At 71.8% G+C, this 111,200-nt stretch carries 114 protein-coding genes and 25 pseudogenes (2 of these 139 running past the window's edge); 67 read left to right on the top strand and 72 right to left on the bottom strand.

The genetic code is table 11. The features are described from left to right. From OV079_RS52050 to OV079_RS52025, 5 genes and pseudogenes are all read left to right on the top strand, one after another. A protein-coding gene (locus tag OV079_RS52050) for a hypothetical protein (RefSeq protein ID WP_267778101.1) crosses the window boundary here: on the top strand, nt 1-17 show its 3' end. 352 nt of this gene lie to the left of the window's left edge; the window shows 17 of its 369 coding nt (coding positions 353-369); the start codon falls outside the window, past its left edge; its stop codon occupies nt 15-17. A gap of 80 nt (nt 18-97) precedes the next feature. Further along, entirely contained in the window at nt 98-397 is a 300-nt protein-coding gene (locus tag OV079_RS52045) for a hypothetical protein (RefSeq protein WP_267778100.1), read from the top strand. Nucleotides 398-489: 92 nt separating this feature from the next. Continuing rightward, nucleotides 490-893 (top strand): annotated as a pseudogene (locus OV079_RS60255) (nuclear transport factor 2 family protein). A gap of 150 nt (nt 894-1,043) precedes the next feature. Continuing rightward, nucleotides 1,044-1,529: a metallophosphoesterase family protein gene (locus tag OV079_RS52030; RefSeq protein WP_267778096.1), complete on the top strand. Its 486-nt coding sequence runs from the start codon at nt 1,044-1,046 to the stop codon at nt 1,527-1,529. Between the two features lie 1,029 nt (nt 1,530-2,558). Beyond that, nucleotides 2,559-2,990, top strand: a complete 432-nt coding sequence (locus tag OV079_RS52025; protein WP_267778845.1) for a sigma-70 family RNA polymerase sigma factor — start codon at nt 2,559-2,561, stop codon at nt 2,988-2,990. Between the two features lie 317 nt (nt 2,991-3,307). Here the strand turns inward: OV079_RS52025 and OV079_RS52020 are convergent, their stop codons facing one another. Further along, the gene (locus OV079_RS52020; RefSeq protein WP_267778095.1) at nt 3,308-3,817 is read right to left on the bottom strand and encodes a BON domain-containing protein; all 510 of its coding nucleotides are present in this window, start codon (nt 3,815-3,817) and stop codon (nt 3,308-3,310) included. Between the two features lie 368 nt (nt 3,818-4,185). Here OV079_RS52020 and OV079_RS52015 point away from each other — a divergent pair, with 368 nt between their 5' ends. Then, nucleotides 4,186-4,326, top strand: coding sequence for a hypothetical protein (locus OV079_RS52015; RefSeq protein ID WP_267778094.1), 141 nt, complete (start codon nt 4,186-4,188; stop codon nt 4,324-4,326). Nucleotides 4,327-4,854: 528 nt separating this feature from the next. On the opposite strand, the gene OV079_RS52010 is transcribed toward OV079_RS52015, so the two are convergent. Further along, complete coding sequence (locus tag OV079_RS52010; RefSeq protein ID WP_267778092.1) at nt 4,855-5,703, bottom strand: hypothetical protein; 849 nt, start codon at nt 5,701-5,703, stop codon at nt 4,855-4,857. A 689-nt stretch (nt 5,704-6,392) separates the two neighbouring features. On the opposite strand from OV079_RS52010, the gene OV079_RS52005 reads away from it, so the two are divergent. From OV079_RS52005 to OV079_RS56940, 5 genes and pseudogenes are all read left to right on the top strand, one after another. Then, on the top strand, nt 6,393-7,616 hold the full coding sequence (locus OV079_RS52005; RefSeq protein ID WP_267778091.1) for a hypothetical protein: 1,224 nt from the start codon (nt 6,393-6,395) through the stop codon (nt 7,614-7,616). 8 nt (nt 7,617-7,624) lie between these two features. Beyond that, nucleotides 7,625-8,227, top strand: a pseudogene (locus OV079_RS60250) (FG-GAP-like repeat-containing protein); the annotation flags it as partial. Between the two features lie 134 nt (nt 8,228-8,361). Beyond that, nucleotides 8,362-8,508, top strand: a pseudogene (locus tag OV079_RS60245) (hypothetical protein); the annotation flags it as partial. Between the two features lie 54 nt (nt 8,509-8,562). After that, on the top strand, nt 8,563-9,267 hold the full coding sequence (locus OV079_RS51995) for an FG-GAP-like repeat-containing protein (RefSeq protein ID WP_267778088.1): 705 nt from the start codon (nt 8,563-8,565) through the stop codon (nt 9,265-9,267). Next, nucleotides 9,222-9,581: an MYXO-CTERM sorting domain-containing protein gene (locus OV079_RS56940; RefSeq protein ID WP_267778087.1), complete on the top strand. Its 360-nt coding sequence runs from the start codon at nt 9,222-9,224 to the stop codon at nt 9,579-9,581. The genes OV079_RS51995 and OV079_RS56940 overlap by 46 nt, the downstream gene beginning before the upstream one ends. 70 nt (nt 9,582-9,651) lie before the next feature. Here OV079_RS56940 and OV079_RS51985 read toward each other — a convergent pair whose 3' ends face one another. Next, a complete protein-coding gene (locus OV079_RS51985; RefSeq protein ID WP_267778085.1) occupies nt 9,652-10,416 on the bottom strand; it encodes a hypothetical protein in 765 nt (254 codons plus the stop codon). A 587-nt stretch (nt 10,417-11,003) separates the two neighbouring features. Here OV079_RS51985 and OV079_RS51980 point away from each other — a divergent pair. The 5 genes and pseudogenes from OV079_RS51980 (at nt 11,004) to OV079_RS60240 (ending at nt 18,382) form a co-directional block, all read left to right on the top strand. Further along, nucleotides 11,004-12,173: a LamG-like jellyroll fold domain-containing protein gene (locus OV079_RS51980; protein WP_267778083.1), complete on the top strand. Its 1,170-nt coding sequence runs from the start codon at nt 11,004-11,006 to the stop codon at nt 12,171-12,173. A 114-nt stretch (nt 12,174-12,287) separates the two neighbouring features. Further along, nucleotides 12,288-13,280 (top strand): hypothetical protein, encoded by a 993-nt coding sequence (locus OV079_RS51975; protein ID WP_267778082.1) that lies wholly within the window; start codon nt 12,288-12,290, stop codon nt 13,278-13,280. Between the two features lie 244 nt (nt 13,281-13,524). Then, nucleotides 13,525-14,952, top strand: a complete 1,428-nt coding sequence (locus OV079_RS51970; protein WP_267778081.1) for a hypothetical protein — start codon at nt 13,525-13,527, stop codon at nt 14,950-14,952. A 1,171-nt stretch (nt 14,953-16,123) separates the two neighbouring features. Next, the gene (locus OV079_RS51965; protein WP_267778080.1) at nt 16,124-16,636 is read left to right on the top strand and encodes a hypothetical protein; all 513 of its coding nucleotides are present in this window, start codon (nt 16,124-16,126) and stop codon (nt 16,634-16,636) included. 943 nt (nt 16,637-17,579) lie between these two features. After that, nucleotides 17,580-18,382, top strand: a pseudogene (locus tag OV079_RS60240) (aminoglycoside phosphotransferase family protein). Nucleotides 18,383-18,643: 261 nt separating this feature from the next. On the opposite strand, the gene OV079_RS60235 reads toward OV079_RS60240, so the two are convergent. Next, the gene (locus tag OV079_RS60235) at nt 18,644-18,979 is read right to left on the bottom strand and encodes a hypothetical protein (RefSeq protein WP_420829477.1); all 336 of its coding nucleotides are present in this window, start codon (nt 18,977-18,979) and stop codon (nt 18,644-18,646) included. A 7-nt stretch (nt 18,980-18,986) separates the two neighbouring features. Between OV079_RS60235 and OV079_RS60230 the strand changes: the two genes are divergently transcribed. Next, nucleotides 18,987-19,625 (top strand): hypothetical protein, encoded by a 639-nt coding sequence (locus tag OV079_RS60230; protein ID WP_420829476.1) that lies wholly within the window; start codon nt 18,987-18,989, stop codon nt 19,623-19,625. Here the strand turns inward: OV079_RS60230 and gntA are convergent. Together gntA and OV079_RS51945 are read right to left on the bottom strand one after the other, a co-directional pair. Further along, nucleotides 19,573-21,090 (bottom strand): guanitoxin biosynthesis heme-dependent pre-guanitoxin N-hydroxylase GntA, encoded by a 1,518-nt coding sequence (gntA, locus tag OV079_RS51950; protein WP_267778079.1) that lies wholly within the window; start codon nt 21,088-21,090, stop codon nt 19,573-19,575. The two genes, OV079_RS60230 and gntA, sit on opposite strands and share 53 nt — an antisense overlap. A 113-nt stretch (nt 21,091-21,203) precedes the next feature. Then, the gene (locus tag OV079_RS51945) at nt 21,204-21,476 is read right to left on the bottom strand and encodes a hypothetical protein (protein ID WP_267778078.1); all 273 of its coding nucleotides are present in this window, start codon (nt 21,474-21,476) and stop codon (nt 21,204-21,206) included. A 621-nt stretch (nt 21,477-22,097) separates the two neighbouring features. On the opposite strand from OV079_RS51945, the gene OV079_RS51940 reads away from it, so the two are divergent. After that, complete coding sequence (locus OV079_RS51940; RefSeq protein ID WP_267778076.1) at nt 22,098-23,084, top strand: hypothetical protein; 987 nt, start codon at nt 22,098-22,100, stop codon at nt 23,082-23,084. 99 nt (nt 23,085-23,183) lie between these two features. Here the strand turns inward: OV079_RS51940 and OV079_RS51935 are convergent, their stop codons facing one another. The 11 genes and pseudogenes from OV079_RS51935 to OV079_RS51890 all read right to left on the bottom strand — a co-directional run bounded on the left by OV079_RS51935 (nt 23,184) and on the right by OV079_RS51890 (nt 31,376). Continuing rightward, nucleotides 23,184-23,396: an ATP-binding protein gene (locus OV079_RS51935; protein ID WP_267778075.1), complete on the bottom strand. Its 213-nt coding sequence runs from the start codon at nt 23,394-23,396 to the stop codon at nt 23,184-23,186. Next, nucleotides 23,393-24,385, bottom strand: a complete 993-nt coding sequence (locus tag OV079_RS51930; protein ID WP_267778074.1) for a hybrid sensor histidine kinase/response regulator — start codon at nt 24,383-24,385, stop codon at nt 23,393-23,395. The genes OV079_RS51935 and OV079_RS51930 overlap by 4 nt, the downstream gene beginning before the upstream one ends. Nucleotides 24,386-24,438: 53 nt before the next feature. Further along, the gene (locus tag OV079_RS51925) at nt 24,439-25,179 is read right to left on the bottom strand and encodes a sensor histidine kinase (protein WP_267778073.1); all 741 of its coding nucleotides are present in this window, start codon (nt 25,177-25,179) and stop codon (nt 24,439-24,441) included. After that, entirely contained in the window at nt 25,176-25,565 is a 390-nt protein-coding gene (locus tag OV079_RS51920; RefSeq protein WP_267778072.1) for a response regulator, read from the bottom strand. The genes OV079_RS51925 and OV079_RS51920 overlap by 4 nt, the downstream gene beginning before the upstream one ends. A 133-nt stretch (nt 25,566-25,698) precedes the next feature. Continuing rightward, the gene (locus tag OV079_RS51915) at nt 25,699-26,136 is read right to left on the bottom strand and encodes a response regulator (protein WP_267778843.1); all 438 of its coding nucleotides are present in this window, start codon (nt 26,134-26,136) and stop codon (nt 25,699-25,701) included. A gap of 21 nt (nt 26,137-26,157) precedes the next feature. After that, nucleotides 26,158-26,697, bottom strand: coding sequence for a sensor histidine kinase (locus tag OV079_RS51910; RefSeq protein WP_267778071.1), 540 nt, complete (start codon nt 26,695-26,697; stop codon nt 26,158-26,160). Nucleotides 26,698-26,709: 12 nt separating this feature from the next. Next, nucleotides 26,710-26,796 (bottom strand): annotated as a pseudogene (locus OV079_RS60225) (hypothetical protein); the annotation flags it as partial. Between the two features lie 128 nt (nt 26,797-26,924). Then, nucleotides 26,925-27,632 (bottom strand): annotated as a pseudogene (locus tag OV079_RS51905) (PAS domain-containing protein); the annotation flags it as partial. A 25-nt stretch (nt 27,633-27,657) separates the two neighbouring features. Further along, nucleotides 27,658-29,133 (bottom strand): cytochrome P450, encoded by a 1,476-nt coding sequence (locus OV079_RS51900; protein WP_267778068.1) that lies wholly within the window; start codon nt 29,131-29,133, stop codon nt 27,658-27,660. Nucleotides 29,134-29,178: 45 nt separating this feature from the next. After that, the gene (locus OV079_RS51895) at nt 29,179-31,050 is read right to left on the bottom strand and encodes a terpene synthase family protein (protein WP_267778066.1); all 1,872 of its coding nucleotides are present in this window, start codon (nt 31,048-31,050) and stop codon (nt 29,179-29,181) included. Nucleotides 31,051-31,127: 77 nt separating this feature from the next. Continuing rightward, nucleotides 31,128-31,376 (bottom strand): hypothetical protein, encoded by a 249-nt coding sequence (locus OV079_RS51890; protein WP_267778065.1) that lies wholly within the window; start codon nt 31,374-31,376, stop codon nt 31,128-31,130. 1,835 nt (nt 31,377-33,211) lie between these two features. Here OV079_RS51890 and OV079_RS51885 point away from each other — a divergent pair. Beyond that, entirely contained in the window at nt 33,212-35,635 is a 2,424-nt protein-coding gene (locus OV079_RS51885; protein ID WP_267778063.1) for a hypothetical protein, read from the top strand. Nucleotides 35,636-35,648: 13 nt separating this feature from the next. Here OV079_RS51885 and OV079_RS51880 read toward each other — a convergent pair whose 3' ends face one another. The 10 genes and pseudogenes from OV079_RS51880 to OV079_RS51845 all read right to left on the bottom strand — a co-directional run bounded on the left by OV079_RS51880 (nt 35,649) and on the right by OV079_RS51845 (nt 42,601). Further along, a complete protein-coding gene (locus OV079_RS51880; RefSeq protein ID WP_267778062.1) occupies nt 35,649-35,843 on the bottom strand; it encodes a hypothetical protein in 195 nt (64 codons plus the stop codon). After that, the gene (locus OV079_RS51875; protein WP_267778061.1) at nt 35,840-36,049 is read right to left on the bottom strand and encodes a hypothetical protein; all 210 of its coding nucleotides are present in this window, start codon (nt 36,047-36,049) and stop codon (nt 35,840-35,842) included. The genes OV079_RS51880 and OV079_RS51875 overlap by 4 nt, the downstream gene beginning before the upstream one ends. 131 nt (nt 36,050-36,180) lie before the next feature. Beyond that, a pseudogene (locus OV079_RS60220) lies at nt 36,181-36,393 on the bottom strand (molybdopterin-dependent oxidoreductase); the annotation flags it as partial. Nucleotides 36,394-36,497: 104 nt separating this feature from the next. After that, nucleotides 36,498-36,668: pseudogene (locus tag OV079_RS60215) on the bottom strand (molybdopterin-dependent oxidoreductase); the annotation flags it as partial. Nucleotides 36,669-37,139: 471 nt separating this feature from the next. Then, nucleotides 37,140-37,664 (bottom strand): matrixin family metalloprotease, encoded by a 525-nt coding sequence (locus OV079_RS51865; protein WP_267778059.1) that lies wholly within the window; start codon nt 37,662-37,664, stop codon nt 37,140-37,142. Between the two features lie 109 nt (nt 37,665-37,773). Further along, a pseudogene (locus OV079_RS60210) lies at nt 37,774-38,034 on the bottom strand (matrixin family metalloprotease); the annotation flags it as partial. A gap of 25 nt (nt 38,035-38,059) precedes the next feature. After that, nucleotides 38,060-38,455 (bottom strand): annotated as a pseudogene (locus tag OV079_RS60205) (peptidoglycan-binding protein); the annotation flags it as partial. A gap of 2,007 nt (nt 38,456-40,462) precedes the next feature. Beyond that, nucleotides 40,463-41,092, bottom strand: coding sequence for a hypothetical protein (locus tag OV079_RS51855; RefSeq protein ID WP_267778055.1), 630 nt, complete (start codon nt 41,090-41,092; stop codon nt 40,463-40,465). A gap of 610 nt (nt 41,093-41,702) precedes the next feature. Then, nucleotides 41,703-42,218: a LysR substrate-binding domain-containing protein gene (locus OV079_RS51850; protein ID WP_267778053.1), complete on the bottom strand. Its 516-nt coding sequence runs from the start codon at nt 42,216-42,218 to the stop codon at nt 41,703-41,705. After that, complete coding sequence (locus OV079_RS51845) at nt 42,218-42,601, bottom strand: LysR family transcriptional regulator (RefSeq protein ID WP_267778051.1); 384 nt, start codon at nt 42,599-42,601, stop codon at nt 42,218-42,220. The genes OV079_RS51850 and OV079_RS51845 overlap by 1 nt, the downstream gene beginning before the upstream one ends. A 358-nt stretch (nt 42,602-42,959) precedes the next feature. Between OV079_RS51845 and OV079_RS51840 the strand changes: the two genes are divergently transcribed. The 3 genes from OV079_RS51840 to OV079_RS51830 all read left to right on the top strand — a co-directional run bounded on the left by OV079_RS51840 (nt 42,960) and on the right by OV079_RS51830 (nt 44,044). Next, nucleotides 42,960-43,337, top strand: coding sequence for a hypothetical protein (locus OV079_RS51840; RefSeq protein ID WP_267778050.1), 378 nt, complete (start codon nt 42,960-42,962; stop codon nt 43,335-43,337). Between the two features lie 102 nt (nt 43,338-43,439). Next, nucleotides 43,440-43,916 carry a hypothetical protein gene (locus OV079_RS51835; RefSeq protein WP_267778048.1) on the top strand — a complete coding sequence of 159 codons (477 nt, stop codon included), beginning with the start codon at nt 43,440-43,442 and terminating at the stop codon, nt 43,914-43,916. Continuing rightward, nucleotides 43,865-44,044 carry a hypothetical protein gene (locus OV079_RS51830; RefSeq protein ID WP_267778046.1) on the top strand — a complete coding sequence of 60 codons (180 nt, stop codon included), beginning with the start codon at nt 43,865-43,867 and terminating at the stop codon, nt 44,042-44,044. The genes OV079_RS51835 and OV079_RS51830 overlap by 52 nt, the downstream gene beginning before the upstream one ends. A 49-nt stretch (nt 44,045-44,093) precedes the next feature. Here OV079_RS51830 and OV079_RS51825 read toward each other — a convergent pair whose 3' ends face one another. The 5 genes from OV079_RS51825 to OV079_RS51805 all read right to left on the bottom strand — a co-directional run bounded on the left by OV079_RS51825 (nt 44,094) and on the right by OV079_RS51805 (nt 47,222). Continuing rightward, a complete protein-coding gene (locus tag OV079_RS51825) occupies nt 44,094-45,407 on the bottom strand; it encodes a response regulator (RefSeq protein ID WP_267778045.1) in 1,314 nt (437 codons plus the stop codon). Beyond that, a complete protein-coding gene (locus OV079_RS51820) occupies nt 45,356-45,994 on the bottom strand; it encodes a HAMP domain-containing protein (protein WP_267778044.1) in 639 nt (212 codons plus the stop codon). Before OV079_RS51820 ends, OV079_RS51825 begins: the two co-directional genes overlap by 52 nt. After that, nucleotides 45,952-46,428, bottom strand: a complete 477-nt coding sequence (locus OV079_RS51815; protein ID WP_267778043.1) for a hypothetical protein — start codon at nt 46,426-46,428, stop codon at nt 45,952-45,954. The genes OV079_RS51820 and OV079_RS51815 overlap by 43 nt, the downstream gene beginning before the upstream one ends. Before the next feature lie 108 nt (nt 46,429-46,536). Beyond that, complete coding sequence (locus OV079_RS51810) at nt 46,537-46,983, bottom strand: hypothetical protein (protein ID WP_267778042.1); 447 nt, start codon at nt 46,981-46,983, stop codon at nt 46,537-46,539. Beyond that, nucleotides 46,980-47,222, bottom strand: a complete 243-nt coding sequence (locus OV079_RS51805; RefSeq protein ID WP_267778040.1) for a hypothetical protein — start codon at nt 47,220-47,222, stop codon at nt 46,980-46,982. The genes OV079_RS51810 and OV079_RS51805 overlap by 4 nt, the downstream gene beginning before the upstream one ends. A gap of 280 nt (nt 47,223-47,502) precedes the next feature. Here OV079_RS51805 and OV079_RS51800 point away from each other — a divergent pair, with 280 nt between their 5' ends. Further along, nucleotides 47,503-48,642: an alpha/beta hydrolase gene (locus tag OV079_RS51800; RefSeq protein WP_267778038.1), complete on the top strand. Its 1,140-nt coding sequence runs from the start codon at nt 47,503-47,505 to the stop codon at nt 48,640-48,642. A gap of 52 nt (nt 48,643-48,694) precedes the next feature. Here OV079_RS51800 and OV079_RS51795 read toward each other — a convergent pair whose 3' ends face one another. Beyond that, nucleotides 48,695-49,399 (bottom strand): dihydrofolate reductase family protein, encoded by a 705-nt coding sequence (locus OV079_RS51795; protein ID WP_267778037.1) that lies wholly within the window; start codon nt 49,397-49,399, stop codon nt 48,695-48,697. Nucleotides 49,400-49,491: 92 nt separating this feature from the next. On the opposite strand from OV079_RS51795, the gene OV079_RS51790 reads away from it, so the two are divergent. The 6 genes and pseudogenes from OV079_RS51790 to OV079_RS51765 all read left to right on the top strand — a co-directional run bounded on the left by OV079_RS51790 (nt 49,492) and on the right by OV079_RS51765 (nt 55,403). Further along, nucleotides 49,492-50,430, top strand: coding sequence for a helix-turn-helix transcriptional regulator (locus OV079_RS51790; protein WP_267778035.1), 939 nt, complete (start codon nt 49,492-49,494; stop codon nt 50,428-50,430). A gap of 302 nt (nt 50,431-50,732) precedes the next feature. Beyond that, the gene (locus tag OV079_RS51785) at nt 50,733-51,983 is read left to right on the top strand and encodes an amidase family protein (RefSeq protein ID WP_267778033.1); all 1,251 of its coding nucleotides are present in this window, start codon (nt 50,733-50,735) and stop codon (nt 51,981-51,983) included. Nucleotides 51,984-53,002: 1,019 nt separating this feature from the next. Beyond that, a pseudogene (locus tag OV079_RS60200) lies at nt 53,003-53,080 on the top strand (phosphopantetheine-binding protein); the annotation flags it as partial. A 205-nt stretch (nt 53,081-53,285) separates the two neighbouring features. Then, a complete protein-coding gene (locus OV079_RS51775) occupies nt 53,286-54,116 on the top strand; it encodes an SDR family oxidoreductase (protein WP_267778031.1) in 831 nt (276 codons plus the stop codon). 147 nt (nt 54,117-54,263) lie between these two features. Next, a complete protein-coding gene (locus OV079_RS51770; protein ID WP_267778029.1) occupies nt 54,264-54,446 on the top strand; it encodes a hypothetical protein in 183 nt (60 codons plus the stop codon). A 621-nt stretch (nt 54,447-55,067) separates the two neighbouring features. After that, the gene (locus OV079_RS51765; protein WP_267778028.1) at nt 55,068-55,403 is read left to right on the top strand and encodes a TUGYCR motif thioredoxin fold (seleno)protein; all 336 of its coding nucleotides are present in this window, start codon (nt 55,068-55,070) and stop codon (nt 55,401-55,403) included. Between the two features lie 48 nt (nt 55,404-55,451). On the opposite strand, the pseudogene OV079_RS51760 reads toward OV079_RS51765, so the two are convergent. The 4 genes and pseudogenes from OV079_RS51760 to OV079_RS60190 all read right to left on the bottom strand — a co-directional run. After that, a pseudogene (locus tag OV079_RS51760) lies at nt 55,452-55,619 on the bottom strand (hypothetical protein); the annotation flags it as partial. 73 nt (nt 55,620-55,692) lie between these two features. Then, nucleotides 55,693-55,746, bottom strand: a pseudogene (locus OV079_RS60195) (hypothetical protein); the annotation flags it as partial. Beyond that, entirely contained in the window at nt 55,722-56,096 is a 375-nt protein-coding gene (locus tag OV079_RS51755) for a TetR/AcrR family transcriptional regulator (RefSeq protein ID WP_267778026.1), read from the bottom strand. The gene OV079_RS51755 and the pseudogene OV079_RS60195, both read right to left, overlap by 25 nt. Further along, nucleotides 56,093-56,949, bottom strand: a pseudogene (locus OV079_RS60190) (SDR family NAD(P)-dependent oxidoreductase). The gene OV079_RS51755 and the pseudogene OV079_RS60190 overlap by 4 nt, the downstream one beginning before the upstream one ends. An 81-nt stretch (nt 56,950-57,030) precedes the next feature. Between OV079_RS60190 and OV079_RS51740 the strand changes: the two are divergent. The 5 genes and pseudogenes from OV079_RS51740 to OV079_RS51720 all read left to right on the top strand — a co-directional run bounded on the left by OV079_RS51740 (nt 57,031) and on the right by OV079_RS51720 (nt 60,788). Then, nucleotides 57,031-58,508 (top strand): annotated as a pseudogene (locus OV079_RS51740) (flavin-containing monooxygenase). A 188-nt stretch (nt 58,509-58,696) separates the two neighbouring features. Continuing rightward, nucleotides 58,697-58,987, top strand: a pseudogene (locus OV079_RS60185) (carotenoid oxygenase family protein); the annotation flags it as partial. Between the two features lie 97 nt (nt 58,988-59,084). Next, nucleotides 59,085-59,846, top strand: a complete 762-nt coding sequence (locus OV079_RS51730) for a carotenoid oxygenase family protein (protein WP_267778019.1) — start codon at nt 59,085-59,087, stop codon at nt 59,844-59,846. After that, entirely contained in the window at nt 59,843-60,142 is a 300-nt protein-coding gene (locus OV079_RS51725; protein ID WP_267778018.1) for a carotenoid oxygenase family protein, read from the top strand. The genes OV079_RS51730 and OV079_RS51725 overlap by 4 nt, the downstream gene beginning before the upstream one ends. 322 nt (nt 60,143-60,464) lie before the next feature. Next, entirely contained in the window at nt 60,465-60,788 is a 324-nt protein-coding gene (locus OV079_RS51720; protein WP_267778017.1) for a hypothetical protein, read from the top strand. A 416-nt stretch (nt 60,789-61,204) separates the two neighbouring features. On the opposite strand, the gene OV079_RS51715 is transcribed toward OV079_RS51720, so the two are convergent. From OV079_RS51715 to OV079_RS60170, 4 genes and pseudogenes are all read right to left on the bottom strand, one after another. Continuing rightward, nucleotides 61,205-61,720 carry a hypothetical protein gene (locus OV079_RS51715; protein WP_267778016.1) on the bottom strand — a complete coding sequence of 172 codons (516 nt, stop codon included), beginning with the start codon at nt 61,718-61,720 and terminating at the stop codon, nt 61,205-61,207. Between the two features lie 345 nt (nt 61,721-62,065). Beyond that, nucleotides 62,066-62,548 (bottom strand): FAD-dependent oxidoreductase, encoded by a 483-nt coding sequence (locus tag OV079_RS60180; RefSeq protein ID WP_420829609.1) that lies wholly within the window; start codon nt 62,546-62,548, stop codon nt 62,066-62,068. A 70-nt stretch (nt 62,549-62,618) separates the two neighbouring features. Continuing rightward, nucleotides 62,619-63,482 (bottom strand): annotated as a pseudogene (locus tag OV079_RS60175) (FAD-dependent oxidoreductase); the annotation flags it as partial. After that, nucleotides 63,404-63,571, bottom strand: a pseudogene (locus OV079_RS60170) (FAD-dependent oxidoreductase); the annotation flags it as partial. The pseudogenes OV079_RS60170 and OV079_RS60175, both read right to left, overlap by 79 nt. A 35-nt stretch (nt 63,572-63,606) precedes the next feature. On the opposite strand from OV079_RS60170, the gene OV079_RS51705 reads away from it, so the two are divergent. Beyond that, complete coding sequence (locus tag OV079_RS51705) at nt 63,607-63,882, top strand: SRPBCC family protein (protein WP_267778014.1); 276 nt, start codon at nt 63,607-63,609, stop codon at nt 63,880-63,882. Between the two features lie 29 nt (nt 63,883-63,911). Beyond that, nucleotides 63,912-64,073: an SRPBCC family protein gene (locus OV079_RS51700; protein WP_267778012.1), complete on the top strand. Its 162-nt coding sequence runs from the start codon at nt 63,912-63,914 to the stop codon at nt 64,071-64,073. On the opposite strand, the gene OV079_RS51695 is transcribed toward OV079_RS51700, so the two are convergent. Continuing rightward, nucleotides 64,048-64,230: a DUF1918 domain-containing protein gene (locus OV079_RS51695; RefSeq protein ID WP_267778010.1), complete on the bottom strand. Its 183-nt coding sequence runs from the start codon at nt 64,228-64,230 to the stop codon at nt 64,048-64,050. The genes OV079_RS51700 and OV079_RS51695 overlap by 26 nt on opposite strands. A gap of 201 nt (nt 64,231-64,431) precedes the next feature. Continuing rightward, nucleotides 64,432-64,569 carry a hypothetical protein gene (locus OV079_RS51690; RefSeq protein WP_267778008.1) on the bottom strand — a complete coding sequence of 46 codons (138 nt, stop codon included), beginning with the start codon at nt 64,567-64,569 and terminating at the stop codon, nt 64,432-64,434. Nucleotides 64,570-64,661: 92 nt separating this feature from the next. Between OV079_RS51690 and OV079_RS51685 the strand changes: the two genes are divergently transcribed. Continuing rightward, nucleotides 64,662-64,868 carry a hypothetical protein gene (locus OV079_RS51685; RefSeq protein ID WP_267778007.1) on the top strand — a complete coding sequence of 69 codons (207 nt, stop codon included), beginning with the start codon at nt 64,662-64,664 and terminating at the stop codon, nt 64,866-64,868. A 90-nt stretch (nt 64,869-64,958) separates the two neighbouring features. Here OV079_RS51685 and OV079_RS51680 read toward each other — a convergent pair whose 3' ends face one another. Further along, a complete protein-coding gene (locus OV079_RS51680) occupies nt 64,959-65,726 on the bottom strand; it encodes a TetR/AcrR family transcriptional regulator (RefSeq protein WP_267778006.1) in 768 nt (255 codons plus the stop codon). A gap of 144 nt (nt 65,727-65,870) precedes the next feature. Here OV079_RS51680 and OV079_RS60165 point away from each other — a divergent pair. The 3 genes and pseudogenes from OV079_RS60165 to OV079_RS51660 all read left to right on the top strand — a co-directional run bounded on the left by OV079_RS60165 (nt 65,871) and on the right by OV079_RS51660 (nt 68,002). Beyond that, nucleotides 65,871-67,068 (top strand): annotated as a pseudogene (locus OV079_RS60165) (cytochrome P450). A gap of 32 nt (nt 67,069-67,100) precedes the next feature. Then, nucleotides 67,101-67,298 (top strand): ferredoxin, encoded by a 198-nt coding sequence (locus OV079_RS51665; protein WP_267778001.1) that lies wholly within the window; start codon nt 67,101-67,103, stop codon nt 67,296-67,298. A 200-nt stretch (nt 67,299-67,498) separates the two neighbouring features. Then, the gene (locus OV079_RS51660; protein ID WP_267777999.1) at nt 67,499-68,002 is read left to right on the top strand and encodes a hypothetical protein; all 504 of its coding nucleotides are present in this window, start codon (nt 67,499-67,501) and stop codon (nt 68,000-68,002) included. Here the strand turns inward: OV079_RS51660 and OV079_RS51655 are convergent. Continuing rightward, on the bottom strand, nt 67,977-68,612 hold the full coding sequence (locus OV079_RS51655; protein WP_267777998.1) for a hypothetical protein: 636 nt from the start codon (nt 68,610-68,612) through the stop codon (nt 67,977-67,979). The two genes, OV079_RS51660 and OV079_RS51655, sit on opposite strands and share 26 nt — an antisense overlap. A gap of 756 nt (nt 68,613-69,368) precedes the next feature. Here OV079_RS51655 and OV079_RS51650 point away from each other — a divergent pair. After that, complete coding sequence (locus OV079_RS51650; protein WP_267777996.1) at nt 69,369-70,715, top strand: PAS domain S-box protein; 1,347 nt, start codon at nt 69,369-69,371, stop codon at nt 70,713-70,715. A 102-nt stretch (nt 70,716-70,817) separates the two neighbouring features. Here the strand turns inward: OV079_RS51650 and OV079_RS51645 are convergent, their stop codons facing one another. From OV079_RS51645 to OV079_RS51635, 3 genes are all read right to left on the bottom strand, one after another. Then, nucleotides 70,818-71,078, bottom strand: coding sequence for a hypothetical protein (locus OV079_RS51645; protein WP_267777994.1), 261 nt, complete (start codon nt 71,076-71,078; stop codon nt 70,818-70,820). A gap of 588 nt (nt 71,079-71,666) precedes the next feature. Next, nucleotides 71,667-72,257 carry a LytR/AlgR family response regulator transcription factor gene (locus OV079_RS51640; protein WP_267778842.1) on the bottom strand — a complete coding sequence of 197 codons (591 nt, stop codon included), beginning with the start codon at nt 72,255-72,257 and terminating at the stop codon, nt 71,667-71,669. 109 nt (nt 72,258-72,366) lie between these two features. Then, entirely contained in the window at nt 72,367-72,930 is a 564-nt protein-coding gene (locus OV079_RS51635) for a sensor histidine kinase (protein ID WP_267777992.1), read from the bottom strand. Between OV079_RS51635 and OV079_RS51630 the strand changes: the two genes are divergently transcribed. Next, entirely contained in the window at nt 72,911-73,483 is a 573-nt protein-coding gene (locus tag OV079_RS51630; protein WP_267777991.1) for a hypothetical protein, read from the top strand. The genes OV079_RS51635 and OV079_RS51630 overlap by 20 nt on opposite strands. 27 nt (nt 73,484-73,510) lie before the next feature. Here the strand turns inward: OV079_RS51630 and OV079_RS51625 are convergent, their stop codons facing one another. Next, entirely contained in the window at nt 73,511-73,792 is a 282-nt protein-coding gene (locus OV079_RS51625; RefSeq protein WP_267777990.1) for a hypothetical protein, read from the bottom strand. Next, a complete protein-coding gene (locus OV079_RS51620; RefSeq protein WP_267777989.1) occupies nt 73,792-74,235 on the bottom strand; it encodes a DUF2306 domain-containing protein in 444 nt (147 codons plus the stop codon). Before OV079_RS51620 ends, OV079_RS51625 begins: the two co-directional genes overlap by 1 nt. 554 nt (nt 74,236-74,789) lie before the next feature. On the opposite strand from OV079_RS51620, the gene OV079_RS51615 reads away from it, so the two are divergent. Together OV079_RS51615 and OV079_RS51610 are read left to right on the top strand one after the other, a co-directional pair. Continuing rightward, entirely contained in the window at nt 74,790-75,005 is a 216-nt protein-coding gene (locus OV079_RS51615; RefSeq protein WP_267777988.1) for a hypothetical protein, read from the top strand. Beyond that, nucleotides 74,954-76,345, top strand: coding sequence for a sigma-70 family RNA polymerase sigma factor (locus tag OV079_RS51610; RefSeq protein WP_267777987.1), 1,392 nt, complete (start codon nt 74,954-74,956; stop codon nt 76,343-76,345). The genes OV079_RS51615 and OV079_RS51610 overlap by 52 nt, the downstream gene beginning before the upstream one ends. Here the strand turns inward: OV079_RS51610 and OV079_RS51605 are convergent. Further along, on the bottom strand, nt 76,272-77,450 hold the full coding sequence (locus tag OV079_RS51605) for an NHL repeat-containing protein (RefSeq protein ID WP_267777986.1): 1,179 nt from the start codon (nt 77,448-77,450) through the stop codon (nt 76,272-76,274). The two genes, OV079_RS51610 and OV079_RS51605, sit on opposite strands and share 74 nt — an antisense overlap. Nucleotides 77,451-78,042: 592 nt before the next feature. Between OV079_RS51605 and OV079_RS51600 the strand changes: the two genes are divergently transcribed. The 5 genes and pseudogenes from OV079_RS51600 to OV079_RS60155 all read left to right on the top strand — a co-directional run. After that, nucleotides 78,043-78,549, top strand: coding sequence for a hypothetical protein (locus OV079_RS51600; RefSeq protein ID WP_267777984.1), 507 nt, complete (start codon nt 78,043-78,045; stop codon nt 78,547-78,549). A gap of 175 nt (nt 78,550-78,724) precedes the next feature. Continuing rightward, nucleotides 78,725-79,480, top strand: a complete 756-nt coding sequence (locus OV079_RS51595) for a hypothetical protein (RefSeq protein ID WP_267777982.1) — start codon at nt 78,725-78,727, stop codon at nt 79,478-79,480. Then, nucleotides 79,477-80,151 (top strand): annotated as a pseudogene (locus OV079_RS60160) (AraC family transcriptional regulator ligand-binding domain-containing protein); the annotation flags it as partial. The gene OV079_RS51595 and the pseudogene OV079_RS60160, both read left to right, overlap by 4 nt. A 205-nt stretch (nt 80,152-80,356) precedes the next feature. Beyond that, nucleotides 80,357-80,626 carry a helix-turn-helix transcriptional regulator gene (locus OV079_RS51590; protein ID WP_338089162.1) on the top strand — a complete coding sequence of 90 codons (270 nt, stop codon included), beginning with the start codon at nt 80,357-80,359 and terminating at the stop codon, nt 80,624-80,626. Between the two features lie 178 nt (nt 80,627-80,804). Further along, nucleotides 80,805-81,086, top strand: a pseudogene (locus OV079_RS60155) (HXXEE domain-containing protein); the annotation flags it as partial. Between the two features lie 709 nt (nt 81,087-81,795). Here OV079_RS60155 and OV079_RS51580 read toward each other — a convergent pair. Then, on the bottom strand, nt 81,796-81,966 hold the full coding sequence (locus tag OV079_RS51580; protein ID WP_267777978.1) for a hypothetical protein: 171 nt from the start codon (nt 81,964-81,966) through the stop codon (nt 81,796-81,798). Nucleotides 81,967-81,995: 29 nt separating this feature from the next. Between OV079_RS51580 and OV079_RS56935 the strand changes: the two genes are divergently transcribed. Beyond that, complete coding sequence (locus tag OV079_RS56935) at nt 81,996-84,008, top strand: aminotransferase class I/II-fold pyridoxal phosphate-dependent enzyme (RefSeq protein WP_267777977.1); 2,013 nt, start codon at nt 81,996-81,998, stop codon at nt 84,006-84,008. Between the two features lie 104 nt (nt 84,009-84,112). Here the strand turns inward: OV079_RS56935 and OV079_RS56930 are convergent, their stop codons facing one another. Then, complete coding sequence (locus OV079_RS56930) at nt 84,113-87,043, bottom strand: GNAT family N-acetyltransferase (protein WP_267777976.1); 2,931 nt, start codon at nt 87,041-87,043, stop codon at nt 84,113-84,115. 137 nt (nt 87,044-87,180) lie between these two features. Between OV079_RS56930 and OV079_RS51565 the strand changes: the two genes are divergently transcribed. Continuing rightward, the gene (locus OV079_RS51565; RefSeq protein ID WP_267777975.1) at nt 87,181-87,669 is read left to right on the top strand and encodes a hypothetical protein; all 489 of its coding nucleotides are present in this window, start codon (nt 87,181-87,183) and stop codon (nt 87,667-87,669) included. 1,272 nt (nt 87,670-88,941) lie between these two features. Here OV079_RS51565 and OV079_RS51560 read toward each other — a convergent pair. Then, nucleotides 88,942-89,652, bottom strand: a complete 711-nt coding sequence (locus OV079_RS51560) for a GlxA family transcriptional regulator (protein ID WP_267777973.1) — start codon at nt 89,650-89,652, stop codon at nt 88,942-88,944. A gap of 363 nt (nt 89,653-90,015) precedes the next feature. On the opposite strand from OV079_RS51560, the gene OV079_RS60150 reads away from it, so the two are divergent. Then, nucleotides 90,016-90,840 carry an isochorismatase family protein gene (locus OV079_RS60150; protein WP_420829475.1) on the top strand — a complete coding sequence of 275 codons (825 nt, stop codon included), beginning with the start codon at nt 90,016-90,018 and terminating at the stop codon, nt 90,838-90,840. Nucleotides 90,841-91,357: 517 nt separating this feature from the next. Here OV079_RS60150 and OV079_RS51555 read toward each other — a convergent pair. The 6 genes and pseudogenes from OV079_RS51555 to OV079_RS51525 all read right to left on the bottom strand — a co-directional run bounded on the left by OV079_RS51555 (nt 91,358) and on the right by OV079_RS51525 (nt 96,275). Further along, complete coding sequence (locus OV079_RS51555) at nt 91,358-91,705, bottom strand: thioredoxin family protein (protein WP_267777971.1); 348 nt, start codon at nt 91,703-91,705, stop codon at nt 91,358-91,360. 358 nt (nt 91,706-92,063) lie between these two features. After that, nucleotides 92,064-92,701: pseudogene (locus OV079_RS51550) on the bottom strand (peroxiredoxin). Between the two features lie 252 nt (nt 92,702-92,953). Beyond that, on the bottom strand, nt 92,954-94,309 hold the full coding sequence (locus OV079_RS51540; protein ID WP_267777968.1) for a TolC family protein: 1,356 nt from the start codon (nt 94,307-94,309) through the stop codon (nt 92,954-92,956). Next, the gene (locus OV079_RS60145) at nt 94,306-94,806 is read right to left on the bottom strand and encodes an HlyD family secretion protein (RefSeq protein ID WP_267777967.1); all 501 of its coding nucleotides are present in this window, start codon (nt 94,804-94,806) and stop codon (nt 94,306-94,308) included. Before OV079_RS60145 ends, OV079_RS51540 begins: the two co-directional genes overlap by 4 nt. Before the next feature lie 337 nt (nt 94,807-95,143). Further along, nucleotides 95,144-95,641 carry an HlyD family secretion protein gene (locus OV079_RS51530; protein ID WP_267777966.1) on the bottom strand — a complete coding sequence of 166 codons (498 nt, stop codon included), beginning with the start codon at nt 95,639-95,641 and terminating at the stop codon, nt 95,144-95,146. 31 nt (nt 95,642-95,672) lie between these two features. Then, a complete protein-coding gene (locus OV079_RS51525; RefSeq protein ID WP_267778840.1) occupies nt 95,673-96,275 on the bottom strand; it encodes an ATP-binding cassette domain-containing protein in 603 nt (200 codons plus the stop codon). A gap of 159 nt (nt 96,276-96,434) precedes the next feature. Between OV079_RS51525 and OV079_RS51520 the strand changes: the two genes are divergently transcribed. Next, the gene (locus OV079_RS51520; protein WP_267777965.1) at nt 96,435-96,593 is read left to right on the top strand and encodes a hypothetical protein; all 159 of its coding nucleotides are present in this window, start codon (nt 96,435-96,437) and stop codon (nt 96,591-96,593) included. 34 nt (nt 96,594-96,627) lie between these two features. On the opposite strand, the gene OV079_RS51515 is transcribed toward OV079_RS51520, so the two are convergent. From OV079_RS51515 to OV079_RS51505, 3 genes are all read right to left on the bottom strand, one after another. Further along, nucleotides 96,628-96,945 carry a hypothetical protein gene (locus OV079_RS51515; RefSeq protein ID WP_267777964.1) on the bottom strand — a complete coding sequence of 106 codons (318 nt, stop codon included), beginning with the start codon at nt 96,943-96,945 and terminating at the stop codon, nt 96,628-96,630. Further along, the gene (locus OV079_RS51510; protein ID WP_267777963.1) at nt 96,942-97,235 is read right to left on the bottom strand and encodes a hypothetical protein; all 294 of its coding nucleotides are present in this window, start codon (nt 97,233-97,235) and stop codon (nt 96,942-96,944) included. Before OV079_RS51510 ends, OV079_RS51515 begins: the two co-directional genes overlap by 4 nt. A gap of 571 nt (nt 97,236-97,806) precedes the next feature. Further along, nucleotides 97,807-98,094, bottom strand: a complete 288-nt coding sequence (locus OV079_RS51505) for a hypothetical protein (RefSeq protein ID WP_267777962.1) — start codon at nt 98,092-98,094, stop codon at nt 97,807-97,809. A gap of 78 nt (nt 98,095-98,172) precedes the next feature. Here OV079_RS51505 and OV079_RS51500 point away from each other — a divergent pair, with 78 nt between their 5' ends. The 3 genes from OV079_RS51500 (at nt 98,173) to OV079_RS51490 (ending at nt 101,214) form a co-directional block, all read left to right on the top strand. Continuing rightward, entirely contained in the window at nt 98,173-99,171 is a 999-nt protein-coding gene (locus OV079_RS51500; RefSeq protein WP_267777961.1) for a LysR family transcriptional regulator, read from the top strand. A gap of 1,075 nt (nt 99,172-100,246) precedes the next feature. After that, nucleotides 100,247-100,690: a hypothetical protein gene (locus OV079_RS51495; protein ID WP_267777960.1), complete on the top strand. Its 444-nt coding sequence runs from the start codon at nt 100,247-100,249 to the stop codon at nt 100,688-100,690. Nucleotides 100,691-100,728: 38 nt separating this feature from the next. Next, nucleotides 100,729-101,214, top strand: coding sequence for a hypothetical protein (locus OV079_RS51490; RefSeq protein ID WP_267777959.1), 486 nt, complete (start codon nt 100,729-100,731; stop codon nt 101,212-101,214). Between the two features lie 37 nt (nt 101,215-101,251). On the opposite strand, the gene OV079_RS51485 is transcribed toward OV079_RS51490, so the two are convergent. The 8 genes and pseudogenes from OV079_RS51485 to OV079_RS60140 form a co-directional block, all read right to left on the bottom strand. Then, nucleotides 101,252-101,524, bottom strand: a complete 273-nt coding sequence (locus OV079_RS51485) for a hypothetical protein (protein WP_267777957.1) — start codon at nt 101,522-101,524, stop codon at nt 101,252-101,254. Further along, on the bottom strand, nt 101,518-101,739 hold the full coding sequence (locus OV079_RS51480) for a hypothetical protein (protein WP_267777955.1): 222 nt from the start codon (nt 101,737-101,739) through the stop codon (nt 101,518-101,520). The genes OV079_RS51485 and OV079_RS51480 overlap by 7 nt, the downstream gene beginning before the upstream one ends. Beyond that, complete coding sequence (locus tag OV079_RS51475; RefSeq protein ID WP_267777953.1) at nt 101,739-102,275, bottom strand: D-Ala-D-Ala carboxypeptidase family metallohydrolase; 537 nt, start codon at nt 102,273-102,275, stop codon at nt 101,739-101,741. The genes OV079_RS51480 and OV079_RS51475 overlap by 1 nt, the downstream gene beginning before the upstream one ends. Next, nucleotides 102,188-102,556 carry a hypothetical protein gene (locus OV079_RS51470; RefSeq protein ID WP_267777952.1) on the bottom strand — a complete coding sequence of 123 codons (369 nt, stop codon included), beginning with the start codon at nt 102,554-102,556 and terminating at the stop codon, nt 102,188-102,190. The genes OV079_RS51475 and OV079_RS51470 overlap by 88 nt, the downstream gene beginning before the upstream one ends. 8 nt (nt 102,557-102,564) lie before the next feature. Continuing rightward, the gene (locus OV079_RS51465; RefSeq protein ID WP_267777951.1) at nt 102,565-102,918 is read right to left on the bottom strand and encodes a hypothetical protein; all 354 of its coding nucleotides are present in this window, start codon (nt 102,916-102,918) and stop codon (nt 102,565-102,567) included. Next, nucleotides 102,915-103,817 carry a DUF4123 domain-containing protein gene (locus OV079_RS51460; protein ID WP_267777950.1) on the bottom strand — a complete coding sequence of 301 codons (903 nt, stop codon included), beginning with the start codon at nt 103,815-103,817 and terminating at the stop codon, nt 102,915-102,917. The genes OV079_RS51465 and OV079_RS51460 overlap by 4 nt, the downstream gene beginning before the upstream one ends. Before the next feature lie 363 nt (nt 103,818-104,180). After that, a complete protein-coding gene (locus OV079_RS51455) occupies nt 104,181-104,603 on the bottom strand; it encodes a polymorphic toxin type 46 domain-containing protein (protein WP_267777949.1) in 423 nt (140 codons plus the stop codon). 380 nt (nt 104,604-104,983) lie between these two features. Next, nucleotides 104,984-105,157, bottom strand: a pseudogene (locus OV079_RS60140) (PAAR domain-containing protein); the annotation flags it as partial. Nucleotides 105,158-105,443: 286 nt separating this feature from the next. Here OV079_RS60140 and OV079_RS51445 point away from each other — a divergent pair. After that, nucleotides 105,444-105,932, top strand: coding sequence for a hypothetical protein (locus tag OV079_RS51445; RefSeq protein WP_267777947.1), 489 nt, complete (start codon nt 105,444-105,446; stop codon nt 105,930-105,932). On the opposite strand, the gene OV079_RS51440 is transcribed toward OV079_RS51445, so the two are convergent. Beyond that, the gene (locus OV079_RS51440; RefSeq protein ID WP_267777945.1) at nt 105,916-106,095 is read right to left on the bottom strand and encodes a hypothetical protein; all 180 of its coding nucleotides are present in this window, start codon (nt 106,093-106,095) and stop codon (nt 105,916-105,918) included. The genes OV079_RS51445 and OV079_RS51440 overlap by 17 nt on opposite strands. Nucleotides 106,096-107,460: 1,365 nt before the next feature. Here OV079_RS51440 and OV079_RS51435 point away from each other — a divergent pair. The 10 genes and pseudogenes from OV079_RS51435 to OV079_RS51395 form a co-directional block, all read left to right on the top strand. Further along, nucleotides 107,461-107,748 (top strand): hypothetical protein, encoded by a 288-nt coding sequence (locus OV079_RS51435; protein WP_267777943.1) that lies wholly within the window; start codon nt 107,461-107,463, stop codon nt 107,746-107,748. A 372-nt stretch (nt 107,749-108,120) separates the two neighbouring features. Beyond that, nucleotides 108,121-108,378, top strand: coding sequence for a hypothetical protein (locus tag OV079_RS51430; protein ID WP_267777941.1), 258 nt, complete (start codon nt 108,121-108,123; stop codon nt 108,376-108,378). A gap of 217 nt (nt 108,379-108,595) precedes the next feature. After that, nucleotides 108,596-109,015 (top strand): annotated as a pseudogene (locus OV079_RS51425) (contractile injection system protein, VgrG/Pvc8 family); the annotation flags it as partial. Nucleotides 109,016-109,091: 76 nt separating this feature from the next. Further along, nucleotides 109,092-109,220 (top strand): annotated as a pseudogene (locus tag OV079_RS60720) (contractile injection system protein, VgrG/Pvc8 family); the annotation flags it as partial. Continuing rightward, nucleotides 109,192-109,335, top strand: a complete 144-nt coding sequence (locus OV079_RS51420) for a hypothetical protein (RefSeq protein WP_267777938.1) — start codon at nt 109,192-109,194, stop codon at nt 109,333-109,335. The pseudogene OV079_RS60720 and the gene OV079_RS51420, both read left to right, overlap by 29 nt. Nucleotides 109,336-109,360: 25 nt before the next feature. After that, complete coding sequence (locus tag OV079_RS51415; RefSeq protein ID WP_267778839.1) at nt 109,361-109,564, top strand: contractile injection system protein, VgrG/Pvc8 family; 204 nt, start codon at nt 109,361-109,363, stop codon at nt 109,562-109,564. A gap of 195 nt (nt 109,565-109,759) precedes the next feature. Next, a complete protein-coding gene (gene tssI, locus OV079_RS51410; RefSeq protein ID WP_338089029.1) occupies nt 109,760-110,218 on the top strand; it encodes a type VI secretion system tip protein TssI/VgrG in 459 nt (152 codons plus the stop codon). A gap of 151 nt (nt 110,219-110,369) precedes the next feature. Beyond that, on the top strand, nt 110,370-110,579 hold the full coding sequence (locus OV079_RS51405; protein WP_267777937.1) for a hypothetical protein: 210 nt from the start codon (nt 110,370-110,372) through the stop codon (nt 110,577-110,579). A 62-nt stretch (nt 110,580-110,641) separates the two neighbouring features. Then, entirely contained in the window at nt 110,642-110,764 is a 123-nt protein-coding gene (locus OV079_RS51400) for a hypothetical protein (protein ID WP_267777935.1), read from the top strand. 5 nt (nt 110,765-110,769) lie between these two features. Beyond that, on the top strand, nt 110,770-111,200 hold the 5' portion of the coding sequence (locus OV079_RS51395; RefSeq protein WP_267777933.1) for a hypothetical protein. It continues 82 nt past the right edge of the window; the window shows 431 of its 513 coding nt (coding positions 1-431); it begins with the start codon at nt 110,770-110,772; its stop codon lies beyond the right edge, outside the window.

The raw sequence follows: 111,200 nt of genomic DNA, 5'->3' as shown, positions 1-111,200 counted from the left end.
GCTGCGCGAGCACCTGACGCGCGCCTTGACCGATCCCGACCTGTTCGTCCGCAGCGCGGCGACGTTCGCCGCCTTGAGCCTCACGCAGGAGCACGCCGTGTGGGCCCTCGAGGTCGTGGCCAAGGCGGAGACCGAGCCGTCGCTGCGCAAGATGTACGCGCGCACCGCCAAGAAAAGAGCGCGCCAGGCAGACGGAGGCGAGCACGCCGGCCGGCGCGAGCAAGAAATCGTCGGCGAAGAAGCGCGCGAAGAAATCATAGGACTCTGGCGCTCCTCCCGCGTCGCGCATCGCTCCACCTGCGCGACGCGGAGCTCGCACAGCGGCGCGCACGAGGCGCTGCCGCGTCCGAGCTCGGCCAGCAACTCGGGGCCTCATGCGGCACGCTCGCGCCCATGAATGACACCGACAGCCGAAAGACGCTCCTCGACGGCGAGAGGAGCGCTCCCATCCAGGACCCCGCGAAAGCCCCCGTGGCCGTGCTGAAAGGCATGTACGCGGCCGAATCGCGCTATCTGGCCGCTGGCGGGCCCGGCAAGGCCGACTTCGCCACGCTCGCGCCGTTCTTCGCCCCCGACGTCGTCCTGTTTCAGGCCGAGGGGCTGCCCTACGGCGGCATCTGGCGCGGCCACGCGGGCCTGGAGCGGTTCTTCCTCGTCATGAGCGGGACGTGGAGGTGTTCGACCTGGTCAGCCAGGAGTTCCTGGCGACGGAGAACCCGGTGGTGGTGAGGACCCACGTCCGTGCGCGTGCGCGTGCCACCGGCCGCGAGCTCGACTTCCCGATCTTGCAGACCATCACCGTCGAGGAGGGACGGATCGCCGAGGTCCACCCGTTCTACTGGGACACCGCTGCGATCGCCCGCGCCTGCGCGCCCGCGGGATCTGCTGCCTAGCATCGGCAGCGTCGAGCAGCGCCGCAGGGCCGTCCGCCCGCCACGTTCGCCCTCCAGCGATCACGACCCAGCGATGGCCGAGCTCGCTGCCGGCGCCCTGGAACTCGTCGCAACTCCCGCAGTCGTCGACTCGTGCTAGATCGTCCGCGCATGACCTCTCCCAAGCCGGTCGTCGTCGGCGTGATCTCCGACACCCACGGCCTCGTCCGGCCCGAGGCCCTCGCCGCGCTGGCCGGGGCCGACCACATCGTCCATGCCGGCGATGTCGGCGGGCAGGCGGTGTTCGACGCGCTCGCCGCGATCGCGCCGCTCACCCTCGTGCGCGGCAACAACGATCTCGACCGCTGGGGCCGGAGCTTGCCGGAGACCGCCGACGTGCGCCTCGGCGGCGCCCGGCTCCACGTGCTCCACGACCTCGCCGACCTCGCCGTCGACCCGCGAGACGCCGGCATCGACGTGGTGATCTCGGGCCATTCGCACAAGCCCGAACAATCGTACGACCACGCCGTCCTCTACCTCAACCCCGGCTCGGCCGGCCCGCGTCGATTCAAGCTGCCGATCTGCCTCGCGCGCCTGCACCTCGGCGCCGGCGCGCCCACCGTCGAATTCGTCGACCTCGTGCCTGCCGCCGGCTGACCTCGCGGCCCGCGATTGCCCCGAGAGACATCTACTCTCAATCATGAGAGCTCCCGTCGAATCCTCGCCCGCCGGCGCGGCCAGGGCGACGAGTCGTCCGCGTGTCCGCCAGCCTCGCACCCACGCGTGCTCACCTGCTGGCGCGATTTCGCCCCCGCCGCCCGGTCTCCGTGCCGGGGCGCTGCGGAATCGGCTCGTCGCCTGCAGCGGCTCCGTCCTCGCCTACAGCCCCGCCGCGAAAAAATTCGTCATGGTCGTGTAGGGTTCTGTTGGCGCGCGACACTCGGGCTCCGCGATGACCGATCTGCTGGCCATAGACCCCTACACCTTGCTCGCCCAGGCGCTCGTGTACCTGGTCTACGGGATGGGTCTGCTCACCGTGCTGGTGATGCCGACGATGCGCCTGTGGGCGCTGGCCCTGACGGCGGCGCGGTGGCTGATGCGAGCGCTGCCGCAGCTGCTCCTGGCCCGCCCGGCCTTCGGCCCCTCGCCGTCGCGCCCGCTCCGGCTCACCGGGCTGTCCCGGCCGCTGGTGAAGGTGATTCAGCAGACGCGGACGCTCACCTCCGAGCTGCGCCGCGCCAGCATCCAGGCCGCCGACTGGCCGGCCGACGCCGCCGAACCGACCCGCAACGGCTGGCGCGAGCTGTTGCTCGGGGTCTCCGAGGGACGCGCCCCGCTCACCGCCATCCGCGACCAGGTGTTCGTGTGGATCGGCCTGGTCGAGGCGCTGCCGGCCGGCGACCGCGAGCGCCTGGCGGGCCTCGGGGTCGACGTCGAGGCCGTGCGCCGCACCCTCACCGAAGAGGGCGCGCCGGCCGAGGTCGTGCGCACCCTCGCCGGGCAGCTGTGGGGCATCGACGAGCGGCTCGCCTCGGCCGGCGACTTCGGCTACCGGGCCAGCGGCGCCGCGCCGGCGACCCATCCGACGCCGCTGGCGGCCGGCACCGGCACCGAGGAGGGCGACGAGCGAGCCCGCCGCGGGCGCTGGCCGGCACCGTGGCCGAGCACGGCCCCGGCCTGTCGCAGATGGCGGCCAGCTACAGCCGCAGCGCGGCCGACCGCGCCGATCTCGAGCAGGACATCGCCCTCGCGCTGTGGCGAGCGCTGCCGATGTTCCGCGGCGAGTCGTCGCTCAAGACCTTCGCCTACCGGGTGGCCCGCTACTGTTGCTTCCGCCACGTCCGCCGGCGCAAGGACATGGGCGCGGCGGTCGACCCGGCGAGCGTGGCCGACCCTGCCGCGTGTATCGAGTCGGCGATGGTGCGCGCGGACCAGCGGGCGCGCATCGAGCAAGCGCTGACGGACCTGCCCGACAACCTCGAGTCGGTGATGGCGCTGCACCTCTCCGGGCACTCGTACGCCCAGATCGCCGAGACCCTCGGGATCACCGAGCGCAACGTCTCGGTCCGGCTGTCCCGCGCCCGCGCCCGCCTGCGCCGCCAGCTCGTCGCCGCCTGAAGCCGAAGCCCCGGAGCGTGACGCGGCGCGGTCGCGGCCGACATGTCCTCGAAGACATGCCTGCAATCGCGGCCTCCGCGCGATCGCACCCATGTCCTCGAAGACACGCCATCCATCACCGCCGCAGGCCTGACGAATCGCACGCCCCGGGGACATCGTCCCTCATCGCCGCGACGGCTCACATGTCCCCAAGGACATGCAAGCAATCGAGGCGGACGCGGCCGTAGCGGCCGCGTCCACCTCGTTTCGCCCGGCCGCTCCCTGCCGCCGGTCGGAGGCACCGGCGCGCCGCTCCTCGGGCGCCGGCGCTCACGGGCTCACGCCTCGCGCGTGCGCGAGCCGGTGGTCGTCGTGCTCTGCGTGCGGCCGGTCTGGCCCTGCTCGCCCTGCGTGCGGCCGGTCTGGCCCTGCTCGCCCTGGCCGGTCATCTGCTGGCCATGGCTGACGCGGATCTGGTTCTGGACCTCGCGGACGCCCGAGATGTCCTCGCTGAGATCCTCGACCAGGCGCTTGGTCTCGCGGTCGTCGACGGTGCCGCTCAGGGTCACGACGCCCTGATGCACCTTCACCTCGATCTCGCTGGCGTCGACCGACAGGTTGCGCGTCAGGGCCTCGCAGATCTCCTCGGTGATGCGATCGTCGGACCGGCGGTAGCCCTTCGGCCCGCGCCCGGCGAAGCGCCCGCGCTCCTGCGACGACATCCTGCCGCCCATGCCGCTCATGCCGCGGCCTTCCTCGCCGAAGCTGCGCCGGCGCGGCATCTCCTCCTGGAAGCCGCCCTCGCGGTAGCCCTCGCCGCCGAACCCGCCCTCGTAGCGCTGGCCCATCCGCGAGCCGCCGTACTGGCCCTGCCCGTACTGGCCCTGCCCGTATTGGCCCTGCTGGCCGTATTGCCCCTGCCCGTACTGGCCCTGCCCGTACTGGCCCTGCTGGCCGTATTGCCCTGGCCGCCGTAGCTGCCCTGCTGGCCGTACTGGCCGCCGTAGCTGCCCTGCTGACCGTACAGGCCGCCGTAGCCGCCCATGCCCTGCTGGCCGCCGTAGCCGCCCATGCCCTGCTGGCCGCCGTAGCCGCCCATGCCCTGCTGGCCGCCGTAGCCGCCCTGCGGGCCGTACTGCCCGCCGTAGCCGCCCATACCCTGCCCGCCGTACTGGCCCTGCCCGCCGTACTGGCCCATCCCGTACTGGCCCTGGCCGTGCCCGCCGTGCTGGCCCATCCCGTACTGCCCGCCGTAGCCCTGCTGGCCGTACTGGCCTTGCCCGCCGTACTGCTGCCCGTACTGTCCATGCTCGCGGTATTGGCCCTGACCGCCGAGAGTGAACCCTGGCCTTCATAGCGGCCGTAGCCGCCCTGATGCATGGATTCTCCGCCGCGCTGCTCCTCGAACTCCGCGCCCTCGTCATCGTAGCGACGGCGGGTGAGGCGCTCGTCGCGGCCCGACATCCCGCGCATCTCTTCGCCGCGCTCGCGGCCCTCGTGCTCGTGGGACTGCCGGGTCCGGCGGCCGTAGTTCTGCTCCTCTTGCATGTGACGACGATCATCCTGTCGCATGGAAACCTCTCCTTCTCGATTCGGTTGGACGTGGAATGGGCGACCACGCGGGTCGCCTCGGCGCGCAGAGCATGGGAGCAGCGCGCTCCCGAGCTACCCGAACCGCATATAAAGCGGCCCTACGTGGATTCGCGGCGCCTGCCGCATCGATTGTGCGCAGCAACCGCCGCTGGGGATCCCCCTTGTCACGACGCCTCGCAGCGCCTCTTCGTCGCCGCGAATTCGACATCCCTCGGCAATACGACAAGAGCGAGCTGGACCGAGGCTCGCGCGCTCGGCGGCCCCGCCGCCGAAATCACCGCAGCCAGGGATTCTACCGGCCGATTCCCACACCGCCACGCCCGAGTGTCCCGCCAGACGACAGGTGCGTCCCTGCGCCCCCGAGCCGGCAACGACGATTCATCGCAGCGACTCGAGCGTATTTTAATATGGATACCCCGTCGTGTTCACGGTACCCGCGCGAGCAGCCACGGACGTCCTTCGCCGAACAATGGGAACAGCCGAGATCGTGCTGCCCATACCGGAATCGGGCGACCTCGCGGAAGCTCGACGCTCGACCACGCGTGCGCCCCGCGAGAGCGTTTCGCGGCTCTCCCGGATGCCGACGAGCGGCCGACCATGTCGTTTCGTCCGGAATTCTTCCGGAGACGGCCGGCCGGCGGTGCTCGAGCTGACGGGCGCCAAACGTCTCGCTCGATTTTAAAGGAAGTGCGAACTTCTTTTCTTCGTGGGCGGCGCTCGCCCGAGAGCCCGGCCGGCGCGACCGCGGCCGCTCGCGCCGATGACCGTCCGCGCGCGCACGCTCGGTGTTCCCGTTCGAGTCGGCCGTGCAGGCCGTCGTGTCCGCTGCGAGCGGTGTCGCCCGGCCACGAGCGAGCGCCCCGGCGGCGGCCCGGCGGAGTAAGATCGCCGATCGCATGCGCACCCTCGTCGCCTCCCTCGGATCGTTCTTCGTCGTCCTCCTCGCCGGTTGCGGCGACGACCTGACCAGCACTGTCGGCACGGCGTCGGACACCGCCTCGACGAGCACCGGCGAGACGAGCAGCAGCACCGGCACGACGGCCTCGCTCCCGACGACGACCGACACCGGCGGCACCGACTCGATGACCGGCACCACCGGCACCACCGGCACCGTCGAGCCGACCTCGACCTCGACGACCACCAGTGACGTCTCGACCTCGACCTCGAGCTCGACCTCGACCACCGGCTCGACCACTGAAACCATGACCACCGGCGAGGTCATGACCACCGGCGAGGCGTGCGTCGACGGCGTCGTCTGCGAGGGCAACATCGCCATCGGCTGCGAGGGCGAGGTCCCGTCGATGGAGGAATGCGGGCACCTGTGCGTCGACGGCGTCGGCTGCGTCGATTGCGTCGCGCCGGGGCCCGAGGTGTGCGACGGCCTCGACAACGACTGCGACGGTGTCGCCGACGGCCCCGGCGTGTGCGGCCCGGGCAGCTGCAGCGCGGGCGCCGGCGTGTGCGTCAAGCTGACGATCCCGGACGAGCCGCCGCTCGTGTCCGGCTGCCGCCAGCAATTCCCGCCGGCCCAGAGCCTGCCGTGCCCGATCGCCGAGCCCGGCCCGGTGTTCCACGTCAGCGCCCAGACCGGCGACGACGCCAACGACGGCACCACCCCCGAGACCGCGTGGCGAACCCTGTGCCACGCCGTCGGCGCCGCCCCGGCCGGCAGCACCCTGCGCGTCGCCGAGGGCCAGTACGCCTCGGCCGAGGTCTACGTCGGCAAGGAGCTGACGATCAAGGGCGGCTTCGACGGCACCTTCTCCGCCTGGGACCCGGACCTCCACCCCGACCTTCTACGGTCGGCTCAACCTCGACCACAACGGCGCGGTGTTCGGCGGCTTTCGCATGATCGCAAGCCCGCTGCACGCCGACGCGTGGAGCTACCCGCACCACTTCGTCGGCGCCGGCACGCTGGTGCGCAACTACGTCGAGATCGTCGCCACCTCCGGCGGCGACATGAACACCCTCAACCTCTACGGCATCGTCGCCAGCGCCTGCTCCGGCGGCGTCTCGGTGCTGCGCTGCAACGACATCTACGTGCGCTCGGACGCGCCGCAGACCTTCGTCGTCAGCGCGGTCGAGTACGGCAACCACGCCCTGCACGCCGGCCAGGGGGTGCTCGACGGCAACCGGATCTGCCAGGACGGCGGCGGCTTCGCCACCGACGCGATCGGCGGCTACGGCTCGTGCTTCCCCGCCCCGGTGTCGCTGCTGATGCGCAACAACGTGATCGAGACGGCCGGCTCCGGCGGCAGCGCGATCGACTTCTACAGCTGCGGCAGCGACGACATGTCGTTCACCCTGACCAACAACACCGTGATCGGCGCCAGCGAGGCGATTCGCGGCTCCGGCGACGCCGCGGTGATGATGCGCTGGAAGCTGACCAACAACATCTTCTTCAGCGCGGGCGGCGGGCAGACTGCGGTGAATGCGGGCGACGTCGGCGTCGAGATCACCACCAGCGAGGGCAACCTGATCTTCGGCTTCGCCGACAACGCGATCCACCCTGCCCCGCTGCTGAGCGCCGGCGACGACGTCAGCGGCGCGGCCACGCCGGCCTCGGTGTTCGTCGACGCGATGAACGGCGACCTCCACCCCAAGGCGGGCGGTCAGGCCGTCGACACCGGCCTCAACGTGTTCGGTCTGCCCGCCTACGGCGTCGTCACGACCGACATCGCCCAGCAACTGCGGCCGCCGCAGGGCCCGTGGGACCGCGGCGCGCTGGGCTCTGACGGGCGCGACGGCACACGCCTGATTTTCGCGCTCTCGATGACACCGCGCTCACGCCTCGGGCGCCGCCTGAATCGGCGCTTCCAGAGACGAATACCACCAGCGCCCTTTGCTACGAGTCCGGCGACATCCCGTCGCCAGGCGCCGAGCGCCACGCCACGATGCGCGCCGCGGCGATCAGCGTCCGGCGACATCCCGTCGCCAGGCGCTGATCGCCACGGTGCGCGCCGCCAATCGGCTGGGAGCCGCCGCTGGGCCTCGTCGACCTCAGCGGCGATGTCGACGACCGACAGCGCCGCGCTGACACCGATCGTCCCGTGAGCTTTATTATGCCCGCTGCGCGAGCCCATCCGCCGCGCTCCGCCGGTCGGTCGACGATCCGTGGTCCACTGCGACCGCACCTGCGAAACACCGGAGGCATTACCTTGAATCGCCATACCATCCCCTTCGCCGCGGCCCTCGCCCTCCTGCTCTCGACCTCCCCGGCGTCGGCCTACGAGCTCGTGCCCGACGCCCTCGATCCGCAGGCCTGCAACGGCCAGGGCTGCTGGACCAATCACCTCCGCGTCACCGACCTCGACGGCGACGGCGACCTCGACATCCTGCTCGCCAATTACGCCGACTTCTTCGCCGGCGCCGACAAGCCGCAGCCGCTGGTCGTCTACCTCAACAACGGCATGGCCGACTTCAGCAACGAGTCGGCCGCGGCCGTCGGCGACTACGTCGGCAACGTCCGCCAGGTCGCCGTCGGCGACGTCGACGGCGACGGCGACCCCGACCTCTACGCCCCCGACGGCGCCGGCGGGCCGCACGTCCTCTTCATCAACGACGGCATGGGCGTGTTCACCGACGAGGCCGCGACGCGCCTGCCCGCCGGCTCGTTCCCGCAGGGCGCCGCGGCGCGCATGGGCGACGTCGACGGCGACGGCGACCTCGACATCCTCGCCGGCGACGGCTACTCGCAGGGCGGCGGCGCGGCCCAGTTCGCCCGGCTTTACCGCAACGACGGCGCCGGCGTCTTCGAGGAGGTCCGGGCGCGCTCCCGGATCAGCTCGCGGGCGCGGACATCGACGACTTCGACCTCCTCGACGTCGACCGCGACTTCGACCTCGACCTGCTCGTCAATCCCCACGCCAACGGCGGCGGCAACCTGTGGAAAAACGACGGCAGCGGCCAGTTCACCGCCGCCGACTTCCCGCCGGCCGCCAACGGCGGCTTTCACTACAACCCGGGCGTCTGCGACGTCGACGGCGACGGCGACCTCGACGTGTGGATCGACAACATCGGCGGCGGCTACAACGAGCAGCTTCTCATCAACGACGGCGCCGGCGGCTTCACCGACGAGACCATGGCGCGCGTGACCGGCAACGGCGGCGGTGACGACGACAACGGGGTGGTCTGCGCCGACATCGACGACGACGGCGACTTCGACGCGGTCGTCGTCTCGCTGAGCAGCCCCGAGCGCTACCTCGTCAACGACGGCGACGGCAACTTCTCCGCCATGGCCGGGGTGTTCCCTGGGCCGACCGATTGCAGCCTGTGGGCCGAATTCGGCGACCTCGACGACGACGGCCGCCTCGACCTCGTCACCGGCCAGGGCGAGTGCGGCAGCTCCGACGAGGTCTACCTCGCCGGCGACGCCGACCCGGTCGACGCCCAGCCGCCGAAGCTGATCGCGGTCGAGGAGGTGTCCCTCCCGGTCAGATTCGACGACGCGCCGGTGATCCGCTTCGCGGTCAGCGACCGCACGGTCACCGACGAGGGCCCGCGGCTCGCTCGCGCCTACGCCGAGATCGACCCCGACGGCGCCCCCACCACCGTCGACGCCGTCTTCATGGGCGGCGATCTGTTCCGCGTCGTCCTCCCGCCCGCGAGGGGCGTCATCGTCTTCCGCGTATGTGCAGAGGACACGAATGGCAACACCGCGTGCGCCGCCGATCAATCGTACGAGGCCGGCGCGCGCCCGAACTGACCTCCGACGGCGACACCTCCGACGGCGACACCTCCGACGGCGACACCACGGCGACGACCGGCAATGACGGCACCACCGGGACGCCCGGGACCACCGGCGAGGCGCCGACCACCGGCGGGACGCCGACCACCGGCGCCACCTCCGACGCCGGCACGACGGACGCGAGCAGCGGCGGCGACGAATCGTCGGACGGCGCCACCGGCTCCGGCATGACCGACAGCAGCGGCTGCGGCTGCGCCAGCGACGGCGACCGCGGCTCCGGCTGGCTCGCGGTGCTCGGCGCCGTGGTCCTGCTCCGCCGCCGCCGCCGCTGAGGTCCGCGCCACGGGCCGTCGCGCGCGAGCGCTGCGATGCGCTCGCGCGACCCCAAGCCGCGCGCGCGGCTCACTGCAGCGTCGCGTAGTCGAAGCCCGACTCGGTGACGAGGTGCACCCCGGGCGTGGCGTCGACGAGCGGCGTCTGACAGCTGGCGTCGATCGCCATCTCGCCGCCGTACAGCGGCCCCGGCGCCATGAAGGAGGCGTAGGCCATCGTGTCGAGGCGGCCGGAGATCCACAGGGTCGCGCCGACCGTGGTCTTGACGACCACCAGCAGGCTCTCGGCCTCATCCTCGCCCTTGTTCCACGCGTCGCTCCACTTCGGCGTCGCCGAGCTCGCGCCGACCTGCACGGTACAGGTCGCGCGGCCGTCGTACAGCCCCGAGCCGTCCCACTCGACCGCCAGCGCCGCGCGGAAGGTCAGGGTCACCGGCGTGTTCTTCGGCAAGCTGTCCGAGGCGACGACGAAGCGGTCCTGGAAGCGATTGGTGGTGTTGGCCGAGACCGCGCCCGGGAAGTTGGTCGCGTCGACCCGCTGGGCCTCGGCGGTGACGTGGCTGGCCAGCGAGCCGAGGTCGGTCCACGCGAACGCGCCGGCGTCGGAGTAGAGGATCTGCGTGTAATAGTGGGCCCAGGTGACGCCGGCCGGGTCGTGCTGCGCGTCGACGGAGGTCTGGCCCATCAGCGGCCCGAGATAAGAGGCGCCGGCGCCCGGCGTCCCGCCGGTGACCGCGTGCGCCGTGACCGAATAGTTCGGGCCCTGCGCGCGCGCCGGAGCAGCCACGGCGAGCAGCGACAGACAGGCCGCCGCAAAAGTCGTCAAGATATGCATGCCCGGGTAGCGCCGCGGAGCGCCTGCGAGGATCAACGCCGTCGACCCCGCGTGAACGCGACCGCCCGTGAACCGGGTCGGCCCGCGGCCTACACGGGTATCCCCGCAGCGAGCGCCGGCGGAAAACTTGTCGACAGCAGCTCGTGCAGCCGCGCCTGCACCGCTCGCCACGGCGCCGCCAGGTCCACCGTGGCCACGCGGATCGTCAGTCACCCGCGTGGTGTCACATTCTCGGAGGTCAAGCGGCGCTCCGTCCGCGATACGCACCTGCTCGAGCGGCTCGCCGTGCGGTCCGCGATGGTCGTCGACACAGAGACGACCTGCCCTGAAGGACATATGATTCGGACCGACCTCGCTGCGGCCGGTATGCGAGCGTCGTCGGCAGCAGCTCGCGCGCTCGCGCGCTCGCGCTTGAACCGCGCGGCCGCGCACGCCGCCCTGCCCGCGACCTGGGCAGGCGATGGCCATCTGCGGCCAGCACCTGTCGACCGGGTTCCCTACGCTCACCACGTCGACCGGGCTGCGGCGACCGGGGGCGCTGATGCCCCTTTGGCGCCTCGATGCATTTCCTGCCCGGACGGGTTGTCATGTCCAAGGTCCTCGCATTCACTCAAGCGGCCAAGCTCGTGTCCCCGCCTGTCGACGGCGGTTTCCCGGAGGGCCTGCTGCTGCAGCTATGGATCCGCCGCACCGGCGACGCCGCCTCGCAGACGATCGTCGAGCTCGCCGGGGCCAAGACGCGGATCGTGCTCGGCACCGGCGACCGCGCCGATGTCCTGCGCTTCTCCGTGATCACGGGCAAGTCGGGCCCCGAGCTGACCATCCCGGGCGGCCTGCCGCCCGACCGCTGGGTGCAGATGCGCGCCGGCATCGACCCCAAGGGGAAGGGCTGGATCCGCATCAACGGCGCGATCTACGTCGAGGGCCCCCTCGCCGCGCCCGGCAAGGAGGCGCGCACCGTCGCGCTCGGCGGCTTCACCGGCGAGCTGGCCCAGCTCGTGGTGTGGAAGCACTTCAAGCCGAACGACCTCTCGTGGGACGCGCCGCCGCTCGGCTCCTCGCAGCTGTCGGCCTACTACCCGCTCGAGCAGACCGTCGCCGACGCCGGCGGCCAGCGCCACACGAGCGTGGACCTCGGCGCCCACAAGCGTCACCTCGCCGGCCCCGGCGCCGTGGCGACCGTCCAGCACCCGGCGCCGCTCGCCGACGGCCCGGCCGCCTACTTCAACTTCGCCAGGGACTCCGAGGTCACCAACCTGTCCCCTGTGACCGGTATGAACGGCAAGCTGACGCTCGAGGCGTGGGTCCGCCTCGACACCGACGAGGCCCTGCCCGGCGCGGTGGTCCAGCTCGGCGCCGACTCGCGGCGGCTGGTGCTCGCCGCCGGCGGCAAGGACGGCGAGGTCGCGCTGATGCTGATCGAGGGCGACACGCCGACCCGCCTGTGCAGCGCCAAGGGCCTGGTCAAGAAGGGCCAGTGGGCGCACGTCGCCGCGAGCGCGCGGGTCGACGACACGGGCCTGGCGATCGACAGCCAGGTGTACTTCCAGGGCACTTCGCGCGCGAAGGGGAAGATGGCCCTCGACCCGTCGAAGCCGGCGCAGTTCACCGCGCTGCGGACCATCCTGAGCAGCCCGGTCGCGTCGCAGTGCAGCCTCGGCGGGGTCGCGCCCGGGCGGCGCGCCTGCGCGGCGGCCTGGCGGAGGTACGGATCTGGCGCGGCGTCAAGCCCGAGCGCCTGGCGCAGCTGTGGCTGACCCGCGCGTGCGGCGACGAGAACGGGCTGCTCGCCTGCTACCGCCTCGACGCCGTGACCGACGGCCTGTTCCACGACCACGGCCCGCGCAGCGGCTGGTCACGCCCCCGGCGGCGTGACGCTCACGGACACGAACGGCCCGCCGCTGCCGGCCACCACCGGCGCCCCGTACCGCCTCAGGACGCGCGGCAAGCTCGTGCGCGAGACGGTCGCGGGCGCGAAGGTCTCGAACAAGATGCTCGGCGCCCAGCCCGAGCAGCTCTACGGCACCGCCCTCGTGTACGACGCCACGGTCGAGGTCACCACGCCCGCGGGCGACGGCGCGAGCGACCGGTCGCTCGAGGTCCGCGTCGACCGCCCGCTGTCCGCCTACGTCGGCCCGACCGAGAAGGGCGAGGTGCAGCCGTGGAAGGCCGACGAGACCCGGGTGGTGCCGCTGAACGGCGCCGGCAAGGTGCGCCTGCGCTTCGTCGCCGACGACCTCGGCTGCCCGACGATCCGCGTCCGGGTCGCCGGGGCCGCCGGCGGCGTGTGGACGGCCATTCGCCCCGACGCCCCGGTGCAGCAACGCCTGCGCACGATCGAGGGCGACGACCTGACGAACCCCGCTCCCGGCCGCCGCAACCCGCTGCCCGCGGGCACCAGCAGCGACGACGCCAACGCCCTCGCCGACGCCTTCCGCCGGCTCACCACGCAGTTCCCCGCGGCCCCGCTCCCCCGGCGCCCTCCCCGGAGAACCGGCCGCTCATCAAGCCCCAGGCCCGGGGCTTCTTCGGTGACATCGGCAACGCGGTCGGGAACGCCGTCGGCTCGGGCGCCAACGCCGTCGGGGACGCCGTCAACGCGGGCGCCGGCGCCGTCGGGGACGCCGTCAACGCGGGCACCGGCGCCGTCGAGGACGCCGTCAACGCGGGCGCCGGCGCCGTCGAGGACGCCGTCAACGCAGGCGCCGGCGCCGTCGAGGACGCCGTCAACGCGGGCGCCGGCGCCGTCGAGGACGCCGTCGACGAAGCCACCGGCGCCGTCGAGGACGCCGTCAACGCGGCCCTCGGCGCCCTCGATCCGGCGGCGCTCGGCGACAAGCTCCTCGCCACCGGCACCGGCGTGATCGAGGGCGCCAAGCGGACCGCGAAGTCGGCCGGCGCGCTGATCGTGCGCGGCGCGAACGACCTCGACGCGTTGCGCAAGAAGGTCGAGGCGCGTCCCGCCGCGCCGGCACGCAGGCGATCGCCGCGCTGGTCGACAGCGCCGAGACGCTGGCCGTCGAGGTCTCCCAGCTCACCGAGACCGGCCTGCAGTGGATCGAGATCATCGGCACCACCATCGTCGACGGCGTCGAGGCGGCCTGGCGCGTGGTCGTCAGCGGGGTCGAGGAGGCGTTCGCCGCCATGGAGGCGCTGGTCAAGCGGATCGCCGCCGAGGTCCGCGAGATCCTCGAGTTCCTGGCCTACCTGTTCCTGTGGGACGACTTCCTCGCCGCCTCCGACGACATCCACGCCCTGCTCGACGACTCGTTCCAGCAGCTGCGCCAAGACCCGCAGCTCGGCGAGTACAAGGCCCAGCTGGCCGACGCGCTGCGCAAAGGCGTCGAGCAGGCCGTGGGCCAGCGCTCGGTCGGCGACCTGTTCGGCCTCGACATCGACGCCGCGCGCCCCGTGCTCGAGCCGCTCGAGTACCTGTTGGAAAAATTCCAGGACGCGCTCGAGTCGGTCGACGCGGTGTTCGACCTCGCCGACGACGTGACCTCCGGCCTCGGCGCGCCCGATGCGGCCGTGCTGAACACCGCGAACGGCCTCACCGGCAAGCTGCCCGACCTCACCCAGGTGAGCACCGTGCTCGGCACGCCGATCTCGCAGCTCCTGGCCCAAAACGGCGCGCTCGCCGACGGCTCGTCCTCGCTGCTCGACGTCCTGTTCGACGGCGTCGTCACCCGCGGGGTGGACGCCATCGACCTCGCCGGCAAGCAGTTCCGCGCCCGCATCAAGGTGCCGGTGCTGACCGACGCGATCGAGGCGACCATCCTCGGCGGCCGCTCCTTCACGGTCATGCGGGTCGTCTCCCTGGTCGGCGCGATCGTCGGCGTGCTGACCGAGAAGTCGACGAACAAGGCCCAGGCCAGGAGCGACGTGTCGTCGATGATCACGCCCAAGTCGGGGGCGCAGCCGCGGAGCGGGCAGACGCAGCCCGGCCGCGACGCGCGGCGGATCTTGTGGGCCTCGATGGCGCTCGGGCTCGTCAACTCGATCGTCCTCATGACCAAGACCGGGCTCGAGATGGCCGGCAAGGCGGCCAAGAAGTTCTCGGCGACCCTGGCCGCCACCGGCGGCATGTGCACCTCGCTGCGCGGCGTCCTCACCCTGGCCCGGCTCCCCAGCCTGCCGCAGAAGGTCCAGCCCTACACCGGCGCCAACGCGGGCCTCGAGATCGTCACCGGCGCGTGGACGGTGCTGTCCGCGTACGTCACCTACAAGGTCGACGACCTGTGGCGCCCCTTCGACCTCGTGGCCTTCGGCCTGCTCGGCCTGGCGACCACCACGCTCTCCGCGGTCGCGCTCGGCACCGGCAACCTGCAGGGCGACAGCCAGATCGTCACGTTCTCGCTGCGCTGCGGCTCGTGGGTGAGCAGCTCGCTGATGCGCCTGTCCGAGAAGTACGACGACAGCGACCGGACCGGCCGGCTCAAGCTCGTCACCGTCGGCTTCGCGGTCGTCTCGGGCGTCATCGACGTCTCCGAGGCGATCTACGGCAACGTCGACGACGTCCAGCAGCAAGTCGGCTAAACCCCCCTCCATGCGAAAGGCGGCCCGTCGCGCGGAGACGGGCCGCGTTTCGCATTCGCCGCACCTGAGGACGCGCGAGTCATCGCCTCCGAACGAGGACGCATGAATCGCCGCCATGCACGCCGCGCACGACTCGCGCCGAGCCGCCCGTCGCAGTCGTGGGCGATCGCGATGCTGGCGACAAACGTGCTCGACGGGCTCCTGCCGCTGGCGATCGGGCTGTGGGCGAGCCGCGGCGGAGCGCTGAGGCCATTGCCCGCGGAGGGCGACTCCTCGCAGCGAACTCGAATGGCATGAGGGCCTGGCGAGGCCGGGCGCTGGCGAGCCGCGCGAGAGCACGGGCTCGGGGCACGGAGCATCGCCCGCCGCGGGTCGCCGGGCTTCGGCCGCGGCCGCGACGCCGTCCCGAGCGCGGGCCGGATCGCCCTGGCGGGTGGTTCGCCTGACCGATCGAGGGGCCCTCGCCGACGCGACAGCGACGCGGCCGTGGCCGCGGACTGCCGTCGACGCTCGCGGTCCGGCCGCGGCGCTGCGGCTCCGGGGACGCGATGTTCGGCGCCGGGCGGATCTCCCTCGGGGAGCGCCGACGTCGTCCGATTCGCCGCCGCGTCGCTCGCCGCGAGCGTCGCGTCGTCGCCAGGCTCTCGCGCCGGGCGGGCCGATGCGGGCGCCGTTCGACGCTCGCGCGAACGATGTGGCAGCCCGGCCCACGTGTGGGGTACGAGGCTATATGCATACCGTGAAATGGCGGTCCAGCCGGGTCGCGGGCGGGCGAATGCGCGGCCCCCTCCGTCGGACCGCCGCGGTCGCGCCGCAAGATGAATAATCATATACAATTATGAAAATCGCCGGGCGGGCGTCCTCGTCGCCGTCGCGTCCGGCGGGCTATGTACAATCCGCAGCGCGGCGGACGGCGCCGACGATTCGGCGAAATTCGGGCCGGAGCGGCCGCCGACGCCGCCGACGCCGGGCTCGTCGCGTCGCCCGAAGAACCGCAGATTCGCGGCGAACGGGCCGTGTCCGCCGCGGCTTTGCCCGATCGGGCGCGCGTCGGAGGTTGCGATTCACCACAGTTCTTCATTGCGAGCCGTCAGGGTCCGGCGAATATTCCGGCAGTCGACGCCGGAGAGAGCCGGTGTCGCTTCCGAGAGAAGACAAGAAGGAACTCCCCATGTTGCGCAAGATTCTGTTGCTGTGCCCCGCCCTCGCGTTCGCCCTGCCGCTCCTCGCGGCCTCCCCGTCGGAGGCTCGTCCCCTCGCAATCCCGGCCCACCCGGCCGAGTGGTGCTGGGGCGGCAACAACGACTGCGACTTCGGCCAGGACCTCCTGCTCGCGGTCTGCGTCCAGACCCAGATCTTCGTCCAGACCGGCCAGGACGATCGCGCCTACGATTGTGACACCCTGAGCGGCCCGAGCTGCCTGGCGAGCTGCGACGACGTCGCCGGCGACGACGCCAACACCTGCCGCAGCCAGTGCGACGGCGACGGCGCGATGTTCTGCGCGCCCGCGGAGAAGACCCGCTGGGGCGGCGGCGGCTGGGGCCCGTGGGGGCAGGGCATCGGCCCCTGGGGTCCGGGCTGGGGCCAGGGTGGCTGGGGCGACGACCGCCCCGACTTCGACGACGACGAGGCCCTGTTCGTCGACACGCAGACCTGCCTCCAGCTCGACCTGAACGAGGCCTGAGCGCACGGACCTGACGGGTCCGACAGCGACCGGCATCGCCGCGCCCGCGGCGGCAATGCCGGCGCGTTCGGGTTCGCCGCCCGTCGGGCGAGGCATCGACTCTTTCCGCGACCGGCATCGCCGCGCCCAGGCGGCAATGCCGGTCCCCGGCGTCGCCATCGGACGACGCGACGACACATTCCGCGACCGGCATCGCCGCCCCGCGGGCGGCAATGCCGGAGTTCGACCTCGCCGCCATCGGCCGATACATCGACTCTTTCTGCGACCGGCATGGCCGCGCCGAGGGCGGCAATGCCGGCGCTCGGCGTTGCCCATGATCATTGGCCGCCCCGGGTCCGACCGGCATGGCAGCGCCTGGCGCGGCCATGCCGGCGCTCGGCGTCGCCGGCGATCGGGCGACGCATCGACTCTTTCTCCGATCGGCATCGCCGCCCGGGGCGCAATGTCGGCCCTCGGCGTCACAATCGGACGACTCGACGACGTTCCTGCGACCGGCCTCGCCGCCCCCGCGCGGCGATGCCCGCATTCGCGATGGCCGCGGCTCGTGGCGCCGAGCCGTGACGGCGGCGAATGTGCAGACCCCACGAATCACCCGAGTGCGCGCGCCGGGGAGGCCGCGCCTTCGCGCCCGTGGCTCGCCATTGCCGCGGTGCGCTGATTGTCCGTCGTGCCCGCCGCGGCGCGTCCGGACGGGTCCTCCTGCACCGTCTCGCCGCCGCCCCGCCCGCCCGAGGCACCACGTTCGATGTCCTCGCGAGCAGCGGTGCCTCGCGGTGGTCGGCGCGGGCCGCTCGCCGGAGCGCGGCTGTCACCGCCGACAAGGATTACTCGCTCGCCTCCGCCAGGGATGCGTCGCTCCCTCGTCGTCGGCGCCGGCGGCACGGTCGCCGCATGGGGCGGCCGGGCCGGGTATCATCCGCCCGTGCCTGCGGCCGAACCCGACCTGTTCGCGGCGTATCTGACGCGCTGGGGCCTCGTCCCCGACGGCGCGCCGATCGTCACTCGCGCGGCCCGCCTGCTCCCCGTGCGGCGCGGCGACGAGCCGGCGATGCTCAAGGTCGCCACCGACCCCGACGAGCGCCACGGCCACATCCTGCTGCGCTGGTGGGCCGGCGACGGCGCGGCCCGGCTGCTCGCGGCCGACGACACGGCGCTGCTGCTCGGGCGGGCCACCGGCTCTCGCTCGCTCGCCGAGCTCGCGCGCAGCGGTCATGACGACGAGGCGACGATCGCCCTGTGCGACGCGATCGCCGCGCTTCACCGGCCGCGCCCCACCCCGATCCCCGCCGGCCTCGTCGATCTCCCCACGTGGTTCTCCGCCCTGGGGCCCGGCGCGCGCCGCCACGGCGGTCTCCTGCGCGAGGCCCTTGCCACGGCCTCGCGGCTGCTGGCCGACCTCCGCGACGTGCGGCCGCTCCACGGCGACCTCCACCACGACAACGTGCTCGACTTCGGCGCGCGCGGCTGGTTGGCGATCGATCCGAAGCACCTCCTCGGCGATCCGGCCTTCGACTACGCCGTCGTGTTCGCCAACCCCGACATGGCCGGCGGCCCGCCCTGGCCGTCCACGAGCGGGTGTTCCACCGCCGGCTCGAGCTCGTCACCCAGCGCTCGGGCATCGCCCGCGCGCGCCTGCTCGACTGGCTCCTCGCCTGGTCCGGCCTGTCGGCCGCGTGGATCCTCGCCGACGGCGACGCGCCCGAGATCGACCTGCGAATCGCCGAGCTCGCTGCGCGCGCGCGATGAATCGGCCCACGATCGAATCGCCGAGCTCGCTGCGCGCGCGGCGATGAATCGGCGAACATTCGACCTCCGGGTCGCCGAGCTCGCTGCGCAATGGCTCGAGCGCGCACGGCCGAAGCGCCGAGCTCGCTGGGGCCGCGGCCTGTGCGCCTCGGCGGCCTCGAGCGCCTCGCCCGATCCCCCGCGCGCCGCGAGCACCACTCCCCGTCCTCCTCCACGCGGAGGCGCGCGACCGGGTGCGGCCGCAGCGAAGCGTGCCATGAATCAGGCGATCGCATGCCGCAGCCGCCGCGCCTCACCCATCCGACCGCGCTCGATCCGAGCGACCCGATCGCCCAGCTCAACGACGCCTTCCTCGCGGCCTACGCTGCGCGCCAGCGGGCCGTGCTGGCCAAGCTGGGCCCATCGGTGGCCCAGGTCGGCGACAGCCTGTACTTGCGGATCGGCGGACGCCGCAGCGTGGGGCCGGCGCGGACTCGGCTTTATCACCAGCTCAAGGCGATCTGCCACGTGCCGCTGGCGCTCCAGACCATCCTCGGCGACGAGGGCGGCAGCCTCGACGAGGACGCGCGCGCAGCTGGAGGAGCTGAGCCGACGCACCGATCCGGTGGCCCTGGCGATCGGCGAGGCCGGGCTCGACCGGACCCAGCTCGAGCGTCAGCGCCGGCTGCTCGACGCCTCGCGGCGGTTCATCGCCGAGGTGTTGTCGGCCAACGGGGTCACCGGCGCCGCGCTCGTCGCGTTCCTGCGGGCGCAGATGGACGACATCCGCGCCAACATCGCCGACGCCGCGCGCGACCAGCTGCACACCACCCACGCCACCTTCTCCGCGTGGGTCGCCGACATGACCCCGGAGCAGTGGTCGCAGCTGCGCGTGGTCGTCGGCGCGGGTCACATGGATCGCACCGGCAACCTCGCCTCGCAGTACTTCAGCCGCGCGCTGGGCGATCGGTGGGAGGGCCGCTTCGAGCGCGAGGACCACGACGATCCGGGGCGCCGGGTCATGACCTCCGAGGACGTCACCGACGAGGAGAGCGCGTTCGCCTTGCTGGCCACCCACGTGTTCGACACCCGCACCTCCAACGCCTTCTTCGGCGAGGAGAGCCGGATGGGCCGCGACGTCCTGGCCGACGCGGCCGAGCGCGAGCTGATCGCGATGTTCGGCGAGCAGCCCGCGCCTCCGCCCTGCGACGTCACTCCGGGACCAGCTCGAAGTCGATCGGCTTCAGGCTGCCCGCGTTCGTGACCTCGCTCGAGCAGGCGGTCAGGCCGACGACCATGTCCATCTCGGCGCGCAGCTCGATGCAGTCGCCGGCCGCGCTGGCCGGCGGCGCGATCGTCATCTTGCCGGTCGCCGGGTCGAAGCGGACGTCCATGAAGATGTTGAAGGTCGAGCCGATGCTGTCGGCCTCGACCCCGAACGCCGCCAGCGGCCCGCGCAGGTTCTCGTAGCAGCTCGGGTGGGTGCCGTCGTCGCCGCGCAGCCTGCGGTACATCTCGGGGCTGCAGGGCGTCAGCACCAGGTCGTGCCGGCCGACGTCGTCGCGCCCGATCGTCCACATCGGCCGCTCGCGGTTGCTGTAGAGCACGTCGCCGGTCGACAGGTACAGCTTGTCGGCGTAATCGATGCTGCGGCCGGAGCTGAGGTGCTCGCGCAGCTCGCCGCGGGCCAGGCTGTAGAGGTCGCACACCTGCCGGCCCTCGGGATCGATGATTCGCAGCAGCTGGCCGCGTTCGATCGCAAAGGCCACGCCCGACTGTCTGGGGATCCGGTAGCGCACGCCGGGGCGCGGCTCGATGACATGGGTCGCGGTCACCCGCGAATGATACGGGCACCCGCCCGTCGGCGCCTGCGGCTCGTCCTCCGCCTCGGCCTCCGCCTCGCTGCCGCGCGGTTGGAACGGCGCGTGCCAGTCCGGCTCGACCTGCCGCCCGCTGTACTGGCGGGCCTCGCTGTCGCCGCCGAAGTCGTCGAGCGCCGGGTTGATGTCGCCCTGCAGCGCGCGCTCCTTGTCGCGCACCACCGCCTGCATGCGCTCGTACTTGCCGGTCTCGCGCAGGCGCTCGAACTGCGCGTGCGGGTTGAACACCAGCGCGGGCCACGGGAACTGGCGGCTCAGGCGAGCGCTGCCGGGGTGCAGGCCGACGATGAAGTAGGCCGTGCCGGCGTAGCTGAACGAGAAGTGCGGGTCGTCGGGATCGCTGCTGACCGACGAGTCCCACGGCGCCGCGTCGGCCTCGTGCAACGCCTGCAGCTGGGACCACAGCGCGCGCTCGAAGGACTGCTCGCCCGCGTCCTGCGGGCCGGTGAACAGCGCCACGAAGGTGGCGAAGGGGCCGTCGATCTGGTCGATGTCGCGGGTGAACGTCGCCAGGTCGCGCGCCAGCGCGGCGGTCGCCGCCGCGCTGCCGAGCGCGTCGTAGACACCCAGGCGATAGCTGTTGTTGTGGACCGCGCTGCGCGCTCCGACGCACGGGTAATGCGGGTCGAGCACGAACGCGCGGAAGGCCCCGTGCATCGCCGTCGCGGTGAGGTCGGCCTGGTCGACGTCGTCGTCGCCGGCGATCCGCAGCAGTCGCTCGGGATGGTTCGGGTCGGGGCGGTAGAAGCGGGCCGGCCGCTCGGGTGCATCCGCGTCGGGCGGATTGGAGACGGACGGATCGGGCGCGAACAGATTCGCAGCCTCGTGGCCCGGGTGGAAGTCGGACATGATCGTCCTCGTCGCGGGCTCGGCCGCGAGGCCCGAGCGCCGGGCTGATAAAAATGGCACGGAGCGGCGGGGCGCGGCGATCGCCGCACCTCCGCCGCCGCCGCAGCTCCGCACTAGTTGTTCGGCTTGCCGTCGTTGGCCTTGAGCAGCTCCTCGCGCTCCTCCAGGCGGTCCTCGCGGTTCTCGAGGCGCTCTTCCTTGGCCGCGCTGTTGTCGGGGTCGGCCTGCTTCTCGTCGATGCGCTCCTCACGACGGTCGATGCGCTCCTCCTGGCGCTCCATCCCCTCCTCGGCCCGCTCCTTGCGGTCGAGCTTGGTCTGGGCGCAGCCGACTGCCGAGACGAGGGAGAAGGCCAGGGTCATGAGGACGGGTGTCTTGAACTGCATGGTGTGATCCTTTGTCGAGCGCGACGGCTCGGATGGCGTGAGTGGCATCGGGCGGGAGCCGCGACGCCGAATGTCGGCAGTGGGCCGGCGCGACGCCCCGGGTGGCGCGCTGCACCGGACGAGCGCGCTCCCCGATCCACGACGGGGAGCCCCGGCGGACCGGGCGCTCGGAGGGCCTTCAATCGATCGTGTGTTCGTGAATCTGCCCTTGAGCCTGCTGCCATTGCCCCGGATCCGCTCGCTGCGTCCGGGGCGCTTGTCCTGGCACGATTGTGTTTGCAGTTGCGTGCGCCGGCCTTCCGGCTAACCGCGTCCTCCGCGGCGAAACCGGACGTGCGGCCCGCTTTTGCCCTGTTCCCTTTGCGCTGGCGGACGGCACGGAGCCAATCGCGCACAGCGCGCAAACGGGAGCGTCCCGGCTCTGCAGCGAAGGGTCCCGCCGAAGGACACCCTGGGTCTCGATTGTGCGATATCGCTCTCTTTACAACCAAATCTATCGCAGTTTTGTATTTTATAGTTTAATTTAAAGTTTTGTAAGCTTGATATGTTAGATTTCTTCCTGCTCGTCCCTCGGTGACCGATCTCTTCGCCCCTGGGCCCTTCGCACAGGTCCTTTCAGCCATGTCGATCCGCAACCTCTCGCTCGCCCTCCTCGTCGTGACCGCCTGCACTGAGCGTCCCCTCGGCGACGCCGAGACCAGCGCCGGCGGCCAGACCACCGAGACCACCACCGCGCCGGCGACGACGCTCCCCGACGCCGGCAACTCGACCACGGCGGAGCCGACCACCGAGCCGCAGGATCCCGTCACCTCGACCACCGCCGCGCCCGACCCCGGCACGACCGGGAACAGCTCCAACGGCGACATCACTCCGCCGGACGGCGGCGGCGCGAATGATGATTGGTGCGACCCATGGGTGCAGGACTGTCCCGAAGGCCAGAAGTGCATGCCGTGGTCCGGCGACGGCGACAGCTCGTGGGAGAGCCTGAAGTGCGTCGACGTCGTCCCGAACCCCGACGACGTCGGCGAGCCCTGCATGGTGTTCGGCTCCGGCGTCAGCGGCGAGGACACCTGCGACGTCGGTCAGATGTGCTGGAACGTCGTCGACGGCGTCGGAACCTGCATTGCGATGTGCGTGGGCTCGCCCGAAGCCCCGAGCTGCGAGTCGCCGGGGGCGACGTGTCATATCAGCGGCGAGGGCATCCTCAACCTGTGCCTCCCGAACTGCGACCCGCTGAAGCAGGACTGCCCGGGCGGCGACCTCTGCCTCCCCAACCCGAACGACCCCGCCAACTTCCTGTGCGTCCTCGACGCCAGCGGCGAGAGGGCCAGGCCTTCGACCCCTGCGAATACGCCAACGCTTGCGACCCCGGTCTCATCTGCGTCAGCCCCGAGTTCGCCGGCGAGTGCGACCCGCGGCGCTCGGCTGCTGCCTGCCGTACTGCGACAACACCCTCGAGCCGACCGACTGCCCCGGTCAGGGTCTGCAGTGCATCCCCTGGTTCGACCTCGGCACCGCCCCGCCCGGCCTGGAGAAGCTCGGCCTCTGCGGTCTTCCTCAGCCCTGATCACGGCGTCATCGCGATTGCGACGACTCCAGATCGGATGAATGCGTCCGGCTCCGCCGCCAGGCCTGCGGCGAATGGCCGGTCCAGCGCTCGAATGCGCGGAGGGCCGCGGCAGCGACCCCGTCCCATGGATCATCGCGTCAGCCGGGCCCGCCGCCGACGCGGGCCGGCAGGCGCACGCGGACCGTCGAGCCGGCCCCGAACTCGCTGTCGACGAAGATCTCGCCGCCCATCATGCGACACAGGCGGCGGCTGATCGACAGGCCCAGGCCGGTGCCGCCGTAGCGGCGCGTGACCTCGGCGTCGACCTGCGAGAAGCCGGCGAACAGGCGCTGCATCTGCGCCGGGGTCATGCCGATCCCGGTGTCGCGAATGGTGAACTCGACGCAATCGACGCCGGGCAGCAGCTCGTCCTCGCCGGCGGTGTCGAAGTCGCGGGCGCGCCGGGTCGCCGCTCGACCAGCAGCTCGATGCTCCCGCGCGTGGTGAACTTGCAGGCGTTGCCGAGCAGGTTGAGCAGCACCTGGCGCAGGCGCGTCGCGTCGGACACCATCTCGCCCACGCCGCTGCAGCGGCAGCGGTAGGTGTTGTCGTTCCGGCCGACGAGCGGGCGGATCGCCTCGTTGATCTCGACGACCAGCGCCTCGAGGTCAAAGGCCCGCATCGCCAGGTCGAGCTTGCCCGCCTCGATCTTGCTGAGGTCGAGGATGTCGCTGACGAGCGTCAACAGATGGGTGCCGGCGGTGTGGATCCGCCGCACGTCGTCGGCGAGCCCGGGGACGTCGAGCGCGACCAGCTCCTCGTGGAGGATCTCGCTGTAGCCGAGGATGGCGTTCAGCGGGGTGCGGAATTCGTGGCTGACGCTGGCCAGGAACATGCTCTTGGCGTGGCTGGCCGCGGTCGCCTGGTTGCGCGCGTGCTGCAGCTCGGCGTTGAGCTCGCGCAGCGCCTTGACCGAGCGGTTGCGCTCGACCGCGTAGCGGATGGATCGCTCGAGCTGGCGCGGGCCGAACTCGCCCTTGACCAGATAGTCGACCGCGCCGGCCTTCATCGCCTCGACGTCGAGCGAGCGGTCGGACTGCCCGGTCAAGAGGACGATCGGGATCGTGCAGCCGCGCGCGACCACCTCGCGCAGCAGCTCGGGGCCGGTCTTCTCGCCGAGGCGGTAGTCGAGCAGGCACAGGTCGGGCCCGCCGGACAGCAGCGCCTCGACGCCGTCCTCGTAGCAATCGACCCATCGCAGGTCGTAGGTCCCCTCCCCCAGCTCCTCGAGCAGCTCCGAGGTCAGCAGGTAGTCGTCCCGATCATCTTCGACGAGCAGCACCGAGACCGATGTGTCCACGCATGAACCTCCGCGGCCCCGTCACGAGGCCCCACTCTCGCTTTCGGCCGCGCTCAGGTCCGGGACCCACACGCGCAGCACCGTCCGGCGCACGCCCTCCGTCTCGACGAACAGCTCGCCGCCGAGCCCGCGACAGACCCGCCGGCAGGCCGCGAGCCCCGACTCCGTCCAGCCGCCCCGCGGCGCCACCCGGCGTCGGCCTGAGGGATGCTGGCGAACAGCAGCTCGAGCTGCGCCGGCGTCATCCACAGGCCGCTGGGGCGGATCGCCAGCTCGACGCCCTCGACGCCGTCCTGCGAGCGGCGCGCGACCGACAGCTCAATGCGGCCGCGACGCGCGAACTTGCAGGTGTTGGCGAGCAGGGTGAGCAGGACCCGCCGCAGGTGCGCCGGGTCGGTCTCGATCACGCCGACGTCGTCGGCGACGACGACCTCGAGGGTGTTGTCGTTGTGCCCGACCAGCGGACGGATCGCCGCCACCACCTCCTCGACGAACGGCGCCAGGGCCAGGCGCCGCGGCTGGATCGGCGGCCCCTCGCTCGCGCTGGCGCTCGCGCTCATGTCGAGGACGTCCGTCAACAACCGCTCGAGGGTGCGACAGGCCTCGCGGACCTCGCGGGCGTAGCCCTCGGCGATCGCGTCGCGCCCGGCGAGCCGCGCCTCGATGGCGTCGTTGCAGGTGACGATGGTCCCGAGCGACTCGCGGTAGGCCTGGCTCACTGCGGTGAGGAGGTCGTTCTTGGCCTGATTGGCGCGGATGGCCTGATCGCGCGTCAGCTCGAGCTCGCGGTTCAAGAGGCGCAGGGCCGAGAGCGACCGCGACCACTCGAGCGCGTAGCGGATCGACCGCTCGAGCAGGTCGGCGCGGATCGGGACTTCACCAGGTAGTCGGCGGCGCCCAGGCGCGTGGCCTCGACGTCGAGCCGGCGCTGGTCCTGCGCGGTGAGGAAGATGATCGGCACCTCGACGCCGGCGGTGGCGCTCTGCGCCAGCAGCTCCATGCCGGTCCGCTCGCCCAGCGCGTAGTCGAGGAGGCACACGTCGAACGACCCCTCGAGGAGGCGCTGCAGCCCCTCCTCGAAGGTCTGCGCCCAGGTGAGGGCACATTCCGGGTCGTCGATCTCGGACAGCAGCGCCTGCGTCATGATGAAGTCGTCCTCGTCGTCCTCGACGAGCAGCACCGAATTCGTCGCCTCATGATCGCCGCCTCGTCCTCAGACTACCCCCGCTCCGCCGATTGCGGGGCGCGAACAGCTCCGACAGCCGGGTGGAGTCGCCCCCACCGGTCGATCGTCCGCTCGCGGCGGCGGGCCGCTACGGCGGGGGAATCTCGACGATCTGGAACCAGTACGCGCCCAATACCTTCATGATGTCGACGAGCGAATCGAACGTCACCGGCTTGATGATGAACGAGTTCACGCCGAGATCGTAAGTGCGGTAGATGTCCTCCTCGGCCTTGGACGTGGTCAACACGACCACCGGGATCCGGCGCAGCTCCGGGTCGCCCTTGATCACCTTGAGCGCCTCGCGGCCGTCCATCCGCGGCATGTTGAGATCGAGCAGGATCATGTCGGGCCGCGGGTTGTCGCCGCCGCTGTACTTGCCGCGCCCGTACAGGTAATCGAGCAGGTCCTCGCCGTCGTCGACGAAGCGGATGTCGTTGACGAGGCGGCTCTCGCGGAGCGCCTCCTCGGCGAGCATGCGGTCCTCGGGGTCGTCGTCGGCGACGAGGATGCTGATCGGTCGACGCATTCTCACGTCCGCTGGCTCCTTTCAGGCTGCCGGACCGGCAGCAGGATCGTGAAGGTCGTCCTCCCCCGGCACGCTGGCGACCTTGATGTAGCCGCGGTGCTGCTCGACGATCTTGCGGCACACCGCCAGGCCGACGCCGGTACCCTCGTACTTGCCGCGGCCGTGGAGGCGCTCGAAGATGCTGAAGATTCGGTCGTGGTGGCGCGGCTCGATGCCGATGCCGTTGTCGCGCACGTGGATCTTCACCATCTCGGGGTCGTCGGGCCCGCGATCGGCCGGCGACGCCGGCTCGGCCGTCACCTCGACCACCGGCTTCACGTCGGGCCGCGTGAACTTCAAGGCGTTGCCGATCAGGTTCTGCAGCAGCTGGCGCATGTGCACCGGGTCGGCCTCGATCGTCGGCAGCTCGCCGAGCTTGACCTCGGCCTCGTTCTCCTCGATGCGCACCTCCAGGTCGGACAGCACGCTCTTGGCGATCTTGGTCAGGTTGACCTTCGCGTAGGCCTGCTCCTTGGCGGAGATCCGCGAGAACATCAGCAGGTCGTTGATGAGGTCCTGCATCCGCTTGGCGGCGTTGCGGATCCGCTCGAGGTAGTCGCGGCCGGTCTCGGCCAGCTCCGCCTCGAACTTGTCGCGCAGGCGGTCGGCGAACGCCTGGATCTTGCGCAGCGGCTCCTGCAGGTCGTGCGAGGCGACCGAGGCGAACCGCTCGAGCTCGCGGTTGCTGCGCTCGAGCGCTGCATGTAGTCGCGCAGCTGCTGCTCCGCGTAGCGCTTGGCCTCCTCGGCCTGGCGCTCCTGGGTGATGTTGCGGGTGATCAGGACGACGCCGATCGAGCGGTCGCCGTCCATGATCGGGCCGAGGCGGCTGGAGTAGTTCTCTTTGCGGCCGTCGGGGTAGATGGCCAGCGTCTCGTACGAGACCATCTTGCCCGTCTCGCGCACCTCGTCGTAGCGGGCGCGCATCGGCTCCTGCTCCTCCGGGGCCGCGAACGCGAGCATCGGCGTGCCGATCGTGTCGGCCACGGTGAGGCCCGGCGGGACCCGATTCACGCCGTTGAGCACGCCGTGCTCGTCGGTGGTGAACACGATGTCGTGCATGGTCTCGAACACCGCCGCGAGCCGGCGCCGGGCGTCGTCCCGCTGCTGCCGCAGCTCGTCGAGGTCGGTGAGCTCGCGGACGGCGATCACGAGCTGCCCGAGCGTCGGCTCCCGCCCGTACCGCAGCACCACCGCGCGATAGCTGGCGCCGGCGCAGCGCAGGCGACACGCCTGCTCGACCATCGTCTCGTCCTCGGCGGCCCTCGTCACCCCGGTCGCGACCCGCTCTCGATCCTCGGGATGGACCTGATCGGCGAAGGCGTGGCCGACCAGCTTGGCGCTGGTGCTCTCGAGCAATTGCGCCGCGGGCTGATTGACCGCGGCGATCCGACCCTCGTTGTCGACGCAAATGAAGGGCTCGTGGGCCAGAGCAAACAGCGCGGGATAGTGAGGCAACTAATCCTCCCTTACGTGCTGTCCTCTATACCAGCGTTCCGCGGGCCCGAGAAGCGCCGGACAGGCGCAGTCGAGTGCGGTGAGTCGCGGCGCACGGCGCGGTTGCGAACCAGCGATTGCCCGTCCGGCCGGCCGGCGCGCCCGCCCGGGCGATCAGCGGCCTGGGCCGCGCAAGTGCGCGTATATCGGGCGATCGGGGTGCACCGTCGCGGTCGGCCGGATCCCCACGTCCTGCCCCGGCAGCACGTCGATTCGGAATCGCGTCAGGATCAGCGCCAGCGCGGTGCTCAGCTCGTAAAGCGCGTAACGCTTGCCGATGCACGCGCGGCCCCGCACTGAATGGGATGTGTGCATACCGGTGACGAGCCCGCACCCGCTCGGGCGTGAAGCGCTCGGGGCGGAACTCCGACGGTTCGTCCCAGAACGCGGGATGATGGTGGCAGAAATACGCCGAGAACATGACGAAGCTGTCTGCGGGGATCCGGCGCGCCATCAGGACGTCGTCCTCGCGCGTGGTCCGGGTCTGCGCCCACACCGGCGGCCGCAGCCGCATGACCTCGTCGAAGACCATTCGCGTGTAGGTGAGACGATCGAGGTCCTCGATGGCGGGCGCTCCGGTGAGCCCGAGCCCCGCGATCTCTTCGCGCACCTTCGCGTACACGTCCGGATGCTGGCCGAGGAACCAGAACGTCCAGGTGAGGATCAGCGCGGTCGTCTCGTGGCCGGCGACGTAGTGGGTGACGATCTCGTCGCGCAACTGCTGGTCGCTCATGCCGTCGCCGGGGCCGTCGTCGCGCGCCTCCATCAGCAGGCGCAGCAGCGTCGGCTGGGCCTCGGGCCCGGCCTTCCGCGCGTGCCCGATGATGTCGTAGACGATCTCGTCGAGGGTCCGCAGCGCCCGACGAAAGCGCAGATTCGCCGGGGTCGGGACCGACAGCGGCAGCGTCAGCGCGCCGCGGTTCATCCGCTGGCCGGCGATCTCGAGGCTCTCGGTGACCGCGCGCGACGAGGCCGCCTCGCGATCGCTCAGGTCCATGCCGAAGAGGGTAAAGCCGACGATCCGCTGCGCGAGGTGCATGCTCTCGGCGTGCAGGTCGAGCACCGCGCCGCGGCGCCGCCGCGCCTCCCACTCGCCGAGCATGTCCTCGACGCAGCGGGCCATCACCGGCACCATTCGTCGCAGGTTGTCCATGTGGAACGCCGGCTGGGTCAGCTTGCGCTGGCGGACCCAGAAGTCGCCGGTGCTGGTGATGAGGCCGTTGCCGAGGAGCGGACGGAGCGGGTCGTAGCCCTTGCCCTTGTAGTAATTGTCGACCCTGGTGTGGAGGATCCGCTCGATCGCGTCGGGGTGAGCGGTGAAGATGATCCGGCTGCGACCGGCGGTCGGGATCTGAAAGAAATCACCGTAGTCCCGCCAGCAGCGCTCGACGTACTCGAAGACCCCCTCGCGCAGGATCGTGGGGAGCGCGCCGACCAGCGGATAGCCGGCAGGCCCGGGCAATCGGAGCGCTTGCTCCGTTCGTGGATGGATGAGCGTATTCATATGTCACCTCCCTGGGTCGGTCTCGAAGCGGAGCGGCCCTGTGGCGTACCAACGATGAATGCAACGGACGAGGCGAGACAGCGTGGCCGCGAACGGGTCGCGCGTCCCGAGGCGATCGAGGTTGTGCTGCAGCAGCCGCTCGTAGCCCTGCCGCTGCGCCTCGACGAAGGCGCGCGCCTGCGCCGGCGGGAGCTCGCGCTCGAGCAGGAGCACCGCGTTCGACACCCGCCCGGCGTGGCCCTCGCGGCGCTCCTTCTCGGCGCTCACGAGGTCGTTGAGCAGGCGCTGCGACAGGTAGAGGTAGCGCTCGACGTTGCCGACCCGCGGGTCGCCGTGCCGCCGCGGCCGGTCGAGCCGCCGCACCAGGTACGCGGCGGTGAGGATGCTCGGCAAGGTGGTGCTGTGCGCGCCCGTCTCGATGCACTCGACCAGCGAGCGCGCCTCGGCGTCGCGCGACATCCGCTCCTCGGCGTACATCGCCCGGAACACCTTGGCCGAGCCGACGCGGAACCACCGGTGCTCGTCGGGGCGCCCGGCGAGCGGCCGGAGCAGGTCGCACAGGCGCTGGAAGAAGCGGACCTCCGGTGTGTCCCCGAGGACAGCCGGCGGCTCGTCTTCGCCGTAGGCGATCAGGGTGGCCCAGTCGACCGGCGTCTGCTCGGCGCGCAGGAACTTGTCGCTGCGATCGTCGAACCAGAACCAGAAGGCGCTGACGAGGGCGATGGCGAACACCTCCTCGCGCCCGTCGACCTCGGGGTCGACGCAGGCCTCGGCGACGTAGAGCCCGTCGGCCGCGTGATGCACGGCGAAGTCCTCGATGTCGGCGGCCCAGGCGGTGATGCGACTCAGCAGCACCTGGTCGACCGCGGCGGCGATCCGGCTCATGTCAGGCCGCTCCTTCCGGGACCGCGGCGATGCACGGCGACCACGGCCAGTTGCGGCGCAGCGCCGCCGGATCCCGCCGACCACGAAGGCCTGGGTGTGGGTGGTGAAGTGGCTGAGCAGCGGCCGCGGACCGAACATGTCCGGATGGCCAGGCCAGGTGCCGTCGGCCCGCTGGGCGTCGACCAGGTATTGCAGGGCCCGATCGACCCGCGCGGGGTGACGATCGACGATCGCCTGCAACGCCAGCCCGGTCGCGCTGGCCGTGCTCGCGCCGCCGGGCTCCGGCGACCAGCCGCCGTCCTCGTTCTGCCGGGCCGCCAGCGCGTCGACGCCGTGACGCACCAGCGCATGGTCCGGCCCGAGCGCGCGCCCGATCTCCGCCAGCGCGTACGGCTCGCCGCGGTACCAGCTCGCCGCCCACACGCCGCGCCGCTCGACCTCGGCCGCCAGCCACCGCCGCGCCGCGCCCACCGCGATCCGGTGCCGCCCGCGATAGGCGTCGAGCGCCGACAGCACGTGCGCGACGACGTCTTCCACGGGTGGGTCGTCGCGGGATTGCCAGGTGCGCCACAGGCCGCTGTCCATCTGCACCCGCCCGAGGTAAGCGAGCGCGCGATCTTTCGTGCGCTCCCCCTGCATCGTGCCGCGCAGCGCCAGCACCACCGCGCCGGTGGTGTCATTGTCGGACTCGACGCCCGAGCGGAAGGGCCAGCCGCCGTCGACGTTCTGCGTCGCCTGCAAGAAGTCGAGCGCAGGCTGCAGCGCAGTCTGCACGAACGCGGGCTGCCCGGCGAAGGCGCGGACGATCAGCGAGGTGTCCCAGACGTCGCTGGTACAAAAGCGCCAGCTGCCATCGGCCTGTTGATGCTCGAGCAATTGCGACCTCAGCACGAACCATGGGTCCGACGTCGGCGCCGCGATGCACAGGGCGATGTAGGCCAGGGCGGTGCTGATCGGGTTGAAGAAGAACCCGGAGCGCGGCGCCTGCACGTGCACCAAATCGAAGCCCGCGGCCTCGACCGCGGTCTGCCGCCCGGCCCGCGCCTGCAGCAGGATGTGCAGCGCGATCAGCTCGACCTTGCTCCACTGCTTGTGCTTGGCCCGGGTGCAGCGCTCGTACTCCCGCGCGACGAGCTCCCGCAGTCGTCCTCGGACCGGCGAGCCCGCACCTCGAGCCCGGCGTGCAGCGCCAGGGTGTGCAGCAGCATGGTCCGGCTGGCCAGCACCGGCGCGTCGAGCTCGGGCGCGGTCAGGTCGACCGCCCCGCCGGCGCCGACGATGATCCGCCGCAGCGTGTCCTCCAATAGAAAGGACACCGGGTGGTGCTCCTGCGGCGCCGCCGATTCGACCCCGCCCGCGCCCGCGCGACGGCCCGCCGATCGAGCCGCCCGGGCGTGTGGGCCAGGGCGTACCCGGCCAGCGCGGTCTCGAAGATCCGCCCGTCCGGCGCGACCTCCCACGATCCGTCAGGCCGCTGCAGCGAGATGCAATGCTCCACCGCCAGCCCCACACGCCGCGACCCGCTCACCCAGGGGATGCACCGGTCGCGATGATGATTGTAAAGCCTCGCCGGTGCCTTCGGCGGAAGGAGATGCGTGCCGAATGGCGCTGACGCGAGGACTCCGCGCGTTGATTGTCACGTGATGGTCCTATCGCATGGGTGGTTTGGAACTGTCAAGTACTGACATGATTCGCCGGAGCTGCCAGTCGAGGTCCAAAGTTTGTCAATCGCAGAGTCTAACGGCCAAGCTTCACTCCAGCGCAGCGGAGCCGCGAGTCTCACGACCCGGTTCCACCGTCGCAACACTTTTAATAGTGATCCAAATGTCGCCACGGATCACGCCCCCGGCGACATTTTTCGTCGTGTCATGATTTAAGGCGCCGACGCCGCGGCGTCGGCGAGATTCGCAGTCACTCGTCGCAGGCGCGCATCATGTCCTATGAACATTGTTCAAATGATGTTTCGTATGCCCGCGCCGCCTGCCGGCATTCCTCGCCCCGGCTCGCCCCGGCGGGCCCTCGACCCGCGACGGCAGACGCTGGGACGCGTCATTCATGATGCCAACCGCGGGGCCGCGTCGGCGGAGGCAGGGACGGCCCGATCCACGTCGGCGAGGTCGAATCACCAGGCCGCCCGCGAGCCCCTTGTAGAGTGAATCGTCGGGCATCGAGCGAAACCTGAGGCCGGCTCGGGCCTTTCCGAAGGAAGCTTTGTCGAGCCCCGCCAGCCACGCTGCCCGACCTGTCGCCACTGCAGACAGGCGCTCGCGCTCCGCCGCGAGCCGAGGGCCGCGCGATGGTACAGCGTTTATTGCGGCCGATCATTCGCTCATTGCCCTGTGCGCAATTCCCGTCGGCGCCGCCGCGTCGGCGTCGATGGGCCCGTGCCGAGAAGGATCGGGGCCGTTCGCTGCGGGACCCGTCCGCGGATGCGGAACAACCCCTGCGCGGCGGGAGGGGTCGACGCGGGGAAGCGCGACTCCTGGAGCCGGGCGGTGCCGCGAGACGCGACGGTTTGTGCACAGTGGCTGCGAGATCTCGAAGTCGCCTCGCCTCGGGCCGCGGCTCCCCTCATTCATCAGGTCGGCGGGTGCGGTCGATCGTCGCAGGGCGGTCGGTCGATGCGAGAGGAGATGCACGCCTGCCCGACTCGCAGCAGGGTCTGCATCGGCGCGCCGGCGGGCCTCGACCGACGCCGGCGTCACCGGTCGCGGGCGGCTGCGCGAGCTCGCCGAGCACGGCTCACCCCGCTCTCGGGGTCACGAGTTTGTCCGCGAGATCGACACCGACGCCCGCTGCCGGCCACGATGTCTGCCTTGGCGTCGCTGTCGATGTCGCCGGCGGTCGGGTCCTCCGCGGGCCGCTTGAGCTCGCGCGTCTGGATGCAGGGCGCGTCGATGTCGATCACGTGGAGCTTCCGCCGCTCCCGTGAAGGCGCCCCATCGCCGCGGCCGTCGACGTCGGCGACGGGTCCGAGCCCGAGCGCCAGATCGGGTCCCCGCCGCGATCGGCGTCGACTCGCTCGGGCATTCGCGGTCCCCATAAAGGCCTCGGCGAACCGCCGTCGTCGCTCCTGACGGGAGACGTCATTGTCCCGGCAGTCGCAATCGCGCCCTCACCCGAGAGGCGATCGAGTACCCTCGCCGCGCGCATGCCCCGGACGAAGCGACCCCTCGCCGCGCCACCAGAAGCTCCTGCGAACCCCGAGCACGTCTCGCGCACGCCGCTCGAGGTCGGGCTCGGGCGGGTGCTCGCCGCCTATGCGCGGCACCTGCTGACGGGAGACCGGGTCGTGCCCGGCTTCGCGGCCAGACTCGACGGCCCGCACGTCCTCGTCGGCGTGCAGGCGCCCGACGCCCTCCGGCACGTCCGTCGCCGCGCCAGCGCTTACCTGCGGCTGTGCGCCGACGTATGGGGCCAGAGCCAGTCCGCGGCCGAGCGCGCCGTCTTGCCGTCGCTCGTCGCCACGCTGACCTCGCATCCGAGCGGCGGCGCCAACGGTTGGTCGCGGTTCCACGAGCTCGAGACGGATCCGGACTGGCTCGAGGGCCTCGAGGCCGTCGCCGCGGCGCTCGTCCCCGGCGCGCCCGAGGAGGCCGTCCTGCTCCTCCGGCGCCTCTACGACGTCGACGGCCGCTTCGGCCCCGATCGCGGCCTCTATTCGCGCGACTTTCGTCCGCGCAAGGCCCCCGCCGCGATCGCCAGAGCCGTCGCCGCGCGTTCACCCGTCACGCCCGAGTCCGAGTGGTCGCGCAGCACCTCGCCGCACGGCGCGATCAAGCGCGTCATCCCGTTCGCTACCTCCGAGAGCGCCGCCGAGCGCCTCGCGGTCGCGTCGCGGATCGCCGACGTGCTGCCGCAGCTCAGCCTCTCGAACCACCTCACCTGCTACGCGCTCGTCGACAAGGCGCTGCCCGCCCTCCTCCAGGACGGCGACGGGGCGGTCCACGAGGTCGCTCTCGGCGTCGCCCAGAACCTCGGCATGAAGCTGCTGTACCACCGCGCCTACGCCGAGGCGAAGCGCCTGCTCGACCTCGTCGTCCCGTATCACGTCGCGCTGCCCGAGACGCTGCGCGCGCTGGGAGTGCCGCCTCTACCTCGATGCATGTACAGGCGCCGCCGACCTCGACGCCGCCGAGGAGGACTGGAACCGCGCCGCGGCCCTCGACGCGCCCACCGATCCGAGCATGGTCGGCCGCTGCATGTTCTGGGCGGGCGACGTCACCGATCGCCGCGGCGTCGCGCTGGCGCGGGTGGCCAAGGGGCTGGTCGCGCGCGCCGAGGGCGGCGATCCGTGCAAGGACCGCAAGGTCGCAAGGCCCCCGCGGCGGACGAGAAGGCGCGCCTGGTGGCTCGCGCGGCCGCGCTGAGCGGCAAGGCGCTGGCGACCGCGACGCCGCGGATCGAGCAAGACCTCGAGCGCGCGCGCGCGGCGGGCACCGCGAGCGGGCGCGGGTTCCAGGCCGAGGAGTACGCCGCCCGCGCGCAGGTGCGAGAGGCGTCGGGCGAGCTCGCGGGCGCCCTCGCCGACTACGAGGCCGCGCGCAGGCTGTCGATCGCGGCCGGCCTGTCGTGGCAGATCGATCACCACGGCGAGCCGATCCGCCGGCTGCGGGCGCAGCTCGCCCCGCCGGCGCCCGGCACCATCCCGCCGGGCTTCGACCCGCCGTGGTTCCTCGATCCGGCGCGCACCGCCGACGAGCGCGAACGGGCCGCGACCGCCTGGTTCGCGCAGCCCTGGCGCGAGTTCCCGGCCACCCCGCAGGCCGCCGCGGGCCGCCCCTTCGCGTACGTGCTGCTGCGCGACGCCGTCGCTCACAGCGCCGCGCTGTGGCAGCTCGCCGAGCGAGACGGCATCGACCTCGGCGACCGCCTCGCCTTCGCCGCGCGCGCCTCGTCGTCCTCGATCGCTGGACCGACCGCCGCGACGCCTCTCTGCTCGAGAGCGTGCTCCGCGACTCGCACGAGCTCGCCTTCTTCGGCACCGGCTGCGCGGTCGACAAGAAGCCGGCGGAGGAGCGGCGGCCGCTGCTCGAGTGGCTGGGCCAGCTCGCCCGCGCCGAACCGCTCGACGAGGCCGCGGTGCTGCAGGGCCTGGGTAGCGTGCGCTGGACCTCGCTCGCGGCCGAGTTCGCCGCCAAGGTCGGCGACTACGATCCGCTGCGCGACCTGTTCGACGCGGTGCGCCGCGCGGGCTGCGACGGCGAGGCGCTCGCCCTGGTGTTACGCCTACCAGCCGCTGATGCGAAACGACTGGTCCAACTTCGGCAAGCCGCGCGGCGCGGCCGCGAAGTGGGAGTCACTCGGCCGCGCGCTCGCGTCGCTCGACGGCCGCAAGCTGGCCCCCGCGCTCATCGCCTGGACGCGCGCCCAGCAGGCGGTGCCGGGCTACTACGGCCTGCCGCGGCTGAGCAGCAAGTGGCTGTGGCCGCTCTACTACGCGTGGTCCGAGGCCCACGTCCCGGCCTTCCTCGCCGAGGTGAGCAAGGGCAACCTCGACAACGGCAAGTCGCTGTCGAGAGACCCAGAAGGCCGCGCGCCGCGGTGCCTCGATTGGTTCGCCGCGCGCACGTGAGGCCGCGAGCTCGCTACGGCAGGTTCGCCATCGGGCTGACCGACAGCTCGAGCGGCGCGTGCCCGTTGTAGCCGAGGCCGTGTTGATTCCACACCATCGCCTCGGGTCGCGGCTGGACCCGACCGGCGTCGTCGGCGGCCCGCGTCATCAAGCGATAGCGCCCGGGCTCCGCGCCCTTCCACAGCACCTCGAAGCGCACCCACATCATCGGCTCGGCCTTGTGGAGCAGCTTCGCCGCGCGCTAGGGCGGATCCACACCGAACTCCAGCGATTGGGCGCGATCTGCCGCTCGATGCACACGTCGACCTCCTCGATCGCGCCGGCGCCCGACCACGCGCGACCGTGCAGCGTCTGGTCGCCCGGCGACAGCGTGAGGCCCTCGGCCAGCTCGAGCGCGCTGCGGACCGGGCCCACGGTGGCGGGATCTCCTCCGGATAGTCCGGACCCGCGAGGACCTGATTGCGCTGGAAGTGCGACAGCGGCAGCGGCTCCTTCGCCACCTCGATGCGGCCGAGCCACTTGACCGCAGAGTTGCCGCCCCAGCCGGAGAACACGGCGCGCAGCGGGAAGCCGTGATCGACGGGCAGCGGCGCGCCCGCCATTCCGTAGGCCAGCAGGGTGTCGTCCGCGAGCACCTTGTCGAGCGCGATCACCTGCGAATACGGCGACTGCCCGGCCGACGTGACGATCGAATCGAGGCTGGTGAAGCGGGCGTTCGCGGCCGGGCCGAGCCCGACCGCGGCCAGCACGTCCTTGACCCGCACGCCCGTCCACTCCGTCGCCCCCACCGCGCCGAAGTGCCATTGAGTCCAGCCGACGGGCAGCCGCTGAAGCTCTTGTAGGGCGAGACCTTGGGGAAGAAGGCGCGGCAATTGACGCCGCAGTCGAGGACGCGGCGGAGCGTGACCGCGGGCAGCGCGAGGAGCTCGCCGTAGGTGAACGAGCGCGGCTTCGCCACGGCGCTCCCGCCGACCTCGAGGCGCCAGTCGGCGACGTCGAGCTTCGGCGGGGCGGCGCGGCTGTGGATGTACATGCGATCGTTGGGGACGAAATCGCCGTACTCCTGCGCCGCGCCGAAGTTCATCTCCTCCGAACCATTTCCGCGCGAGATGAAATAGTTCGAGGGCGTCGACTGGACGACGTAGTTGGGCGGTGGCTTCGGCGGCACAGGATACCCTTGCGATTCGCGAGATCGAGCGAGGTCGCCGACGAAAGCTATCACCGCGCGAATGCCCGGCAACGGGCCGCGCGGCGGTGAAGGCGCAGTTGTGCCCGCACCCGCGGATCGCTGCGCGGCGCGACCGGTGAAATGCGGGACGCACCCTTGCCGGCGATCGCCGCGACCACGCGCGACCGCCTCGACCGCCGCTGCGCAGCCGACGCGGATCATCGTCGCAGGCGCCGGCCTCGCCCGATCCGCCGCAGGCACACCGCGGCGCCACGCCCACCCCGGAGGCATGAACCCGCGCCGGTGGCCGGCCCCCCGTGGTCGCCGGCGCTCCGCTCACCAGGGCCAGGGCAGCTGCGTGCCGCAGAGGAAGTTGTCGTCCCACGTGTCGGGGTCGGCGTACTCGTGCCACTGCACACAGCGGTTGCCCTGGTCCGGCCCGTCGTACCGCCAGTTGAAGATCCACTTGCTGCTCGTCGGCACGCACAGATAATTGTCGCTCCAGGCGTGCAGGTCGACCGGCTCGACGATCTGGGTGCACCGCATGCCCGCGATCGGCCCGGACATCGACCACTGCGCGCCGATGTCCTTGTCCGAGCAGAAGTAGTTGTCGTCCCAGGCGTACGGATCGGAGTGCTCGGCGACCGAGATGCAGTGCTTGCCGGGGATCGGTCCCCACGCCGAATACGACAGGTTGAGACGATCGCCGTAGAGCGACTGGATGCCGATGACGTCGTCGAGCCGGAGGTTGGGCTTCGGCCCGCCGTAGAACGCGTACATCACCGCGTCCGTGTCGTCCGAGTGATCGAGGCCCAGCGCGTGCCCGATCTCGTGGAGCGCGACCGAGCGCAGGTCGATCACCCCGTCGCCGCCGCCGAGGTTCCAGGTCTGTCCTCGTCGAAGTGGACGTCGCCGAGGGCCCGCTCCCCGGCGGCCAGGCGTGGGCGAGCACCCCGCTCGCGCCGTCGAACGGCCGATTGTCGCCGTGGTTGCCGGCGCCGAAGCTGATCTCGATGTCGGCGTCGTCCTCCTCGTAAAAGCGCAGGTTGGTCACCGCGCCCCAGCGGGCGAACGCCTCCGCGATCGCCCCGCGCACGTCCTCCTGGGCGAGATCTCCGGTGAAGTTGCGGAAGCGGTAGAGGACCTGGTTCGAGTCCCAGGTGGAGCCGGGTGCACAGTTGCGACGACCCCTGGCGCGGGCGCGGCAGCTCGTAATAATCGGGGATCCCACAGCGAGGCGCGGCCATCAGCCGCTGGGTCTCGGCGTTCAGCGTGCCGTCGACGACGAGCCCGTGCGCCGCCTGGAACCGCGACACCGCCTCCTCGAGCACCTCGTCGAACACCTCCGGGTCCTCCGGCTCGTGGTCGAGCACCGGCTTCCAGCCCGGCAGGCGCTCCAGCGCCGCGTTGGGGAAATAGCCGTACTGCTTGAGGTAGGCGTGGGCGCGCGCGACCTTCTCGCCGCGATCGCCGACGACCGGCCCGAGCTCGGGCGCGTCGGCGAGGTCGCCGACGAACGGGTCGCCGTCGGCGCCGGTGTCGTCGCCCTGCGCGGGCAGCCCCTCGCCCTCCACGCATGAAACCGTGAAACTGACGCACGCCAGGGCCGTGAGGCCGCGTCGCGCGAAACGACCGTGGATCGATGAAACCATGGGTAATTCTCCTTAGTCCTGTAAAAATGCCCCGGCATCGCCGGGACCGAGTCCGACGAATATGCGGCGCGCCGACCCGGCCGGATCATCGCCGCGATCGCCGGACGCTTTCAGAACGTCATGAAGAGGCCCCGCAATCGCGCCTGCGGCCGGTCCACGAATCCCGTGGCAAACCGCACGACCGGCGCCTGCACGCCGTGAAACCGCGAGCCCGCGATGAAACCTCCGAGATGGAGCGCGTGCGACCCATGCCGTCCTCCGAGCCGCGGTGCGCAGAGCAGACCACGATCGATGTGCCAGTGAGGTCATTGCTCCGCACGGGCGAATCATCGCAGCGTCACCGGATTGGCGGCCCCTGCGGATCGAGGTCGCCAGACCCTACGTGAACCCCCGCCCCGGCGAAAAATTCGCGCTGGTCCTCGAGCACTGGGTCTCGACGGACACGTCGCTGGAAGACGGCTGGCTCGGCACGTGGGAGACCACCGCCATGATCCACGAGAATGAGATGACGAGCGTGCCCCGGGGCCCGACACCGTCAAGATCACCGAGCTCGCGGGCAACTGGGACACGCACGACCCCGCCGATCCGCCGCGCCTCGTCGGCACGATCGAGGGCCCGATCTCGGGGCCGTTCGACGCGGTGTTCTGCGACAAGCTCGTCGCATTCATCATCCCCGAGTGAGGTGAGTCGGAGCTCGCGCCCGGGGCCGCGGCGCGGCGGCCATCGAGCCGTCTCGCCGGCCCTGCGCGCCGCGGACGTCGCCCCCGGCGCGCGCCTCGGCCCTCGCCTCGCCTGCGCAATCGTGAGCAGCGCGCCCGTCGCCTCCAGCGGGCGTGACCCGACGCATCGGCGGCGCGGCCCAGGTGCCCGCACTGCGGGCGTGGCCCACCTTCGCTCGGAGCGAGGGGACGTCGCATGGATCCGGCCGAGCGATTGCGAGGTTCAAGCGGAACGCCAAGGCGATGGGCCCGAAGAGCGCACCGCCGCCCTGGCGAGCGAGGAATCGCGCGCCTCATCGAGGCGGCGACCTGCTCGGCCAGGTTCGCCGTCCTCTGCGAGGGGCACTGCTGCAATCACTGCGGCGCCCACTGCGGCAATCACTGCCGATCGCACCCCGACCGCTCGCGCCCGCGAGGCGCGACCGGCGAAGCGGCGAAATGACGACAGCGCCCGCGGACCTCGCTTCGACGTCGCCGGCCCGCGTCCGGGGCGAGGCGCCTCGGCATCGCGCCGCGAGGTCGCAGACGACGCGACTGCACACCTTGCTGCGGAGGAGGCATCGCCCGTGGACCCGAGACAACGACTACAACGATTCAAGCGCGCCGCCAAGGCGCTGCCGTGCGAGCAGCGGCGCGCGGCGCTGGCGAGCCAGGAATTCGCGCGCCTCGTCGATCGGACGACCTTCCGCCCGCGGGCGGCCGCCCTTTGCGAGGTGCACTGCGACGGCCACTGCGCGACCCATTGCGGGGCCACTGCCTCGCGCACCCGGACTGACCGCCCTCATCGACCCTGCAGCCCTGCCGCCCAGGGGGCGTGTGACCGTGACAATGGGTCTCGCAGTGCCCCACGCAGTGAGACTCGCACTCCGCGGCTGACTGGGCCGAACAGGCCGCCTCCTCCACGAGGCGCTTGAAGCCCTCGCTCGTCAGCGCCGCGCTGCGCTCCGCAGCGGCCATCGCCTTGGCCCTGGCCTTGAACTCTTTCAGCCGTTCGGCAGGATGCACGTCTTTTCCCTCCTGCAATGAAAGGTGCGACACGCTTCGGCGCCGGCAACGCTCGGGAGATTGGCACGTGCAGTGTGGCACACCGGCGGACGATCGCCGCGGGAGGTCCTCGCGCGCGTCGCCGCAGCGACCGCGCGCTCGGGCGTGGCCCATGCTGCGGCCGCCGCTGCGGCCGCGACGATGCGGCCCGGGAGGTCCGGCGGCGCACGCACGCCTGCACGTGCCACGAGGCACACCGCTCGGGCGCCTCGTCACTGCGATCTCTGTGCGCGCATTTATTTATTTAAAGCGAACCCGACGCGACGTCCGGGCGCTGCAGGACGTGGCCGTGGCAATGGCTGATGCAGTGGCTCACGCACTGCGTCCCCGCCGTCAGGCGGCGGTCTCGTCCGGGGCTGAAGACCCACAGGGTCTTGGTCGTGTCCATCGTCTCGAGCGCGTCGCGCGGGGTCGGTCGCAGCGTCAGCACGCGGCCCACCTCGTCCGTCGTCTCGAGCAGCGTCGTCTCGCTGTCGAGCTCGAACGGCCGGCGCGACGCCAGGCTGACGATCCCGAACAGATCGGCCAGCTCGAGCTCCTCCAGGCAATCGGCGAGCGCGTCGAGGAACTCGACCGCCGCCCGGATCGTCTCGATCTCGGCGCGCGCGTCGATGTGATGCTCGGGCAGCGGGTGCACGAATCCAGCGGTACCAGCCCTTGCCGCTCGCTCCCGGTCGAGCTTCCACAGGTACGGCAGGTGGCCCCGGCACTCGCGGGCGCGCTTCGGTCGCATGAACGCGGCGTCGCCCTCGAACTCGCGCAGGACCAATTCGTCGGCGGCCAGGTCGAAGTGCTTGTGGATCAGATTGATCCCGACGCTGCTCTCCAGGCCGTACTCGGTGATGACATTTCCCAGCCGCGTGACGTCCTGCACCCGGCGCTCCAGCTCGTCCGCGCGCTGGAGAAGTCGTTCAAACGGCGGAATACGTCGGGGTCGTACTCCAACAGGTTCATTTCGCCGAGGTGCAGCATAACTCGCTCCGAATGCTCCTCGTCCGAGGCTTGACGAAGATCGCGCCGGCGCAACCAACGGGAGCAGGGGAACCCCTACGCCGCGCAATCGGGCGCGGCCGCCTCGGCTGCGCAGTCACCGCGGCGGCCGCGAATCCTGCAGACGCTGCGGGCGCTCGACTCCGGCCGCGCAAAATCGAAGCGACCGCTCGCTCGGGCCCGCGCCGTCGCTCGCGAACGAGCGACGGCAACGGCCGCCCGCCGATTTCGCGCCCGACCGCGGTCGGCGGTCGGCGACACCCGTGCTCGGCCCATTTCTACATGTCCCGAGATACATATGCATCCAAAGGGCCGGCGCAGGCCGAGCTCGCCCGTCCATCCCAATGCACACACTGCGCCGTCGAGTCGCCCGTCCGTCCCAATGCGCGCCGCGCCGTCGAGTCGCCCGCCCGTCCCAATGCACGCACCGCGCCGTCGAATCGCCCGTCGCGGACCGGCCGTGCATTCGTGGCACCGCGCCAGCCCTCGAACTCTCAGCCGGCGCCGACGCGCTGGTGGAACAGCTCTTCGAGGGCCGCCACGACTGCGCGGATCCGCGGCACCTGGCGCAGCTCGCGGTGATACACCAGCCACACCGTCACCGACGGCGGCGGCTCGTCGACCTCGATCCGCACCACCCGGTCGAGCTCGCGGCCGACCACCTCCGCCAGCATCGTGATCCCCTGGCCGCGCTCGGTCGCCTCGACGATGGCGAGCATCGAGTTCGAGCGGAACGGGAAGTGCTTCGCGCCGCGGGCGACCAGCCAGTCCTCGCCGACCTTCTGGCGCGCCGCCGGGCCGCTGTGGCCGATGAAGTCGTGGCGTTCGAAATCGCCGGGGCGCAGGCGGGCGCTCCGCAGCCGGCGCTCGACGTACGACTGCGACGCGTACAGCCCGAGGCGCAGCACCCCGAGGCGGCGCTCGATGAGCACCTGCGACTCGGTCCGAGTCGTGCGCAGCCCGATGTCGGCCTCTCGCCGCGCGAGGTCGGCCAGGCGCGACTCGGACATCAGCTCGATGCAGGTCTCGGGGTGCTTGCGCCGAAATCCGCCAGGCCCTGGGTCACCGCGCGCACGAACCCGTCGCCGACCGACAGCCGCACCGTCCCGGCCAGGCGCGACGCCTGCCCGCCCGAGTCGCGACGCACCGCCTCGAGCCCGTGCTCGAGCTCCTCGGCCAGCGCCACCAGCCGCAGCGCGTCGGGCTCGATCGACGTGCCCGCGCTGCTGCGGTGCACCAGGGTGCTCCCGAGCGCAGACTCGAGCGCCTCGATTCGGCGAGCCACGGTCGAGGTCGACGTGCCGAGCTCGCGCCCGGCCGAGAGGAAGCTGCCGTGGCGATGCACCGCGAGCAGCACGCGCAGGTCGTCCCAGGTCGGCGTGTTGGTTTCCATGAGCGAAAAACGGTTTAGCAGAAATGCCCATCGCTGCGAAGCAACCCGGCGGCCATCATGCCGGTCGGAGTACGCAAATGAATCCACGCGTGAGAGGTCGGGGCGCCGGCGCGGCCCTGTGGGGCGTTCCATTGCTCGTGCTCGGGGTCGCCTGCGGCGAGGGCGACGGCGACGATTCGTCGACCGGCAGTCCCGGCGAGGACGCGAGCGTCACCTACTGGCAGGACGTCGCGCCGATCTTTATTCCCGCTGCGTCACCTGTCATCAAGCCGGCGGGATCGGGCCGTTCGCGCTCGACGATTACGCCGAGGCCAAGCAGTGGGCCGGCGCGTCGGCGGCGGCCGTCGAGGCGCGGACCATGCCGCCGTGGCTGGTCACCGACGACGGCTCGTGCGGCACCTTCGAGGGCTCGCGCGCGCTCGCGCCGGCGGAGATCGAGGCGATCCGCGCGTGGTCCGACGCGGGCGCGCCCGAGGGCGAGCCGCGCACCGACCTCGCGGTGCCGGAGGTCGAGGTGCTCACCGACGCGGTCACCTACGAGACGCCGAGCTTCGTCCCCGAGGCCGAGGGCACCGACCTGGCGGCGTTCGACGAGTACCGCTGCTTCCGCGTCGACACCGGCCTCACCGCCGACCGCTTCCTCACCGGCTACAGCGTCGAGCCCGGCGTGCCGGAGATGATCCACCACGTCCTCGTCATCACCGTCGACCCCGAGGCCCCGGGGCCGGCGGCGTGAGAACAGGGACATCATGGAGGCCCTCGACGCCGAATCGCCCGACCGCGACGGCTGGCCGTGCTTCGGCGCCGCCGGCGACGGCGTGCAGCCGCGCGGATCCCCGTGTCATGGGCCCCCGGTCAGGGCATCAGCGAGTTGCCCGAGGGCACCGGCTACCGGATCGCCAAGGACGACTGGATGATCGTCCAGGTCCACTACAACCTCACCGAGGAGGCGCTCGCGGGCACCGAGGACAAGACGAAGTTCCACGTCCGCTGGGCCGACAGCGTCGAGCGCGAGGGCCACTTCTTCCTGCCCGACGACCTGCTAAGCAGCCTCGCCACCCCCGACCCGATCGAGCTCGCGCCCGGCGAGCCCTCGGTGAAGTTCAGCTTCGACTTCGAGCCCGGCAACTTCCTCAAGTACCTCGGCGCAGAGTCGGGCCAGCTGCTCGGGGTGTTGCCGCACATGCATCAATACGGCCGCAAGCAGCGGGTCGAGCTGGTCGAGGGCGACGCCGGCCCGCAGTGCGTCGCCGACGTGCAGCGGTGGGACTTCAACTGGCAGCTCTATTACTTCTACGAGCAGCCGATCCGCTGACTCAAGATTCGAAGCTGCGGATCACCTGCGATTACGACACCCGCGGCGCCAAGGACCCGGTGCTGCCGGGCTGGGGCACGAGCAACGAGATGTGCCTGGCCGGCGTGTTCATCGTCCCCGACCTGTGAATCGACGGTCGGCGCATTCGCCCGATCCGCGGATCTGCCACCCTCGCGGCTACGCGACGTCGCCGCGCCGCGTCGCCGCCGTCTCGAGCAGCGCGCGGACCTCGTTCAGCAGCGCCGCCTGCGAGTAGCTGCCCTTGCGCAGCACCCGGTGCACGCCCGCGTGCAGGAACTCGGACTCGCTCGCGGTCAGCTCGCAGGCGGTGATGACGATGACGGGGATGTCGCGCCAGCCCGGCTCGGCGCGCATGGTCTGGATCACCTCGAAGCCGTCGACCTCGGGCATCATCAGGTCGAGCAGCACCACGTCGGGCACGGCGCTGCGGAGGGCGCCGATCGCCTCGCGGCCGTTGGCGGCCTCGCGCACCGACCACTGGGCCCGCTCGGCCAGCCGGCGCAGCAGCTCGCGGATGTCGGGCTCGTCGTCGACCACCAGCACCGACGCCGGCAGGCTCGGCTTGCGGTAGCGGGCCAGAGTGGCCAGCAGGCGGTCGCGGTCGATCGGCTTGAGCAGGTAGTCCGAGGCGCCGAGCGAGAAGCCGACGTCGCGGTCGCTGACGATCGTCATCACCACCACCGGCACCTCGGCGAGCTCCGGGTCGCGCTTGAGCGCGGTGAGCACCGCCCAGCCGTCCATCCCCGGCATGATCACGTCGAGCGTGATCACGTCGGGCGAGACCTCGCGGGCCAGCCGCAGCGCCTCGGCGCCGCTGCGCGCCCCGATCACCCGATAGCCCTCGCGCGCGAGGAAGCGGGCCATCAGCTCCTGGACCACCGCCTCGTCGTCGACCACCAGCACCGTCGACGCGCCCTCGGCCGGCGGGTCGACCTCGACCAGCTCGCTCCATTCGCCCGGCCGCTCGAACACCGCGGGCACGAACCTGCGCGCCGGCAGCGTCACCGTGAAGCTCGAGCCCTGCCCCAGCACGCTCTCGACCGTGATGTCGCCGCCGAGCATGCGACAGAAGCGGCGCGTGATCGCCAGCCCGAGGCCCGTGCCGCCGAAGCGGCGCGTGGTCGAGTCGTCGGCCTGGGTGAATGGTTCGAACAGCGCGCCGATCTTGTCGGGGGGGATGCCGATGCCGGTGTCGGAGACGACGACGCGGAGCTCGTCCTGCCCCGCGTCGACGTCGACCACGCGCCTGGCCTGCAGGTGGATCTGGCCGCGGCTGGTGAACTTGGCCGCGTTGCTGAGGAGGTTGTAGAGGATCTGTCGCAGCCAGGTGCGGTCGGTCTGCAGCACGCCGACGCCGGGGTCGACGTCGACGACGAACGCGCTGCCGTTCTTGCGGGCCAGCGGCGCCAGCGCGACGGTCACCTCGGCGGCCAGCTCGGCGAACACCACCGGCTCGATGTGCGCGTCCATCTTGCCGGCCTCGATCTTCGACAGGTCGAGGATGTCGCTGATGACGGACAGCAGGTGCGTCGCGGCCCCGTGGATCTTCCCAGGTCGCGCACCACCTCGCGCTCGCCCGCGGCCGACGCGTCGTCCTGCAGCAGCTCGGTGTAGCCGATGATCGCGTTGAGCGGCGTCCGCAGCTCGTGGCTCATGTTGGCCAGGAACGTGCTCTTGGCCCGGCTGGCCTCGAGCGCGCGGTCGCGGGCCGACGACAGCTCCTCGTTGAGGCGTTGCAGCTCGAGCTCGCGCTGCTTGCGAGTCGCGATCTCGACGTGCAGCTCGGCGGTGCGGGCGTGCAGGCCCTCGATGAGCTCGCCGAGCTGGGCCACCATCGCGTTGAAGGCCCGCGTCAGCTCGCCGATCTCGTCGTGCGAGCCCTCGTCCGCGCGCGCGCTCAGGTCGCCGCCGCGCATCCGCGTCACCGCGGCGGTGAGCCCGAGGATCGGCCGCGACAGCACGCTGCCGACCGCGAACGCCACGCCCGTCACCAGCGCGGCGATCAGCATCGCGATCAGCGTCGCGTCGCGGTCGCGCGCGGCGATCGGCGCCAGCAAGATCGCCGCCTCGATCGTCGCCGCGACCTGGAGGCCGCTCGGCCCCGGCGGTCGCAGCTGGATCCGCAGGCCCTCGGGCTGCTCGCGCGCGCTGCACCGCGGGTCGCCGCGTCGGCCCCGGCCCGCAGCAGCGGCTCGCCGTCGGCCGCGAACACCAGCACGCCGACCCCCTCGCCCACCCCCGCCGCGACCTCGTCGAGGGCCTCGCGCAGCGCTCCGGTGGCATAGCGGACCCGCAGCGTCGCCGTGCGCGTGCCGTCGCCCGCGAGCACCGGCGCCGCGACCTCGACCGCGTCGGCGCCCAGCCGCGCCTGCGCGCCGTCGCCGAACCCCACCGGACCGAGGTCGCCGGCCGACGCCCACACCGCGCCGCCTTCGCCGACCAGCGCCGCGCCGACGGCCGGGCTGAACTCGCGCCGGACCAGCGCCGCCACGCCCGCCTCCGCGCGACGACGGCCGTCCCCGTCCGCGCCGGCGGCCGCGAGGTCGGCCTGGCGGGCGTCGCTGGCCGCGAGCGCGCGCGTCGGCGAGCGCGTCGTCGACTAGCTTCGGCGGCCGCGGTCGCCACGTGCCCCAGCTGCCGCGCCGCGGGCCTCGAGGTCCTCGCGCATCCCCATCCCGCCGAGGCCGACGTGCAGCCCGACCCCGCCGAGCGCCACGAACAGGAACGCGACCTGCAGCTTGGTGGTCAGCGGGTACTGCTGGAAGTCGCGGACGACCAGCAGGAACAGGCCGACCATCCCGGCCGACGTCATGATGTAAAGCCACGTCTGGAACAGCGGGAAGACGGCCTGAAACGGCGGCCCCATCGCGTCGGCGGCGATCAGCGCGATGCCGATCAGCGTGACCGCCAGCATCGTCCGGTTGACCTCGCGGAACGACAGCACCCCGGGGGCCAGCGCCAGCGCCGTGATGAAGCCCGTGAGCGCCAGGCTGCCCGCGGTCCCGGCCATCAGCATCGAGCACACGATCACCGCGACGGTCATCACACGAATGGCGATGCGGACGGCGCCCTCGAGGTCTCCCGCCCGCGCGCAGGGACGACCACACCCGCGTACGCGGCGACCAGGCTCAGCAGCACCGCGATGATGCCGTCGAGCTGCCACACGTGCGCGAGGAAGATCGTGATGCCCGCGTTGCCCGCGGCCGCCACGAGGCAGGCCACCACCAGCACCTGGGCGCTCTGCACGATCCGTCGCTGCAGCTCCGCGGCGCGCGGCGCCGTCATGGCGCGGGGGGTATGATCATTCATTGCGAGGCATCCGACATGCCGGCACAGGGGCGCGGGGCGGGCCCCCTTGCTCCCTGTGCCCACATTCACCGCGGCACGCGTGAATGTCGCGGGGAGAGACCGACGAGTTGTCTTGGCGGCGGCGCCGCCGGCTTGATACGTTGATCCGGCGGTATTGCGGCCGGGACGCGCGAGTCGCCGCGACCGGGCGCTCGCGGGCCTCGTCGCCGACCGGCGCTGCCGCGACGAATGGACCCATGATCGGAGGGACGGAGTGATGACAGATCGCAAGCGGACGTGGACGCGCGGGACCGGGGCGGTAGCGACAGTGACGGCGGCGGCGACGGTGCTGCTGACGAGCACCTCGGCCGCGGCCGGATTGTCGTTACCCAGCATCACGATCGAGAAGCGTGTCGACTTCGTGGTCACGCTGTCCGACGACCAGGACTACACGGTCGCGGGGCATTTGTCCATGAAGCTGGGAGGCAAATGCGGGCTGCTGCCGCCGAGGACGCTGCAGGTGCTCCTGCACGGGGGGACATACGACCACGAGTACTGGGACGGCCCACAGATCAACGGCGAGGATTACTCATACGCCGACTACATGACCGAGCGTTGCTACGCGGTCCTCGCACTCGACATGCTCGGAGCCGGCGCATCGAGCGCTCCGCCCGGCGATCTCGCCGACCTCGCGGAGAGCGCCAGCGCTCTGGACCAGGTCCTCGCCCATGCGCGCCGTCGGCCCGTGCTGGGACCCGCTGTTCGAGAAGATCGCCCTCGTCGGTCACTCGATGGGCACCATCACCTCGGTCTACACGCTCGCGGCTACGGCCCCGTCGCCGACGCGCTGGTGGCGACCGGCTGGGCCCACGCCCCGCGCATCATCCCCATCGACCCCGAGGCCTTCGCCGAGCCGCTGCAGCAGCCCTACGTGGTCATCCCGCCGCCGGTCCGCGAGCTACTGTTCTACTACCCGCCGACCTCCGACCCGGACGTGATCGCCTACGACAACGCCGACATGGTGTCGGGCCTGCCGCGCGGGCTGATGCTCGACGTCCTCGACATGATGACGGCCCTCGCCATCGGCGACCCGGAGGGCATCCACGGCCTGTCGCTGGTCGACCAGGTCGAGGTCCCGGTGCTGTCGCAGCTCGGCCAGTTCGACATCCTCGCCTCCGCCGACGTCGCCGCCGCCGAGGCCGCCTTCACAGCAGTTCGCCCGACGTCACCGTCGAGGTCCTGCCCGACATCGGCCACGACCTCAACCTCCACCTCAACCGCGAGGCCGGCTGGGCCCAGATCGACGCCTGGCTCGCGGCGACCCTCGGCGATTAGCGCTCTTGCGACGCCGGTTCAGCCGTCACGCGGTCGCAGGAGCATCGCTTCGACGAACGCGTCGAGCTCGTCGATCGTGTAGTCGGCGGCGGGCGGCCGCGGGTTCGTGAACCGGATCTCGATGCCGGCGAAGGTCAGCCTGGGCTCGACGAGCAGCCGCGAGCCGGCCGCGTCGGCGTCGGCGTCGGACCCGCGCCGGAGCGCCGCCAGACGATGGCGACTCTCCGCGGCGAGCGGCTCGCATGGGTCCGTCGCCAGCCGCTCGTACGTCCGCCGCCTATGTACATACCAGGCGTCAGCGCGACTTCGGCACCGAGTAGCGCAGCTCGACCATCCCGCGCGGGAAGCGGGTCACCGCGGTGAGCTCGAGCGTCCCGGGCAGCGCCGCGGGCAGCAGCGGCGCACCGGCGCCGAGCACCACCGGGATCACGCTGAGCCAGATCTCGTCGAGCAGGCCCTGGCGGGAACTGCGCCGCCAGGTTGCCGCCGCCGACCAGCCAGATGTGCTTGCCCCCGGCGGCGCCGACCATCTGCTCGTGGACCGCGCCGACGTCGTCGGCGGTGAAGCGGATGTCGGCGCCGGCGAAGCCGAGCAGCTCGCGGTGGGTGAACACCCAGGTCGGGATCCCGGCGTACGGCCAGGTCGTGGGCTTCTCGCCGACGATGAACTCGTAGGTCGCCGCGCCCATCGCCAGCGCGCCGACGCCGGCGAGGAAGGCCTTGTAGTGGGCCTCGACGCCCTCGACGTCGTTGAACTGAAACAGCCATTGCAGGTCGCCGGCCGCGTCGGCGATGAAGCCGTCGAGGCTGGCCGCCACGAAGTATTGGGTTCGGGTCATGCGTCGAGGCTGACAGCGACCCGACAGGACCTGTCAGCAATTTTCCGGCATCATGCGCCCATGCGGTCGAGCCGGCCCTTGCGCTCCTCCTCGTGCTCCAGCGGCGCCAGCGGGCCACCGCGGCCGAGCTCGCCGAGGCGCTCGAGGTCTCGGTGCGCACCCTCTACCGCGACGTCGCCGCGCTGGTCGCCGCCGGCTTCCCGCTGTGGACCGAGCCGGGCCCGCACGGCGGCATCCGCCTGGTCGAGGGCTGGCGCACGCGGCTCGACGGCCTCACGGCCGAGGAGGCGAGCGCGCTGTTCCTGTCGGGCGCCCCGCAGGCGGTCGCCGACCTCGGCCTCGGCGCGGTCGCCCTGTCGGCGCGCGCCAAGGTCGACGCCACCTTGCCCGCCGAGCTGCGCGACCGGGCCGGGCGGATCCGCCAGCGCTTCCTGCTCGACGCGCCGGCGTGGTTCGCCAGGCCCGAGCCGCTCACCGCGCTGCCCGCGGTCGCCACCGCGGTGTGGGAGGGCCGCAAGCTCGAGCTGCGCCACGGCGGTTGGCCGCACGGCCGCCGCGTCGACCCGCTCGGCCTCGTGCTCAAGGCCGGCACCTGGTACCTGATCGCGCGCTCGCGCGGCGATGTCCGCACCTACCGCGTCGGCCGCATCGACCACGCCGAGCCGCTCGCCGAGACCTTCGCGCGGCCCGACGACTTCGACCTCGCCGCGTGGTGGGCCGCGTCGTCGGCCGCGTTCGACCAGTCGCTGCTCGTCTATCGCTGCCGCGTCCGCCTGTCGCCCTACGCCCAGAAGTCGCTGCCGCGGCTGGTCCCGCACGACGCCGTCCGCCGCATGCTCGCCGAGGCCGACCCGCCCGACGCCGAGGGCTGGCGCGAGCTCGACCTGCTGCTCGAGAGCGAGGAGGTCGCCGCCGACCAGCTCACCGGCCTGGGCGCCGGCGTCGAGGTGCTGGCGCCGCCGGAGCTGCGCCAGCGCATGCACCTCGTCGGCCTCGAGATGGCCCGCCGCAACGCCCCGCCGTGCGCCTGAGGTGCCGGACCTGCGCGAGCGCATGCGCCTCATCGGGCTCGAGATGGCCCGCCGCGACATGATGACCTCACGTCCCCGTGCTCGCGCCGCGCGCGCTTCGCTGCGCCGACGTGCGACCGCGCGGGCGGCTTGATACCCTCGCGGCCCTTCGGGAGGTCAGCACGCATGAAGAATTTCGACATCGATCAGGCGACCGCGGGCGAGACGGCGCGGGCCGTCGCCGCCGGCACGATCACGGCGCTCGCGGCCTGCAGGCGGCGATCGCCCGCATCGAGGCGCGGGACGGATCGATCCACGCGGTGGTGGTCCGCGACTTCGAGCGGGCGCGCGCGGCGGCGCGGGCGTTCGACGCCGCGGGCGCGGCGAAGCAGGGCCTGCCGCTCGCCGGCGTGCCGATGACGGTCAAGGAGTCCAACGACGTCGCCGGCCTGCCGACCACCTGGGGCTTCGCTCAATTCGCAGAGCGGCCGATCGAGGCCGACTCGGTCGCGGTGGCGCGGCTCAAGGCGGCCGGCGCGATCATCCTCGGCAAGACCAATGTGCCGGTCGGCCTCGGCGACTGGCAGGCGGCCAACCCGGTCTACGGGCGCACGCTTCACCCCCGCGATCCCTCGCGCACGCCGGGCGGCTCGTCGGGCGGCGCCGCGGCGGCGCTGGCGGCCGGCATGGTGCCGCTCGAGCTCGGGTCCGACATCGGCGGATCGATCCGCGTGCCCGCGCACCTGTGCGGCGTGTTCGGCCACAAGCCGACCTACGGCCTCGTGTCGATGGCCGGGCACATGTTCCCGGGCACCGACGGCGCCGAGCCCGAGCTCGCGGTGGTCGGACCGATGGCGCGCGCCGCCGACCTCGCCCTCGCCCTCGATGCGATCGCCGGGCCTCCCGTCGATTCGGCGTACCGCCTGACCTTGCCGCCGCCGCGCCGCCGCACCCTCGCGGAGCACCGGGTGCTCGTCCTCGACACGCACCCGGCCGCGGACACCGACGCCGGCGTGCGCGAGCCGATCGGCGCGCTCGCCGAGGCGCTCGCCCGCGCCGGCGCCACCGTGCTGCGCCGCCACGACGCGCTCCCCGACCTCGGGCAGGCCCACGGCCAATTCCGCGACATGCTCCTGACCATCCTGTCGCGCGGCACCCCGAACGCCGCGCCGATCGACGCCCACGCCTGGATGGCGCTCAGGACGCCCAGGTGCGGCTGGTGCGGCGCTGGCGGGCGCTGTTCGAGGCCGTCGACGTCGTGCTCGCCCCGCCGTTCGGCGTCGCCACGTTCCCCCACGGCCACCGGCCGGACTGGGCCCGCGCCGGCTCGTCATCGACGGGGCCGAGGCGCCGTACGGCCCGCAGATGGCGTGGCCGGGCGTCGCCACCTTCCCCGGCTTGCCGGCCACCGCCGTCCGCTGGGCCTCACGCGCGAGGGCCTGCCGACCGGCGTGCAGGTGATCGGCGACGTGTTCGCCGACCTGACGACGATCGCCTTCGCGGGCCTGCTCGAGCAAGCGGGCCTCGCCGGGGTGCCGCTGATTGTGCATATGTCCCGCAGGACATCTCATTAAACGTCAAAATCCTCGCTGACGGCGCTCGTCGCCCCGACGAACCTCGAGTTCGCGGGGCGCGCCTGTTTCACCGTCCGGCGCCGGGAGCGCCTGCTCTCGGTGCGTCACGCTGACTGCGAGACCGGCGCCGGCGAATCAGTTCCTGCCAGGCGGGGTCACGACGCGCAGCGGCCGCCCCGCCTCGACGAGAATCGCCGGTATGATGGATCGCCCTTGAACGCCGGAAATGGGGTCCATCGGCCTCGCCTCCCGCGTACGAGGTCTCGGTCGCGGCCTGTGACAGGATTGGTGCGCGAGTGTGGCCAATGTCGAAAAAGGGACGACGTTGTGTTTGTTCCGCGCGACGGATGCCGCGAGCGGCGCACCTCACACCCGGGGCGGCGGTGGCAGGCCATGTCTTTGTACGCGCGACGAAATATGTCTCTACCTTTAGGGGTGCCGCTGTGTATAATCATAGTCAGCGCTGAAAACCAGCGCCGCCACCGCCGCCCGCGCGCGGCGCCTGGACGTTCATTGTACAGACTCTCACGGCCCATCGGGCCCAGGCGCTCCGGGGAGCAGGAGGACGGGACCGACGCGGTCGAGCGATTCTCTCATCGATGCTGCCTTGCGTTCGTCCTCGGGCCGCGCCGACAACGACGATCTGCGCGGCGCTCTGGCGGCGATCGAGGCGGTGCTGCTGGCCAGCGGCTTGCTCTCCGACGCGGCCGTGACCGTCCACGAGGGCGTCCACGGCGACAAGATCCTCGTCGCCCACCTGGTGCCGTGCGCCCCGCCGATTTCCGCCCGGACGCGCTGCTGGAGCGCCTGCGTGACAAGCTGCCCGGTTGCCCGATCCCCTCGCGCTTCGTCCTCCTCGACGCCCTGCCGCAGGGCCCGGGCGGCGAGGTCGACCGCGACGCCCTCGTCGACGGCCAGCCGCAGTCGGGCGTATTCAGCTCGGCGCCGCTCATCGCCGCCACCTACGACCCGCTCACGGCCCAGCGGCGGCGCTCTGGGCCGAGACCCTCGGGGTCGCGGTGGTGCTGCCGGACGACGATTTCTTCGACCTCGGCGGCGACTCCTCGCGGGCCGCCCACCTGGTGCTGCGAATCGCCGACGCCTACCGCGTGCAGTTCCCCGTCCACGCGCTCTACGAGGCCCGCACCCTGCGCGCCTGCGCGATGGTGGTCCAGCGGGCGCAGCTCGGCGAAGAGGCGCTGAGCGGCACGGGGCCGGGCACTGGCTGGCGGACTCGTGCCTGCCTCCGACCTTTGGCCCTGATCGACGGCACCGCCGCGCGCGAGCGCCGCCTGCCGACGCGTGCGCTCCGGCGAAGTGTTCCTCACCGGCGCGACCGGCTTCCTCGGGTCCTTCCTGCTGCGCGAGCTGCTCACCTCGACCACCGCCGGCGTGCATTGTCTGGTGCGCACGACCAATCGTCAGGTCGGCCTGCTCCGCCTGCGCCAGGCGCTGAGCCGCTACGGCCTGTGGCAAGAATCGTTCGCGCGGCGGATCCACGTCGTCCCCGGCGACCTCGGGCGGCCCCGCTTCGGGCTCGACGCCCCCATCTTCAGAACGCTGGCTTACACGGTCGACGCGGTGTTCCACGCCGGCGACCACCTCAACTTCGTCGAGCCATACCTCAGCCACCGCGCGACCAACGTCGGCGGCACCGCCGACGTGCTCCGCCTGGCGGCCACGGGCGTGCCGAAGCCGGTCCATCACGTGTCGTCGATCCGCGTGTTCGGCCCGAGCGGGTTCTTCGGCGGCCCCTCGCGGGTCCACGAGAACGACGACCTCGACGACTATTTGCAGTACCTGTCGTTCGACCTCGGTTACGCGGCGAGCAAGTGGGTCGCGGAGGCCATGATGTGGGAGGCCGCGCGCGCCGGGCTGCCGGTGACGGTGTACCGCCCCGGGTTCCTCGCGGGCCACAACCGATCCGGGGCCGGCAACCCGAGGACTTCATCGGCCGCCTGGTCCGCGGGGCGATCCAGATCGGGGCATTCCCCGACCTCCCGCGCCAGCGCATGGAGCTCGTGCCGGTGGATTACGTCAGCCGGGCGATCTTGCATATCGCCGGACAGGCCGATCACCAAAATCGCGCCCACCACCTGGTGCCGCCCGACCCGGGGCTGTCCCTCGACATGAACGATCTCTTCGCCATGATCGCCGGCTTCGGCTACCGACTGTCGCGCCGGCCCTACCGCGAATGGCTCGAGCACGCTCCGCGACTGTCACACCCGCGACAACCCGGTGTGCCCTTGCTGCCGATGCTGTCCGAGCGGGTGTACAAGGGTGAGTTCACCCGCTGGGAACTACGAGGACACCCCGACCTACGATACGACCTGCGCCCTGGCGGCGCTGGCCGGCAGCGACATCGCCTTCCCGGTGATCGATCGCCTGCTGATGGCGAAGTACCTCCGCCGCTGGCTCGCCGCCGATCGCCTGCCCTCGGTCCGCGCCGCCGCCGCTCGCTGAGCGCGAAGCGGTCGCCACGAGCGGGCTGACGCGTCGTCGAGGTCAGGCCTCGACCTCGACCCCGCGCGCCCGCAGCGAGCGGAGGATCGCAGCGGGCGTCCCACGGCCAGCCGTGCCGCGCGACGTGAGCGATGGCTTGCTCGACGAGCGGCAGCTCGCTCGCACCTGTCGGCTCGCTGGCTCGCCTCGCCATGTCAGCGACCACGCTCGCGGGAATCGCCGCGAAATTCCACGCCGGCGGGCCCGGCCAGCAGCGAACGGCGCGCGCCCGCGGGCGAGGACGCTGGGCCCGTCGCCCCGACCGTCGATCGTCACGAGTCCTCCACGACATGTCCCAAAGACCACATCACCCGCGATGAGCGCCGCGACTGCACGCCTCCCTCGCGTCCCGCGAACGGTGGTAGCCTCGGCCCCTGAACCCACGCATCTCGCCCTCTCTCCTCGCCCTCGCGCTCGCGAGCTGCGCCGGCGACGACCCGAACACCGCCACTGCCGGCCCTGACGGCCTCGCGCCCGACTGGCGGCTCGTCGACGTGAACCCGAGCTCGGCGACCCTGAGCAGCCGCGCGGTCCCAGCGACTACGCCGGCGCCGTGTCCGGCTGGTACTTCGCCCACGCCACTTGAGTTACTGCCGTAGCCAGTTCGGCTACCTGAACGACCTCCAGGCCGAGCTCGACGGCGAGTACCCCGACCTGCGCATCGCCCTGCTCGGCGTCAACGGCGTCGGCTACGAGTCCGGCCTGCCGCAGATCGTCGCCGGCCGCGACATCCCGCTGCTGCAGGACACCGCCGACGTCGACGCCTGGTCCCGGTGGGAGGTCACCTGGCGCGACGTCGTCATCCTCGACCGCGACGGCGCCCCCGTCAGCGTGTTCAACCTGACCGAGCACGACCTGTCGCAGATGGGCGAGTACGAGGCCCTCAAGGGCATCCTGCTCGACTTCGCCATGATGTGAGCGGCGCTCCGCCGCGAGCACCGGCCCCCGCATCGGCGCCGGCGGCGTTCAACTCGCCGGCGCCCCGCCGCCGTAGATCGCCGCCAGCCAGATCGCCAGCAGCACGTCCACCACCTGCGACTCGTCGATCGTCGGCGCGTGGCCGGCGAACCCGGCGTGCAGCACCCGCTCGTTCATCCAGTTCAGCGCCACCGCCAGGTCGCGCCGGCACCCCGCTGCGGGCCGCCCCGCGCGCTCGCTCGCCCTCGATCGCCGCGGCCGTCTCCTCCACCAGCCCCGTCATCACCTGCGACCACAACGCGCGGACCTCCGGGTTCGTCACCCGCGCGTCCGCGGCTGCCACGCTGACGGCACGGTGGGCGCGGAAGATCCGATAATAAGTCTCGATCGCCGCGCGCCACGCCGGGCCGGATCGCCGGCCGCGCTCGCCAGCGCCGCGTCGCGTTCGGCCCGCGCCTGCTCGACCATCCTGTCGAGCAGCGACAGCAGCACCGCGTCCTTCGACGGGAAGTAGAAGTAGAACGTCGGCCGCGAGATGCCTGCGCCGCGGGCGATGTCGTCGATCGAGATCTCCGGCAGCGCGCGCCGCTCGAGCAGCGCCTCGAAGCTGGCCAGGATCGCCTGCTCGCGGTCGTCGCCGCTCGGGCGACGGGCCCGGCGGGCGCGGGTCGGCCGGTCCTTGCCCTCGCTCATGACCGGCCCCGCACCGCCGCCGTCAGTCGGCGACCGAGCGCCACTGCGGCGCGCTGATACGCCACCGGGAACGCGCGCACCAGCACGTCGACCACCCGCGCGTCGCTGCCGACCAGCACGCGCGGCTCGTCGCGCGCGACCCCTTCGAGGATCGTCTCGGCCGCCAGGTCGGGGCTGAGCTTCAGCAACTTCTCGTTGTACACGCGCTCGCGGACCTCGTCCTCGCCGGTCACCGCGAGCCCGGCCGCCCGGGCCCGCGCCAGCGCGGCGCTGGCGATGTTGGTCTTCACCCCGCCGGGATGCACGACCGTCACGCGCACCGGCAACTTCGCCGCCAGCATCTCGATCCGCAGCGACTCCGTGAACCCGCGGACCGCGAACTTCGTGGTGCAGTAGTGGCTCATCTGGCCCTGCGCCATGAAGCCGTTGAGGCTCGAGATGTTGACCACGTGCCCGTCGCCCGACGCGATCAGGTGCGGCAAGAACTCCTTCGTGCCGTGGATGACGCCCTAGGTTGACCGCGAACACGCGCTCGTAATCCGCGTAGCTCGAGTCGAGCACCGATCGCGAGAACGCGATCCCGGCGTTGTTGTAAAGCGGTGCACCACCCCGAGCGGCTCGCCACCGCGGTCGCGTACGCCTTCACCGCCTCGCGGTCGGCCACGTCGAGCCGCGCCGCCTCGACCTCGGCCCCGAGGGTGCGCCCCACCCGGGCGGTCTCGCCCAGGCCGACCTCGTCGACGTCCGAAAGTGCCAGCCGGGCGCCGCGCCGCGCCAGCCCCAGCGCCAGCGCGCGCCCGATCCCCGACCCCGCCCCGGTCACCGCCGCCACTTTCCCGTGAAACGTGCTCATGAACGCACTCTGACCCGATCTGCGGCGCCAGTCAACACCATGTTGACAGGCTCGACACGGTGTTGAAGAATCCCTCGCACCATGACGCCCGAACACCTCGACGTGCTCATCATCGGCGCAGGCCTGTCCGGCATCGGCGCCGCTTACCACTTGCAGCACGGGTGTCCTGGCAAGCGCTTCGCCTTGCTCGAGGGGCGGGCCGACCTCGGCGGCACCTGGGACTTGTTCCGTTACCCTGGCGTGCGCAGCGACTCCGACATGCACACGCTCGGCTACAGCTTTCGCCCGTGGAACGAGGCGCGCGCGATCGCCGATGGCCCCTCGATCTTGAGTTACCTGCGGGACACCGCGGTCGCCTACGGCATCGATCGCAAGATCCGCTTTCATCACCGCGTCGTCGCTGCGCGTTACTCCTCCGCCGACGCGCGCTGGACCGTCGACGTCGTCCGCGGTGACACCGGCGAGGCGCTGCAGCTCACCTGCGACTTCCTGCTCGGCTGCACCGGCTACTACCGCTACGACGAGGGCTACACCCCGAAATTCGCCGGCACCGAGCGCTTCCGCGGGCGCATCGTCCACCCGCAGCACTGGCCGGCCGACCTCGACTACGCCGGCAAGCAGGTCGTCGTCATCGGCAGCGGCGCGACCGCGGTCACCCTCATCCCGGCCATGGCCGAGGCCGCCGGCCACGTCACGATGCTGCAGCGCTCGCCGACGTGGATCTCCAGCCTGCCGACGAAGGACCCCGTCGCCCACACCCTGCGTCGCTGGCTGCCCGAGGCCGCCGCTGCCGCCGCCGTGCGCTGGAAGAACATCCTCTTCCAGCTCGGCATCTATCAGACCTCGCGCCGGCGCCCGCAGGTCATCAAGCGCCTGTTGCGACGCGCGCTCGAGCGGCAACTCCCCGCCGGTTACGACATCGACACCCACTTCACCCCCCGCTACGACCCGTGGGACCAGCGGCTCTGCCTCGCGCCCGACGGCGACTTTTTCAAGGCCATCCGCCGCGGCAAGGCCTCGGTGGTGACCGACGAGATCGAGACCTTCACCGAGACGGGCCTGCGCCTCAAGTCGGGGGCCGACCTCCCCGCCGACGTCATCGTCACCGCCACCGGCCTCAACCTCCTGCTGTTCGGCGGGATCCGCATGTACGTCGACGGCGAGGAGGTCGGTCTCCACTCGCAAGACCTACAAGGGCCTGATGCTCGAGGGCGTGCCCAACTTCGCCTTCGCCATCGGCTACACCAACGCCTCGTGGACGCTCAAGGCCGACCTCACCGGCGAGTACGTCTGCCGCTTGGTTCGACTACATGGACGCCCACGGCCACCGCCAGTGCGTGCCGATCAACGACGACGCGAGCATGAGCGAGAAGCCGCTGCTCGACTTCGGCGCCGGCTACGTGCTGCGCTCGCTGGCGACGCTGCCGAGGCAGGGCTCGCGGGCCCCGTGGCGCCTGCGGATGAACTACCCGCTCGACCTCCTCGCCCTGCGCCTCGGCTCGGTGACCGACGACGCCATGCGCTTCTCGAGCCCGCCGCGCGCGAGCACGGTCGCGTGAGCTGCGGCTGGCGACGCCTCGCTCCGCCGGCTGCACCGCGAGCCGTCCGAGGTGCGCATGCGACGACGCGGTCCACCGAGCAAACCTCCGGGGGCGCGCGAACACAGCCGCGCGCCGCGGCGAGCGCACGCGCGACGAGGGGGCTTCCCGGACTCGCGGCTCGCGGCGCATCATGTCGGTGACGCCGCATGAAAGCCACGATCCACCGCACCTGGACCTCGCTCCTCCCGGAGGCCGACGCGCACCCTTACCGCAGCGGCGCCTGGCGGCCCCAGTTGAACGAGTGGGACGCCGACGACCTCGACGTCGTCGCCGGCGCCATCCCGGACGACCTCGCCGGCCTCTACGTGCGCAACACCGAGAACCCGCTGGTCCCTGCGTTCGAGCGCTACCACCCGTTCGACGGCGACGGCATGTTGCACGCCATCCGCTTCGCCGGCGGCCGCGCCCGCTACCGCAACCGCTTCGTCCCGACCCGCGCCCTCGCCCAGGAGCTCGCGGCCGGCGGCCCGCAGTACGCCGGCATCGCCGAGGACCCGCGCCTGTCGCGGCACCCCGGCTGGGGCGCGCGGCGGCATGAAGGACGCCTCGAGCACCGACGTGGTCGTCCACCGCGGCCGCGTCCTCTCGACGCATTACCAGTGCGGCGACGCCTACGCCTTCGACGCCGACACCATGGAGTCGCTCGGCCCCGAGCCGTGGGTCCCGCAGGACACCGGCATCTCGGCGCACCCGAAGGTCTGCGCGCGCACCGGCGAGCTGCACTACTTCCGCTACGGCAAGGCCGCGCCCTACCTGCATTACGGCGTCGTCGACGCCCGCGGCGAGCGCGTCCACGACGTGGCGATCCCGCTGCCCGGCCCGCGCCTGCCGCACGACATGGCGATGTCGGAGCGCTTCGTCGTCTTCAATGACTTCCCGATCTTCTGGGACCCCGCGCTGCTGGCCCGCGGGATCCACCGCCCGCGCTGGGACCCCGCCATGCCCTCGCGCTTCGCCGTCCTGCCGCGGCGCGCCGGACCGACGAGGTGCGGTGGTTCGAGGCCGCCGCGACCTACGTCCTCCACTTCACCAACGCCTTCGAGGACGGCGACGAGCTCGTGCTCGACGGCTACGCCCAGCGCGACCCGATGCCGCGCCCGCAGCTCGACTGCACGGCGAGTACGCCTGGCTCATGCGCCAGGTCGACCTCGCCAGCCTGCGGCCGTCCTTGCGCCGCTGGCGGATGAACCTGCCACCGGCGCCTGCCGCGAAGAGGACCTCTCGCCGACCCTCACCGAGTTCCCGACCATCGACCCGCGCGTCGCCGGCGTGCGCAACCGCCACTGTGGTCGATGACCGGCAAGCCGGGTGGTTTTGTTCGACGGCATCCTGCACACCGACCTCGGCACCGGCCACGAGCGCCACTTCGGCTTCGACGACGGCGTCTACGCCAGCGAGGTCGCGGTCGTCCGCGCCCCGGCGGCGCCGGCGAGGGCGACGCCTGGGTCGTCACCTTCGTCAGCGACACCGTCCACGACCTCTCGGAGTGCCAGATCTTCGCCGCCCACGACCTCGCCGCCGGCCCGATCGCCCGCGTCCGCCTGCCCGAGCGGATCGCCAGCGGCACCCACGCGACGTGGAGCTCGGATTGATTCGCCGCGCGCCGCAGCCGGCTCGCGTCTGCTCGCGCCATCTACACGTCATCCAACGGACAACAACGAGATGAGAGCGTGCGATGACAATCCATGACGACCTCGTCGTCGCCGGGGCGATGGTCGCGGAGCGCTACAGCGCACGGACGGGTGAGGACATTCGTCAACTTCACCCGGCCCGGATACGGGGACCTCGTGCGGAGCAGCGCTTTTCACCGCCGTCATTCACGTGACGCGGGATCCAAGCGGGGAAATCCCCGCCCATCTCGCGCTGGCACCACCGCGGCTACTCGCTAGCGGGCGGCCACGCGCCGGTTCTTCCGTGCAGGCCAAGCTCCGGCGCGGCGGCTGGTCGCCCTTCGAGGCGGTGCCGTCGCGCCTCAGCGCCACCTTGGGGAGCGTCAAGTGCTCGCGCCGCAGTCTGGCGCCGAGCGGATGCGCGGACGAGCTTGGTAAAGCCGAGGATCCACAGGACGCCGAGGGCCTTCGTCCACCAGCCTGGGTAGAACATGAAGACAAGGAACGCGAGATGGAAGACGTGATGTACCAGGCGGTCGTATCTTCCGAACCACCGGGTCATGAAGTGCTCGTAGTCATCGAGCCCGCTCAATCGAGAGACGGGTGCAGGCACTTCTTCCGTCGATGAGGACTCTCTATCCGCATCAGCAACCAGCATGCGTCGTCGCTGCGCGAGGCGCCTCGGGCAAGCCGCTCCACGAGCCCCCCAAAGTTGATAGTAGAGGTAGAAGCCCAGCGCAGTCTCGCCACAGCCACGTTGAAATGCAGCGTGAGCGGAAAGAAGAAGCCGACGAAGGGCAACCAGAAAATGAGCGCGATGGGTGTCAGAAATGCCCGGGCCAGGAGTGGTCCGTCGGCAACCAGCCCCAAGGCTGGGGGAGCGGCGTGTAGACCTGGAGCGCAGACATGGGCCCCGTCTTGGCTAGTTCTGCGCCTTCTGGCATTTGTCATGCACGATGGCTCCGGTCTCCTTCCCCAGCCCACCGCCCAGAGTGACACAGGCGGCGGTGCCGAAGCCTGACGTCGCCGATCCACAGCCAGCGATCACGCCGGCGGAGATCGCCAGGAAGCTGATTCCGGCCGCGAGACCGCAAAGGAGCCCTCGCGTCTCCGCCAGCGCCTTGATGACGACGTCGTGGTCCCAGACCTGATAGACGCTTGCGCCCAGGAGAAGCGCGTCCTCACCGGTGAGAGCGCCGAACGCGGTGCTCTCCGTGGTGACTTGCCGTCTACGAATTTCTGCTCGGCGAGCACGCGCTGGTCGAGAGTCAGTCGCGCCACGCCGGTACCATCCTGGTCTATGCGCGTGGCGATGGCCACGTGACCGAGCGCGATGTGATAGTCGACCTGAATGTAGAGTTCGTCCGCGGTCTCCACGAAGGCGTCGACATGATGAAGGGTGATCGGCACTTCGAGCCTTTTCAACACCGTCTCCACGTCAGCCTCGGCGGCAGCGTTGGCCGTGGGCGCCCTACCCGAAAACTCAGCCAGCCCGGGCGGCGCGGAACTGGCGGCGGTCACCGCGAGGAGCGAAACGTTGATGACGAGTTCGGTGAGCATAGCCCGCCGTGGCCAAGGCTGGGCCGCTCACAAGCGGACGGCAACGGTTTCCCGGCCGCGAGCGCCGAGCGACACGTTTCACAGGCGTTTCCGGCGTGACGGTGGCCCTCCTTCGCTCGGAGCCAGCCGCGCGCCGACGCCGGCCGGTGCGCGTCGACCGTCGCGCTCAGGACGTTTCGAGACGCGTCGCGGAAACTCCGCTTGCTGCGGTGGATCGCCCGCGTCCGCCTGCCCGAACGGATCGCCAGCGGCACGCACGCGACGTGGAGCCCAGCCTGACCTTCGGGCCAGGTCATCCGCCGCCGCGAACGACCATGAGAGGCCTGCCTGCCTCCCATCGGAGGATCAGACCCTTCGCGCCGTCGCCCGGCGCATGCTGGCGGCCACGGGGCGACCCGCGACGCGGCCATCAACACCCGCGCCAGGCGGCCGCGCGGCGGCAGCGGCTGCCCAGCGCCAGCGGGCGGCCGTGTCGGCACCCACCAGCTCGGCCGCGCGCCAGCCCGACGCCGCCGCGCTCTCCATCGACGACGGCAGGCCGGTGCGCGTCCAGTCGCCCGCCAGCAGCAGCCCCTCCACCGGACTGCGCGCAGCCGGCCTGCGGGCCTCGAAGCCGGGCAGCGGGGCCTGCACCGCCAGCGGGATGCGGTGCACCGTCGCGTGGCGCAGCGTCGCCGCCCGCGCCGCCGGCAGGTTCTCCATCAATTCGTGGCAGGTCCGCGCGACGATCGCCGCGTCGCTCCAGTGGGCCACGCGCCCCGCGTCGATGATGTTGCTGCCGACGAGCGACGGCCGCGCCCCAGTCGGGATAGATGTTGGCGTAATCATAAAAGTCACAGTTCAGATCGTCCGGGTGATAGGAGCGGGCCCAGAACTGCCGGGCGGTGATTCGCCGGTCGAACCACAAATACACGCTGACGTACGGCACCGGCGAGAACCACCGCAACGAGTCGAGCCCCGCCCGCGCCTGCCACGATTCGGGCAGCAGGGCCGCGAGGTCGCCCGGCGGCAATGTGCTGACCACGTGGCGCGCGCGCAAGATCCGTCCGTCGACGAGGCGGACCCCGGTCGCTCGCGTCTCGTCGCCGAGGATCTCCGCCGCGCTCGTGCCCGTCCACACCGGGTGGCCCGCCGCTTCGATCGCGGCCCGGGCCCCCGGCGCGAACAGGTCGCCCAGGCCGACGCCGGGGAAGCCGACCCGCACCGCGTCGCGGGTGATCGCGTGATGAAAGGCGCGGAGCAACGACCCCGCCGAGACGCGCCCCAGCGGCGTATTGAGGATCGACATCGCCGCGAACTGCCAGTAGCGGCGCTGCATGGCCGGCCGCACCCCGAGGATGTCCAGCGCGGCGGCGCCGTCGAGGCCGTCGAGCCGGAGCACCGCCTGCTCGTCGAGCCCGAGCGCCACCCGGGCCGGCGCGGCGTTCGAGGCCAGGTCGAGCAGGCCGAGCTCCGGGTCGGCGCGCAGGGTCGCCAGCATCTGCACCGGCGGCGGCAACGACGAGCGGCGCAGCTCGATCGCCCGGGCCCCGTCGAACATGGTGTAGAGCAGCGACTCGGGCTCCCACACCACGCGGTCCGCCGTGCCCAGCCGCCCCAGCAGGCGGAAGAAGTTCGGGTAGCAGTCGGTGACGATGTGCGGCCCCACGTGCACCGGATCGCCGGTGGTCGGGTCCTTCCAGCTGCGCGCGCGCCGCCGAGCAACTCGTCGCGCTCGATCACCGCGAGGCGCAGGCCGGCGTCGAGCAGGCCGACCGCGCAGGTCAAGCCCGCGATGCCGCCGCCGAGGATCACCACATCGAACTCGAGCGTCGCGGACACCGGCGCCAAGCCTCGCACCGCCCCCCGCACCCGTCAAACCGGCCGCGTCTTGCTAGCCTCCGATCATGCCGGCGTTTCATCTCCGGAGCGACTGGACCGTCCCCGCGCCGCCCGCGAGGGTCTGGCCGGCGCTCGCCGATTCACCGCAGTACCCGCGCTGGTGGCCGGGCTTCGAGCAGGCTCGACAACTCGACGACACCGGCGACGTCGTCCATTGTCGGGTACGCGGCGACTTCGGCCTCACCCTCGAGTTCGTCCAGCACGTCGCGGTGCGCGAGCCTCCTGGCGCCTCGAGTTCGGCGCCGACGGCGACCTCATCGGTCGCGGCACCTGGACGCTGACCGCCCACGACGGTGGCACGCGCGTCGTCATGCTGTGGGAGGTCGACCTGGGCCGCCCCGTCCTGCGCGCTCTGGCCCGGCTGCCGCCCGTGAAGCGGGCGATGGCCCGCAGCCACCACCGCGTGATGGAGCAGGGCCGCCGCAGCCTGGCCGCCCTGCTGGGCGCTACTCGCCCTGCTTCGGCTCGATGATCGTGTCCGCGGTCGGCGTCATCACCACCTCGTGCCCGTTCGGGAACTTGACCCGGTACGCCGGCGCGTCCTCGAGGCCGAGGACTTCGACGATCTCGCCGATCATCTCCGCATTCAGAGCATGCACGTGGATTCGATCTCCGACCTGTGCTCTCATGACGAGCCCCTTCGTGCGTTTTTCGCGTGGGCGTGTCAAGCGGGCTCGGCAGCGTTGCGCCAGGGGAATTCGGGGCTCAGGGCCAATCGACGGACGGCGACTGCCCCCGAACCGAGCCATCCTCGCAGGATGCCCGGTCTTGCCGCGACATTCGAGGCGGCGCGACCCTGTCGCGCGTGTACTCGAATTCATGGGCTTTCGCTACTGGATCACCAGGTCCGCCGGCGAGCGCGGGGCGACCTCGTAGGTGTCCTCGTATTGAAACGCGAGGCCCGAGACCGCCAGCGTCTGGCCGGCGGTGAGCGCCATCAGGGCCGCCGCGTCGAACCCGGCGGACACGTGGAAGAACAGCTGAATCTCCCGAGCCGTCGTCCACCCACAGCTTGTAGCCGTAGAGGGCGTCGTCGACGAACGTCTGCGTCACCGCGGCAGTGACTCGCACCAGTCGGCCCTCGACGTCCTCGTCGACCTCGCCGGTGGCGATCGCCGCCGGGGTGACCGCCGCGTTGTCGCCGAGGGACACCACGGCCGACGGCTCGGCCGCGACGACCCGCAGCTTCGCCATCTGTCCGAGCACCCCGGTCACCTCGACCTCGTCGCCGAGCGCCACCGACGCGGCCTCGTCCATCTTCACGTAGATGCCTGCGCCCTCGTCGGCGATGGCGAAGCCGCGCTCGAACGTCGCGGACTCGAACGTGCCGGGCGCCACCGAGACGCGCCCCGCACGGTCACCTCGGCGCCGCCCGCCTGCTCGCGGGCGGCGGCGATCGACGCGTCGTTCGCCTCCGGTTCGGGGCACGCGGTGAGACCGGCGGCCAGGCACAGGACGGCGAGCGAGGAGCGGAGCGAGCGAAGGAGCGGCATGGCGATGATTCATACGACGCCGCGGCCGCGCCCGCGAGCGCGCCCCCGCGCTCTACCGATCCTCGCGCGCGGGCGACCGAGCAAGCGCCGACCGACGGCGAGGAGGTGATGGCGCAGCGTATCGTCGTCGAGGCTCGCGTACTCGGGGCGCCGCCCGCCATCGCCAGCCCCGTGAACACCACGTGCAGCGTGATCGCGTCATCGAGGTCGGGATTGTCGCCCGCGAGCACTGCTCGCATTCGGGTCCGCAGGTCCTCGCCGCGCGGCTCCTGGAACGTCCGATTCACCACTCGCTGCATCCCGGGGTCGCTGTTGTACACCCCGAGCAGCAGGCGCTGGCCGATGATGAGCTCGACGAAGCCGCGCAGCACGTGATCGACCTGCGCGCCGCGGCTCGGCCGGGTGCGCGCCGCCTCGATGACCTGCTCGAGCGCGTGAAGCGTGGGCGCGGCGACGGCCTCGGCGATCTCGTCCTTCGTCTTGAAGTAGTAGTACACCGCCGCCTTCGTCACGCCGAGCGCGTCGGCGATCATCTGCAGCGACGTGCCCTCCACGCCGTGCTCGCTGAACAGCTTCAGCGCGGTGTCGAGCAGGCGCGATCGGGTGTCGTTGGCGGCGCTGCTGGCGGTCATCGGCCTCCCGTGATGCTCGGTCATCGCCGCGCGCGCGACAAGGCCCGCACTGGCCGATCGGCTTGCAGGGCACTAGCCGATCGGCTGGCTTGAGCCGGTCGCGGACGGCGCCTCCCGCGTACGTGCCCGATCGAGGTGTGATCCATGTCAGCCGAGCTCATTTCGCCGCTCCCCATCCAACGAACCTGCCCTTATGCGCCGCCTGCGGAGCATCGCCGGCTGCGCGAGGAGCAGCCCATCGCCAAGGTGCAGCTGCCCAATGGCAGGATCGCGTGGGCCGTGACCCGGCACGAGCATATCCGGGCCGTCCTGTCCGATCCGCGGTTCAGCTCGAACCGACGGGATCCCGGCTTCCCCTCGCTGTCCCACGAGCCTCCGCCCTCGAGCGACCTCAAGCCGCTGCTGCTCGAGATGGACCCGCCCGAGCACGGGCAGGCGCGGCGCGCGGTGCTCGGCGAATTCACGGTCCAGCGGACTCAAGCGCTCGGGTCGCGCATTCAGCAGATCGTCGACCAGCACATCGACGCCATGCTGGCCGGACCGAAGCCCGTCGATCTGGTGCAGGCGTTCTCGCTGCCGGTGCCGTCGCTCGTGATCTGCGAATTGCTCGGGGTGCCCTACGCCGATCACGAGTTCTTCCAGACGCGCTCCGGGGCGCTCGTGAATCAGAAGACCCCGGCCGAGGAGATCGCGCGCGCCGTCGGCGAGCTCATGATGTATCTGGGCCGCCTGGTCGCGGCCAAGGCCGAAAACCCCACCGACGACCTGCTGGGCCGCCAGATCGCCAAGCAGCGCGAGAGCGGCGCCGTCAATTGCAAGACCTGGTGTCGATGGCGTTCCTCTTGCTGCTCGCCGGGCACGAGACCACCGCGAACATGATCTCGCTCAGCACCCTGGTGCTGCTGCAACAGCCGGACAAGCTGGCCGCCCTCCAGGCCGATCCGTCGAAGACGACGGCGGCGGTCGAGGAGCTGCTGCGTTACTTCACGATCGCCGAGCACGCGCTCGGCCGCGTCGCCAGGAGGACGTGGAGCTCGGCGGCGTGCGCATCGGCGCCGGCGAGGGCGTGCTCCTGCTGGCCAACACCGCCAACCGCGATCCGGCCGTGTTCGGCAACGCCGACGAGCTCGACCTCGAACGCGGCTCGCGCAACCACCTCGCGTTCGGCTTCGGCCCGCACCAGTGCCTCGGCCAGAACCTCGCCCGCCTCGAGCTGCAGATCGTCATCGACACCCTGTTCCGGCGGATCCCCGGCCTGCGGCCCGCCGTCCCCGTCGACGAGCTGCGCTTCAAGGACGACGCCACCGTCTACGGCATCCGCGAGTTCCCGGTCACCTGGTGAGCGCCGCGAATCGACAGAGAGGAGCCACGAACATGCGAGTACTCATTGACGAGAGCAAGTGCTGCGGCGCCGGTCAGTGCGTGATGATCGCGCCCCGGGTGTTCGACCAGCGGGACGACGGCATCGTCATCCTGCTCGACGCTGCCCCCCCGACCGAGCTGCACGCCGCCGTCCGCGAGGCGGCCTGCGTGTGCCCCGGCGCCGCGATCGCGCTGGACGAGGGCACGTGACCAGCGGGCCGCACCGCGCGGCCCACACCGCGGACTGAAGTTCGGGCGCGCGCGCCCCCGAGCTCGCCGAGCCGGGGGCGAACACAGCTCGGCCCCGAACTGGCCCGTAGCACCCCGCAGCGCCCAGTTTGAGAGATTCGCCGAGAAACTTCCGGACCGTGTCGATCCCGGCGGCCCTCGTTCGACGTGCTGTCATGGTCATGAAGCACATCTCGATCGCCGCGTGTCTGTTCGTCGCCGCCTGCGAGGGCGAGCCGGACGGGCCGATCGCCTACGAGGACATGGATTTCGCGCAGCGCCACGCCTTCATGAGCGAGGTCGTCCTGCCGCAGATGAAGGAGGCCTTCGTCCGCTTCGACGCCAGGTTCGAGCATGAGCTGCGCGACCTGTCACGGCGACGGCGCGAGCGACGGCTCGTATGCGATGCCGAGCCCGCAGATCCCCCGGCTCCCCGCCACCGAGGAGGCCTTTTCGAATACATCGAGGATCCGGAGCACGCGCGGTGGGCTCAGTTCATGAGCGACGAAGTCTGGCCGGACATGGCCAAGCTGCTCGGGGCGCCGGTGTACGATCCGAAGACCGCCCCCGACGGGTTCTCGTGCAGCAACTGCCACATGGTCGAGGGCCAGCTCCTGAGCGGGCCGCGCCCCGTCCGCGCCGCCGCCCGGGTCGCGCCGCTCACGGGCCCGGCGGGAGCTCGCTGACGAAGCGGGCCAGCAGCGTGCGGACCCCGTGCGGCGCGCCGAAGTCGATCACCAGCTTGCGCGCCTCGCCGTCCCCGATCTCCTGCAGCACCCGGCCGGCGCCGAACTTCGGGTGTTGGGCCCGCCGCGCCGCCGCGACCGCCGCGGCGACCGGTCGCACGAGCCGGGGCACCAGCGCCGGGGCGGCGTCGGGCCGCGCGTGCGCGGGCACGGGCTCGTGGGCGTCGGGGTCGACCAGGTCGAGCTCGCACAACATGTCCCAGAGGCCATCCATCGGCTCGTCGGCGATCCACTTCTCGAGGCTGCGCGGCAGCTCGAGCGTGCGGTCCGCCCACGCCGCGATCGCCGTCGACGCCCACGGCCGCAGCCGCCGCGGCACGCAGTAGAACACGCCCTGCGTGCGCGCCACCGCGACCTGGTCGCGGGGACAGCCGCGCGACCACGCGGCCTCGGTGTGCGCGGCGATCTGGGACAGCGTCATGTCGTAGTGGTCCTCGAGGTGCGGCACCTGGCACGCCAGCACGGCCAGCACGGCGTCGGTCAGCTCGGCCTCGAGGTCGCGCTCGACCCGGGCGACCGCGTCGAGGTCGAGCTCCGGCGGCCCTGCCACGCGCCGCGCCCACTCGTGACGCGGGTCGAGGCCGGCGAACAGCGCGGAGCTGGCGGTATTCGGCGAGGGTGGTGAGCAACGCTTCGGGCGCGGCGATCGGGCCTTCGGTGCGGGACACGGCGCTCCCATGCTACCCGGTCGCGCTGCCGGAGGGACACCCCGCGTGAGCTTCCGGGCCGCGCCGACGACCTCGCCGATCGGGGGTTTCGCCCCTGGGCTCGCCGTGTCGTCCTCGCCGAAGGTTCATGACGATGACGTCGCTCCTCTGCGGTCCGCACGCTCGGCGAGCAGGACGGCCGTCGACCCGCGGTCTCGCCGACGAATCGGCGCGGGCTCGGCCCGCCGCGACGAAGGCGCTGGTCGGTGCCTGCCTGGTCGCGGCCTCGTCAACTGGGTCTTTCCCGTGAGGCCGACGACCACACCCACTGGGGCCGCGGACCTTCAACGGGCGCTCCCGGAGCCATGCATCCGCGCATTCGCGCGGCGGGTGTGACGTTGCCGCGGGCGCTCCCTCTCTGCAACGACGGCGCCGACTGTGACTCGTGACGACTGCCATGCCCCGCCCACTTGCCGATGGAACATCGAATCGGGCCAGGTGCTCCGAAGACCGGCGCGCTGTGTTCACCCGACACGCCCGCCGTGTCGGAACATCGAATAGGACCCGATGCCGGAAGACACGCGCGCCAAACCACGTTGCGAACCCGATTGAACATTGAATCGGGCAGGAGCCGCGAGACGCGAGGCGCTCCCGAGAGGGTGCGGGCCCCCGAGGCGAGGGCCGAGTCTGCCGAATGTAGGGAATGGCCCGAGCCATGCATTCGACATCCATTCGCTGCGTTCGAGATTCGAAACCACTGCGCTTCCGGCCCGGCCCGATCCATGCGACCCTGCCGTGAAGGGCTCCATGTACGGACTCTATCACCGCGGCGTTGCCGTATGGGTGCGATCATGAGTGAATATGAAGATATCGTGCGCATGGTGTTCGACAATCTCGATGTCATGGCCTGGGCGACGGACGCCGCCGGCATGATCAAGCTCTCGGAGGGCGGAGCCCTCCACGCGATCGGGACGAAACCCGGGCAGCTCGTCGGCATCAACGTCATGGACATGTACCGGGACCGGCCGGAGAACCTCGGGCCCCTCAAGCTGGCGCTCGCCGGCGAGGCCCACACCTCCCTCTCCCGCGAGAACGGGCGAATCCTGGAGACGCAATTGAGGCCGATGCGCAGCCCCTCGGGCGAAGTGATCGGCGTCGCCGGCCTCAGCTCCGACGTCACCGAGCGCGAGCTGGCGCGGCAGGAGCTGGCGCGTCAGACCGACGAATTGCGCAGGCTGGCCGAATTGCTCGATCTCACCCACGACGCGATCATCACCCGCACCATCGGCGGCACCATCACGTACTGGAACCGCGGCGCCGAGCGGCTCTACGGCCACGAGTGCGGGGCCGCGATGGGACGCTTCACGCATGAGCTGTTGCGGACCCGCTTCCCCGCCGAGCCCGAGGCGATCGACCGCCAGCTGCTGTCGGCCGGCTACTGGAACGGGGAGCTCGCCCACGCCCACGCCGACGGCCAGGAGATCGTCGTCGCCAGCCGCTGGGTGCTCAAGCGCGGCAAGAACGGCCAGGCCGAGGAGGTGCTCGAGCTCAACACCGACATCACGGCGTACAAGCGGGCCGAGGCCGAGGAGGCGCAGCGACAACAGCTCTTGCTCGCCCAGGCGCAGGCGATCCAGGAGCTCTCGACGCCGCTGATCCCGGTCACGGACGAGATCCTCGTGATGCCGATCATCGGCACGGTCGATACGGTCCGCGCCAAACAGATCACGGAGGCCATCCTCCGCGGCGTCTCCGAGTCGCGGGCGCGATTCGTCATCCTCGACATCACCGGCGTGCTCGTCGTCGACACGGCCGTCGCGGGCGCGCTCCTCCGCACCGCTCATGCGGCGCGGCTGCTGGGCACCGAGGTGATCATCACGGGGATCCGTCCAGAGATCGCGCAAACCCTGGTCCAGATCGAGGCGAACTTCGAGCGCCTCGTCACTCGCGGCACCCTGCAGAGCGGCATCGCCTTCGCGCTCGGGAAGCGGCAGCTCCACGCCTGAATCGCGGCAATAGGGCCCCGCTCGACGTCGTGGCTGCGGCGAGCGCCGGCCTTGAGCAGCGAGAGCATCGCGGTCGAGCAGGCCGCTCCGCCCGCGTCGTCATCACTCGAGACGGAGCGCGCCCCGGACCGTCACGAGCGCGCCGTCGCGGCCGGCGACGCCCGGCAGGTCGACCTCGAGCGCATACGACCCGGGCGGCAAGGCAGGGCCGGGCTCCCACGCGGGGTCCGGCCCCAGCGTCCAGCCGTTCGCGTCCGGCCCGGGATCCATCCGCACCCAGGTCCGCGTCTCGACCTCCGCCTCGAACCGGAGCGCGGCGCCGGGCTGCAGGTCGACCGCGAGGCCCGCAACTCCACAGAGCACCTCGCCCTCCTCCTCGGGCGGGAGGTTCGAGGTCCCGTCGGCAGCGCACGCGCGTCCGCAGCGGACAATTGAGGACCAGACGGACCGGCCGCCGCTCCGTGTTCGTGACCCGCACTGCGAACCCCGCGCGCCCCCGCACGGACCACCAGCGGGTCCGGCACGACCTCGACGCGGAGCGCGGGCCCCGGCGTCCGCTCCTCCGTCGCCACGAGGAGGCCGCCGCAGCGCTGCCTCACGGACTCGACGTCCTCCTCGCCCACGACTTCGCACGGCGGCGTCGACGACGTGACGGGCACGCCGACCGCGTCGACTCGCGCGCCCTGTCGTGGACCGGCACACGCGGCCAGCACGAGCAACAGGAGCGCGCGAGGCAGAGCCGACACGCGCACCAGGGTGACCGATCGCCGGCCGAGAGGGAAGTCGACGCGATCGCGCAGCCGAGGTCGGGCGTCCCGGCGCGAGCGACTCTGCCACCCGTGGACCTGGAACACCTCCATGGCCGCAGCCCCGGACCGGGCGACGGAGTGTGATGATTCGCGATCCCGACGGCGAATGCTTCGAGCGGAACGAGCAGACCGCGGGCCCCGCTCAGGCCTCGCCGTCGCGGAGGCCCAGCCGGCGCTTGAGCTCGGCGATCGCCCGCCGACTGACCTGGGCGCGCTGGCCGTCGGACAGCTCGAGCACCGCAGCGCCGTCGCGCTGGTGCAGCGCCCGGGCCTCGCGGAGGTTGACGAGCTCGCTCCGGTGCACGCGCAGGAAGTCGAGGCCGGCGAGCCGCTCCTCGAGGTTGTTCAAACTGTCGTCGAGGACATGTTCTTCGGGACCGACGCGGAACACGGTGTACTTGTCGGAGGCGCGGAAGCGGGTGATCGTCCGCGGGTCGAACAGCCGCACCGAGTCGCCGGCGCGCGCGGAGATCCGGACCGGCGCGGCGGATCCGGCGGGGCGCGCCCGGTCGCGACGCGCGAGCGCCTGCTCGAGCCGCGCCTGCTGCACCGGCTTGAGCAGATAATCGTGGGCGGCGACCGCGAACGCCCGCACCGCGTAGTCCGGGTGCGCCGTGACGAAGACCAGCGCCGGCAGCTCGGCCGTGGTCTCGGCCAGCTCCATGCCGTCGAGCTCCGGCATGTGAATGTCGAGCAGGACCACGTCCGGGCGCAGCGCGGCGATCTGGCGCAGGGCCGAGCTCCGTCGTCCGCCTCGCCGACGACCTCGACGTCCGCGATCCGCTCGAGCATCCGCACCAGCCGGCGTCGCGCCGGCGCCTCGTCGTCGACCACCAGCACCTTCACGCCTGGCCCTCCCCGCGCGCGGGCGCCACCGGCAGGCGCAGGCGGGCCGAGAACCCGCCGCTCGCGACCGGGCCGGCCTCGAGCCCCGCCGCCGCGCCGTAGGCGAGCCGCAGCCGCTCGCGCAGATCGGCCAGGGCCGTGCCGCTGCCGGGGCGGGTCGCTCGCGGCGCCGCAGGTCGTACCGCGTCGTCCTCGACCCGCAGCTCGAGCGACCCGTCGACCCGGGCGGCGACGATCCGCACGGTCGCGCCGGCCCGACTCGCGGCGACCCCGTGGCCCACCGCGTTCTCGACCAGCGGCTGCAGCACGAGCGGCGGGACCAGCAGCGACTCGGTCGCCGGATCGACGGCGAACTCGACCCGCAGACGCTCGCCGAAGCGCAGCCGCTCGACCTCGACGTAGTCGCGGACCGCCGCGAGCTCGTCGCGCAGCGGCGCCTCGAGCGTGCGCGACCCGTCGAGGCTGTAGCGGAACAGGCCGGCGAGGCGCTCCACCGCCTGCTCGGCGAGCGCGGGGTCGTCCTCGATCAGGCTTGCGACCGTGTTGAGGGCGTTGAACAAGAAGTGCGGGTTGGTGCGGGCCTGCAGCGCGGACAGCTGGGCGCGCAGCGCTTCGCGGCGGAGCTCCTCCTCGGCGCTCGAGCGCGCGCCGCCGATCGTGGATGCGCTCGAGCGCCGCCGCGGCGACGAACAGGGTCACGGACACGACCACGGCGATCCGCAGCACCTGCGCGCGGCTGGCGGCGACGTCCGCGACCCACCCGACCGCGGCGTAGAGGCGCACCGAGAGCTCGGCCGCGACGACCACCGCGACTGCGACGGCCCCGCCGCGGGCGACCCACCGCAGCGCCCGACCGCGACCGACGAGCATCGGCGCGAACACCAGGTTGAACAGCCCGCTGGCGAGCAGCGGACGAGGACCATGATCGTCGCGTTGAAGGCGAACGTGCGCGCGAGCTCGGCGAAGCTCGAGCGACCGAGCGCGCCGAGCATCGCCGTCAGGGCCGCCGGCACGAACGCGACGATCCACGCGTCCTCGCGCAGGTCGTCCGCCCACGCGCGCAGGCGAGTCCGCAGCGACGAGCTCCGCCTGCCGACATGCGGGCGAGGATAGCAAGCGAGGGCTCGCGCCGCTCGAGCGTCACGCCCCGCCCCGGGTGTAACGAGCCTTCCACGCCCGGGCCGCCGGCACGCCGACGAGCGTCGGCAGCACCCACGGCAGGAACGCCAGATCGGCCGGCAACACCGCCCCGAACAGGCGATGGGCGTTGAACACGCTGAAGGCCGTCAAGGCGGCGATGACGGCTCCGAGCATGCTCTCGAGGTGGCGCACGAGCCAGGCCCGGCGCTCGGTCTGCGGGCGCAGGTGGTAGCGCAGGTCGTGCCATCCGCCGTGGCTGCCGATCGCGCCGAACACGATCATCAAGACGCTCCCTGGCAGATCCCCGCGATCGCCAGCGCGGCGCCGGTGCCGAGCACGAACACCGCCATCGCCCGATCGACGAGCGCGCCGTGGACCGCCCGGCGACGCCCGACCGCGACCGCCCGCATGCCGCTCGTCACCGCCTGCAGGATGAGCACCCCGAGGTACGCGAGGAAGCAGCCGAACTGGCGCATCCCTGCGACCTGCGCCGCCGCCTGCTCGGGGCTCGGCGGCGGCTTGATCGCCAGCGGGACCGCGATCCACAGGCCCGCGATCACGAGCCCCGAGACGGCCGTGACGGCCATCGCCGCGACGAAGGCCAGGCCGACCCGGCGGTGCCACGCGCCGCCCTTGCGGGCGACCAGCGGCGGGACGAGGGTCAGCAGGCTCGTCACGCCGGCACCGATGTGGAGAGTGAGGAGGGGCAGGTAGAGCTCGCGCATCGGCTTCGACTCGCAGCGAGGATAGGCCCTGCCCCTGGCCCGCGCCGCAGCGTCCGGATGGGCGGCGGCCGCCGTCCGACGAACGGCGCGTCCCGGGCGACGAACGGCGCGAACCACCGCCGCGATGCGTGAGAGCGCCCCGCCATGGAAGCACGAGCCGCACGACGAGCGCGCGACACGAGCGAGCGAAGCGACGCCGCGAGCATTCGCGGGTCGGCGACTCTCGTCATTCACGCTCGCTCCGACGAATGCCGGCTCGCCCCTCCCGCGCCGCGCGAAATCTACGTTCGCCCGGATCGCCGCCGATGCGCCGTCCCGCCCCTCCATCTACATTGGCAGGCATATCAATGGTGCAAAACTAGTAATTAACCTAGCCTCGCGTTTCTACAAAACTCTGCGTCGATCGGTCAGAGTCGGTCAAAGTCGACGAAAATCCGCGCATATGCCGCGTTTTACACCGATCTTGATGCTTTCTTGAGGCTCTCGCCGCCTCTCCTTACGTCCTCTTTATCTCAGGATCGGGAAACTAGTTGAGGTCAGACGAGGGGTCCACAATGCTGAATCGAATCACCAACTCCGGGAATGATTGCACGTTCAATGCGCCGATCGGTGGTGCGACGACCGCGCGGTACTTCCGCGAACTCGCCGATGTCACGGTGATGGGGAAGGACGAGGAGATGGCTGCGGCCACCCGCCTGGTCGAGCTGAAGAAGGCCATGTGGGCCGCCTTCCGAGCTACCCGCCGTTCGTCTCGGCCATCTGCGCCCTGATCGGCGAGCGCCTGTCGGCCGAGGCCGTCCCGCCGGCCGTGCTCGAGGCCGTCGAGAAGACCTCTCGCGCCCTCCGCGACCGCGTGCTGAAGAGCCACGAGGAGGCCTTCAACGCCGCGCGCAACGCCCTCATCGATCGTCTGGTGTTCGCCGACGTCGACAGCGTCGTCGCCGACTCCATCCTCGCCGACCTCACCGGCCTCGAGGGTGACCGCGGCGTCGCCACCAACATGAAGGTCAAGCCGCCCTACCGCGACAGCGCGCCCTTCGTCCGCTACGTCGCCGCCGCCCGCAAGGCCCACAACGCGGTCATGCTGGCCAAGAACGCCTTCGTGCGCTCCAACCTCCGCCTCGTCGTCGCCATCGCCCGCCGCTTCGCCCGCAGCTCGATCCCGCTGCAGGACCTCATCCAGGACGGCAACATGGGCCTGATGAAGGCCGTCGACCGCTTCGACCCCACCCGCGGCTGCCGCTTCGCCACCTACGCGGCCTGGTGGATCCGCTACGCCATCACCCGCGCCATCGTCGACACCGACCGCAGCGTCCGTCTGCCCCTCCACATGATCGACGCCTGCAAGAAGGTCAATCGCGCCCGCCGCGAGTACGAGGTCATGTACGGCCGCACCCCCACCGACGAGGAGCTGTCCTCGGCCACCGGCATCAGCATGGAGCGCATCCAGCGGATGAGCTGGTCGCTCATCGACCAGCCGCTCAGCCTCTCGCTCCCGGCCACCCGCGACGGCGAGAGCAGCCTCGCCGACACCCTCGTCGACGCCAGCCAGGCCACCCCCTACGAGCTGATGGACTCCGCCCTCCTGCAGGACGCCCTCCTCGAGGTGTTCGACAAGCTCTCGCCGATGGAGGCCGACATCCTCCGCAAGCGCGTCGGCCTCGACGGCGAGCCCGAGCTCACCCTCAAGGAGATCGGCGCCAACTACTCGCTCTCGCGCGAGCGCATCCGTCAGCTGCAGAGCAGGCGCTGCGCAAGCTCCGCTCGGAGTTCGAGCGCCGCCAGCTCATGTAACAGTTCCTCGGACGAGCCCGACCACGAGCCGGTCGCCCCACCGCGGGGCGCCCGGCTCGCGGCTTTGGTCGCACGGCGATGCGCCCGCGTCTCGCCGTCTTCGTCGCGAGACGCGAATCGGCGCTGCGCCGGCATCGGCGACGTGAAGCAGGTGGCCTCGTCGCGGGAGCGCGCCCATCGATGCGACCGCCGTGCGAGCCGTGACGTGCGCAGGGCTCGCCGAACCTCGCCCCGGCGTGCGATCACGGAGCGACGCGGACGACCTCGTCGGCGCCGGCGTCGGCGTACCACAGGTCGCCCTCAGGGCCGATCGTGATCCCCATGATGCGCTTGGCCGGCGTGGCCATGCGATCGATCTCCTTGCCCTCGAGGTCGAACGCGATGATGTCGCCGGTCCCGTGCTCGGAGACCAGCAGCCGGCCGTCGTGCAGCGCGAGGCCGGAGGGTTCGTCGAGGCCCTCGACGAGGACCTGCACGTCGGCCCCCTCGACGCCGGTGTACTCGGCGCCGTCCCAGTCGCCGGGGAGCTTGCCGGTGTTCGTGCCGCTGGCGGTGTCGAGGCGCAGCAGCCGGCCGGCGCCGGTGTCGGCGATGTACAGCATCCCGGTCGCGTGATCGAGCTCCATGTGCCCGGGGATGTTGCCCAGCCGGGTCACCGTGACGTCGGTGTAGCGGGTGATGATGCCGTCGGAGTGGTCGCCGCCGCCGGGCCCGTGATCGGCCTGGAAGTCGTAGCGCACGATGTTGCCGTGCATGCCGTCGAAGGCCCAGAACGCGTTGCCGGCCTCGTGGGCGATGCCCATGCACAGCGGGCTCTGGTGCAGCATGTCGAGGTGGCTGCCCTCGATCCCCTCGGGCGGGAACGCCTGGCCGACCTTGGCGAAGATGTCCAGATCGGCCGGCCACAGCGCCGGGCCCATGAAGTCGTCCGGGTCCTGCGGCCCGACGTTCCACTCGTTGCGCGACTCCTGGCAGGTGGCGAACGTGTTGTCGTCGGTGAACGCGGCTGACGAGACGTAGGCCATGAAGTGCTGCCCGTAGGCGTCGATGCGCTCCTCCGAGGTCTGCTGCGGGGTGCCCGGATCGAAGTAGATCACGACGCCGTGGCTCAGCATGTTGAAGGTCCACAGCTGCCCGGGCGCGGCCGGGTTGAACTCGAGGTCGCGGACCGCGTGCAGGCCGTCGTCGGCGGTGCCGATGACGACGAAGGTCCCGCCGAACTCGGGGACGACGTGCGCCTCGCCGGTGGTGCCGCCGGTCGGAGCGTCGGTGGTGCCGGTCGTCGGCTCGCTCGCGCCGGTCGTCGTGCCGGGCTCGCCCGTGCTGCTCGTCGAGGTCGCGCCCTCGGTCGAGTTCGGGTCGCCTCCGCAAGACGCGACGGTGAGCGAGAGGAGGAGCGAGAGCGAGAGGCGCGGCGACATCGCGGGCAGGATACACCACGTCCGCGGGGCCCGCCGCTCGTCGCAGCAAAACGCGTCTCGCGCCCCGGACGGCCGCCGCGCCGGGGAATTACGCGTCCTGCGCCCGAGCGAAGCGGTCGAGTTCGTCGCGTCCTGGAGAAGAAGTTGTCTGTCGCGCGCCCCCAGCTGCGACGCTCCGTTCGCTACGAATCAAGAGCGCGGCTCGACTCGAAGGATCGACCAGGCATGATTCATACCAATACAGCGAGTCAGAATCACAGCACGCGAGCGCCGCAGCACCTCCGAAGCGTGCCCTCCGAATCGCTCCGCCGGGCCGCCAGACGTGCCCGCGGGCCGGTCCAGCGGCGCGCTCACGTGTACCGTGTCGTATCGCGCCTTCCTCCAATCATCCGATCCGCGCGCATTGACGGGTGTGTCCTCCGCAAAGTAACCTCATACCCGATGTCAGCTTTCGCGCCCCTCGTTCGCCGCCCCACCAAACAAGCCGCGATCGCGCAAAAGCCCACATCGCCCCGGCGCACCGGCACGCCGCGGTTCGCCGGGCTCGACGCTGCCGCCGATCACCCTCGTCGAGGCCGACTTCCTCGGACCCGTGTTCGCGGGCTTCGAGGTGAAGCTCACCTACGGCGATGACCTCGTCAATATCGACAGAAGCGTCATGGCCGCGCTGGCCAGGACCGTCTGGGAGTGCGGCGGGCCGGTGATTCGCGTCGAAGACGGTGAGGTCCGTCATGGCATCGATCGCGTGATCTTCCCGGCCGAGGTCCTGGCCGAACAGCCGTGCTTCGGCGAAAATGTCCTGTTGCGGCTGCCCCTCTGCGACGCGTACCATGCCCATGTCAGCGCGGCCGTACACAAGACGCTCGTGCAGTCCGGCGTGAAGGCCTCCTACCTGCTTTCGACCGGGCGCAAGGAGCACGTCAAGCTGTGCTTCGCTCCCTACCCGGAGCGGCCCGGCCTGTCGTTCTGGCGCCGCCTCTTCACCAGGGAGCCGACCGTCGCCGAGCTCTTGCGCGGGTACGAGTTCACGGTCATCGCCCATGACCCGGACCTCGCCTACGATCGACCGTTTTGGCATTCATTCATACCAGGGCCGTGACGCCAGCGGCGGCCATCAAACCGTTTCCAAGACCCAGCTTGTCCTCGAGGAGTTCCCGGGTTATCGGACGCTCGCGGAGTTCAGCGCGACACAGGTTCAGGCCCACGAGCCCGCGCCCCGACCCCGAGGACGGGCTGTCGCTGGCCCGCCGATCGCGGCCGTGCTATGAATGCGCGTGTTCTCCCCTCCCCGGCGATTCATCTTCTCGCTCCGGCTCACGGGGGTCTCCGCGGTCACGTCAACGGCTGCCGACCGCGAGGAGTGGGAGCGTGAGACCCTGTGGATGGCCGAGAGGCAGCTCCCCGACAGCGACCCCGACGACGACGAATACGGCCTGCAGATCCGGACGAGGCGCCTGGGGCTGGAGGAGCTCGCCGAGCACCTGGCGCCGATCACCCTCGTCGAGGCCGACTTCCTCGGGCCCGTCTTCGCGGGCTTCGAGGTGAGCCTTACCTACCGCTACGCTCTCGCCGACATCAACAGACACGTCACGGCCGCGCTGTCGAGGAGCGCCTGGGAGTGCGGCGGCCCGGTGATTCGCGTCGAGGACGGCGAGGTCCGTCATGGCATCGATCGCGTCACCTTCCCGGCCGAAGTCCTGGCCGAACAGCCGTGCTTCGGCGAAAACGTCCTGTTGCGGCTGCCCCTTTGCGACGCGTACCATGCCCATGTCAGCGCGGCCGTACACGAGACGCTTGTGCAGTCCGGCGTGAAGGCCTCCTACCTGCTTTCGACCGGGCGCAAGGAGCACGTCAAGCTGTGCTTCGATCGCTACCCGGAGCGCCCGGACCTGTCCTTCTGGCGCCGGCTCTTCACCAGGGAGCCGACCGTCGCCGAGCTCTTGCGCGGCCACGAGTTCACAGTCATCGCCCACGACCCGGACCTCGCCCACGACGGCCCGTTCTGGCGCTCGCGCCCGCCAGGGCCGTGACCCCAGCGGCGGCACTCGCCACGTCCGCGTCGAGGCGCTGCGCTCCTGACCAGCCCCAGCCGCACAACCGGCGCGCGCAGCCCCGCGCCGCAGCGAGCCCGGCCACCGCCCAACGGACGTGGCGGCCACGCCTGGGATATCCTCGGGGAAATGGCCGAGCCGAGGGTGTGCATCCAGTCCGTGCGGGTCCCGCTGCTCGCGGCCGCGGCGCGGACGGGGCGGCCGCTCGCCGAACTCGCGCAGCAGGTCCAGATCTCCCTCGCCACGATCGGCGACGCGACGGCCCGGGTGCCGCACTCGACTGCGATCGCGGTGTGGGAGGCGATGGCGAGCGCGAGCGGGACCCTGCCTTCGGCGTGTTCGCGGCGGCGCTGGTCGGCGCGGCGCCGTTCGACATCGTCGATCTCGCCCTGGCCCACACCGCCGACGTCGAGACGATGGTGCGGCAGTTCCTGCGCTATCAAGGGCTGTACCACGAGGCCAACGAGGCCCGCCTCGAGCTGCGCGGCGACCTGGCGCTCCTCGGCCACCGCTTCCGCGGCGAGCTGCCGCGCTCGCGGCACCTGTCGCAGTTCCTGCTGATGGTGTGGACGACCAAGCTGCGCCGCGCGACCGGCCGCGACGCGCTGCTGACGGAGGTGCGGCTGCGCGACGCGGCACCGCGCGACGCGACCCGCTCGCGCGAGGGTTCGCCGCGCCGCTGCGGTTCGGCGCCGACGAGGACGCGCTGGTGTTCCCGCGCGCGGTGCTGGCGCTGCCGGTGCGAGGCGTCGACGCGGCGCTGGCCCGCACGCTGCTGCCGCAGCTCGAGCACGAGCTGCGCGGCCGCGGCGGCGAGGCGGCGTTCGTCGCCGAGCTGCGTGCGCAGGTGCGGGGCTGCTCGGCGACGGCGACGCGCTGGCCGAGTCGGTCGCGCGCGCTCTGGGCACCTCGGAGCGGACGATGCAGCGGCGCCTGCGACAGGCCGGCACGAGCTTCCGCGACGTGGTCGACGACGTCCGGCGCGAGGCGGCGCTGGCCCAGCTCGGGCGCCGCGACGCGACGGTGACCGACATCGCGTTCATGCTCGGCTTCTCGGACCTCAGCGCGTTCAGCCGGGCCTTCCGCCGCTGGACCGGCGCCAGCCCGTCCGAGTACCGCCGCTGACTCGGGGCGTCATGGCTCGGCCACTCACCTTCCGCGACGAGCCGCGCTGACTCGGGACGCGTCATGGCTGGGCCGCTCGCCCGTTCGCACGACGCGCCCGCGCCGACTTGGCGCGTTCGGTTCGACCGCTGGCGCCTCGCGCCCGGCGGGCCGCCCAGCGACCCGGCATGCTCGCGGCATGACCCGCGAACGCGACCCCTTCTCGGCCCTGCTGTGGCTGTGCGTCCCCGTGTACGGCCTTCACATCATGGAGGAGCTGGCCTTCGGCTGGCTCGAATGGGCCCACTCCGTCGGCATGATGTTCCCCGGCTGGTCGACCTTCTACGTCACCAATGCGGTGGTGATCGTCATCGGCGTCACGACCGCGACCCTCGGCTGGCGCATGCCGGCGTGCGCGCTCGTGTTCCCGGCGCTGATGGTGATCAACGCCCTGCTGTTCCACCTGCTGCCGTCGCTGACCGGCGGGCACCCCAACCCCGGGTGCATCAGCGCGATGGTGTTCTTCCTGCCGCTCGCGGCGCTGACCTTCCGCGAGGCCTGGCGCGCCGGCGTGCGCGTGGCAGACCTACGCCGCCGCCGCGCTGATCGCCGGCGGCCTGCAGCTATGGCCGGTGCTGCTGCTCAAGCTGTCGCCGATGCTCGCGGCCGGGCCGGCGCAGCGGTGACGCGCGGGCGCAGAGCGTCTCCCGGGCGAACGCGGACTCATGCGTTCATGGAGCCGCCGATGCACCACTCGCTGCATCGACATGTCCCAAACGGCGGGCACGCGAATCCGCAGAGCGACTCCATCCACGCACCGAGCGCGCGACGGATGCGTCCGGGAGCACCGATCGGGCTGATCCTCCGCGGCCTGCAGGAAAAAACCTGCCCCGTGCGGCGCGCTCGCGCTCTGCTATCACGCCAACATCGATGGACGCATCTAGCTTTCGAGAGGCAATATTTCAAGTTCACAGCCACGGCCGCGACCGCGGGCACTATTTCCTGGCCGCGGAGGACCCGCGATTCGACGACCGCCACGTCAGCGTCGCCGGCAAGCGGCTGCTGTCGTTCGGCAGCTGCTCGTACCTGGGCCTGGAGTTCGACCCGCGGCTCGTCGACGGCGGGGTCGAGGCCTACCGCCGCTACGGCACCCAGACGTCGTTCAGCCGCGGCTACCTGTCCTGCCCGCTCTACCCGGAGCTCGAGGAGGACCTGCTGCCGCGCATCTTCGGCGTGCCGCGAGTGCTGCTGCTGCCGAGCACCAGCATCGCCCACCACGTCGTGATGCCGGCCCTGCTGGCCGAGGACGACGCGATCGTGTGCGACCACCAGGTCCACCGCTCGGTCGACGACGCGATCACCCTGCAATGCGCGCAGCAGCGCCGCCAAGGTGGTCGTCAAGCACGGCGAGCTCGAGCGGGCGCTCGACGTCGTCGACCGACTCGCGCGCACGCACCACCACGTATGGTTCGCCTGCGACGGCGTCTATTCGATGTACGGCGACTTCTTGCCCGCCGGCTTCCTGCACGACCTGCTGGCCGTCGCGCCCAACGTGCGCCTGTTCGTCGACGACGCCCACGGGATGAGTTGGGCCGGCGACCACGGCCGCGGGCACTTGCTGTCGCGCTTCCCGCTCGGCGATCGCGTCGTCCTGGTGACCTCGCTCGCCAAGGCGTTCGCCACCGGCGGCGGCGTCGTCGTCGTCCAGGACCGCCGCCTCCTCGAGACCGCGCGCCTGGTCGGCGGCCCGTTCTCGTTCTCGGGGCCGCTGCGCCCGGGCGACCTCGGGGCGAGCATCGCCTCGGCGCGGATCCACCTGAGCCCCGAGCTGGCGCCCCTCCAGGCCACGCTGCGCGACCGCGTCGCCCAGGCCAACGCGCTGTGCCGGACCCTGGCGATCCCGCTCGTGATCGAGAACGAGGCGCCGATCTTCTTCATCGCCCTGGGCCGCGTCGAGGCGGTGTTCCTGCTGGCCGAGCGCCTGCGCGACCAGGGCTTCCACGTCAACGTGTCCGGCTTCCCGGCCGTGCCCGCCAGCCGCGGCGGCCTGCGGATCGCCATCAACGCGATCCACAGCGCGGCCCAGGTCGACGCCCTGTTCCACGCGATCGCCGAGCACCTGCCGTCCGTGCTCGCCGCCGTCGGCGTGACGCGCGACGAGGTCGCGGAGCAGTTCGAGGGCGTGCTCCCGTCGTTCCTCCGCGCCGCGCGTCCGCCAGCCCCCGCGGTGCAGCAGCTCCCCGAGCGCCGCGCCTCGCCGGCAGACGCGCTCGCCGTCGAGACCCACGCGAGCATCGATCAGCTCGACGCCGGGCTCTGGGACGCGCTCGTCGGCGATCTTTCATACATCGACGCGGGCTCGATGCGAGCGGCCGAGCGCGTGTTCCACGGCGAGCACGCGCGCCGCGAGCACCGCTGGTCGTTCCGCTACGTGCTCGTCCGCCGCGGCGACGAGGTCGTCGCCGCGGCGCCGTTCACCACGCTCTTGATGAAGGACGACACGTTCATGAGCGCGGCCGTCAGCGCGGCGCTCGAGCGCGAGCGCGTCGCCGATCCGTACCTGTTCACCTCGCGCGCGGTGGTGATGGGCAACATGGCCTCCGAGGGCGAGCACATGTTCCTCGCCCCGGGCCCGGGCCGCGCCGCCGCGCTGATCGCCCTCGCCGAGGCCGGCGTCGCCGAGATGAAGGCCCGACACTGCAGCACCCTGGTCTTGCGCGATCTCGCCGACGACCCCGAGCTCGTGCGCGTCTTGACCGGCCAGGGCTTCGTGCCCGTCCCGTTGCTCGAGCGCTACCTCGTGCCGCTCGCCTGGCGCGGCGAGGCGGCGTTCATCGCCGCGTTGCCGAGCCACCGCCAGCGGCGGCACGTCCGCGCCATTCACGAGCATTCACCCCTGTTCGAGGTCGAGGTATGGGACAGCCGCAGCGCCGCGTCGGACGACGAGCTCGGCCGCATGTACGCGCTCTACCGCAGGATGGCGGCGAAGAACCTGCGGATCAACATCTTCCCCCTCCCGCCGAAGCTGCTGCGCGCGCAGCTCGAGAGCGGCTCGTGGGAGTTCGTGCTGCTGCGGCCCGGGGCGGCGGTCCGCCGATCGCGTGGGCCGCCGCGCCCGGCAGGTCGCGAGTACCGCGCCCTGTACTGCGGCGTCGACTACGACGATTTCCGCGCCGCGAAGATCAACCCCTATCGCCAATTGCTGTGGCAGTTGGTCCGCCGCGCCGGCCGGCTCGGCTGCGAGCGCCTGCACCTCGGCATGGGAGCCGGCCTGGAGAAGACGCGCTTCGGCGCCACGGCCTCGCCCGCGCTCGCGCTCGTGCGAGCCGACGACGCCTTCGCGGCGACCCGCCTGCAGGAGTTCGTGACACGGACGGCCCTGCGCAGCGCAGGTCGCTCGTAGGCCGTTCACGACCTCCCCGAACCTCGCGGCCTCGACCTCCCGGCCGGCGGCCGCTACATTGCAATCAATGTCCTTCGAGGCTCGGCGCGCCAGGCTCCCGCGGTTCACGGGCATCGCGGCGCTCGCCAGGCTCGCCACGCTGCGCCCGCGCGACGCCGACTACGTCGTCCTCGAGATCGACCCGAGCGGGCCGTGGCCCGCGCTGCTGAAGCTGGTCCCGGCGACGCAGTGCTTGCTCGCCGCTGCCGCGGCCGGCCCGAACCTCGCGCGAGCCCTCGTCGCGCGCCTCGGCGGCGACGACCCTGCGCAGGCCCTGTGCGAGCTCCTCGCCGGCCCGTTTCTCCCGGTGCGCCCGCTGTACCTGCTCGACGACAGGTGGCGCGCCCGACTCCGCCCGCTCGCGCTCGGGCGCCCCGGCGATACGGTCGCTCACGGCCTGTTCCCCTCGCGCACGAGCAAGCTGGCGCGGCTGCTCCTGGCCGCCGCCGGGGACTACCCGGCCGACGTGGTGCTCCAGGCGGCCCGGGACGCCTTCGCCCGCGGTCGGCCGTACCACGCCCACGACGCGATCGCCTGCGCCCTGGTGTGCGCGGGAGCCCCCGCCCGCGCCCTGCTGCGCGAGCGCCTGCGAGACACCGGCGCCCAGCGAGGCTGGCGCTCGCGCAAGCAGACGCACGCGCTCGGCCGGTGGGCGCAGCGCTCCGGCTACATGTCCGAAGAGACAGGTTTATGATCATCCGCCGCGGGCGGCACAGCCGCCCCCGTGCCGGCAACCGTCGGGTCGTATGCGGCCGCGAGGTGTTCATTCCGCCCGCGGCGCAATCATGGCAGTCGAGCGAGCTCGACGTCCGTCGTCCCCCGATTTGGGGCCCGGTGGCCATGATTCGCCGTGGTGCCCGCGTTCCGTGGCTCGCGACGCGCATGAGTTCAGGAATTTTCGGATCGCCGGCGGACGTCCTGTCGCGCATCATGTGCACGTGATCGAGGTCCGGCCCGAATCCGTGAGGCCTGACCTCGACCACGCGAAACCCGTGCTTCGCGTAGAAGCCCTGCACCTTCTGCGAGGTGTGCGTCTGGAGCTGACGGATCTGCGGACGCTCGGCCAGGAACGTCTCGACGCGATGGATCAGCAGCTTCGAGCCGACCCCGGCGCGCTGGCGGCTCGCGTCGACCATGCCCCAGCACAAAGTCGCCGTGATCCCGTCGCGCTCGCCCGCGATCCCGCCGGATGCGATGATTCGCCCGCCGTCCTCGACCACGAAGTAGGGCCCCGGGAGCGCGTCGAGGAAGCGCGCCAGATCGGCCTCCTCGGCGAGCGAGAAGTGCTCGGGGGTGTTGCTGCGGAGGAGCTCGAGGCACGCCTCGCGGTCGGCGGGAGTGTAGAGGCGAATGTTCATGGCCGGCGCGAGGAACATAGCCCAGCCTCGCGGCGCGCCGCGGACGATCAAGCCGATCTTCAGGCCGAGGACCGGCAAGATCGGCAGACCGACGACCGCGCGCGTGCTGGCGTAGGTGGCCGAGTAGAGCACCCCCTCGGCGTTCTGGCGGTTGTAGACGTTCATCACGTCGAGGTAGGCGGAGACGATGCAGCGGTGCAAGATCCACGTGCGATCGACCCGCAGGTCGAGCTGGTGGAACACGTAGGGCATGCGCGCTGTTGGTCGCGCCCGTGAGGGGCACCACGGAGCCCTCTGCTCCTCCACGCCGCCGACGAACGGAGTGTAGGGCAGCCCGGTGACGAGGCGGAAGCGAGCGGCGATCGACCAGCGGCGCGGGAGCTTGTAGCCGACGAGCATGACGAGGTTGTGCCGCTGATCGAAGTCGGCCGGGGTGCGATCGACGCGAGCGGCGAAGGTAGTGCTGGCGGTCGAATGCATCCACGTGTACGCCAGCCAGCCGTAGAGCCGCGCGGTGAGGTCGTGGCGCAGCATGACCTCGACGCCGTGGGTGGCCGAGCCGCTGGCGAACACTTGAGGCCCGGTCACGGAGGTTGGCGGGGTCCTCCGCCGCAGGGTCGTACGAAGGGGGCGGAGGTTGTCGCGGATCTGGCGATAGAAGACGGTCGCCTCGAGGTCGAGCGAATCGGTGAGGTCGAGGTGGAGGTTGGCGCTGTACTGGGTGGCTCGCATGGCGCCGAGGCGGCCGGTCGGCGCGAACTCGAGCTGCGGATCGAGGAACCGGGTCGCCCCGGGGAGGATGAGCCCCGAGTACAAAAAGCTGCTGGTCGGGGTGCCCTCCCAGCTCGACACCAGGCCAGCGGAGATCAGGGAGCGGTTCAGGCTCGGCTGCGAGTAGAGGCCGGCGGCCAGCTGGATGCGCACGCGCGGGTGCGGCGTGTAGCGCAGCAGCACGCGCGGGTCGAACGCGAACGCGTGGTTCTCGGCGCCGGTGAAGGCGTTGAGGCGCGCGGCGACGACCGCGAAGCGGCCGACGTCGAGCTGCGAGGACAGGTAAAGGCCGGTGGTCGTCAAGAGGCCGCGGCCGGACTCGTCGACCGGCGGCTGCATGTACGGGAAATATTGGAGACGCGTGGTGTAGCGATCGAGCTGGGTGTCGAGGCCGAGGGTGACGTGGAGCGGCTTCACCGGGCGCACGCTGGCTTCGGCGCGCAGGAGGCCGACGACGTCGCCGCGGCGGTGATGCGAGCCGCTCTCGTAGAGGGTGGATCGAGGCGCACGGCCGGCGCGAGCAGGAAGTCCCAGCGGCCGACGCGCTTGCGATAGGCGAGGTCGACGCGGTGGAAGCTGTTCTGCATCGTCAGGAAGAACCGCCCTCGAGGTCCGGACGTTGAAGGTGTCCTGGGCGCCGAGCAGGCGGGCGGTGATGCCGCCGCCGGCCCGCCGGGTGGTCGACGATGAACTGGTAATCATGGTAGCGCGGAGCGAGGAAACCGCCGATGACGTCCTCGGCAATGCCCGGAGCGCGAGGTCGAGGTAGCCGCGCTGAGCGGCCAGCAGCACCGAGCCGCCCTTGCCGAACGGCCCCTCGACGAGGGCGCCGGCCGAGGTGATGTCGAGCTTGGCGTGGCCGTGCACCCCGTCGCGCCGGCCGACGCGCGGGGTCAGGTGGACGATGCCGCCGACCGCGTTTCCGTAGTGGGCGGAGAGTTGCCAGGCACGTATTCGAGGCCCTGGAGGACGCCGGGCTGGACGACGCTGGCGAGGCCGGGGACGTGGAAGGCGCGCGGCAGCGGGTGCTCGCCGAAGAAGACTTGCGATTGATTGGGGGCGGCGCCGCGGAGAATGAGCAGACCGAGGCCGCCGGGGACGCGGGCCACGCCGGGGAGATTTTGCAGGGCGCGCAAGGGTCGCCCTGGCTGCCGGGGAGGTTGCCGATCTCCTCGGGCGAGAGGCGCGTGCTGGTCGCGCTCGGCCGGGTGACCCGCCTTGCTGGACGATCGTGCGATAGCCGCCGGTGCCGGCGGGTTGAAGGTGATCACCGGCGGCTTGCGGCGGCGCCAAGCTCGCCGGGTCGGCTGCTCGAAGCGCTGGTGACCGGCAGCGACGATGACGAGGTCGAAGTCCTGGCTGGGAAGGTCCTCCAGGACGAACCGACCGTCGGGCCGGAGAACGGCCGAACGCTGCCACTGCAGGCCGCGGCGAGCGCTGGCGATGACGCGCGCGCCGGCGACGGGGCGCGCTCGCCGGCGCTGCGCAGCTGACCCCGGACGACGGCGCGAGCGGGCCGCCTGGCGGCGGCCGCGAACGCGGCGGTCACGGCGAGGTGGCGAGGAGGCCGGAGTTCATGGCTCGGAGCCGTCGGGGACGAAGCGCAGCTCGGCGAAGGCGACGCCGCCACGCCCATCCTTGACATCCACATAAAGCGTGGTCGGCACGACGTCGTGCGGGACGGTCCACTGCAGCTCGGTGCGCCAGGCGCCGCCGTTTGGCTCGTAACCGTCGATCGGGGCGCTGAACCAGCCGCGCCACTGGAGCGACTCGGTCTGCAGCGACGGCTCGCCCGTCCCGGGCTTCCTCCTCGCCGTTCGTCATGACGTAATACGATTGCGCGGAGCCGGCGGCGAAGATCGGCTCGACGGTGATCGCTCGCCGCGGCGCACGGGGACGTCGGCGCCCGGGTCGGCCACGAGCTCGATGCGCGCACCGCTGCGCTCGCGGGTGACGGCGAACGCGCTGATCCAGGTTGGTGTCGACCTCCTGCTCGCGGAACTGCGCGAGCGCGGACATGTCGCCGAACGGGAGGGCGGCCCAGCTCGGGCCGAAGTACACGTGCGTCCTGCTGAACAGGCACGATTCGCCTGCGAGATCGGCCGCGTGCTCAGGCGTTCGAGGCAAGTCGCGGGCGCGAGGTCGGGCTGCCGGCTGCCGATGACGATGAGCGGGAGGAGGTACGGGATGTCACCGCCGGCGGAGAAAGTCCCCGCCAGCCCGGCGCGAGCTGCCAGCCCTCGCCGAGACGACAGGTCTCGGGGGGCGACAGCGGGAGCGGCACGGGGCAGTCTTTCAGCCCCACGAAGTCGAGGTGGGAGATGGTGTTGCTGACGCCGTAGTCGATGCAATTGTTGCTGCAGACGAGCCAGATCGGCGGCAGGCTCGCCCTCCGGGGCGGTGACGTGCCAGGTGAACTCGACGGTGTCGAGCGGCAGCAGGGTCGCGCGGCGCTTCCTCGGGGACGTGGAGCAGCGACGCATAGCCGCCGGGCTCGACGACCTCGGCCTTGACGCCGCGGAAGCGAGGGTCGGTGACCACCCATTCGGGCTCGACGGGGATGCAGGCGCCCGCCAGGCACGAGAGACACCGGTGAGGGCCCCGAAGCCGGCAGACCGCATGCGGGCGTCAAGGTAGCGCATGCGACCGGTCGAGGCCAGCCCGTGTGCTCGTGCGCGCCGCGTCCCGGGCCCGTGTGTCAAATCCGGTCGCGTGGGGGCGTGACGCGCCTGGCACTCGGGGCATGTCCGATGGGACAGCATGGATCATCGGCCCGGGCCCGGCGACGATCGATTCCGGCGGCAGCAGAAAATCCGCTCAAGCCCTCCGGCGGACGCGACCGCGAAGCGGCGGCGATACTCGCCGGGCGACAGGCCGAGGATCCGCTGGAAGATCTTGCGAAACGCCCCGGGATCGCCGTAGCCGACCTTCCATGCCACCTCCGCGATCGACAGGTCGAGGCGCTCCAGCAGGTCGCGGGCCTTGCCGACGCGGAGGTGTTGCAGGTACTGCGCCGGTCGCAGCCCCGTCGCCTTGACGAAGCGGCGCAGGAACGTGCGCTCGCCGAGCCCCGCGCAGGCCGCCATCGCCGGCAGCGCGATCGTCTCGGCGCTGCGGGCCTGCAGCCAGCGCTGGACCTTGCGGATGGCCGCGTCGCCGTGGCCCAGCTCCGGCGAGAACACGCTGTAGAAGCGCTGCTCGCGGCCGCCCGGATCCACCAGGAAGTAACGCGCGACCGTCAGCATGATCGCCGGGCCGAACAGGCGCTCGACCAGCTTCAGCCCGAGGTCGGTCCACGCCATCAGTCCGCCGGCGGTGATCACGTCGCCGTCCTCGACCAGCAGCCGGTCCGTGGCGAGCGCGATCCGGGAAGCGCGCCGCGAACTGCCCGGCGAGGGCCCAGTGGTCGTCGCCACCCGCTCCGCCAGCAGCCCCGCCTCCGCCAGCAAGAACGCCCCCGCGCACACCGAGCACACCAGCGTCCCCTCGCCGTGGCGAGCGGCCAGCCAGGCCGAGGTCGAGCCCGCGCTCGCGCCCGGCGTGGGCCGCCAGGCTCGGCGGGACGATGACGACCGCGAGCGGCGGCGCCGGCGGCGGCCCCTCCTCCGGGCGCCAGAGCACGACCTCGGCCTCGACGCGGGCGCCCGGGCGCTCCGCGGCGAAGCGGTTCGCCACCTCGAATAGATCGCTCAGCCCGTACACCGCCGACAGCTGGGCGCCCGGGTACACGAGGATGGCGACGCGCTGCGACTCCGGCCTGGCAGGCATGTGTCAGACTTGGCCACGAAGAAAGTCACTTGCCGCTCGTGGACCCGGGACGCGGCCCCTAGCCTCACGCCATGCCTCGACGCGCCCTGATCGTCATCGACCTCCAGAACGACTACTTCCCCGGCGGCAAGTGGACCCTCGTCGGCATCGACGTGGCCGCCGCGAACGCGCGCGCCTCCTCGCCGCGGCTCGCAGCGCCGGCGACCTCGTCGTCCACGTCCGCCACGAGAACCCCGCCCCGGGCGCCCCCTCTTCGTCCCCAACACCGACGGCGCCAGGTTCACCCTCCGTCCATCTGGTGCCCGGCGAGGAGGTCGTGCTCAAGCACCAGATCAACCCTCCGGGACACCCACCTCAAGGAGATCCTCGACCGTCACGACGTCCGCGAGCTCGTCATCGCCGGCGCCATGAGTCACATGTGCATCGACGCCGCCACGCGCGCCGCGGCCGACCACGGCTACGCCGTGACCCTGATCCACGACGCATGCGCCTCGCGTGACCTCGAGTTCGGCGGGGTCCGCGTCCGGCGGCCCACGTCCACGCCGCCTTCATGTCCGCCCTCGGCTTCGCCTACGCGACCCTCGTCGCCACCGACGAATTCCTGGCCGAGCGCTGAGCGCCCCGCGAGCCGCCCGCGGCGCTCGGTCACGCCTTCGCCCGCGGCTTCGCGGGCGAGCCCGAAGCTCGCGCGCCGGCACGCTCGCGACGGAGCGGGCCATCGGACTCTGGAGGAGCTCGCCGAGCTCCCGCAGCGAGAGAGGGAAGCTGCTGCCAAGCGCTCGAGGACGGCGCCCGTCTCCATGTCTGCGAGGGCGTCCTGGAACTGCTGGCGACCTGCTCAACGGGGGTCACGGCCGGACTGTACAACGTTTCCTGGCATTTTTCGCCGGCGGTGATGCCGCCGCCGCAGCGTCGCCACCGCTCGAGCGAGAACAGCAATCGCAGACGACGTCTTCGACACGTCCTCGCGCGTCGCCACGACGAGGATCGCGTCCGCCGATCGAGGACCCCGCGAAGAATGCCGCCGATGCAGAGCCCTCCTCGGAGGAGCGCAGCAGCAGGGCGACGGCGTGCTCGCGCTGCGTGGTTCGTCGCCGGTGTCGCTGCCAGCGAGCCGCGGTCGTCGCGGGGAATCGGAGGCCGCGCCGTTGATTCGCAGCACCCGCGCGCGTCGGTTCGCGGCCCGATTCGCCGGTGCTCGTCGCAAACTCCGGAGCCATCGACCTCGTCGAGGCGGACGGTCACCCGCGTCACCATTGTCAGTACCCGGATAGGCGAAGACCACCATACCCGCGATCGCCGATGACCGGTCGACCGCCAGCTCCCCGGCTGCGGCGCTCTGGCTGTCGCGGAGGCGGGCGCGAGCGCGTCGCTCGGGTGTTCACGAGGATCGAGCGCTGCGTGGCCGTATCATCAGGAGCGAGGCGGCGCCGGCTCGACCCGCTCGGGAAGCGAGGCGTCGAGCTCGGTCCTGGAGGGTCGCGCCAACTGGCGGACCACCGCACCGTCGCGCATCCACACGAAGTTCGGCCACAGCTTGACCCGGAACGAGCGCCCCAGCGCCCGCCCCGGACCGTCTTCGACCTTCACGTGTTCGACCTCGGGGTGCCGCGCCAGCAAGGCCTTCACGCCGGGCGCGGCGGCCTGGCAGTAGCCGCACCAGGCGGTGCCGAACTCGACGAGCACGAGGCCCTTCCGCTGGTCCAGCTGCTCGCGCGTGGGCGCATGATCGGGATCGAGGTACTCGGGCGCGAATGACATCTTTATTTCTTTTAAAAAGGTCGTTCCTGCCGGAGGGTGGCCTCGCCGGCGCGCGACACCAGTGCGCATCGACCGCGAGAGCGAGAGGTCGCCGCATGCTTTGGCCGCGCTGCCGCCCCTTGACATTGCAGCGGGTCGGACGAGCCCATCTCGCCCGCCCGCGGCTCGCCAGCGCAACAGACGCGGCGGGCCCATCATTGCTGGCCCGCCTGGCTCAAAGACAGATCATTGCCGCGAATCAGCGCGCGGCGGCCGTCCTCGTCGCAAGCATCGCTCACGGAGTCGCTCGATGCACGCCGCGTCCGCGGACCTCGCCTGCAGCGACGTCCGCGGGCGCGCCGTGCATGGAGCTCGTGGTTCAGCCCTTGCTGCCCGGCTGCGGCACCAGGCGCAGGTACGGCTTCACCGTCTTCCAGCCGTCCGGGAACCGCTCGCGCGCCTCGTCGTCGCTGACCGACGGCACGATGATCACGTCCTGGCCGTCGCGCCAGTTCACCGGCGTCGCCACCTTGTGCTGCGAGGTCAGCTGCAGCGAATCGATGACGCGCAAGATCTCGTCGAAGTTGCGGCCCGTCGACGCCGGGTAGGTGATCGACAGCTTGACCTTGTTGTCGGGGCCGATCACGTACACCGAGCGCACGGTCAGCGTGTCGCTCGCGTTGGGGTGGATGAGTCCGTACAGCTCGCTGACCTTGCGGTCGGCGTCGCCGATCACGGGGAAGTTGACCGCGGTGCCCTGCGTCTCCTCGATGTCCTTCTCCCAGCGGTGGTGGGACTCGACCGGGTCGACCGACAGGCCGAGGACCTTCACGCCGCGGCGCTCGAACTCGGGCTTCAGCTTCGCGGTGTAGCCGAGCTCGGTCGTGCACACCGGCGTGAAGTCTCGGGTGCGAGAACAGGATGGCCCATGTCGCCCTTCCACTGGTAGAAGTCGATCGGGCCGTGGGTGGTGTCCGCCTGGAAATTCGGGGCAGTGTCGCCGAGACGAAGCGTCATGGTGTCTCTCCGTTCACTATGCTGCGCATAGACTTCGTCAAACTAGACACCCTGTCAAGCCGCGCCGATCCGATCGCCCCGGCGCGCTGCGAGTCGCGCTCGCGGGGCGGGCCTCGCGTCCGCCGGAGGTCCTTGAATTTCTCCCTTTACGGAGCCTGCCTCCGGCGCCTCGAACGACGTGGCGGGGCTCCGGTCCTCAAGGAGGTCGGCCGGCGGCGACGCGGAGGTCGGCGGCGGCGCGGTGATAGTCGGTCAGCGCGTCGAGCTCCTGCGCGGCCGCGTCGGCGGCCGCCTGCTCCCGCAGGTTGACGAACAGGAGCGTGCTGTCGCCGAGGTCGAAGCGCCGCCGCTCGGCCTGCTCGAGCGCATGGGCGACCTGCAGCTGCTCTCGCGCGAGTGACGCGCGTGCGCGGCGACCAGCGCCGAGTGGGCGTCGCGCAGCTCGATGGCGACGACGTCGGTCATCCAGCGGAGCTCGGCGTCGAGGCGCGCGTGGTCGGCCCTGGCCCGGCGAAGTTTGCCACGGGCGGCTCGCAACGGCAGCGGCAGCTCGATCGAGATCCCGGCGACGAACTCGGCCGGCAGTAGGTACCGGTACTCCGGCGCGACCAGGCCGAGGTCCTTGGCGACGTACGCGTCGATGTCGATCCGCGGCGACAGGTTGTTGCGGGCCAGACGCGCCTCGACCTGCGCCGCGTCCCGCTGCAACAAGACCCGCCGCAGCTCGGGCCGGCGCGCCAGCGCGTCGCTCAAGGCAGCCTCGAGCGGGTCGGCGGCGGGAGGCTCGGGGAACGCCGGCGGCAGCCGATCCGCCATCGGCACGACGATCTCGCCGCCGTCGTCGCGCAGGTGGCGGGCGAGCTCGAGCGCCGCCTGCTCGAGCGCCCGCTCGGCGGCGACGAGCCGACCCTTGCGCTCGAGGATCGCGCGGCGGTTCTCGAGGCCCTCGACCTCGGGGTGTTGCCGGCGGCGACTTGCCGCCGCAGCGCAGCGTCGCGGTCTTCGGCGAGCGCGAGCAGGCGCTGCTGCACCGCGAGCCGCAGCCCGGCGCCGACCCATGCCCAGTACGCGCGGGCGGCCGCGCTCGAGCTCGAGCAGTCGGACGTCGACGTCGGCCTCGGCCGCGCGGCGCCCGAGGTCGGTCACCTGCAGATCGGCGCGCCTGCGGTCGATAGGTCCGCCCTGCCACAACGGCAGCGACACGCCCGCCCGCACCTCCCGCCCGAGGCGGTCTTGGCCCGCAGATCGTAGACGGCGAAATCGCCGAGTCCGAGCCGCCAGCCGCCGTACACCTGCAGACCCCAGAGGGGGTCGGCTGGCGCAGCTCGACGTCGAGGCGGCCGTTGGCGAACGCCCCGATCGGCGCGTACTGCCCCGCACGCGCAGCTGCGGGTCGAAGCCGCCGCGAGCCGCGAGCGCGTCGCCCTCCGCTCCGCGCACGCGCTCGCGCGCCGCCTCGAGCTGCGGGTGTGCGGCGGCGACGGCGTCGAGCACCTGGCGCAGGGTCAACACGTCGTGCGCGCCGGCGGCATCTCGCGCCATGCTCGACCGCACAGGCCCGAACAGGCACGCGAGCGCGACCACCAGCGCGATCAGGCGGGTGATCATGGCTCGTCCTCCTCGTCTTTCACGTCGTGCTTGCCGGCCGGCGCGGCGTCGGCGACCGGCGCTGCCGACAGCGCCGGCGGGAAGCCGTTGAACTGGCGCCACAGCTCGTAGCCGAGGCGGACCTCGTCGAGCAGGATCCACCCGTTCGCGCGCACGCCCTGGCGCAGGTACTGAGCCGGCGGCCAGTGCTCCTCGGGTCCGAGGTCGAGGTCGGGCAGGACGACGACCCGGAACTTGCCGTGCCCGTCGTCGGTCGCGTCGACGAACGCGACCACCCCGCCGAACGTGCCGACCGCGACCGACGGCCAGCCGACGAACTGCACCGCCGGCCAGCCCTCGAACTGCAACCTGACCTTTCGACCAGGCGTGACGAGCGGCGCGTCGAGCCCGTCGAGCCACAGCTCGACCGCGCGGGCGTCGGTCTCGGGCACGAACATCGCCAGCGGATCGCCGGCCTTGACCATCTCGCCGCCCTCGCGCGCGACCAGCCGCAGCACCGTGCCGTCCGCGGGGCAGTCACTGTCATCGCGCCCTGGCGGGCCAGGCGGACCTCGATGCGCGCGAGCTCCTGCTCGGCGCGCGCCTGCTCGGCGCGCGCCGACTCGAGCGCGATGCCGGCGGCGTCGACCCCGGCGCCCTGATCGCTCTCGACGCGCACGACCTCGGCGCGCATCGCCTTGACCTCGCGGCGCGCGGCGGCCAGGGCCGCCTTGGCGCGCAGCAGGTCGGCTCGCGCCGTCTGTTCGCCGAGCTCGGCGAGCTCGAGCGAGCGGCGCGACGCCAGACCATCGGCGGTCAACTTCTGCGTGCGCTCGAGGTTGAGGGTCGCCGCGGTCAGCTCGCCTGCGCGGCGTCGACGGCCTGTTGTGCGGCGAGCTCGCGATCGACCGCCATGCCGGCGCGCATGCGGGCGCCGTCGACCGCCGACTGCCGCGCCAGCGCGAGACCGTCGATCCGCTGCTGGCTGAGGTCGATCGCCCGCCGCGCCGCGTCGACGCGCTCGCGCGCCGCTCCCCGCTCGCGCTCCAGCCGCGCCAGGAGCTCCGGGTCGTTGTCGGCGAGCCGGGCGATCGGCTCGCCTGCCGCGACATGACTGCCTTCCTCGACCATCCAGCCGACCACGCGGCCGTCGATCGGCGCCTCGATCGCCTGCGTGCGGTCGAGCGGCGCATGGGCGATCACGCGGCCGCGGCCCAGGATCGACTGTTGCCACGGCGCGAAGACCAGCAGGAGCAGCATGGCGACCGCCGTGAGCACCAGCCGTCGCGCGACCGCCCTGGGAGTCCGCGTCGGACGCGTCAGCCGCAGCGCGCTCGCCTCTGCGAGGATCATGCGAGGGTGGAATCCGAGTGCATGGGGGTCTTCACGGCGAGGCAGAGCCCGGGCCGAGGTCGATCGTGCGGGTGCAGCGGGCGCGCACGGCCGGGTCGTCGCTGACGACCAGCAGCGTCCACGGGGCGTCGTACGCGAACAGGTGATCGAGCAGCGCTTCGAGTTTGGCGGGCGGCAGCTGGAGGCGGTCGAGCGCGCCGTCGACGAGCATCAGCCGGGGCTGCACGACCAATGCCCGCGCGACCACCAGCCGCCGCGCCTGCGTCTCCGACAGCGGGGCGCCCGTCGGCGCCAGCTCGGTCTCGTCGCCGAGCGGCAGCGAGGCGATCACATCATCGAGGTCGAGCAAGCTCAGCGCGACCCGAAGGGCGGCGAGCGACGCGTCCGGCGCCCCGACCTGCAAGTTGTCGCGGATCGTCGCGCGGAAGAGGTCGCCCGGGCGCAAGAGCGCGACCTGCTCGCGCAGCGCCGGGAGGTCGGCGGTGCGCAGGTCGATCCCGTCGATCTCCACCTGTCCGCGGTCCGGCGCGCGCAGACCGAAGCAGAGATCGAGCAAGGCGCTCTTGCCGGCGCCGCTGTCGCCCCGGAGCAGCACGTGCTCGCCGGCGGCGATGTCGACGTCGAGCCCGGACAGGGCCGGCCGACCACCGAGCGAGAGCTCGACCCGTCGGCACCGAGACGCGCAGGGCCGCCCCGAACTCGCGCACGCCGCCGGACGCCTCGAGCGGCATGTCGACCAGCTTGCCGAGCTTGAGTGACGCCGGCGAGCAGGTCGTAGAAGGTCTCGAGGTGCTTGCCGAGCTTGGCGAAGCTGGCCGACACCGCGGTGACGACCAGTTCGGCGGCGACCAACTGGCCGAGGGTGAGCTGGCGTTCGAGCACCAACAACCCGCCGACCCCGAGGAGCGCGCCGCCGGCGACGACCTGCATCCCGAGTCCGCCGACGAGCTGAGTCAGCAGCCTCGACCAGTGAGTACGGCGCGCGATCAGGTAGCTGCGCGACAACACCTCGGCCCGCGCGACCGCGTGCCGCATCGCCGACTCCGACTTGAACAGCGCGGGTTCCGCGCGACCTCCTCGAGCCATGCGACGGCCGCGTACTTGCTGGACGACTCCTTGAGGCTGGTGCCGATCGCCGCCCGCAGCGGCAGCACGATCAGCGCCGCGAGGGCGAGCAGCAGGAAGAGGTCGAACGCCAGCAGCAGCGGGTGGTAAAACGCCAGCAGCACCATGCCGACGGCCGCCTGAAGCGCGACCGAGACCCCGTCGAGGAGCAGGGCCGCGGCGGCCTTCTGGATCATCACGACGTCGAAGAAGCGGTTGACCAGCTCGGGCCCCGGTCGGCCGGCTGCGCGCCGAGATCGACGCGCGGTAGCCGGCGCGCGATGTCGGCGACGGCGCGGACGAACAGCCGTTGCTGCAGAAGCTCGACCACGAACGCGGCCAACGCCCTGAGCGCGCCGGCGAACGACAGGCCGGCCATCAGCAGCACGGTCAGCACGAACAGCGGCTGGGTCAGCGCCCCGAAAGCGACGGTGTTGACCAGCGCCTGCACGGCGATCGGAGAGGCCAGCGTCAACGCCCCGATCGCCACGGCATAGAGGAACAACACCCATAGCTCGTCGCGCTCGAGCCGGATCAGCGCGCGCAGGCGGGCCAGCGCCTGCTGCCCGGATCACGAGAAGGAGTCGGCGCGCGTGCAGCCCATCGAAGGGCAGCTCCGGCTCGACGAACAGCCACAGCGCCGGCACGTCGCCATCGGCGACCCCGAGCGCGTGCAGCAGCGGGCGCTCGCGCAGCTCGACCGGGCGCTCGTCTCCGCGGTCGAGCACCACCCCGGCGAGCCGCCCGCGCGTCGTTCCGGTCGCCAGCAGCCAGCGCCCGCCCCCGGCCGTGCCGCCGAGCCGCGCCAGCGCCGGGGTCTCGGGGCCGAGCCGCGCGCAGCTCGGCGAGGCCGAGCCAGGTCGGCTGCACGTGCAGGCCGATGCCCGCGGCCGCGCCGACCAGCACGTCGACCCATGCCCCCTCGCCCCGGGCCCCGCGCGACGCGTCCGCCAGCGCCCTCCAGGCCCGCTGCGGATCGAACGACGCCCCGGTCCGCTCGGCGAGCAGCTCGAGCACGCGCAGCAGGTCGCCGCCCTTCGCCGGCGGGTCCTCCGCTGGCGTCATCGCCGCTCCTGGGGCGCCAGCCGCCGGGCGACCGCCCGTCCCAGCCGATCGACGAAGTGCTCCATCGCGGCCACGCTCGACGCTTCCTCGGCCTGCAGCGCCAGGCCGCCGCCCCCGGCGAACGTCACTCGCGCCGTGAGCATCACCCGCCCGCTCGCGGTCGCGGTGGCCCGCAAGTCGGCCGTCAGCACTTCTGAGGCAAAACGTCCGAGCACGCACAACAGCCGCCGGAGCGCCCGCCCGGGCGGCCCGCCATCGGCGGGGAAATGGACGACCACCTGCATTCCTACCCTGGGTTTGCGCGCGGCCCTCGGTTCCGGCAATCCGATAAAATCGTTGTCCGACTTTGATAAAATCGAACGGTGGCCTGGCTCAATTATCACCACCTCCTGTACTTCTGGACGGTGGCGCGCGAGGGCGGAGTAGCTGCGGCGAGCCGCAGGCTGCGGCTCTCGCAGTCGTCGATCTCGACCCAGCTCCGGCAGCTCGAGGAGCAGCTCGGGCAGCCGCTGTTCGACCGCAGCCGCCGGCGGATGCAGCTGACCGAGGCCGGGCAGACCGCGTTCCGCTACGCCGACGAGATCTTCGGCCTCGGGCGCGAGATGGTCGACGTGTTGCAGCACGGGTCCGCCGGCCGCAGCGTCCGGCTCGCGCTCGGACTGACCGATACCGTGCAGAAGATGATCGCCTACCGCCTGATCGAACCGGCGCTGCAGCTCCCGGAAGGGGTGCAGATCCACTGCGAGGAGGACCGCCTCGAACGACTCCTCCCCCAGCTCGCCAGCCACGAGCTCGACCTCGTGGTGTCCGACGAACCGCTGCCGGCGGGCAGTTCGATCAAGGCGTTCAACCACCCGCTCGGCCACAGCAAGGTGACGATCTTCGCCGCCCCGACGCTCGCCGGTCGCCTGCAACCCGGTTTCCCGGCGAGCCTCGACGGCGCGCCGTTCCTGCCGACCGCGACCGCGGCGCTGCGCCGCGACCTCGATCGATGGTTCGACCAGCTCGCCATTCGCCCGCGCATCGTCGGCGAGTTCGACGACAGCGCGCTGCTCAAGGTCTTCGGCCAGGCCGGCGCCGGCGCGTTCGGGGCCCGAAGTCGTCGCCCGCGAGATCGCCCGGCAGTACCGCGTCAAGCCGATCGGCGACGCCGAGGGGCTCGTCGAGCGCTACTGCGATCTCCGTCGAGCGCCGCATCAAACACCCCGGGGTGCGGGCGATCTCCAACGCTGCGCGCATCGATCTGTTCACCGATCACGGGTGAAGGAGCGGTCGAGCCGATCGCTGGCACCGTTCACCCCACCGCGCCAATCGGCGAAGCACGACCCGCCGGGCCGCGACCCGGCCGCTGGCCGGGGTGACGACCTGCTCGGCTTCCGCCACGAAATCGGCGAAGCTCGGGCGGCTCGATGCGTCGCGTCGCCCTCTCCGCGCTCCTCCTGTCCGCCGCTTGCGACGGCCCTGCTCCGGCCGAGGAGCGCCCGTCGACCGTCGCGCCGCCCGCGGCCTCGCAGGCACCTGCGCCACCCCGGCGGTCTCGCAGCCCTCTCCGCCGCCGCCCGCGGCGCGCGACCGCGGACCGCACGAGATCGACGAGCACGGCGTGGGCCCGGTCCGCCTCGGCATGCGCGACCAGGAGCTCCCCGCATTGGGTTTTAGCGGCGATCGCCCGCAGGGCAGCGCGTCCTTCGTCCAGGACGGCAAGCCCAGCCCGATCACCTTCCGCACGAGCGCGACCTGGACCCTCGAGCAGGACGGCCAGCTGCAGGTCGTGGCCGACATCAATCCGGTCGAGATGCGCGTCACCTCCCTGCGGATCGTCGGCCCCGTCCCGAAGACCGCAGAGGGCGTGGCTGTCGGCGTCACCCTGCAACAACTGCGAACAATCTACGGCGAGCCCGAGCACACCTGGCGACCGGTCGGCTTTGATGTGCGCCCAGTTCGCGGCGCGGCCCGGGGTCGACGTCTGCTTCAAACCAGGACACTGACGCCGACCTGGGCGGACCTTCCGCCGGAGACTCCCGTCGCCAAGCTGCCGTGCCGGCGACGCGCCCTCGCCCTTGACGCTCGGCGAAGACCTGACCCAGATCGCCGCCGCGCTCCAGGGTCACCTGATCGACGGCGGACTCGTCGACGGCGACGCGCGGGTGCGTCTCGACGGGGCGCGCGAACCGTTCGAGCTGCTCGCGCCGTGCGTCCTGCTGCTGCGAAGCGCGCCCGGCGAACCGTCCGGCTGGTCCTACTCCAGCGCAGTGGCGCACCGCGGCGAGGTGTACCAGGTCACGGGCGGCTGGCAGCGCGCCGACGGCTCGATGCTGCTGTGCGACGGCAGCGGCGTGTTCGTCCGCGCCGTCGACGGGACCGCGGTGCGCTGGAAATCGACGCACGAGCAGCGCTGGCAGCCCGAGCCCGCGACGTGCGACGTGCGCGGAGTTCGTGCCGCCGCGGGTGGTCTGCAAGGGCATCTCGGATCCCTTCGGCATCAAGGCCATCGTCATGGGCGAGCTCCTCGTCGCCGAGCAGTACGCCGACGCCCTCGCCGAGCGCAGGGCGGTGCATCGGACCGCCGGCCGGTCCGTTCACCCCGAGGGTCCGTGCCAGCGAATCGTCGATCGCGCGTGGGAGGAGACCGTCCCGGCGCTCACGTTCGCCGGGGCGCCGACCGATTCCGTGGCCCGGCTCCACTATCTTCAGGCCAGCCTCGACGTGATCGCGTCGTGCTCCGCGGAGCCGCTGCAGCAGCGCCTCTGCGCGCTCACGACGCCGAAGGTCCTCGAGGCCGCGCGCGCGTGCCCTCCCCGACGGCGCGGTTCCCCGCGTGGACCGACGCGGTGCACGAGCCGGCGCCCAGGCCGGCGCCCCTTTCCCCGGCGGAGCTGAATCGCCGCACCGCGGCGCTGACCGGCAAATGGTCGAAGGTGCATGCGGACGAGCGGCTGCCGCCCGAGCAGTGGACATTCTCGCCGGGTGGACGGCGGCTGCACATCGACGGCGGCCCGAACGAGGGGAGCTACGAGCTGTCGCCGACCCCGGAGGGCGCGTGGTTCGCCCGTCGCCCGCTGCGCGAGCTGTGGCTGGAGTTCGCCTTCCTCGACGCCGTTCGCTTCTACCTCGTCGATGCGCCGATGACACGGCTGGTCGACCGGCAGCGCTTCGACGTCCGCCTGGCCCCGGGCCGCGAGATCCTGCTGATGCGCGGCGAGGCATGCAAGACGGTGAGCGCGGCCGGACAGCTCCGCGACGCCCGCTGTCGCTTCGTCACGGACGACGCCGGCGAGCGGCTCGAGATCGAGTACACCGACGAAGAGGGCATGGCGGCGACGACGACGCTCGCCGTCGTCGACGGCTTCCTGGCCCCGCCCGACGTCCGGCCGCCGCTCGCGATGTTCGCGCGCGAGCGCTGAGCCGTGATGGGAGGCGCGCGACGAGCGAGCCGAGAAATCACGCTGAAGCGCACGCGGACCGCGAGTGCGACGCCTGCGCTGAATGAAGCCACTTTGCCACGATTCGCGCGCCGCGACCTCGCAGCGCCGCGCTTCGGTGATTCGACCACCGCCCGCTGCTACGATTGCGCGCCGCGTCCTCGTAGCGCCGCACCTCGGCGATGCCCGCCTGATACCACAGCTCGGCGATCGGCGCGTTCCCCTCGCGGGCGGCCACGATCTCGCGGGCCCACGCCTCGCGGGTGTCGAAGTCGTCGCTGAAGCTCAGCATGAGCGCGGCAATCTGAAGATGTCGCGCTCCGCGGTCATCTCGTAGCCGGCGGCCTTGACCGTCGCCGCGCGCACGACCTCGAGCCCCTGCGCGTCGCCCGGCCACACCCGGGTCGGCCCGTAGTGCTCGCGCAGGAGCGCGAAGATCCGCCGCTCCGACGCCTCGCGGGCGGCGGCCGTGATCTCGCTGCGCTGATCGGGGCCGAGCTTCAGCATCAGTCGTCGTCCGCCTCGTCGGGGGCCGCGCGGTCGATGTGCACGTGGCTGGCGATGTCGAACAGCGACTCGACCTTCGAGCCGCCCGAGGTCGCCGCGTCGGGGATGCCGTCCTCGTTGTTGTCCGGCGTCTCCGGCGTCGGCGAGGGCACCGCCGCGCTCGACGGGTAGACCGCCTTGGGGCCCTTCTCGAGCAGGACCACGCGGGACCGCACCGACCGCGCCGCGTTGTACAGCCGGAGGTAGGCCGACCGCCGCGTCGCGCCCGTCATCTGCTTCTGCCCGACCGGCTGCATGTCGAGCGCGCCGCCGTGCTGGTGGTTGCTGGGCACCGTGCTGCCGGCGGCGAGGTTGCGCCGCGGGTTGCGCCAGCCGCTCGACACGAAGACGCTCGCGCCGTACGCCGCCTCGGTCGCGGTCAGCAGCTCCGTCATCGCCGAGTCGAGGATCAGCTGGTAGTTGCCGCGCAGGTCGGCGCGCGTGGTCGCCTTGATGTGCGTGCGGTAGGGGACGTGCAGCGTGAAGCCGCTCCGCACATGCGCTGGTCGACGTACTCCTGGCGGATGATGTCGCGCTCGTCCTGCGTCACGATCTCCGTGATCTCGTGCGACTTGCCCTCGTGGGTGATCGTGGCCTTGATGCTGTACTGGACCGGCGGGTTCGGCTTGCGCGAGGCGGTGATCGGCCGCTGCGCGTTGGTGACCTCGGGCGTGTAGTCGAAGCGGTTGCCGGTGCCGGTGGGCTTGGCGATCTTGCCGCTGTGATCGCCGATCGGCTTGACCTCCCAGGTCGCCGAGGCGCCCTCCGGCTCGGCCACGCGGACGCTCAGCGTGCGGAACTTGGTGCTCGCGTCCTTGCCGACGAGGAAGATGAACTTGTCGGCGACGACCCATCCTTCTCCGAATAGCGGGTCTTGGCCGTGTACTGGCTGCGGTGCTCGAGGCGGATCCGCGGCGGACAGGTCGCACATTCGCCGCCGGCCGGCTTGTCGCCGAGCTGCTGATCCGCGGCCGTGCCGGCGTTCTCCATCTGCTTGGAGAAGCGGTTCGTCTGGCCCTGGATCGGCTCGGGCGAGACGGCCTTACCGGTGAAGCTGCCGGGCTGCCCGGAGGTGTTCGGGTTCAGCAGGTCCCACGTGAACCGCGGCGCAGTCAGCCCTGTGTCCCCAGATCCGCTCATCGCCCCGCCACCCGTCCTGCTCGTGACATTAACCAGCCCCGCCGCGGAAGATCAATCCGGCGCCCGCGGATCGCCCGACGCAGGCCCGCCCCTGCCTCATCCGACGCGCGGGTCATGGGTGATCGCGACCAGCTCGCGCGGCGACTCGTACAGCACGGCGTCGAGGTGGCGCAGAAAGTCGGCCCGCTGGTCGGCGGTGAGCACCGGCGCGACCGTCTGCAGCGCGCGCGGGTCGTAGCGAAAGAAGACCGGGTGCGCCTCGCCCGCGAGGTCGATCCGCAGAAGCGACGCAGTGGCGACGCACGACCTCGATTCGGCCCCGCTGACGACGAAGATGCCCCACGCTCGCCCCAGCCCTCGCCGACGATCCGCTCGAGCAGGCCGGAGTCGCGCTCGAAGCGGATCAGGTACGGCGCGACGTCGTCGAAGGCGCGCCCCTGCTCGCCGTCGTAGAGCGAGGCGTAGGGGTCGACGCTCTCCTCGATCAGCTCGATCGGCCGATCGGCGCGGGCGGCGTCGACGATCCCGTACAGCGTGCCAGCGTCGCGCAGGCCACGGAGCCGCGCGAGGGCGGCGAGCGCCGCCTCGCTCGGCTTCACCGGCGCCGGCGGCGGCGTGAAGTCCTCGACGAGGAAGCGGTAGGTCGTACGACCGGCCTGCATCCACCCGCGGTTGGCCATCTCGCCGGTCCAGCACGGCTCGCCGCCGACGACGATCCGGTGCGGATCGATCGCCTGCACGTGCGCGCAGACGCCGTCCCATACGATGTGGAATTGCGGGCTGCCGGCGCGATCGGGGTGAACCACGACCTCGGCGTCGGCGGTGCCGATGGTGCGCCCGATCCCGGGGTCGAGCACGATCTTGCGGAAGCTCTCGCGCCCCGACCACACCTGCAACACGCCGCGACGCCGCCGCGGCGGCCGCTCGCGAGCACCTGATAGCGGGCGAACGTGTAGTCGAGCTCCGCCAACCAATCGGCGTATTCCGGGTCGAGCTCGGCGAAGTCGCGGACCGCGAGCGGACCGAGGTTGGTGCGCCCGCGATCGTCGGGGTGCGGCACGCGGCCGCGGGCCGTCTCGCGGGCCATGAATTCGAGCTGGCCCTCGATCTGCCGCAGCGCCGGCCAGCGCGACGGATCGTAGGCCCGCGTGCGCGCGCGAGCCTCGGCGAGCACCTCGGCGAAGGCGTCGCGCGACGTGATGCGCATCAGCCCGGGCACGCCGTTCAGCCTTTCACCGGCGGGTGGAACTTGCGCGGGATCATCACCTGCGTCGCCCGCCCGCGCAGTACACCGCCAGCAGCGTGTCCTTGCGCGGGTCCTTGAGCGACCAGTCGTCGACGATCGGCGCCGCGGTGCTCTGCAGGCCGAGCGCCGGCTCGCCGAACTCGACCTCACGCGGCTCGCGGACCAGCGGCGGCGGGTTCGGCTTGCCGTCGACGAAGCCGTAGCTGATCGGCGAGCAGCCGACCTGCTCCGGCGTGATCGACGGGTCGAGCGTGAAGTACTGGCCGACGCCGGCGCCGGGGATCGATCTCTGGTGCATCGTCTGACCGGCGAACGAGCGCACGACGACGGGCTTTCCGAGGTCAATGCCCTTGATATGCGAGAGGATGTCGCTCGGCTTGATCGGTCCGGTCGCGTGGGCGGCGTAGAACTGATAGGCGACGGCGTAGCGGGCCTGCACGCGCGCCTCGCCCAGGCCGTCGTCCTCCCGAGCTGCTCGGCGAGCTCGTGCTTGGAAAGGTCGAGGTCGGCGAAGACGTCGCGCCCCGCGAGCCCGCCCGGCGGCGGTGCCTCGTCGTCGAGCGTCGCGGTCTCCGGATCCGGCTCGTCGGGCACCGCCGAGTCGTCGTGCGTGTCGTACTCCAGCCGCTTGCGCTCGCACTCCTCACAAAGGGCGTGCCGATCTTCGCCGCCGCGCGGAACACGAAGCTCTGCGTCGAGTCGCCGATCACCACCGAGGGAGCCGCCGACGATGCGGTCGCCGCCGATGTGGACCGCCGGATCGGTGCGCGCCGCCTCCCGGTGATTGATGAGGACGGTCGCCGAGCCCTGCTGGATGCGATCGCTCGGGCCCACCGGGAAGCACACCACGCTGTCGCCCTTGCGCGCCGCCGGCAGGAAGCCGACGATCACGTTGGCGCTGCCGCTGAAGATGGGGCCGCCGACGTGCGGCACCGGACCGGGCTCGACCTTCGGGCACACGTGAAAGTCGCTGATGCGGGCGGCGTCGGGCATACGTGCAGGAGCGTCCGGCACGGTAACAAAAACCGCCGACGCGCGGCGCGCAGCGCCATCGTGGCGGATCGTCTCGTCATTGCCATCATGCGATCCACGGGTCGGCAGATGTGTGAATGACGATATCGCGCGGCGCGGTTTCGCCGGATAACAATGGACAGAGGCGGACCGCCGCGGGCATGATGCGGGCTTCCTCCGTGACCGCTCCCTTCTCGCCGCGCGTGGGCGACCGTGTCCGCGGTCGCTATGAGCTCATGACCCGCTGCGCGCCGAAGGTCCGGCGCACGTGTTCGTGGCCGTCGATCACCAGGCCGGACGCGAGGTCGAGCTCACGTTGTTCGATCCGTCGCTCGCCCAGGCCGACCCCTGGGCCGCGTTCGCCCGGCTGATCACCGCGGCGACCGCGGCCAAGATCCCCGGCCTGGTCCTGCCCCGCGGCGTCACTCGCACCGCGCCGACCCCGCCGTACTGCGTGACCGACCTGCAGATGGCCCGCGGGTTCGATCGCCAGGTCGAGCAGGGGCCGACGCCGTGGCGGCGCGCGCTGACCCTGTGCGAGCGGGTGGCCGAGATCGTCGAGCGCCACGCGGCCGCCGGCGCGGCCCACCGGGCGCTGACCTCGGCGCGCTGCGTGATCACGGCGCGCGGGGACGTGAAGGTGCTCGACTTCGGGGTCGCCGAGCTCGGGCCCGGTCACGCCGCCGATTCACCCTACCGCGCGCCCGAGCGCCCGCCGCCGCCGGCCCGCGCTGCGACGTTCATGCAATCGGGGTGATGCTCCACGAATTGCTGGCAGGCCAGCGCGCCGCCGCCGGACCGCCGCCGCGCTGGAGCGCGCCCGACGACGCCAGCCGCGGGGTCGAGGCGCTGGTGGCCCGCGCCACCGCCACCGACCCCGACCAGCGCCACGCCGATCCGGCCGCGCTGCGGGCGGCCATGCGCGCTGCTCGACGCCGACGACAAGTCCGCCGCGGCCAAGCAGCCGCGGCGCACGCCGAGGCCGAGGCCAAGGCCGAGGCCGCCGAGGTCCGGGCGCCCGAGGCCCCGGAGACCGCCGCGGCCCGCCGCGCCGCCGAGGCCGAGGCCGCCGCGAGCGACGGCCCGCCGCTCCCCGGGCGGCAGCAACCTGCCCCAAAGACATCCAGAGAATCAACCGCGGAGCTGCCGCTGCGCCGAGCACCGGCAACCTGTCCGCGAGGCCATCCATCACCTCGCCGGCGTCCAGCAGCAGCCTGTCCTCAGGGACATCCGCGCCACTCACGCCGGATTCGCGGTCGTCGCAGTCGGGCTCGAGGCTCGCCCGCGACGAACCATCGCCCGCCTCGTCCGGCTCGCGCCTCGCCGGCTCCGCTTCGCCCTCGCGCTCCTATCCGACCCCTGGCGAGCGATCCGTCCGCGTCGTCTCGTCGCTCGCCTCGCCCGCGTCGTCCGGCTCCGCGCCTCGCCGGTTCGTCCTCGCCCTCGCGCGCCTACCCGACCCTCGCGGGCGAATCGTCCGCCGCCTCGTCGTCCGGTCTGCGCGGCTCGACCTCGCCATCGCGCGCCCACCCGACGATCGCTCCCGTCGATGCCTCGGCCTCGTCCTCCTCGCTGACCTCGCGCCCGCGGGCTCCGGGCCGCTCCGTCGCGCTCTCATCCGACCCTCGCGCCGTCGCTCTCCGGGGCCGCGTCGTCGTCCGCGTCGAATCACCAGCGCCTCCCCGGCTCGGCCTCGCCGTCCCGCTCCCATCCCACCCTCTCGTCCGCGCAGGCCCAGGCCTCCGCCTCGTCGTCCTCCCTCAGCCGCACGCGCATCCCCGGCTCGGCCTCGCCCTCCCGCTCCCATCCCACCCTCGAGCCCTCCGCTTCGACCTCCTCGTCGAGCCGCGCCCGCGTCCCCGGTTCGGCCTCGCCCTCCCGCTCGCACCCCACCCTCTCGTCCGCGCAAGCCCAGGCCGCCGCCTCCTCGCTCTCGCGCCCGCGCCCGCCCGGCGCCCCGCCCTCGCGCTCCTATCCGACCCTCTCCTCGTCCGGAGCTCCCGCCCCCGCGGACCGCACCGAGATCCTCGATCGCGCCCGCATCACCGGCGCGCACCCGCCGGTCCCGCCGGTGCCCGCGGCCGACAGGACCGAAATTACTCCGCGCCGCTCGGTGCGAGGATTGCCGGCCCGAGCCGACGCGACGACGCCGGCTCCATCCAATCATCGGACCTCGGCGATTCGACCGTCATCGCTCGCGCGCCCACGAATCAACCCACCGAGGAAATGCCGGTACCGGCCTTCGCGCGGCGCGGCCCCGGCGATCCGCCGACCGAGCACTGCCGGTGCCGGCCTTCGCCGACGCCCGCGGCCGCCACGTCGATCCGCCGACCGACCGGATCCCCGTGCCCGCCTTCGCCGACGCGACGCAGGTGCTCCGCGCCGACGATCTACCGCTGCCGCCGCCTCCGGCGAGCGACCCCGACGCCACCCGGATCTGGCGCCGACCGCCGGATCCGTCCGAAATCGTCGAACCGGCGCGCCCCGCCCCCGAGTCGACCATGATGCTCCCCACCACCGGGGAGACCGTCCTGTTTCACCACCAAGTATCTGTCCCCGGGCCAGGTCGCTGATGGCCAGCATCCGCGGGTGGTCGCTGCGAAAGAAGCTGCTCGTCGTCAACCTCGGGCTCGCGCTCATCGTCCTGATCGGCGTGCTGGCGGCGGTCGCCTGCTAGCTTACGGAAGTCGCCCGTTCACCGAGGTCGGCCTCGCCGACATGCCGCTCGGCGTGCGCGTGATCGGCAAGGATGAACACGACCCGTGTGCCTACCCGGGCGGCCGCGACCAGGAGCAGATCGACCCGCAACGAGGCGGGCGCGCCTCGTCGGTGGCGCCCCGGTCTGCGCTGCGAGGAGCTCGGCGAACGGGTCCACCTCGCAGCTTCGCCACGTCGCGCCGGCGAGCGCGCTCGACACGCGGACGCGGGGCTGGTGAAATCGCGGCATGAACAGCCCGCCGTCCTGCATCCGCTGCGACGTGGCGATGGAACTCGGCTTCGTGCCCGAGCTCTCCGGTCAGGTCATGGTCTCCGTGTGGCATCCGGGAGCGCCGACCACGGTGAAGCAGTCGTGGGCCGAACGCCTCGCCTCGCCCGGCGGGATCCGCTTCGCCGCCGACGAGGTGCTGGCGCTCGACGCCTATCGCTGCCCGGACTGCGGCCGCGTCGAGCTGTTCGCGCTGCGGCCGCCCGGCTCGCCGTGACGGGCGGCCAGCGCCGCATTCGTCGCAGCCGCGGCCTCGTGCGAAGTCCACGTCGCGGCGCGGCCCGCGAGCGCCCGCGGTTGCCCGTCCGTACCCACGCATCGGTGTGTGCCGCAGTCGCGTCGACTCTGGTTTGCGACCCGGATCCGTCGCGCGCCTGTCGCGATCTGCGATGCGCGCAAAGACGCGTTGACGCAGCACCACCCGCGTGCAAAGCATGGTCGGAAACGGTCGACTCGGCATTCTCATGAACCAGCCCGATCTCGTCTCCTCCGGCTCCGGGTCGCTCGGAGACCTGTCCGTGTTCACCCTGGACGTGGCCGACCTGCCGCTGCACGTCGTGCGATTCACCGGGCAGGAGGGCATCTCCGAGCCGTTCCGCTTCGCCGTCGAGGTCGCCAGCGCGGCGGAGATCGACCCCGAGACGTTCGTCGGTCAGCCCGCGCTGCTGACGATCCAAGGCCTCGACGTCGACCGCGTGGTCCACGGCATCGTGTGCGAGGCGGAGTACATCGGCGCGACCCGCTATCTGCAGCGCTACGAGCTGATCGTCGAGCCGTGGGCGCACCGGCTGAACCACCGCCACGACTGCCGGATCTTCCAGGACAAGACGACGCAGCAGATCGTCACCGAGGTGCTGGACGAGGGCCGGCCTGCCGCGCGACTGGTTCCGCTTCTCGCTGACCGGGACCTACGCGCCGCGGAACTACTGCGTGCAATACCGCGAGAGCGACCTCGCGTTCGTCAGCCGGCTGCTCGAAGAGGACGGCATCTTCTACTTCTACGAGCACGAGCAGAGCCGGCACGTGGGTGATGGCGGATCACGCCGGCGCGCACGGCCCGATCCCCGGCACCTCCACGGTGTGGTTCAACCGGCCCAACAACCTGGTCCAGGACCGCGAGCACGTGAAGGAGCTGCAGATCGGCAGCCGCGTGCGCACCGGCAAGGTCACCTAGCGCGACCTGAACCTCCACCGGCCCGATCAATCGATGGAGGTCAAGGAGGCCGCGAAGCACAACCCCGAGCCTCGAGCAATACGACTTCCCCGGCGAATATCAGTTCCCGGGCCGCGCCGGGCCGCACCAGGGCCAGGCGATGGCGCGGATCCGCCTCGAGGCGCACCAGGCCACCCGCAGGCAGGCCGTCGGCACCAGCGACTGCCCGCGCCTTTACGCGGGGCCGTGATGACCCTGGTCGGTCACCCGCACGAGGAGCTCAACGGCGAATATCGCCTGATCCGCGTCGAGCACAAGGGCGAGCAGCGCAGGCGCTGCAAGAGGATGCCGCGGGCGCGATGTCCTATCATAACACCTTCGGCGCGACCGAGCTGAAGGTGCCGTTCCGGCCGGCCCGCACCACGCCGAGGCCGGCGGTGCGCGGGTGCAGACCGCGACCGTCGTCGGCCCCGCGGGCGAGGAGATCCACACCGACGAGCACGGCCGGGTCCGCGTGCAGTTCCACTGGGACCGCGAGGGCGAGCACGACGAGCGCAGCACCTGCTGGGTCCGCGTCAGCCAGGCGTGGGCCGGGCACGGCTGGGGCGCGATGTTCCTGCCGCGGATCGGCCACGAGGTGCTGGTCGACTTCATCGAGGGCGACCCCGACCGGCCGATCATCACCGGGCGCATCTACCACGGCATGAACGAGACGCCGTACACGCTGCCGGAGCACAAGACGCGCAGCACGATCAAGTCGGACAGCTCGATCGGCGGCGGCGGCTACAACGAGCTGCGCTTCGAGGACAAGAAGAACGACGAGCAGATCTTCCTGCACGCGGAGCGCAACATCGACGTGCGCGTCAACGACGCGTTCTCGACGGTGTTCCGCCACTGCACGTGACCGTCGGCAACGACGAGCAGGGCAAGGCCGGCGACAGCTTCGTCCAGCTCTACCACGACCACCACCTCAACGTTCACCGCCACACCACGGCGCACCTCGGCGGCGACGTCCAGCTGCTCGTGGGCGGCATCGACGCCCGGGCCGCGTCGACATGCACGTCCGCAGCGACAAGCTCGAGCTCGTCGACGGCGACAGCCACGTGCACGTGCGCAAGAGCCTGCTCGAGAAGGTCGACGATTCGGTGTCGCGGATCGTCGGCGGCAACGAGCAGGCCCGGATCGCCGCCGCCTCGCGGTCGAGGCCGGCGACGAGGTCCACTTCAAGGCCAGCAAGATCGTCCTCGACGCCGGCGACGCGCTGACCATCCAGGGCCCGGGCGGGTTCATCACCATCGACGCCGGCGGGATCTACATCAAGGGCAGCATGGTCTATATCAACAGCGCCGGCTCGCCGGTCCGCGCGGCCGCGGCCGATCCGCGGACCGCGGCCGACGCCAAGGACGCCCAGCCCCAGCACGCGATCGAGTCCGAGCGCGGGTCGAAGTAGACGCGATGCTGACGATCGGCAAGGACCAACTGGCCCGCTTCCGCGAGCCGCCGCGCCGTGCCTCGAAGCCGAGATGGTCGAACACCTGGCCGCCTTCGCCGCCGCTGTTCAAGACGCTCGGCGAGGAGCCGATGCTCGTGGTCGTGCGCACGGGCATGGCCGCGGCCGAGCGCCACGGCTTCAACCTGCGCGGCCCGGTGCGCATGTACCTCGAGCTGATGCTGCTGTTCGGCAGCCGCTTCGACACCGACCCGCAGTACCAGGTTCCACGAGCTGCTGACGGCCGAGCCCGACGCGCCGCAGATGCAGCGGGCCGAGCGGATCCACGAGCGGGTGACGGAGTACCGCCGGCAGGTGGCCGGGCCGGACGACGATTACACCTCGCGGCGCTGCGGCGGATCCTGCATTCGCGGAGCAGCCGCTGGAGTACCCGCCG

This window comes from Nannocystis pusilla, from assembly GCF_026626665.1.
Classification (GTDB): Bacteria; Myxococcota_A; Polyangia; order Nannocystales; family Nannocystaceae; genus Nannocystis; species Nannocystis pusilla.
This window is presented reverse-complemented; position numbering and strand designations above follow the sequence as displayed.

Excerpts from the sequence above, each read along its gene's own strand:
- OV079_RS51555 (WP_267777971.1), bottom strand. The coding sequence starts at position 91,705 with ATGTCATTCGCGCCCGAGTACCTCGATCCCGATCATGCGCCCACGCGC.
- OV079_RS51965 (WP_267778080.1), top strand. The coding sequence starts at position 16,124 with ATGTTGCGCAAGATTCTGTTGCTGTGCCCCGCCCTCGCGTTCGCCCTG.
- OV079_RS51480 (WP_267777955.1), bottom strand. The coding sequence starts at position 101,739 with ATGCTGAAGCTCGGCCCCGATCAGCGCAGCGAGATCACGGCCGCCGCC.
- OV079_RS51725 (WP_267778018.1), top strand. The coding sequence starts at position 59,843 with ATGACCGGCAAGCCGGGTGGTTTTGTTCGACGGCATCCTGCACACCGA.
- OV079_RS60150 (WP_420829475.1), top strand. The coding sequence starts at position 90,016 with ATGCCTCGACGCGCCCTGATCGTCATCGACCTCCAGAACGACTACTTC.
- OV079_RS51850 (WP_267778053.1), bottom strand. The coding sequence starts at position 42,218 with ATGTCCGAGTCGCGCCTGGCCGACCTCGCGCGGCGAGAGGCCGACATC.
- OV079_RS51700 (WP_267778012.1), top strand. The coding sequence starts at position 63,912 with ATGCTGTGGGAGGTCGACCTGGGCCGCCCCGTCCTGCGCGCTCTGGCC.
- OV079_RS51715 (WP_267778016.1), bottom strand. The coding sequence starts at position 61,720 with ATGCTCACCGAACTCGTCATCAACGTTTCGCTCCTCGCGGTGACCGCC.
- OV079_RS51430 (WP_267777941.1), top strand. The coding sequence starts at position 108,121 with ATGAACAGCCCGCCGTCCTGCATCCGCTGCGACGTGGCGATGGAACTC.
- OV079_RS51910 (WP_267778071.1), bottom strand. The coding sequence starts at position 26,697 with ATGCAGGACCTCATCAACGACCTGCTGATGTTCTCGCGGATCTCCGCC.
- OV079_RS51705 (WP_267778014.1), top strand. The coding sequence starts at position 63,607 with ATGCCGGCGTTTCATCTCCGGAGCGACTGGACCGTCCCCGCGCCGCCC.
- OV079_RS51405 (WP_267777937.1), top strand. The coding sequence starts at position 110,370 with ATGCACGTCCGCAGCGACAAGCTCGAGCTCGTCGACGGCGACAGCCAC.
- OV079_RS51680 (WP_267778006.1), bottom strand. The coding sequence starts at position 65,726 with ATGACCGCCAGCAGCGCCGCCAACGACACCCGATCGCGCCTGCTCGAC.
- OV079_RS51605 (WP_267777986.1), bottom strand. The coding sequence starts at position 77,450 with ATGTCGCCGCGCCTCTCGCTCTCGCTCCTCCTCTCGCTCACCGTCGCG.
- OV079_RS51620 (WP_267777989.1), bottom strand. The coding sequence starts at position 74,235 with ATGCGCGAGCTCTACCTGCCCCTCCTCACTCTCCACATCGGTGCCGGC.
- OV079_RS51880 (WP_267778062.1), bottom strand. The coding sequence starts at position 35,843 with ATGATGTGGGTGCGCTTCGAGGTGCTGTGGAAGGGCGCGGAGCCCGGG.
- OV079_RS51400 (WP_267777935.1), top strand. The coding sequence starts at position 110,642 with ATGGTCTATATCAACAGCGCCGGCTCGCCGGTCCGCGCGGCCGCGGCC.
- OV079_RS51940 (WP_267778076.1), top strand. The coding sequence starts at position 22,098 with ATGTCGATCCGCAACCTCTCGCTCGCCCTCCTCGTCGTGACCGCCTGC.
- OV079_RS52025 (WP_267778845.1), top strand. The coding sequence starts at position 2,559 with ATGGCGGCCAGCTACAGCCGCAGCGCGGCCGACCGCGCCGATCTCGAG.
- OV079_RS51540 (WP_267777968.1), bottom strand. The coding sequence starts at position 94,309 with ATGATCACCCGCCTGATCGCGCTGGTGGTCGCGCTCGCGTGCCTGTTC.
- OV079_RS51840 (WP_267778050.1), top strand. The coding sequence starts at position 42,960 with ATGCCGCCGTGGCTGGTCACCGACGACGGCTCGTGCGGCACCTTCGAG.
- OV079_RS51665 (WP_267778001.1), top strand. The coding sequence starts at position 67,101 with ATGCGAGTACTCATTGACGAGAGCAAGTGCTGCGGCGCCGGTCAGTGC.
- OV079_RS51615 (WP_267777988.1), top strand. The coding sequence starts at position 74,790 with ATGCTGAATCGAATCACCAACTCCGGGAATGATTGCACGTTCAATGCG.
- OV079_RS51800 (WP_267778038.1), top strand. The coding sequence starts at position 47,503 with ATGACAGATCGCAAGCGGACGTGGACGCGCGGGACCGGGGCGGTAGCG.
- OV079_RS51805 (WP_267778040.1), bottom strand. The coding sequence starts at position 47,222 with ATGACGGCGCCGCGCGCCGCGGAGCTGCAGCGACGGATCGTGCAGAGC.
- OV079_RS51885 (WP_267778063.1), top strand. The coding sequence starts at position 33,212 with ATGCCCCGGACGAAGCGACCCCTCGCCGCGCCACCAGAAGCTCCTGCG.
- OV079_RS51795 (WP_267778037.1), bottom strand. The coding sequence starts at position 49,399 with ATGACCCGAACCCAATACTTCGTGGCGGCCAGCCTCGACGGCTTCATC.
- OV079_RS60180 (WP_420829609.1), bottom strand. The coding sequence starts at position 62,548 with ATGATTACGCCAACATCTATCCCGACTGGGGCGCGGCCGTCGCTCGTC.
- OV079_RS51755 (WP_267778026.1), bottom strand. The coding sequence starts at position 56,096 with ATGAGCGAGGGCAAGGACCGGCCGACCCGCGCCCGCCGGGCCCGTCGC.
- OV079_RS51505 (WP_267777962.1), bottom strand. The coding sequence starts at position 98,094 with ATGCAGGTGGTCGTCCATTTCCCCGCCGATGGCGGGCCGCCCGGGCGG.
- OV079_RS51485 (WP_267777957.1), bottom strand. The coding sequence starts at position 101,524 with ATGCTGAGCTTCAGCGACGACTTCGACACCCGCGAGGCGTGGGCCCGC.
- OV079_RS51420 (WP_267777938.1), top strand. The coding sequence starts at position 109,192 with ATGGCGGATCACGCCGGCGCGCACGGCCCGATCCCCGGCACCTCCACG.
- OV079_RS51660 (WP_267777999.1), top strand. The coding sequence starts at position 67,499 with ATGAAGCACATCTCGATCGCCGCGTGTCTGTTCGTCGCCGCCTGCGAG.
- OV079_RS51915 (WP_267778843.1), bottom strand. The coding sequence starts at position 26,136 with ATGCGTCGACCGATCAGCATCCTCGTCGCCGACGACGACCCCGAGGAC.
- OV079_RS51825 (WP_267778045.1), bottom strand. The coding sequence starts at position 45,407 with ATGGACGCGCACATCGAGCCGGTGGTGTTCGCCGAGCTGGCCGCCGAG.
- gntA (WP_267778079.1), bottom strand. The coding sequence starts at position 21,090 with ATGTCCGACTTCCACCCGGGCCACGAGGCTGCGAATCTGTTCGCGCCC.
- OV079_RS51695 (WP_267778010.1), bottom strand. The coding sequence starts at position 64,230 with ATGAGAGCACAGGTCGGAGATCGAATCCACGTGCATGCTCTGAATGCG.
- OV079_RS51980 (WP_267778083.1), top strand. The coding sequence starts at position 11,004 with ATGTCCAAGGTCCTCGCATTCACTCAAGCGGCCAAGCTCGTGTCCCCG.
- OV079_RS51465 (WP_267777951.1), bottom strand. The coding sequence starts at position 102,918 with ATGAGCGGATCTGGGGACACAGGGCTGACTGCGCCGCGGTTCACGTGG.
- OV079_RS52020 (WP_267778095.1), bottom strand. The coding sequence starts at position 3,817 with ATGGGCCAGCGCTACGAGGGCGGGTTCGGCGGCGAGGGCTACCGCGAG.
- OV079_RS51730 (WP_267778019.1), top strand. The coding sequence starts at position 59,085 with ATGAAGGACGCCTCGAGCACCGACGTGGTCGTCCACCGCGGCCGCGTC.
- OV079_RS51440 (WP_267777945.1), bottom strand. The coding sequence starts at position 106,095 with ATGGCCGCCCGCAGCGCGGCCGGATCGGCGTGGCGCTGGTCGGGGTCG.
- OV079_RS51845 (WP_267778051.1), bottom strand. The coding sequence starts at position 42,601 with ATGGAAACCAACACGCCGACCTGGGACGACCTGCGCGTGCTGCTCGCG.
- OV079_RS51530 (WP_267777966.1), bottom strand. The coding sequence starts at position 95,641 with ATGATCCTCGCAGAGGCGAGCGCGCTGCGGCTGACGCGTCCGACGCGG.
- OV079_RS51625 (WP_267777990.1), bottom strand. The coding sequence starts at position 73,792 with ATGATCGTGTTCGGCGCGATCGGCAGCCACGGCGGATGGCACGACCTG.
- OV079_RS52030 (WP_267778096.1), top strand. The coding sequence starts at position 1,044 with ATGACCTCTCCCAAGCCGGTCGTCGTCGGCGTGATCTCCGACACCCAC.
- OV079_RS51935 (WP_267778075.1), bottom strand. The coding sequence starts at position 23,396 with ATGACCCCGGCGCAGATGCAGCGCCTGTTCGCCGGCTTCTCGCAGGTC.
- OV079_RS51945 (WP_267778078.1), bottom strand. The coding sequence starts at position 21,476 with ATGCAGTTCAAGACACCCGTCCTCATGACCCTGGCCTTCTCCCTCGTC.
- OV079_RS51985 (WP_267778085.1), bottom strand. The coding sequence starts at position 10,416 with ATGCATATCTTGACGACTTTTGCGGCGGCCTGTCTGTCGCTGCTCGCC.